We start from the raw sequence: 115343 nt of genomic DNA, 5'->3' as shown, positions 1-115343 counted from the left end.
ATGCTCTCCATATACAGTTGCATAAATGCTTCCCTTTGCATACGTTATAAATCCTAAATAAGGAAAATCCGTACCTGAATCTGGAACTGTAGCTACATATTCCAATTCACCATAACAATTTAAGCTATGAATTTCTCTCCCTTCATAATTTCCTACAAAAAGTTTACCTGATTTACTATATGCTAAACCAACTGGATACAACAAAGGCGCTCCCTTATGTAAAACTATTACTGTTCCATCTTGAGACAACTTATTAACACTGCTATCTGCCGAATTTGTAAAAATCATATTATCACTACGAAATTCTTTAATTAATCCAGATGGATACCCACCTACTTCATAGGTTTTTAATAGATTTCCATTACTATCATATTTATGAATTGCTCCTCCTAAAAATTCAACTACAAAAAGATTATCATTAGAATCGAATGCCAATCCATTAGGTGCTTTTAAGTCAGTTACAAAAGCACTAACCTCTCCAGTTGGAGTAACTTTATATACAGTATTACCTGCGTAATTACCAAAATTAGAACCATACAAGTTACCTTTAGAGTCTAGAGCCAAAGCATCATCAATATCTACGGTTGGTGAATCCAATATTGTTGTAACCTTGTGTTTATGTTGAGAATACCCAAATGTGGATATCATTGTAAATAATAGAATGTAAAAAAACCTCATCTTTAAGAATAGTTTAAAAATTAATACTTAGTTTGAACTTCAATATTGAATTATTCAAAGCTATTCAGATTGGTTTAGAATATAAAAAAGAGTTTCTTACAATTTATAAATTGTAAGATGTATTACACCTTAATTTTGTTCAATTCTCTTTTTTATATAATAGGAGGGTGTTAAGCCTGTATGTTTTTTAAAAGCTCTGTAAAATGCATTAACAGAGGTAAATCCGGCAATATCTGCCAAATGCTCAATAGTTAATTTTCTGTATTCCGAAGTTGACTCTAATTTTTTAAGGATAAATGAAATTCTAAGATCATTAATAAAATTAGTAAAGGTTTTTTTATAATTTTCATTAATAATTTTAGAAAGATAAGATGTATTTGTATTAATTAATTTAGAAACTTTAGTTAATGTAGCATCTTTTTTTAGATAAAATTCCTCAGTTATTAAATCTAAGATTTGATTTTTAATTTCGTTTTTTTTCTCTCCCTCAACAAATACTTCTTTCTTCTTTTTTTTATTATTAACATTTATAATTTTTACTAACTCTCTATTTTTAACATACAATAAATGCTTTTTCTTCTCTTCTCTCTTATAATAATAAATAACTATACTTATAAGTATTACAAATGATATTAATAGTATTCCAAAAATTAAAATTTTGGCTTCTTGTTTTTTTATCACAAGCTCTTTATTTTCATTGCTTGTATTCAATAATTCTATTTTTAATTCTTTTTTTTCAGATTCATATTTTTCTGTTATCTCAAAAACTTCTTGTTTTATTTTTAATCCATCTAATGAATCTTTTAATTTTAAATAAATAGCATTTTGATGAAGTGCCTTTTTATATTTTTTTGTTTCAGTATATAACTCTCTTAAATTTTGATGAACCTCTACACTTTCATCAAGAGTTGTATAATTTAATGCCACTTCAAAAAAATGTATTGCTTTACTATATTCTTTTTTTAACCAATACCCTTTTCCTAAATTATCATTCAACCAATTCAATCGACAATAAGTATTATTTTCTAATCCTTTTTTAGCAAAATAAACAGCACTATCACCCTTACCCATTTTAATGTAATATTTACTTAAATCTGAATAATAAGTAGGTAACATTAATTGCCATTTATTTATAGATGCAAATTGTGTTGCTTTAGTTATATACTTTAATGCTTGTGGTATATTTTCTTCTTTTTCATATAGGTTAGATATCATAAACAATAAAAGACTTTTACTGTTAGGGCTTAGTGCAAACTTGAATGCTTTTTTGTAGTACTTTTTTGCTTTTTTTAAGTTATTTAACTTTTTATGAATATACCCTATGTTATTGTATCCTTTATATAAACTAGTACTATCTTTTTTAGATTTAATAACCCCATTTTCATTTACTATATCCTCTATTTCAATATAACTAGTTATTGCTTTTTTATAATTTTTTTCATAAATATAAATCTCACCATATAGTAATTTAAGTTTTACCATAAGGGTATCATTTATTTTATTAGCAATAAGATTTTCTAATTCACTCTTTGCTTCTTCTGTTTTTGCTTCCCAGTATAATAGCCTAGACTTATATATATTCACGTAAGCTATCAGCTCCTTTTTTTTAGATCTGACAGCAAATAAATTAGCTTTTTTTAAATGTATTTTGGCACTATCAAAATCTTTATTAAATCCATATTCATAAACTTTATTAAGATGATTATATGTTTTCACTATATCATCTTCAATATTCGTTTGAATTAGAAGCATAAGCAAAACACATAGAGAAAGGTTTTTAATGAATAGCATATTTTTTAAGCTTTTAAGTATTTAATTTTATCTAATAAGTACCTTTGCTGAAAACAATTCGTTTTTAACAAATTTCCAATTTACAATATTTTAATATGAGTTTTACCGTAAATTTCACTACTAGATGGGCTGATTTTGATGCCAATATACACATGCGTCATACTGCTTATAATGATTATGCAGCAGAAGTTAGGCTTCGTTTTTTTAAAGAACATAACATTACCATACAAGATTTTACTAAAGAAAGAATAGGTCCTATTTTATTTGAAGAAAACACTAAGTTTTTAAAAGAGATACACATGGGAGAAGATATATCAGTAAATTTAAAAGTGACTGGATTGTCTAATAAAGGAGAACGATGGAAAATTCAGCATGAAGTTTTTAATGGTCATGGTAAATTATCAGCAATAATTACAGTTTATGGTGCTTGGTTAGATTTGGCAAAACGAAAATTATCAACTCCACCTATTAAATTCCAAGAAATTTTTAATGAAGTAGAAAAAACATCTGATTTTCAAGAAATTTTACTGAAACAATAATGAGTAATTCTCGAAAAATAAAGCTAATTGCTACCATAATTATACTTTCTATTGGTTTATGGATACAATCGTCAGAAAAAAAAGAAAATGATTCAAATGAGAATAGTGAAGTAGATTATAAAGCTTCAAAAGCTTTTAACTATTTACCAACCTCAACAACAGGGGCTATTATTAGACATAACGGGTACCAGTTATCTTATAATGAAAAACACGAGCAAGCTGAATGGGTAGCATATTCATTAAGTAAAAGTGACATTATCTACACCAAACACAAACGTCCTTTTTTTATAAGTGACCCAAAAGTAAAAACAAAATCTGCAGATTGGAGAAGTTACAAAAAATCTGGCTATGATAAAGGTCATTTATGCCCAGCCGGTGACAAACGTTTTTCTAAAAAAGCACATGATGAAACTTTTTACACCTCAAACATTTCTCCACAAAAGCATGATTTTAATGCTGGGATTTGGAATAAACTAGAACAAAAAACACGTTATTGGGCTAAAAAGTACAATCATTTATATGTGGTTACTGGTGGTGTTTTAAAACCTAACTTAAAAACCATAGGTAAAAATAAAGTTACCGTTCCTAATCAATTTTATAAAATATTATTAGACTATACAAAACCAGAAATTAAAGCTATTGCTTTCTTACTACCTCATCAAAAAAGCAATAAACCTTTATATAGTTTTGTTGTTTCAATTGATGAAATCGAAAAGATTACTGGTATAGATTTTTTTCCTAACCTACCGAATTCAATAGAAACAAAATTAGAAGCTTCTACTAATTACAAAAACTGGAGTTTTAGATAAAATAAAAAAACCGAGCAAATTGCTCGGTTTTAATTTTTTAAAAGTAAGTTATTACTATAATCCTGCTTTTTTCCAAGACCATCCAGAAACATCTACTTTAGTTCCTTTATTATATTTTTCTGAAGTTGAAGCATCTTTACCATCAATTTTAACGTTTGATAATGCTCCACCATCTTTCATATCTATTTCTTTAGTATAACCTTCTAAATAAAGATTAGTTATCGTTGCTCCTGATTGCTTTTTAAATTGTAAAGCTGTACCTCCTACAGATGAAATAGCTGTTACATTTTCAAAGTTAGGGTTGTTATTAAGTTTATCTCCTTCAAAAGCAGTTGAGAAACCTGATTTAGTATGAGACATGTATGTGTTTGTTACTTTTCCATTCCATCCTTCAGTCCAATCTACAGAATCATCTTCATTGTTTTCTAAGTAAATATTTTTAACAGAAACTGTTCCTCCAAAAAACTCAATTCCATCGTCAGCTCCATTAATTATTGATACATTCTCTATTTTAGTACCTGAACCTACAGCATATAAAGAAATACCGTTATACTGAGAATCTAAATTGATTTGAGCTCCAGTTCCTTTAATTACTAAATACTCGATAGATCCTGAATTATCATTATCTGTAGTACCTCCATATTTGAAACCTCCAACTTCAGCAGTTACATCAGTACCAGCAGTTGTAGTTGCTTTACCACAAATTGTTAATCCTCCCCAATCTCCAGGCTTTTCTGCTGCAGATGACATTACTACTGGCTTAGCAGCAGTACCATTAATATTTATTTTCCCTCCTTTTAAAACAGCTATATAAACATCTGTTCCTTTAGGATCAACAACTATTTTTGTTCCTGCTTCAATATTTAAAGTAGCTCCATCTTTTACAATGTAAGATCCTTTTAAATTATATGTTTTATCAGCAGTTAATGTTACAGTACCAGTAACTTCACCTTGTAAAGGAGTAACGCTAGTAGCAACACCATTAATAAAGCTCCATCCAGAAATATCAACTTTAGTTCCAGTATTATAGTTTGCTGATGTAGTTGCAGCAGATCCATCAATAATTACATTTGATAATGGTCCGTTATCTTTCATATCTATTTGCTTAGTGTAACCATCAAGATATAAGTTAGTAATAGTAGCTCCTGAAGTTTTCTTAAACTGTAATGCAGTACCTCCAACAATAGAAGTAGCTGTTAAGTTTATTAACTTAGGGTTTTTATTATCTTTATCTGCCTCAACAACAGTAGAAAAACCTTTTTTCGTATTTAAAATATACGAATTTTCAACAGTACCATTCCAACCTTCAGTCCAGTCAATGGCATCATCTTCTAAATTTTCTAAATAAATGTTTTTTGCAGAAACAGTTCCTCCAAAAAACTCTACTCCATCATCAGCTCCATTAAAAACTGCAATATTTTCTAAAACAGTACCAGAACCAACAGCATATAAAGAAACTCCATTATATTGAGAGTCTAAATTAATTTGAGCACCAGTTCCTTTAATTACTAAGTTTTTAATTACACCTGAATTATCGTTATCAGTTGTACCTCCGTATTTAAAACCTCCAACTTCAGCAGTTACATCAACCCCTGCAGTAGTAGTTGCTTTACCACAAATTGTTAATCCTCCCCAATCTCCAGGGTTTCCATCTGTAGAAGTCATAACAACTGGACTAGAATTTGTTCCGTTAATGTTAATTTTTCCTCCTTTTAAAACAGCTAAATAAACATCTGTTCCTTTTTTATCTGCTATAATACTTGTTCCAGCAGGAATTGTTAATGATGCCCCATCAGCTATGATAAACGATCCTGTTAAATTGTATGAATTACCAGTTAAAGTATAACTCTCCTTTAACGTACCACTCATTACACCAGCTTTTAACTTAGCAACAACATCAGATACCTGAGGTGGAATTACATCTGGATCATCACTTCCACAACTTGTGAAAGTTAAAGCAGCAATTGATAATGCTGATATACTTAAAATTTTAACTAAAGATTTTTTCATTTTGTTTGTATTTGTAGGTTTGTTTTTTCTCTTCACAAAGAAATCAACCTTATCTTTTATTTGATTTAACAGAATATTAATTATTCGTTATGAAAATCTGCTAACTTTAATTTTAAGTTAACTGACTAAAATTTATAGCTTAAACTAAATGATACGTTTCTACCTTTTTTATAAAGACTAACTGTTTCATTAGTTTCAATTCCTGTATTTAAGTTTCTAACTAATTGAGTTTGTTCAATTTTAGGATCTAGCAAGTTTCTACCAACTAATTTAATAGCTAAGTTCTTTGTTAACTTTTTACTTAACACTAAATCAAGTGTAAAAAATCCTTTCTCTATAATCTCATCATTATATATAGTAGCTCTTTCAGCAAAATCTTCAGGCACACCTAATGCGAAAATTTTATCTGATGAATAATTACCTGTTAACGTAGCTATAAATTCATTCTCTTTTCTATTATTATAACTTAAAGATCCATTAAGGATTAAATCAGAAGCTCCTTGAAGATCAGACTTTACTTTATCTTTATATTGGAAATTTGGTAAAAGATCTTGGTTAAACCACATTTTAGTAATATTACCAGTAGCACTTAATATACTTTTATCATCTTCATTGTTAATGATATTCATTTTACCTTCTAATTCAACACCATAAATATCTGCTTTTTCACCTGTATTAAAATAACTGAAGTATCCTGAAGAACCTCTTGTCATTACTAAGTTTATTGGGTTTTTAATTTGTTTATGGAAAGCTGTAGCTGAAATTAACTCTGACCTAGATGGAAATAATTCCCATTTTAAATCTAAATTATACACATCTGATTTTTCAAGATTCTCATTTCCTAAAATAACACGACCTGAAGGAGATACATATCCAAATGGAGCTAACTCTTTAAATTCTGGTAAAGTTTGTGTAATACTAGAAGCAAATCGAATAAAGTTTTTTTCGTCTAACTCATATTTTAAATTTACACTAGGAAATAAACTAGAGTATACTTTATTTGCACTACCATATCTATTAACACCCTCTGGACTAATATAGTTACCTACATTCCATACTACATCAATTTCATCTCTTTCAAATCTTAATCCGATATTACCTGATAATTTATTATCAAATTTAAAATCAAAATTTGTGTAACCTGCTAAAGCTAAAAACTCACCTTTATAAGCATCTGGTAATTGTTCTCTCAAAGTTAATCCTGCACTTTCTCCTAATTGAAGTATTGATGATAATTCATCTATAGAAGCAGCTCTTACACCTCTTGCTCTAAAACCTTTAAAAGAAGATCTAAAACTTCTTTCTTTTTTACGAAAATTTAAACCATAGTTTAACTTATACGGCTTTGCTTCGTCTTCTTTTGCAAAACCTAAAGCCCACTTGTTTTCAATAAAAGCATTATACTCTTTATCTTCAATTTTTTGACTTGTTTTTCTTTGTTGATAATCTCCAACACTAGCAAACTCTATTAAAGAACTGTTATCAACATCTAAAATATTTACTTCATTTCTAATTCTGTTTGGCTCTTCAGCTAATACAAAATTATAACCAGTTGCCCAGTTTAAAGTATTGTTTTCATTCCACTTATGCTCACCCATTAATTGGTTAACAAACATAGTAGTTTGTTTAAAGTTTTGATCTCTAACAAAAGCTCCATTTTCTTGTGGATCTTGATCAAAAACATATCCTTTTCCACTTCTACCTTGCTCATATAAGTTATCTACCCCTTTGTTTACAAAAAGAGTATTATACTTTAATTTATTATTATCGTTTAATTTTACAGCAACTCTAATATACCCAGTACTGTTTGTTCTTGCCATAAAGTTTTCTACATCACCTCCACTTTCAGAAAAAGATGTATTTAAAACATTTGCTCTAAAACTTCTAAACAAACCACTTCTATATTCATTTAATTTAGAATGAGAAGCTGAAGCTAAAACTCTCCATTTCTTTCCAAATAACTCAAACTTCTTAGCTCCTGACAAAGAAAAACTATAGTTAATAGGTGTACTAGCCTCTTTAGTATCCCATCCTTGTAAAGTTAATTGATTTAATAAAGCGTATTTCTTTTTGTGAAATCCAAAAGTAACATCATCACTAATAACAGTTCTTCTAAAATTATCAACATCTAAAGCATTTGTATTTGCTCCACCGCTTAAACTTAATGAAAATCCATTTTTAGAAAATTCTTTAGTAACAACATTTACATTACCTGAAGCTTGATCTGTATAACTTGATGTATTGTATGTTTTACTAATTTCAACATTACTAATTACATTAGTTGAAAATAATCCTAAATCAATATTCTTATTAGCAATATCATCAGATGGAACTGGTAAACCATTCATTGTAGTAGATAAATACCTATCTCCTAAACCACGAATATATATATTACCTGTTCCCTCACTTTTAGTTACCCCTGAAATTTTAGTAGTAGCTGTAGCTGCATCAGAAACTCCTCTTTTAGCTAATTCTAATGCTCCAATACTTTCTTTAATTACTGTAGCTTTCTTTTGTTTTAAAAGTAAAGCACTTTCTTTCTCTTTACTAACTGTTGCATTTATAATTACATTATCTAAAGCAACTCCTTCGTTTGGACCAAGTTCTTGATTAACTACAATAGTTTGATTAGCCTTAACAACAATTGCTTTTTCTACAGTTTCATATCCTACAAAACTAAAAACAAGAATTTTATTTCCTGCTGGTACGCTAATAGAATACTTCCCATCAATATCTGTTGTCCCCCCAATTGATGTACCTTTAATATATACACTAGCAAAAGGTAAAGGCTCACCGTTCATTTCTTTATCTGTAACGGTTCCTGATACAGTTCCTTTGCTTTGTGAAAAGGCTAAATTACATAAGCTTAAAAAAGCTACAAACAATAATTTTTTCATTCTAACTTTAAATTCTGTTTATTTATCCTGCAAAAGTGGAGCAATCTTGTAAAGCTAATGTTACCTGTAAATTATTGTTGTATTATTAGAATGTTTATTTAATGTTAACACCACAGTGTAATGTTACGAATGCATTAATTTTATATCACGAAAAAAGAAAGCTTTAAAAATGAGCTTTCTTTTTTTACAATTTTCTTATTTTATAAATGACTTTAAGCATTTTGAAATACTTATTTAGTGTAGAACTTGAGGTGTATTTAATTTTTTAAAAATTTCAACATTTTCTTGGTAGATAAATATTCAAAATGTCGTTTTGTAATTTTAAATGTTTTATTTAAAATTACTGTTGCTGGTAATGAAAAAGTTTTGTTTTTTCTAGATGCCAGTAATAACGGGATTTGATGTATTGGCTGCCTATTCTTTCCTACCTCTTCATTAATATACTCTGCTCTTTCAAACGTTATATTTTTTTTGGATTCAACATCCATTTTAACAGCATAATATTCTGAATTTAAAAGAGCAATTACTTCTGGGTTTTTAAAAGCAACTTTGTTCATTTTTTTACAGTAGGCACACCAATTTGTATAAAATGAAATGAATACTTTTTTGGGTTTAACTGCCAAAGAATCATCTAACTGTTCAAAAGAAATCCAATTAATATTCTGCTTTTGCTGCGCGATAGCTGTAAAAGCAAAACATCCAAAGAAAAAAAGAAATAATATGTTCTTATTAAAAAGTTTCATCTAATGAAATTTACCAAATTTTATACCAATAAAAAATGTTCTTGGCGCACTCGGACCGTAAATATAATCCGAATCTCTTGTTGCTCCAGTATCAAAATCATCCTGATAAGCATTAAACATGTTTTTTACACCCGCAGAAATGGTGGTCATAAAATTATCATTGAAATCAATATGAGATTCTAACTTTAAATTCAAATCAAAGAAATCTGTTACTTCGTTTAATTGTAAGAATCCCGTATCACTAATCACCCTTGGAACTGTCATCCCACCAGTATATGTTCCTGTAAGGTCGACATTAAATTTTTCGCTTGGAATCCATGCGGTGTTTAAGTATCCATAAAAATTTGGGTTTCTTACAAACTCATTAACGGTAATATCAGATTCTCCTGAAACTCCATTAGTTTCAAATAAAACCTGAGGGTCGTCATATTTAGATTCTTGTAAAGTTCCTCCTAGCTGAAATTGCCACTTAGGATTTGGAGAAATTCCAAATTCAAAATTGACTCCATAAACTTTAGCTCCTGAACCATTCCTTACTTCTTCTACTATAGAACCATTTGGTAATGTAGAACCAGTACTTACTAATGTAAAAGGATTTTTTAATGTTGTATAAAAACCTTCTAACAAGAAATCCAATTGTAATAGATTAATGTTTTTAGAAAAATTTAAAGAACCAGTATAAGCATTGGAAAACTCAGTTTTTAAATCATCAGAAAGAATTACAAATTGAGGCTCCCCACCTACACTAGAGATATGAACATCTTCATTAAATGCTTGTGGCGCTCTAAAACCTCTTGCGTAACCACCTCTAAATTTTAGCGCATCAGTAAATTGATATGAAATGGTTAATCTTGGTGAAAAAGTTGTTTGACTCACATCAATATTTCTTGCAATTGTACCAATGGTATAATTTCCATCTATATTTACATTATCCAAACGAGCACCAATCAGAGCTGTAAATTTTTCCGACGCTTTCCACTCATATTGCCCATAAACACCAAACGATTTTACAGATTGATCTACCAAGCGATTGTAACCTACTATTTCATCTTTGGTAGAGGTAAAATTGTATTCTGCCCCTACAGTTAAAACATCTTTACTTTTAAGTGATTTTGTAAATTGTAAACCATTAACCCAAGCTAAATCTTTGGTAGTTCCAAAAGCATTGTTTGCTAAAATACTGTCTTGTTTAGTTATTCCACCACCAAGACCACCATAATAACTGCCTCTATCGGTGTTAGACATAGAAGTGTAAATTTGAAATTTACCAGAATTATCTTTAGTATACACTTCATAATCTATACCACCAATAAAAGTATCATGATCTAATTCTTCAGTAATATCTGTAAATTGAGGAGCAAGATTTAACTTATTCCCACCACGTCTGTATTCTTTAATAGAATTCAAATTCATAGAAATCCTACTTTTTTCAGTTGGTTTTACAAAGGCTTTAGCACCTACAGTTGTATTTTTTAACTTTACTAATTCTGTAAAACCATCACCGTTTACATCAAGACTTTCACGGTTTCTGTTCATTCCAAATAATGAGATACCACTATTCAAATCGTCAGCAACTACAGAAGTATTAAATGTTAATGTTCTATCGAGTGCTTTACCATCAATGAAGGCAAAATTAGATCCAATTTCCCAGGTGTTTAAAACAGGGTCTTTAGTAATAACGTTTACCGTTCCCGCTATAGCACTAGAACCGTATAAAGCAGAACCTCCACTTCTAACAACTTCAATTCGTTCAATAATATTAGTTGGTATTTGCTCTAAACCATATACACCTATTAGTGATGTAAAAACAGGTCTACTATTCAATAAAACTTGTGTGTAGCCACCATCTAACCCATTTAAACGAACCTGTGTAAAACCACAGTTTTGACAGTTAGTTTCAACTCGAACACCAGGTGCATAATTTAAACCGTCTGCCATTGAAGCAGATTGAGTTGCAGTTAGTAAACGAGGTTTTATTGTTGAAACAACAACAGGAGTTTCTTTACGTTCTACTCTGTTTCTTGTAGCACTAATAACCACTTCGTCTAAACCTAAAACATCTTCAAATAATTCAAAGTTTAAATTTAATTTTTCATTGTTTTTAGTTATTATTTCTTTGGATACTTTTCTGAATCCTTGCGAACTCACTTGGATCGTGATTTTACCCGCTGGAAGATTTAACTTATAATACCCTTTTTCATTGGCAGTTACTCCATAAGTTCCTCCTTTTACATATACAAAAGCAAATGGAACAGGTTTATTTTCGAATGTTATTTTCCCCGATACCGTCTGACTAAAAATTGAGTACGTTATTTGTAAAAATAAAAATACTGAAAGAATTATTTTTTTTCTCATTATAAAGTAATGTTTTTGCAAATATATTACTATTGCAACTAAGTAGCAATAGTAATATACCTCTGCGACATTTTTTTTTGCAAAGTTAAAATAATTTTTAGATTAATCTAAAAATATGTTTACATAAAACAAAAACTGTATATTTGTACCTGAATACAATAGATTTATGTTTAGTCAAACCGAAGAAAATTATATCAAAGCAATTTATCACCTAGACAGCATCTCCTCAAAAGGGATCAGTACTAATGCTATTGCAAAAAAACTAGAAACAAAAGCTTCTTCAGTAACAGACATGATAAAAAAACTTTCTGAAAAAAAAGTTGTTATCTATAAAAAATACCAAGGAGTAACGTTAACTGACTTTGGCAAAAAAACTGCCGCTAACATTATACGTAAACACCGTTTGTGGGAAGTATTCTTGGTAGAGAAATTAAACTTCTCCTGGGATGAAGTACATGAAGTAGCTGAACAATTAGAACATATTAAATCTCCAAAACTAATAAACGAATTAGATGCTCTTCTTGATTACCCAAAAAGAGATCCTCATGGTGACCCAATACCTGATAAAGATGGTAATTTACAAACCATTGAAAAGAGTTTATTATCAACCTTACAAAAAGGAGAAATTGGTATTTGTGTTGGTGTAGATGATAGCTCTTCTAAGTTTTTAAAATTTTTAGACAAACAAGGAATTGCCCTAGGTAAAGAAATAGAAATTATAGAAAAAGAACCATTTGATGAATCTTTACAAATAAAAATAAATGGTCAAGCAATTACAATATCTAACAAGGTTGCTAATAATATATATATTCAAAAACATTAAAATGAAAAAAATTACAATCCTACTTATTATTGTAATAATGATAAGTTGTAATAAAAAAACAACAAAAGAAAACGGTAAATTAAATATTGTTACTACCACAACAATGATTACTGACCTGGTAAAAAACATAGGTGGTAATCAGGTAAATATTAATGGCCTTATGGGCTCTGGTGTTGATCCTCATTTATACAAAGCAAGTGAAGGAGATGTATCAAAATTATTCAATGCTGATATAATAATTTATAATGGACTACATTTAGAAGGAAAACTTGAAGAAGTTTTTGAAAAAATGAAACATCAAAACAAAAAAATTATAGTTGCTTCAGACACCATAAGTAAAAAAAACTTAATTGAATCTGAAAATTTTGCTTCAAATTACGACCCTCACATTTGGTTTGATATTAATAATTGGTCTAAAATCACTTCTTACATATCTAAAAAACTAATCAATTTAGACCCTAAAAATGAGCTTATTTATAAGAAAAACACACAACAGTATTTAATAAAACTAAAAAAATTAAACACTCAAATCAATTCAAAAATCAACGAATTACCTGAAAACAAAAGAGTACTAGTAACTGCTCATGATGCTTTTAATTATTTTGGAAAACAACATAAATTTAATGTCGTTGGCTTACAGGGTTTATCAACAGCTACTGAGGCTGGTGTTCAAGATGTTCAAAAACTAGCAAAATTCATCATTAACAATAAAATAAAAGCAATTTTTGTAGAAAGCTCTGTTCCTAAAAGAACTATTGAAGCCCTACAAGAAGCAGTAAATGCACAAGGTCATCAAGTTTTAATTGGTGGAACCCTATATTCTGATGCATTGGGTAACAAAGGAACTATTGAAGGAACTTATACAGGTATGTACAACCATAATGTTAACATCATTGTTGACGCACTAAAATAAAATGAAAACAAAATACGCAGTAACTATAGATGATTTAACTGTAGCCTACAACTACAAACCTGTTTTATGGGATATTGATTTAGCTATTCCAGAAGGAGTTTTAATGGCTATTGTAGGTCCCAACGGAGCTGGTAAATCAACATTAATAAAATCAATTTTAGGAATTATAAATCCTATTGCTGGTAGCGTTACAATTTATGGAAAACCTTATAATAAACAACGAAAACTAGTTGCCTACGTTCCTCAAAAAGGAAGTGTTGACTGGGATTTTCCTACAACTGCTCTAGATGTAGTTATGATGGGCACATATGGCACTCTAGGATGGATAAAACGCCCTGGTAAAAAACAAAAAAAAACAGCCCTAGAAGCTCTAGAAAAAGTAGGGATGTTAGCTTTTAAAAACAGACAGATTTCTCAACTTTCAGGAGGGCAACAACAACGTGTATTTTTGGCTCGTGCTTTAGCTCAAAATGCATCAATATATTTTATGGATGAGCCTTTTCAAGGTGTAGACGCTACCACTGAAATAGCTATAATTAACATTTTAAAAGAATTAAGAAAAGCTGGTAAAACTGTAATTGTAGTTCATCATGATCTTCAAACAGTTCCTGAATATTTTGACTGGGTTACTTTTTTAAATGTAAAAAAAATAGCTACTGGTCCAGTTAAAGAAATTTTTAACGATAATAACCTAACCAAAACATACGGTATAAACTACAAAGTAAGTGTACAACAATAATGGATTTACAAGAATATTTTAAACTTATCTTTTCAGACTACACGCTCCGTACTATTACAATTGGAACTGCAATTCTTGGTGCAATATGTGGGATGTTAGGAAGTTTTGCTGTATTAAGAAAACAAAGTTTATTAGGTGATGCCATATCTCATGCCTCTCTACCTGGTATCGCTATTGCTTTTTTAATTACTGGCACTAAAGATACTTACATATTATTATTAGGAGCATTAATTAGTGGACTTATTGGTGCTTTCTGGATTCGAGGCATAGTTAAAAACACTCACTTAAAAACCGATACTGCATTAGGCTTAATACTCTCCGTTTTTTTCGGTTTCGGTATGTTACTTTTAACATTTATCCAAAAACAACCAAATGCAAACCAATCAGGTTTAGATAAATTCCTATTCGGACAAGCCGCTACCTTACTAATTAACGATGTATGGTTTATGGCAATAGTAACTGGAGTTTGCTTAATTATATTATTTCTTTTTTGGAAAGAGTTTAAAATCTTATTATTTGATGCTGATTATGCCAAAACATTAGGTTTTAACATAAAAGCTATAGATATGCTAATCACAACCTTTATAGTATTAGCAATTGTTTTAGGTCTTCAAACCGTAGGAGTTGTTTTAATGAGCGCTATGTTATTAGCTCCAGCTGCTGCTGCTCGACAATGGACCAACAAACTAAGCATCATGGTTATTCTTGCTGCCATATTTGGTGCTTTTTCTGGTGTTATAGGAACAGGAATTAGCGCTAGTCAATCAAATTTATCAACCGGACCTGTTATAGTACTTGTCGCTGCTATTTTTGTTGTTTTTTCTTTTATCTTTTCACCTTCACGAGGGCTTCTTTTTCGTCAAATTCGACTTTTAAAGAACAGACGTGATCTAAAACTGCACAAAACATTATCTTTTATGTTTGACATTGTTAAAACTCACGAAGACAAATCACATCCACATGCAGTAAAAATTTTAAATAATTTTCAAGGGTACACTAGAAATACCTTAAAAAAACTAGAAGAAAGAGATTACATTAATGTAAACGGAAAAATGTGGTCCATGACAGAAAAAGGATTTCAATTTGCTGGTAACCTGTACAATCAAAACTTAAAAAATGAGTAGTGCTCAAATAGAAATACAATTAATAGCAAGTATAGTAGCTATAGCCTGTGCAATTCCAGGTACTTTTTTAGTATTACGAAAAATGGCATTAATTAGTGATGCCATCAGCCACTCTATACTTCCTGGTTTAGTTATAGGTTTTTTTATTACACACGATTTAAATTCTCCTCTACTAATTCTAATGGGTGCTTTATCTGGTATTTTAACAGTTGTTCTAGTAGAGTACATTCAAAGAACCAAATTAGTTAAAGAAGACACTGCAATCGGACTCGTTTTCCCTGCCTTATTTAGTATTGGAGTAATTCTAATTGCTAAAAATGCTAATGACGTGCATTTAGATGTTGATGCAGTTTTACTTGGAGAATTGGCATTTGCTCCTTTCGATCGACTTCTAATTAACGGTACAGATTTAGGTCCTAAATCAATATGGGTAATTGGAACCATCTTGCTAATAACAACCACACTTGTAATTACCTTTTTTAAAGAATTAAAAATTAGCACTTTTGACACTGGGCTAGCAACTGCCCTTGGTTTCTCCCCTGCTGTTATTCACTATGGATTAATGAGTATAGCCTCAATAACTACGGTAGGAGCATTTGATGCTGTTGGTGCTATTTTAGTAGTAGCTTTAATGATAGCTCCAGCAGCAACTGCATATTTACTTACAAACGATTTAAAAAAAATGCTAACTCTTTCTATAACATTTGGAGTTTTTTCAGCCATATCAGGGTACTGGGTAGCACACTTGTTAGACGCTTCTATTTCTGGCTCTATGACAACAATGTTAGGTTTAGTATTTTTAATTGTTTATTTATTCGCCCCAAATAAGGGACTAATCTCCGTATTGTACAGAAATAAACAACAACAAAAGGAAGTTCAACTTCTTACTTTTTTACTACATCTTAACAATCATTCAGATGAAAAAGAGAGACACATAAATCATTTAAATGAACACATTAACTGGCACAAACTTAAATCAAAATTAATTGTAGAGTTGGCGGAGAAAAACAACATGATTACTATTAATAAAAAAATTATTTCACTTACTCCAAAAGGAAAGCTATTTACAGAAAAAGCAATTAATTATATTATAACTAATGATGACACCGAAATAGAATCAATGAAAAATGATTTCTTTCTATTTAGAGGCTAATAATTTTTTGAACATTCTACCAACTTTTTTACTTGTCACTTGGCATAAAAAAAACTACTTTGCATTAAATTAGAAACCTCGTGCAAACACCTTCAAGCTTTGAGATATATAATGCTTCAGCTGGAAGTGGAAAAACTTTTACATTAGTTAAAGAATACCTTAAAGTACTTTTACAATCAGAAGACATTTTTCATTTCCAAAAAATACTAGCCATCACTTTTACCAATAAAGCAGCTGGAGAAATGAAAGAACGTGTATTAGAAAATTTACAAGTTTTTTCTGAAGGAGCAGAAAATGATTTATTAAAAGCCATATTAAAAGAAACCTCTGTCGATAAAAAAATCATTAAAAAGCGTAGTAAAAAAATAATAGATACTATTTTACAAAATTATGCAGCCTTCTCAATAACAACAATTGACAGCTTTACTCACAAAATAATTAAAAGTTTTGCTTTTGATTTAGGACTATCATTAAATTTCGAAGTAGAAATGGACGCCATTTCTTTATTAAGTGAAGCAGTAGATGTTCTTATTTCAAAAATTGGAACAGACAAAGATATTACCAAACTTCTTATTCAATTTTCTCTTGACAAAACGGATGATGATAAGTCTTGGGATATCTCTAGAGAGCTTAATGATATCTCAAAAATTCTACTAAACGAAGACGACGCAAAACACTTTAAAGAACTATCTACAAAAACACTTGAAGACTTCAACAACCTAAAAAACACATTATCAACAAGTAAAAAAGAATTATTAGTAAAAATAAAAAAAACTGGAGAAGATGCATTAAGTATTATTGACCGTGAAGGTTTAGAACCCAAAAACTTTACACGCGCTACTTTTCCTAAATTTTTAAAAGACTTAAGTGAGTTCAACTCTAAGTTTGATTATAAAAAACGAAGTGAAACAATAGAAAAAGCTATTGAACAAAACAACTTTTACACAAAAACAGCAACTAGTGAAATTGTTAATTCAATTGAGAGCATACTTCCAAAATTGGTTGATTTATACTACCAAAGTAAAACTATTTATGGAGAACTTATACTTTCTCAATTAGCATTAAAAAGCATCATTCCTTTAGCGGTTTTGAATAACATAAACACAGAGTTAAATCAAATAAAAGAAGACAATAACATTCGACTAAACGCTGAATTTAATCAACTAATATCAACCAATATAAAAGATCAACCTACTCCATTTATTTACGAACGAATTGGTCAACGGTTTATGCATTATTTCATTGACGAAATGCAAGACACATCTGTTTTACAATGGAAAAACTTAATCCCCTTAATAAATAATGCATTAGCCCAAGAAAAAAGCAATCTACTTTTAGTTGGAGATGGAAAACAAGCAATATATAGATGGAGAGGAGGAAAAGCTGAACAATTCATTAATCTTGGAACAGATAATGAAAATTCAAAAAATCCATTTCATATAAAAAAGATAATAAAGACCTTAGACACTAACTACAGGAGTTATTCCGAAATTATCAATTTTAACAATGATTTTTTTCAGCATATAGCTAATTTTTTACAAAATGAGAAATACAAACAATTATATATTGAAGGAAACAAACAATTAGAGAATTCAAAAAAAGGCGGACACATAAGTATTTCTTTTCTAGAAAAACTAGAAGACAAAGATAACAACGATATAAAATACCCTAAAAAAGTTTTAGAAACTATTAAACAACTACGAACTGAATTTTCTTTACATGAAATATGTGTACTTGTTCGTAAAAAAAGTGATGGAATTGCTGTTGCAAATTATCTATCTGAAAACAATGTCTCAATCGTTTCTTCTGAAACTTTATTACTCAAAAATAACAATAAAGTAAACTTTATTATTGATATACTTCAAGTAATACAACACCCATCAGACAAAGAGTCTTTTTTAGAAGTTTTATATTTTTTACATCATCACTTAATCATCAATGAAGACAAACATACTTTTATTGCTAAACACATAAAACTATCTACATTTTCTTTATTCGAAGAATTAAAAAATTACAATACGAACTTCAATAGTATGTATTTTAATCAACTACCTTTTTATGAAAAAATAGAAGAAATTATAAGAGGGTTTAACTTAACCAAAACTTCTGACGCCTATATCCATTTTTTTCTAGATGTTGTTCTAGAACAACAAAGAAAAGGCACAGACATTCAAAATTTTTTAGATTTCTGGAACCGCAAAAAAGACAATTTAAGCATTGTAGCACCAGATAGTTCTGATGCTGTTCAAATAATGACTATTCACAAATCCAAAGGGCTAGAATTTCCAATTGTAATATTTCCTTGTGATTTAGATATTTACAACCAAATAAATCCAAAGACTTGGTTAAACGAACTCCCTAATAATTTTAATGGATTTAAAGAACTATTAATTCCATTTAATAAAGATTTAAACTTTATTAGTAAAAAAGGAACACAAACATACCAACAACAAAGAGAAGAGCTGGAACTTGACAACTTAAACCTACTTTACGTCGCACTAACAAGATCAGTAGAACAACTACATATTATTACAGAAAAAAGAATTACCAAAACGGGAGAAAACACTAATTACTATTCTGGTCTTTTCATCAACTACCTAAAAAAAATAGGTGTTTGGAGTAATGAAGAACCTACTTTTACTTTTGGCGCCAAAGAGAGAGTTAGTAAAAAAGGAAACAAAGAAAAAACAACATCAAAAACTCAAGAAAGATTTATATCATCACCATGGCAAGACCATAATATATATATGTTGGCAAGTGCATCAAAACTTTGGAATACAAAACAACAAAAAGCTATTGAATACGGAAACCTTATTCATCAAATGATGTCTGAAATTTATCATGAAAGAGATATTCAATCTGTTATTGACTCATATAATAATCAAGGATTAATACACAAAGATGCTATTCCAAAAATAGAAAGTATCATAAAAAAAATTGTTCAGCATCCTCAACTATCAGAATTTTTTTCAGAGGATACTATTATATACAATGAAAGAGAAATAGTAACAATTGATAATCAAATCATAATTCCTGACAGATTAGTTTTCAAGAACAACCAAGTAACAATTATAGATTACAAAACAGGTATTCCCTCAAAAAAACACCATCAACAATTATTAAAATATTCACAAGTATTAACATCAATGAACTTTACTATTTTAAAAAAACTACTCATATATATTAATGAAGAAATTTCGGTTGAAGAAGTTTAATCGAAAAACTTAAACTTTGTAACTTTACAAACTTTAAATACAAACAACATGTACGGAAATATAAAAGAACATTTACAAAAAGAAATCCAAGATATTAAAGATGCTGGATTATATAAATCAGAACGTATTATTACATCATCACAAGACGCAGTAATTAAAGTTTCAACTGGAGAAGAAGTTATAAACTTCTGTGCTAACAATTATTTAGGTTTATCAAACAATCCTGAAGTTATACAAGCTGCAAAAGATGTTATGGACACTCATGGCTTTGGAATGTCTTCAGTACGATTTATTTGTGGTACTCAAGATATACACAAACAATTAGAACAAAAAATAGCAGAATTCTACCAAACTGAAGATACTATATTATATGCAGCCGCTTTTGATGCAAATGGTGGTGTTTTTGAACCTTTACTAACTAAAGAAGATGCAATTATTTCTGATAGTTTAAATCATGCTTCAATTATAGACGGTGTACGTTTATGTAAAGCTGCTCGTTATCGTTATAATAATAATGATATGGTTTCTTTAGAAGAACAACTTATAGAGGCTAACAAGCAAAACCACAGATTTAAAATCATAGTTACAGATGGTGTGTTTTCTATGGATGGAATTGTTGCAAAATTAGATGAAATATGTGATTTAGCTGACAAATACGATGCATTAGTTATGGTAGATGAATGTCATGCTGCTGGTTTTATTGGTAAAACAGGGCGTGGTACCTTAGAATTAAAAAATGTTTTAGGTAGAGTTGATATTGTAACTGGTACATTAGGTAAAGCTCTTGGTGGAGCAATGGGTGGATACACTACAGCGAAAAAAGAAGTAATAGAAATTTTACGTCAACGCTCCCGTCCATACCTATTTTCAAACTCTTTAGCCCCTGCAATTGTAGGAGCTTCTTTAAAAGTATTTGACTTATTATCTAAAGATACTTCCTTACGAGATAAATTAGAATGGAACACTAATTATTTCAGAAGCGAAATGGAAAAAGCTGGTTTTGATTTAGTAGGTGCAGACGCTGCTATTGTACCAGTAATGCTTTATGATGCAAAGCTTTCTCAAGTAATGTCTGAAAAACTATTAGATGAAGGTATATATGTTATCGGATTCTTTTATCCAGTAGTACCAAAAGAACAGGCACGCATAAGAGTTCAGCTTTCTGCAGCCCACGATAAAAAACATCTAGATAAAGCAATAAACGCATTTATCAAAATTGGTAAAGAACTAAAGGTAATATAGATAATACTCTAAAAAAACTTGCTTTTCTTGTAAGTTTTTGTAGATTTGTTTTTGTAAATAAGTTTTAACAACTTACATTTGCGTTGTATATAAACGAACTTTTAATTTAAATTTTTAATAATGAAACACTTAAAATTAGCTGTGATGGCTTTGTTTACGTTCGCAACAATTGGAACGGCAAGCGCACAGGATTCAGACAATCCATGGGTAGTTGGATTCGGAGTTAACGCTGTTGACTTTAGAATACCTTCAGAATTTAGCGATTATGCTAAAGATTACATCGGTACTAGCGACTGGAACATCTTACCTTCAGTTTCAAGAATTTCTGTTGACAGATACTTAAACGATGGATTTACATTACAATTAGCTGGTTCTTTAAACAAAATTGAAACTTTTAGAGCTGAAAACGACATGGATGAGCTTTATTGGGCTATCGATGCAAGCGTAAAATATGACTTAAACAATTTGTTTGGTGATACTTCATGGTTCGACCCTTATGTATACTTAGGTGGTGGTTATGCTAACTTAGGAGACTTAGGAGAAGGAACTTTAAATGCAGGTGTAGGTTTTAATACTTGGTTTAACGAAAACTTAGGTTTAAACTTCCAATCTGGTGGTAAAAAAGAATTTTCTGACAAAGTTCAGGATCACTTCCAACACTCTGTAGGATTAGTTTTCAAATTTGGAGGAAAAGACACTGACGGTGATGGTGTTTATGACAAAGATGATGCATGTCCAGAAGTTGCTGGTTTAAAAGAATTCAACGGATGTCCTGATGCTGATGGCGATGGAATCAAAGATTCTGACGATGCTTGTCCTGAAGTTGCTGGTTTAGCTGCTTTAAACGGTTGTCCTGATGCTGATGGTGATGGTATTGCTGATAAAGATGATGCATGTCCTACTAAAGCTGGAACTAAAGCTATGAACGGATGTCCTGATGCTGACGGTGACGGTGTTGCTGACAATACAGACAAATGTCCAAATCAAGCTGGTCCTGCTGCAAACGGTGGTTGTCCTTGGCCTGATACTGACGGAGACGGTGTATTAGACAAAGATGACAAATGTCCTAATGTAAAAGGTGTAGCATCTAACAATGGATGTCCTGAAGTAATCATTAAAGAAGAAGCTGTTAAGAAATTAAACGATTTCGCAAGAGCTATATACTTTAACTCAGGAAGAACTACATTTAGAGCTGGAGTAAGCGGAAAATTAGATTTAATTGGTGGTATCATGAAAGAATACCCTAAAGCTAACTTTAGCATCCAAGGTCATACTGATAGTCAAGGTAGAGCTGCTAATAACTTAAAGTTATCTGAAAGAAGAGCTAAGGCTGTTTTAGATTACTTAATCAACAAAGCTGGAATCCCTGCTAACAGATTAACTTCTGCTGGTTTTGGAGAAGATTACCCAATTGCTGATAACAAAACAAGAGCTGGTAGAGCTCAAAACAGACGTGTAGAAATTAAATTAGTAAAATAATTTAAACTCTTACATAATATAAAAAGGCCTCACTATAAGTGAGGCCTTTTTTTTATGTAGAAAAAATGCGTAAAAATATCTTCAAACATTTTTAAATTCGCTATTAAAAATTTACCTTTGCACCTTGAAAAAATGAGTTAATTCTCACTTAACAAAATAAATAACTTTAATTACATATAAGTAATGTCTACAATAACAGGTAAAGTTTCTCAAATAATTGGTCCAGTTATCGATGTTGAGTTTAATACAGAAAATGCTGAATTACCAAAAATTTATGATTCATTAGAAATTAAAAAAGCTGATGGTTCAACTTTGGTTTTAGAAGTTCAACAACATATTGGTGAAGATACAGTTCGTACTATTTCTATGGATGCAACTGATGGTTTAAGTAGAGGTGCAGAAGTTGTAGCTACTGGTAACCCTATTCAAATGCCAATAGGTAATGACATTTATGGTCGTTTATTTAATGTAACAGGTGATGCTATTGATGGTTTAGGTAACTTACCTAAAACAGGTGAAACTGGTTTACCAATACACCGTTTAGCTCCTAAATTTGATGAACTATCTACTTCTACTGAAGTATTATTTACAGGTATTAAAGTAATTGATTTAATTGAGCCTTACGCTAAAGGAGGGAAAATTGGATTATTTGGTGGTGCTGGAGTTGGTAAAACTGTATTAATTCAAGAGTTAATTAACAATATAGCAAAAGGACACGGAGGTTTATCTGTATTTGCTGGTGTTGGTGAAAGAACTCGTGAAGGAAATGATTTATTAAGAGAGATGTTAGAATCTGGAATTATCAAATATGGTGATGATTTTATGCACTCTATGGAAGAAGGTGGATGGGATTTGTCTAAAGTTGACAAACCTGGAATGAGAGATTCTAAAGCAACGTTTGTTTTTGGACAAATGAATGAGCCACCTGGTGCACGTGCACGTGTTGCATTATCAGGATTAACAATCGCTGAGTATTTCCGTGATGGAGCTGGTGAAGCTCAAGGTAAAGATGTATTATTTTTCGTAGATAACATATTCCGTTTTACTCAAGCAGGATCTGAAGTATCTGCCTTACTAGGACGTATGCCTTCTGCCGTAGGTTACCAACCAACCTTAGCTACAGAAATGGGAGCTATGCAAGAACGTATTACTTCTACTAAAAAAGGATCTATTACATCTGTACAAGCAGTTTATGTACCCGCAGATGATTTAACAGATCCAGCACCTGCTACAACATTTGCTCACTTAGATGCTACTACGGTATTATCTCGTAAAATTGCTGAATTAGGTATTTATCCTGCGGTTGACCCGTTAGATTCTACTTCAAGAATTTTAACAGCTGATATATTAGGAGATGAACATTATAATACTGCTCAAAGAGTAAAAGAAATTTTACAACGATATAAAGAATTACAAGATATTATTGCCATCTTAGGTATGGAAGAATTATCTGAAGAAGATAAATTAGTAGTTCACAGAGCACGTCGTGTACAACGTTTCTTATCTCAACCATTTCACGTAGCTGAGCAATTTACAGGTATACCTGGTTGTTTAGTTGATATTAAAGACACTATTAAAGGATTTAATATGATTATGGATGGTGAATTAGACAAGTATCCAGAAGCAGCTTTTAACTTAAGAGGTTCTATTCAAGAAGCAATTGATGCTGGAGAAAAAATGTTAGCAGAAGCGTAAACCAGTTTTAAGTTTTAAGTTTTGAGTTATGTGATAACTAAAGACTAAAACTAAAAGCTAAAAACTTTAAAATTATGTTTTTAGAAATCGTAACTCCAGAAGCTATTTTATTTTCATCGAAAGTAGATTCTGTTACAGTACCTGGTATAGATGGTGAATTTCAAATGCTAAATAACCATGCTCCTATAGTATCTATTTTAGATAAAGGGAGTGTTAAGATCCATGTTCATACGCAAAGTAATTTATCTTTTGATGATTTACATGGTAGCATTGAGAGATTACCTGCTGATAATAAAGTTTTAACTTTAAATATCAAGTCTGGTACGTTAGAAATGAAAGATAATAAAGTAATTATCCTTGCAGATTAATTATTTTTAAATAATAAAAAAAGCCAAACTCTATTTGAGTTTGGCTTTTTTTATTTATAGTAATTACCTCGATTTTATTTATCTTTGCAACCATGAATACAACTTTCTTATTTATTGGTGGTCCTGAAATATTTATTATACTTTTAATAGTTGTAATGCTTTTTGGAGCAGATAAAATTCCTGAAATAGCTAGAGGGTTAGGAAAAGGTATGCGTCAAATAAAAGATGCTACTAATGATATTAAAAAAGAAATTAATGATAGCGCTAAAAATCAAGGTATAGATACTGAATTTGTTCGTGATATAAACAAAGAAGTTAATGATGTTAAAGATAACATCGATGATTTCACTGGACCAATAAAACGTAAGCTATAACAACTTCTACTTAACTCGAGTTATTGTTAACCCATCTCTTATTGGTAAAAGAACCGTTTCTAAACGTGTATCTTCTTTTAATAACTTATTATACTCTAAAAGTATTTTTGTATCAATATCTTTCGGATTTAAAGGTTCTACAACCTTACCACTCCACAATACATTATCTGATAATATAACTCCACCTTTATTCATCTTATCAACTATCAATTCAAAATAATTTAAATAATTTGACTTATCTGCATCAATAAATACTAAATCAAATGTTGAATTTATAGATGGAATAATTTCTATAGCATTTCCTATATATTGCTTAATTTGGTTTTGAAAACCAGATTTTTGAAAATATTTAAACTGTAATTCTTCTAACTCCTCATTCTTATCAATAGTATGTAGAACTCCATCTTCACTTAACCCTTCAGCTAAACATAAAGCTGAATACCCAGTATAAGTTCCTATTTCTAAAATTGACTTTGGTTTGATTAATTTTGAAATCATTGACAAAACTCTACCTTGAAAAGCACCACTTAACATTCTAGGATTCAAAACCTTTTGCCATGTTTCTCTATTTAATTCTTTTAACAATTCAGGTTCATTTTGAGAATGCTTAACAGCATAATCGTCAATTAAATCAGGTAAAAAATTCATATTTATTGTGCTTAGAATGACAAAATTAAAAAAACGGAATTTATCTTTACAACAAATTCCGTTTCAATCTAACAAAAAATCAAAAATTGGTTTTTATAAAAAACCAAAAAAAATTAACTTATCTCTTTTATCTTTTGTTTTAAAGCAACCTTTGCTTCATCAGATAAAGAGAATTTTTTCGCTTTACATTCAGCAGCATTTCTCTTATATACTCTTGTCAAAATATTATTTTGTTTAGAGTAAAGCTTACAAATTTTACATATCAAAACATGTAGGTTAAGCTGAATCTTTTCAAATAAAGAAGCTTCACCGTATTGTGCCTTATCACAGATAGCAGTAGCCTCATCACAAGTTATTTTAAACTTTTTAAACATAAAATTAATTATTAAACCAGTTCTTTTCCATACAATTTCTTAGTTGGGTTCGTGCTCTATGAATAATAACCCATAGATTCGACGGCGTAATATCTAGTTCCTTACAAATTTCTTCAGTTTCAAATTCTTGAATTGTTTTCATTCTAAAAACCATCGCATATTTTTCAGGCAAACTATCAATACATTTATCTATTTGAGTTTTAAGCTCATTATTTTCAATTGTATGATCTGCTTCATTTCTCCATGACTGGGGAACACGTTCTTCAATCCAACTACCTTCATTTTCTCCTCCCTCATAAAAATTCATTCTTACCTCTGCCTTCCCTTTTTTTGAGTTGATTTTTCGATAATAATCAATGACTTTTCGTTTCAAAATAGAAACAAGCCAAGTTCTTTCTGTAGATTTACCTTCAAAATTCTTTGCTGATTTTAAACCAGCAAAAAAAGTTTCTTGAACTAAATCTTTTGCTATTGCTTCATTGTTGACACGAACTACTGCAAAATTATATAAATAATCTGCATACGCATCAACCCATTTATCAGGGGATAATGTATTGTTGTTTTCCTTCGGGTTCATTAGGTCAAATATACATTATTTTTTATTTAAAGAAGTACTATAAATTCTACTTAAACCATTTGGTAAACTATTAATATTATCTATAATTTCTTTCAAACTTTTTTTACTCTTCATTTTCTTAGGAACACTACTCCTACTTGATGTAAAGTATAAAATATTAGTATCAACATCTATGAATGGGCAATAATCTAAGTCTTTTGAATTTATTCTGCCTCCAAGATTTTTAGCAGGCAACCAATTACCTTTTCCATCTTTATAGCTTAAATACAAATCACCTCTACCCAAATCGTCTTTTCTTCCGTAAGAAGTAAAAACAATAAACTTTTCATCAGGAGAAACATAAGCATTAAACTCATATTTTTCAGTATTAATTGCTGAACTCAACGCTACAGGCTTAGTATATTTATTATTTATGAATCTACTTACATAAATATCTTCTTTTCCTTTTGAGTCTGAATATTCTGCTGTAAAAAACAAATCTCCGTTATTAGTTACAGATGGATAAAATTCATTTTTATTAGTATTAATTGTTAACCCTACATTAATTGGGTCAGACCATTCGTCATTTAATGTACTTCTTTTCACGTACCATATATCAATATCATTTTTAACATCAGTTGAAGTAACATTTCTATTAGAAGCAAAAAACAACTTGAGTCCGTCAGGAGATAGAAAAGGCTCTAGATCTTTAAACACACCAGAAAAACTAACTACTTTCGGCTTGCTCCATGTATTACCTAACCTTTTAATATAAGCAATAAAAGAATATTCCTTTCGATAACTTTCAATGCTAAAATAAATCTCGTTTTTATCTCTACTCATTGAAAAATCACGGACATTTGGCAAGCTTTTAAAAATTTCTGGAGAGAAAAGATTAACTTCTTGTGAAAAACAATTATGAGTTAACAGAAAAAATAAGATCAATTTTTTCATTCTTATTTTTTTAAAGCTTTACAATTACTTCTCCTTCTCATATCAACTAAATAAATAATTTCCCATTTTCCATTGTTATTAAAAAGCTGAAAAGAATTTGCTCCACAATGACTAAACTTACCGTTGTAATAAAACTCATAAGGTGTCCAAACAGATGCTAAGTTACCATCCACTTTAATAGTATATGATAATAATTTTTCAAAATAAATATCAGAAACTTTTTTACTGGCTATAGCTCTTAAGAGTTGATTTTTAGTTTCTGTTTTTAGTATTTTTTTTCCTTCTTTATTAATTGAAGTTGTTTGAATTTTTATGGAAGTATGTAATGTTGATTTTATAACTGTGCTATCACCGTTGTGTAAACCTTTAAAAAAGGTGTTAATAGTTTCTTTTATTTCTTTTTCTTCCAATGAAGTTTGACCATATACTACCGTAGTAACTACAAAAAAAACAAGAATAGTAATTATTTTATGCATATAAAACCTGTTTGAAAGTTTAAAACTATTAAAAATTAAGCATAGAAAAATATAATTAACAGAAGATTAACGAGATAGTAATCTATTGAAAAATGCCTATTTTTACCAGACTAAACATAAAAACAATGTCTACAGCAAAAAAACAATATAAAAGAGTTACCGTAAAATCGTTGATTGAAATGAAAGCAAACAACGAAAAAATATCCATGTTAACTGCTTACGACTATACAATGGCTAAAATTGTAGATGGTGCTGGAATTGATGTCATTTTAGTTGGTGATTCTGCATCCAATGTTATGGCTGGTCATGAAACTACTTTACCTATTACACTTGATCAAATGATTTATCATGCAAGTTCTGTAATACGAGCAATTGAAAGATGTTTAGTCATCGTAGATTTACCTTTTGGAACGTACCAAGGAAATTCAAAAAATGCTTTAGATTCTGCAATTAGAATTATGAAAGAATCAGGTGGGCATGCAGTGAAGCTTGAAGGAGGAAGTGAAATTTCTGAATCTATATCACGAATTTTAACTGCTGGAATACCAGTTATGGGGCACTTAGGTTTAACCCCTCAATCAATATATAAATTTGGTACTTACACTGTAAGAGCTAAAGAAGAAGAAGAAGCTAGAAAATTAAAAGAAGATGCTAAACTTCTAGAACAACTAGGTTGTTTTGCTTTAGTTTTAGAAAAAGTACCTGCTAAATTAGCAGAAGAAGTTGCAAAAAGCTTAACAATTCCTGTAATAGGAATAGGAGCTGGAGGTGGTGTAGACGGTCAAGTATTAGTTACACATGATATGATTGGAATGACTCACGAGTTTAGCCCAAGATTTCTACGTAGATACCTGGATTTATATGCTGAAATGACAGATGCATTTCAACAATATATTACTGATGTAAAATCACAAGATTTTCCTAGTGACAAAGAACAATATTAGTTTAAATAATTCATGAAAATATTACATTTAGACACTAATCACCCACTTTTAATAAATCAATTAAATAACTTTGGTTTTATTAATGATGAAGATTATGATTCTTCGAAGCATGAAATAGAGTCTAAAATCTCAACATATGATGGGATTATTATTCGAAGTAGATTTAGTATAGATAAACAATTTTTAGACAAGGCTTCTAACTTAAAATTTATTGGGCGAGTTGGTGCTGGATTAGAAAATATTGACTGTGAATATGCTTTAACTAAAGGAGTTCATTTAATATCAGCTCCTGAAGGTAATAGAAATGCTGTTGGTGAACATTCTTTAGGAATGCTTCTTTCCTTATTCAATAAACTAAATAAAGCTGATAAAGAAGTTAGAAAAGGAAAATGGCTTCGTGAAGATAATAGAGGAATTGAATTAGATGGCAAAACAGTAGGTCTTATTGGTTATGGAAACATGGGAAAAGCTTTTGCAAAAAAACTTCGCGGATTTGATGTAAAGGTTCTGTGTTATGACATTAAAGATAATGTTGGTGATGGAAACTGCAAACAAGTATCTTTACAAAAACTACAAGAAGAAGTTGATGTATTAAGTTTGCACACTCCACAAACTGACCTTACTATTAATATGATTAATACAGAATTTATTAACCAATTTAAAAAAAACTTTTGGTTGATAAATACTGCCAGAGGGAAATCTGTAGTTACCTCCGACTTGATTGATTCATTGAAATCTGGAAAAATTCTAGGTGCAGGTTTAGACGTTTTAGAATATGAAAAAAAATCATTTGAAAATTTATTTACCGATTCTCTTATGCCTGATGCTTTTCAGTATTTAATAAAATCAAATCAGGTTATTTTATCACCCCATGTGGCTGGATGGACTATTGAGAGTAAAGAGAAATTAGCACAAACCATCGTAAATAAAATCAAAGAAAAATTTTAGTAACTTGTAGCTTCAAATTCATAAAATATGAAATACGAAGCTACATCTCCTAACGACTATATATCTCAAACTCCTGAAGATAGGCAAGAAGCTTTAAAAAAACTACGAAATATAATCTCCAGAAATCTTCCAAAAGGATTTGAAGAAGGTATGCAATATGGTATGATAGGTTATTTTGTGCCACTATCAACATACCCTAATGGATACCACTGTTCTTCTAGTCAACCATTACCCTTTATGAGTTTTGCTTCTCAAAAGAACTCAATAAATCTTTATCATAGCGGTATATATGCTATTCCTGAACTACACAAATGGTTTATTAACGAGTATCCTAAACATTGTAAACGTAAACTAGACATGGGGAAAAGTTGTATTAGATTTAAAAAAATTGAAGAAATACCCTATGATTTAATTACCGAATTAGTTCAAAAAATTTCAGTTGACGAATGGATTGCTATTTACGAACAAAATATAAAAAACGTAAAAAATGAAAAAAGGTAAAGTAACAGGTATTGGAGGCGTTTTTTTTAAAACAGAAAACCCTAAAGAAACCAAAGATTGGTATAAAAAACATTTAAGTTTTAATACTGATGATTGGGGTTGTACTTTTTGGTGGAAAGATAAAGATGGAAATAAGGCTTCAACACAATGGAGTCCTTTTGATAAGAAAACTGATTATTTTTCTCCATCAAAAAAAGATTTTATGTTTAACTATCGTGTTGAAAATTTAGTAGAATTATTAGAAGAATTAAAACAAGATGGTGTTACAGTTATTGACAAAGTTGAGGAATATGACTATGGTAAGTTCGGTTGGATTATTGATTTAGATGGAAACAAAATTGAACTCTGGGAGCCAATAGACGAAGCTTTTTTATAAATTTAATAAAACATTAATTACAAGATGGAAATAGTTGATCAAAACGGAAACCCTATACCTCAACATCAAAAAGAAAACAAAAGAGTTTTAGCTGGTATACTTGCCATTATACTAGGTGGATTTGGAGTACATAAATTTATATTAGGTTATACTAAAGAAGGAATAACTACCTTATTTCTTACTATAGTTTTAACAATAATATCCTGTGGTATTTTTTCAGGTGTAATGTGGTTAATTACATTTATAGAAGGAATTATTTATTTAACCAAATCAGATGAAGAGTTCTTTGAAATATATCAGCAAAACCGAAAAGAGTGGTTTTAATGTTATTATTTAACCTATGCTAATAAAATAAATCAATACAAAATGTCAGAAGAAAACAAAAAGCCAAGTGAAAATTTAAATGAAAAAAATGACTCTTTTAAAGAAACTATAAATGATGCTTCCGAGAAAGCAAATGAATTTGTTAAAAAAGCAGAGGAAAAAGTTTCTGAATTCCTAGAAAGTGAAAGTGTTAAAAATGTAAAAGATAAAGCTAGTGAATTTGCAGAAGAAGCAAAAGAAACATTCGAAAATGTATCAGGAAAAGCTTCAGAAATTGCAGGTGAAGCAAGTGAAAAAATAGTTGATTTTGCTGAAGAGGCTAAAGAGAAAATCACTGAAATATTAGAAAGTGAACAAGCTCAAAAAGTAAAAGAAAAAGCTAGTGAATTTGCTGAAGATGCTAAACAAGCATTTGAAGATGTATCTGAAAAGGCTTCAGAAATAGTTGGTGAAGCAAGTGAACACATAGCGGATTTTGCTGAAGAGGCTGAAGAAGAAATTAAGGAAGCCACTAAAAAAACGAAAAGTTTTTTTCAACGTTTATTTGGAAAGTAAGCACTTACAAAACATAAAACCTTCATCTTAATATGAAGGTTTTATGTTTTTATTTAGTGTAAGTATTCACAACCTTTATAATATCTGAAATTAAAATTGTTTCAAAACAATTTAAATATTCTTTAGGATACTCTTTCCCATAAGCTGAAGTAGGTATTAAAGGATATTCTTTCAAATCAGGAAGTATTTGATTCTCTATAGATTGATTAAATGGTGTAAACCCTAAACAAGGATGGGTAACTCCCCAAATTGTAATTACAGGTACATTATACATAGCAGCAATATGCCCATTCCCAGAATCCATGGAAATCATTACATCTAAATTTGATATAATATTTAATTCTTCTTCAAAAGTTCCTTTTTTCACCATTGAAAAAACATTCGTATAATCTTTAGCAAGATCTTCTAAAAGTTTTTTTTCAACATCGCCTCCGCCAAATAACAAAACTTTACAATAATTTTTATCACTAAGTTCTTTAACTAACGATTTAATCTTTTTAATCGGAAATGCTTTTCCTTTATAAGCTGCAAAAGGAGCAATCCCTATAAGTTTTGAATCATTAAATTCTTTTTGAAAATGATAAGGAATTTCTTTTTTAACTAGATTGTAAATACTACTCAAATTCATTGAAAAACCTAACCTTTTAAAAACATCTGCATACCTTTCATGCATTGTTTTTAATGAGAACAAAATTTTGTTTTCATTTAACTCTGTTAGCTTTTTTTTATCTTTTCTCCCTTTTTTTAATTGCACACATTTTATACCTCTTAACCTAAAAAAAGAAACTAAAATATTTGATCTAATCACATTATGTAAATCGGCAACTACATCAATATTTAATTTTATTAACTCTTTAAAAAGCTTAAACAAGCCTATAATACCTTTATGCTTCCCTTTTAATTCAGGAGTATAAACGGTTACATTATCAAACTCTGTAAAAAAAGGAGTAAAAAAAGCACGAGTTAGAATCGTTATTTTTACTCCTTTATTCTGTTTAATCAAATTTCGTATAACTGGTACAGTCATAGCAACATCTCCCATAGCAGAGAGACGTATAATTAAAATATGCTTATTTTTTAAACTCAAATAAATTTTACTTTTGCGAACGTAAAACAGGGTTTAACTCATTATCATTATACATTTTCATTTGCTTGTATACTTTCATATACTTGTCTCCTTCTTTAATATCATTAAGTAAAGTATCGATAGCCAATGATAAATCAACTCGTTGTTCTAATAAAACATCTAACTTTTTCTGACAATTTTTTTGATGGTTCTCAGAAGCATTCTCTCTTGTAGCTTCCTCATTCATATGGTAAACTTTCAATGCTAAAATTGACAATCTATCAATACCCCAAGCAGGGCTTTCAGTATTTATTGTTGCATTTTTTTTAGATGTAACATTCTTAAATTCTTCTAAAAAATAAGCATCAATATACTCAACCATATCTGTTCTATCCTGGTTTGATGCATCAATTTTTCTTTTTAGCACCAAAGCGTCTACAGGATTAATATTTGGATCTCTAATAATGTCTTCATAATGCCACTGAACAGTATCAATCCAACATTTTCTATAAAGTAAATGAGCAATTAAATCTTCTTCTTTATCATATTTATTTACAAAATCTTGGTAAACATCATCTTTAATATGATAATCATTTATTACTTCTTGAAAAATTTTATTTGCTTTAGCTGTAAACATATTTATTGTAACTTTTTAAAAGATCAAAGGTACTATATAATTATAAATAGAAACTATATTAAAAGCCTTGTTTCTTTTAAGCAAAACGTCTTTCAATAATTTCTAATAACCTGGTTTCATATTCTTCTTTATCAGACCAATTATAGTCAGGCTTCACTAATTTATTTATAAACTTCTTAGCTTCTTTTTCTGTTTTACAAGTATTTAATTGAGAAATAACTCTATTAAAATCATTTTGATTCCCTTCAAAAAGATGTTTAACAAAAGCAATTCTATCATTCAATCCTATTTGAATCGTATTTTGTAAATGATCATTCAACGATTTTTTGGGATCTACTTTTTCAAATAAATTAGCCATTACATCTACAGGTAATGTATCTTGTAATTCTTCCTCTAAAGTTGGGGTTTTTCGTTCTCCAACATCTTTAACATCTTTTTTAGTAGTATCTATATCATTAAACAATAGGTTTTCTATCTCATCAAAAGGTTGTTCAATAATTTCTTCAACAACTTCTTTTTCTGTAGTTTCAGCTTTTACAATTGTTTCTTCTGTATTCTTTACAGCTTCTATTTTATTTTCTTCTGCCTCTTTAATATCAGGAACTAATTGATCTTCTTTAACTTCAACACTTACAATATTTTCCTTGTTTTGAGTTACATCCTCAATAATTTCTGGAGTTTTAACCTCATTATTAGCTGCAACTACCTTCTTTTCTTGATCTATTAAGTTTACAACTGCATCTTCTTTCTTATCATTTGAAGACTCCAGGTTATCTGCTAAAATTTCATTTTCAACTTCTAGTTTTTCTTCCTCTATAAAACTAGCTTTCTTATTACTACTTAATTCTTTTCTTTTATTCTCAACCCCTTCAATTTTTGCTAATAAATCATCTTTTGTTTCTTCTGCGTTTGGAGTTGTATTAATATATTCATCTACATATGCTAAAACTGAAAGTTTTTCATAAACTTCGTATGCTTTTTCCTTTAACAGTAACACATCTTCTTTATTTTTCATTTGTAAAATGCTGTGTGCTAAACTGGTTAAATCTGATGCTAATTTTTTGTGCATAAGTTGTTATGGGTTTTTAAGTTTTGCTCTTAAATTTTAATAAATTTGTTCCTTTGTTCGAAAGTAACACAAATATTAATAAACAGGGCTTAAAATTACAAAATGTTTCTTGAAAATACAGTAAATCATACAGAACAATTTGGGTGGATCGAGGTTATTTGCGGATCAATGTTTTCAGGAAAAACAGAAGAATTGATAAGACGTTTAAAACGAGCCCAATTTGCCAAACAACGTGTAGAGATATTTAAACCATCAGTAGATACACGTTATGATGATGAGGAAGTTGTTTCTCACAATGAAAATAGAATTAGATCTACACCAGTACCGGCATCATCTAACATACGACTTTTAGCAAATAATGTTGATGTAGTTGGTATAGATGAAGCTCAGTTTTTTGATGATGAAATAGTAGCCGTATGCAATGATTTAGCTAATAGAGGTGTTAGAGTTATTGTTGCAGGATTAGATATGGATTTTAAAGGAAATCCTTTTGGCCCGATGCCAGCACTTATGGCAACTGCAGAGTATGTTACAAAGGTGCATGCTGTTTGTACGCGTACTGGTAACTTAGCCCATTATAGCTATAGAAAAACTCAAAATGAAGATTTAGTTTTACTTGGTGAAACCCAAGAATATGAACCTTTAAGTAGAGCTGCATATTATAGAGCTATACAAAACTCTAATATAGAAAAAGAAATTACAGATGAATAATACTCATGTAACCATTTTAGAAATAGATGCAAATGCAGTTTTGCATAACCTAACTTATTTTAAACAAAAACTTAAGCCAGAAACAAAAGTCTTAGTAGTTGTTAAAGCATTTGGTTACGGAAGTGAATCTGTTGAAATTGCAAAAATTGTAGAAGATAAGGTAGATTATTTTGCTGTAGCATACACAAATGAAGGAATAACTTTAAGAGAAAGCGGAATTAAAAAACCTATTTTAGTATTACATCCTCAAATACAAAACTTAGAGTTAGTAGTTAAATATAACCTAGAACCAAGTCTTTATAATTTTAAAATTTTCGATGCTTTTCTAAGTTTAGCTGACAAGAAGCCTCTTATGAATTATCCGGTACACATTAAGTTTAATACTGGATTGAACAGATTAGGGTTTTGGCATACAGATGTACCTACTATAATTAGTGAGTTAAAAAAATCTAACAATATTAAAATTCAATCATTTTTTTCTCATTTAGCTGCAAGTGAAGACATAAATGAGCAAGAGTTTACTGTAGGACAAATAAATAATTTTGCATACATCGTAAAGCAACTTTATGATCATTTAGGGTATGAACCTATGATTCATATTTTAAATACCTCTGGGATTATCAATTACCCTAAAGCTCAATTCGACATGGTACGCTTAGGAATTGGTTTATATGGTTTTGGAAATAATCCAGAAGAAACAAAACAATTAAAAAACACACACACATTAAAATCCATTATATCTCAAATACACATAATTCAACCTGGGGAAACTGTAGGATATAATAGAGCGTTTGTGGCAAATCAACCTACAAGAAGCGCAACAATCCCTATAGGGCATGCTGATGGTATATCTAGAAAACTTGGTAATAAAAACGGGTTTGTAATTATTAATAATCAGCCCGCACCGATGATTGGGAATGTTTCTATGGATATGATTATGGTTGATGTTACTAAAATTGACTGTAAAGAAGGTGATGAAGTAATTCTATTTAACCATCAACAACACATAGATTACATGGCTCACAAATGTGAAACTATACCTTATGAAATATTAACTGCTATATCTCAAAGGGTTAAAAGATTAGTTAAAAAGTAATTTTTATTCTATTTTAGAGGTCAATTTAACTATTAAAATCAAAAAACAATGGGAATGATCAAAGAGTTCAAGGACTTTGCAATGAAAGGCAATTTAGTCGATATTGCAGTAGGTTTTGTTATGGGTGCTGCTTTTAAACAAGTAGTAACTTCTTTTACAGGAGGTATAGTATCTCCTTTAATCGGTTTAATTTTTAACGCAGATTTTAAAGACTTAAAATATGTTCTTAAAGAAGGAGTTGCCGATGCTACAGGTAAAGTTACAGGTGAAACTGCCATTATGTATGGTGAGTTTCTAACCCATGTAATTGACTTTATTATTGTGGCCTTTGTAATGTTTATGGTAGTAAAAGCTATCAATGCAATGAAGAAAAAAGAAGAGCCTGCACCAGAAGCTCCTAAAGGACCTACCCAAGAAGAATTATTAGTAGAGATTAGAGATTTACTAAAAAAATAATTAAAAAATCCCTTGAGAGTTTCTCAAGGGATTTTTTTACATAAAAGACATCAACATTCTTGATTCTATTTCAGCTTTTAGCTGTTCTATTTTTTCATACATCGTTGTCACAAAAACTCTCCTATCAACCTCTTCTGAATCACCTGAAATTTTCTTTGCAAACTGCATTTGCTTTTTTAAATGAATATCAATCTCATTACAAATACTTTCATTTTCAATTTTCATATGTGAAAGTGAACTATAGGGTACCAAGACACTCTTTCTGCCTTCTGTTTTAAAAAAAATAGTATGATTTAAATTCAAAAGTTTGCTATAATATAAATTAAACTTTTTTTCTTTATTGGAATTTAAAAAACCTTGTGCGGCGGCTTTCTCTATTCCTTTTATCATAAGAGTTATTTCATCACACAAAAGCAACGCCTCATCTTTTTCTATCAGTTTTATTTTAAAAAAATAAAATATTTGATACAAAGAACTATTAATTGTTGTGTCTTCCCATATATCTGTTATGTTCGCTTTTTCAAAATTGCTTCTAAACTTATTAACTTCTTCGATAATTAAAGAACTTGGCTTAAAATTTTTAAACTCTGTTTTATTATTAGCATCGCTATATAAAAAGTTCAAATGAACATAAATTCTAAATTTCCAATATAAATTATTAGTTTTAAAATGATATAAAGGAATATCTTTCGCAGAATAAATTATAGTAGTATCATGATTTTTAGTGAAAGACTGGGTGTAACAAGAATACTCTTTATAAAATTTAATTAAACTTTCAAAAGTATTATCATAACTCTTTTTATCTATAAACAAAGAATTATCAGATTGTAAATTATATAGTTCATTTAAAGATATCTTATAGTGTTTTGCAAGTACAACAGCCTCTTCAAGTGTTAACGATGTTTTTCCTTTAATTCTTCTATAAGAAGCATCATAACTCATATCTAAAACATCAGCAATTTCCTCAGTAAATAATACTTTTTGAGGTAATTTCTTTTTTATAATACTAAAAAGTTTGTTTTTTTCTATACTCATAATGTTCACCAAATAAGACACATTCAACTCAAAAAGTGCAAAAAACAAAATGACATTTTGTATTTTTCACAACTATACTTTCCTTAAAACTTACTTTCTTTGTTTTGGGACTATAAGTTAGATGAACCGTGGGGGGACATCTATTTTCTACATTAAAACAAAGTCTTCTCTATTTTTCATAGGGAAGACTTTTATTTATTACAATATATAAAAAAAATTATAAATGCTTGCCTTTATTCCAGCCATGCTTACCTAAATACTGTTCTCCACTTTCAATAGCTCCATCTTCAATACTTGTTCCCATAGAGTCATTCCATCTATTTAAATATCCAAATAAAGAGATTACTCCTAGCATTTCTACAATCTCTCCTTCATTCCAATATTTGTACAAATTCTCTTTTATTTTCTCATCAACCATGTTAGGAACTAAACTCGCAGCTAATGAAAAATCTAAAGCTGCTCTTTCTCCTTCGTTAAAAGCTGGGTGCGTTTTGTATTCCCAAATATTATCTAATTGCTCTTGTTCAGCTCCATAACGCTCAGCGGCTCTTATTGCATGTGCTTGACAATATCTACAACCAGTTGCATTACTTGAAACCCAAGCTATCATTCTTTTAAGTGCTGATGTAACTCTTCCCTCATTAGCCATTACTGCTTTATTTAAATTAATAAAAGCTTTTGAAATAGCTGGTCTATGTTGCATTGTTAAAACTGAATTAGGACAAAAACCTAAGGTTTCATTAAAAAATTCAGCTAGTTCTTTTGTGTCTGCATCATGATTTGCAGATAAAGGTGTTACTAATGGCATTGTTGATTGTTTTAATTTTTATTAATCTTTTTTTGGTGTAAGTTTGTTTTAGAAATCAAAAAATTGATCACAAACTTACTTAAGTAACAAAAATAGATAAATTATGGCACAACACACAGTAACCACCATTTGGAAAGAAAACATGCAGTTTGAAACCGACAATCCTAGTGGACATAAGGTTTTAATTGATACATCTGAAGATAACGGAGGTAACAATTCTGGTTTAGCTCCTAAAGCAATGATGCTATCTTCACTTGCTGGATGTTCAGGTTTAGATGTGGTTTCTTTATTAAAAAAGATGAGAATAATTGTTGATGATTTTAAAATGGATGCTACTGGAGAACTTACTGAGGAACACCCAAAATATTACCATACTGTTACATTAAACTATCATTTTACTGGTACTAACTTAGATGAAGATAAAATTACTAAAGCGGTTAATTTATCTGTTGAAAAATATTGCGGGGTAATGGAAATGTTTAGAAAATTTGCCGATATTAAAACATCTATTCATTTTCATAAAAAATAAAACACATGCGTTGGACTTTAAAATCAAAACCAAATATTGAAGTTATCCATAAACTATCCTTAGATCTAGGTATTGATAAAGTTTTATCTGAATTATTAGTTCAACGAGGTGTTACTACTTTTGATGAAGCTAAATGTTTTTTTAGGCCTTCGTTAGATAATTTACACAATCCATATCTAATGAAGGATATGGATTTAGCAGTTGCAAGGATAAAGAAAGCTATTGAAAATAACGAGAATATTTTGGTTTATGGAGATTATGATGTTGATGGTACAACAGCAGTTTCACTTATGTCATCATATTTAAAAGAAGAATATGAAAATGTAGCAACCTATATTCCGGATAGATACAAAGAAGGCTATGGTGTTTCATTTCAAGGAATTGATTTTGCACACGATAACGGGTTTTCTTTAATTATTGCATTAGATTGTGGTATCAAAGCCATAGATAAAGTAGCTTATGCTTCAACAAAAGAAATTGATTTTATTATCTGTGACCATCACAAACCGGGAAAAGAAATTCCTAAGGCAACTGCAATTCTTAACCCAAAAAGAGAAGACTGTAAATATCCTTATAAAGAACTATGCGGTTGCGGAGTTGGTTTCAAGTTAATACAAGCACTTGGAAAAGAAAATAATAAAACTATTGAGGATTTTACACCTTATTTAGATTTGGTAGCTACTGCCATAGCCGCCGACATAGTTCCTATTACTGGTGAGAATAGAATACTTACTTATTTTGGATTAGAAGTAATTAATACGAGTCCAAGAAATGGAATTAAAGCTATTATTCATCAAACAAATAAAAAGGAACTCACCATAACAGATGTTGTTTTTACAATAGCGCCAAGAATTAATGCCGCTGGCAGAATGAAACATGGTAATTTTGCTGTAGATTTATTAACCCAATTTGATTTTGATTCTGCAATTGAAGTAGCTTCTACTATTGAAAAATTTAATGCTGACAGAAAAGAATTAGATGCTAAAATAACTCAAGAAGCTCTTTTACAAATTGAAGAAAATAACGAACAAGATGAGTTCACATCAGTTGTTTATAACGAAACATGGCATAAAGGTGTTATAGGTATTGTTGCTTCAAGGCTAATTGAAACTTATTATAGACCAACTTTGGTTTTTACAAAAAGTGGAGATAAACTAGCCGCCTCTGCAAGATCTGTAAAAGGTTTTGACGTATACAATGCTTTGGAAGAATGTTCAGAATTTATTGAACAGTTTGGGGGACATAAGTATGCTGCCGGATTAACTTTACTTCCTGAACAATATGAGAATTTTAAAAATAAATTTGAAGAAGTAGTTTCTAGAACGATACAAAAAGAATTATTAACTCCTGAAATTAGTATTGATGCTGAATTGGAATTATCAGAAATTACAACGAAGTTTTATCGTATTTTAAAACAAATGGGGCCTTTCGGACCACAAAACATGAAACCTGTATTCTTATCACCTAGTGTTAGAGACAATGGTTATGGTAAACAAGTTGGAGCGGATAAAAGTCATTTAAAACTTAATATCATATACGGAGCAGACAAGAAAACGTATGGGGCTATTGGTTTTGGTCTTGGGAACAAGATAGAAAAAGTGAAAAATAACTTCGATATCGTCTATAATTTAGATGAAAATACCTGGAATGGTAATACTTCAATTCAATTAGTTTTAAAAGATTTAAAATAATTTATTTAGAATAGTTCTAAATTACATATATTTGCTTCATATAAATTTGATTATGGAAAGCATTTATAGAATATATGATAATAAAATAGGTATCTCTTTTAGATGGAAGAATGTAAAATCAAATCTTACTCAAATAATTTTCAGAGATACCGGTTTTCATTTAACTACGAAAGAAATTGAGTTTTTTTTAGATAAATTATGTGAAGCAAAAATGCAAGGTACTTGCGAAAATTGCGAAATGGCAGGTGGATGCAAATCTCTTTTACTACAAACACCATCAAACAAAGTAAGCATGGCTGTATCATTATTAGAACTTGCCGAAATTGAAGATTTATTAAGAGGGACTTTATTTCAAATACAAATGGATAATTATTTGAAAAATCTTTGTAAAAACTAAAACAACTTCAATAAAACAGGTTATTTGTTTTCTTTAATTAAATATAGATAAACAGGATAATGGTCACTATATCCTCCTGTATATTTTCCATAAGAAAAACTTCTAAAAGGATACCCTTTATACCTTCCTTTTTTCTCTGTTAAAAAACGTTTATTAAAGATTGCTGATTTAAACATTTTGTATGAAGAATAATCATTACTATCCTTATTTAATAAGGGAAATGTTATCATAATTTGGTCAAATAAATTAATATTATCTCTATAACCTAGCGTACTAAAGCCTCTTCGAAACATTTCTTCAAAAGGATTATAAATTTCCCCTTCAGAAACATTTGACTTTCTTGACTTCGTTTTTAAAACATTCTTAAAACTAGAATTTATAGGATCATCATTAAAATCTCCCATTATCAAAATTTTAGGGTTTTTCTCAGTTTCTTTAATTTTATTAATAATTTGTGATACTTTATACGCTGCTTTTTCCCTCTTAACACTACTTTTCGCTTCACCTCCTCTTCTTGAAGGCCAATGATTAACTATTAGATGAATTAATTCATCATCTAAATAACCAGAAACTAATAAAATATCTCTAGTATAAACCTTCCTATTATTTACATATATATTAGGGTTGAAAACCTCAAAATGAATTGGTTTAAAAAAACGTTGTTGGTATAACAATGCCACATCTATCCCTCTTTTATCTGGTGAATCAAAATGTATAATACTATATTTCCTCTTTTTAAGCGACTTCCCATTAACTAAATCTTCTAAAACTTTTCTGTTTTCAACCTCGGAAACACCTAGAATTACAGGACTTGTATTTGTTTTTTCTTTTCCTATTTGACTAATAACTTTTCCTAACTTATCTATTTTATCCCAATACACTTTTTCACGATTACCTCTAAGTTCCATAATAGGACTAGCCTCATCATTTTTTTCTACATCATTTATTGTATCGAACAGGTTTTCTAAATTATAAAATCCTATTGTTCGTATTTTAAACTCTCTATGTCTTTTCTGTGAAAAACCATGTACTAAAGTGAATATTAGCACAAAAGCTAAAGCATTTTTTTTCATCTCTTTTTCCAACAAATCTAGCAAAACAATTCAAAAACAACACCTTACAAACCCAAGTAATATTTTTTTTGTACTTTCACTTCACTTTTTATTGCTGAAAAGAATTAATTAAATTGTTAAAATTGTATGAAAAAGAATAAAGCCACCATATATATGGTGATGTTGCTTTGCATTAATATGGGTGCACAAAATATTTTAAATGGCACTATTATTAATGGAGACACAGAAAAACCACTTCAAAACGTTTTTATTAGTATAAAACAAATAGGTATAAATACACTTACTGATATAAACGGAAATTTTAAAATTCACAACATAGCCAATGGAAAACACTTCCTTACAATTTATTTAAAAGGATATGAATCTCAAAATTTCCCTATTCAACTATCAGGTAAAACAATAAACCTAGGCATAATTATGATGTATGAAGATATATCAGAAAGCTTAGACTTTGGTACTATTACAATTACTGATGATGAATTAAATGATGATACCAATTATGTTGATAATATTTCAGGATTATTACAATTTTCAAAAGATTCTTATTTACGAACTGCTGCTTTTGAATGGTCTTCTTCATTTTTTAAAATACGTGGTTTAGGGTCTGAAAATAACAAGGTTTTAATTAATGGTTTTGAAATGAATAACCTTTTTAATGGAAGGCCACAATGGAGTAATTGGGGAGGGTTAAATGATGTTTTACGCAACCAAGAATTTAGCATAGGGCTTACCCCTTCTAATTACATCTTTGGAGGAGTACTTGGCTCTACCAATATTAACACCAGAGCTTCAGAATATAAAAAAGGAACAAGTATTTCATACGCCTCTTCAAATAGAAGTTATTCACATAGAATAATGGCTACCTACTCCATTCCTTTATCTAAAAAAGGCTGGGCTATTACAGTTTCTGCTAATAAAAGATATTCAAACGAAGGATATATTAATGGAACATCCTACAATGCGTATTCAGTATTTACTTCAATTGAAAAATTAATTAACGAAAAACATAGCTTGAATTTATCAGCTATTTATGCACAAAATAGCAGAGGGAAATCAGCAGCAAACACAGAACAAGTATACAACATCAAAGGCTTAAAATACAATCCATACTGGGGGTATCAAAATGGGAAAATCAGAAATTCTAGAATAAAAAGAATTAATGAACCAATTATAATGTTAAATCACTATTGGACTCTAACTAATCGCTCAACCTTAAATACTGGAATTGCATATCAATTTGGTGAAATTGGTAATAGTCGAATTGATTTTAACGGAGGTAATGACCCAGACCCTACATATTATAGAAAATTACCAAATTGGTTTTTAAGCAATCCTATCTGGATAGATTACAAAAATGCATACAAAGCCCTCACTAACTTCCAAAATGACGGTCAACTAAACTGGACACACCTTTACGTAGCAAATGAAAAGAGTGGCGATAATGGTAGGTTTGCTTTATATGAAGACCGAAACGATAATAAACAGTTTACTTTTAATACAATTTTAAATACTGAATTAACAGAAAATATAATTTTAACTGGAAAGCTAGAATACAAGAAATTAAAATCTGAAAATTTTGCATACATTAAAGATTTATTTGGAGCTACAGGATATTTAGATATTAATAAGTTTGGAGATCCTTCAAAGGATGAATATCAAAACAATTTATTAACTCCAAATAGAATTGCAAAAGTAGGTGATCGATTTAAATATAATTATCTGCTAAACTCTGAGACCTTTGATGGTTTTGCTCAACTACAACTCAATTATAAAAAGAGTAATTACCATATTGCAGCTTCCTTTAACAATACAACTTATCAAAGAGAAGGATTATACAAAAACGGAATCTATCCTGGAAATTTACCTGACCCAAACATCCCTAATTCTTTAGGAAAATCTAAAAAACTATCGTTCTTTAACTACGGAATCAAAGGAGGCATAACTTATAAAATAACTGGACGCCATTTATTAAACTTAAACGCTGGATACATTACCAAGACACCTATCATTCAAAACTCTTTTGTCAATTTAAGATCTAACAACTTAACTGTATCTGACATTAGCACTTTAAATAATAAAAAGACAATGTCTTTGGATATAAATTATACAGCAAGAGTTCCTTTTATAACCTCAAAAATATCAGGATACTACACTGGCATAAAAGACGACAGTAATATTGCCTTTTATTATGCTGGAAGCACGAATCTTTTTATTCAAGAAATCACAACTGGAATCAATAAAAAACATCTAGGAGCAGAATTAGCTATTGACGTTGAATTATCCTCTTCTTTTAAATTAAAAACTGCAGCTAATATTGGACATTACACCTATAACAACAATCCAAATATTGTACTAACATCAGAAATAAGTTCTGATTCTAAACAGGCAGGATTTGACAAGAGAGGGTTTAAAAATTATGGAAAAACTACTCTCAAAAACTATAGAATTCCGTCAGGCCCACAAAGTGCATATTCCTTTGGGTTTGAATATAGAGATCCAGAGTATTGGTTTATTAGTGTAACTGGAAATTATTTGGATAATTCATTTATTAATATTTCAAACATAAAAAGAACCGAATCCTTTGCATTTGACAATGGAAAACTTTTTCCACAATTTGACCCCACTGAAGCAGAAAAATTACTTAAACAACAAAAATTAGATGCCTATTTCACACTGAACGCTATAGGAGGAAAAACATGGAGGATTAGTAAAAAAAAATACATTGGATTTTTTGCTAGTATCAGTAATATACTAAACCAAGTATATAAAACTGGTGGATACGAACAAGGTAGAACTTCTAGTTACCAATTAGTAAAAAATGATCAAGTTAATAGTACTCCTAACTTTGGTAATAAATATTGGTACGGTAGAGGAACTACTTATTTCTTAAATATAAATTATAGATTTTAAAAAAATGAAAAAGATATTAACCCAAACAATATTACTTTTTAGTAGTATTTTCTTTTCCTGTGAACAGAATGAAGATTTTTCAACCCCCATAACAGGAGTTGATAAAGAGTATTCAAACCTAAAATCTTTGAATGAAATTTCAAAATTATTTAAGGGAGTTGCTATAAAGTTTGACAACGATATTACAACATATGGCTATGTAATTTCGAATGATAGAGAAGGTAATTTCTTTAAAAAAATTATTATACAAGATGAACCCGAAAACCCAACGATTGGAGTTGAAATTAGAATTGATGATACCAACCTAAACACAAAATACAACTTAGGTAGAAAAGTTTACATTAAACTCAATGGATTAACTTTGGGAAAACACCTAACTACTTTTCAAATTGGTATTAAAGGTAGAAATAGCATAAATAGAATAGGTCTACATGAATACTCTAATTTTATTGATAGATCATCGGAAATAGCAGAACTAACACCTACAATAGTAACTATTGATAACCTAACTGATAATCATATAAACACTCTTATAAAAATTAACAAGTTACAACCAGAAATAAAAGACCAAACCTATGGCAACCCTACTAGTACTGATACCGAAAACAGATACTTTAATAACTGTGAAACCTTTGAAACTATTATTATGAAAACTAGTGGTTTTGCAAACTTTAAAACAGTATCAATTCCTAATAAAAATGGCTCAATTACAGCTGTTCTAAACAAACTTGAAAACGATTATACATTATCTATAAGAGATACAAAAGATGTTCATTTAACTGAAGAGTATGGTTGCAATAGTACTCTTATAAAAAAAAATCTAATTGATATTAGATCCTTATTTACAGGGAACGAAACAAGAATTTCTGAAAACTCAAAAATAAAAGTAGTTATTACTTCTGATTTTATTCATAAGAACATCACTAATAAAAAAGCTTTTGCTCAAGATTTAACAGCTGGTATAGCATTAAACTTCAATACTACTTATGATTTAAATTTAGGAGATGAAATTGAGATTGCAGTTGGAGGATTAAAGCTTAATAAGCATGAAGGTTTGTTGCAATTAAACCTAAAATCTTCAAATATAATTAGTATCAAAAAAGGAGTAATCCCTACACCAGAAAAAATCACTATTGAACAGGCATTAACTGGTAATTACGAAAGTAAACTTGTAGAAATTCATAAAATCCAGTTTAAAAACATCACAAAAACATATGTAGGATTAAACACTCTAACTTCTAATTGTATTAATAGTTTACCATCATACGTTAACACCGAAGCTACATTTGCCACTAATTATGTAAGTACTAAAAAGGGGAAAATCATTGGTATAATGTCAAATTTCAATGGCCCTCGGATTCACCTAAGAAAAGTTACTGATATAAATTTCACTGAAAACTATGATTGTGGAACGAGTAGTACTGATAACGATTTATTTTTTTCCGAATATGTAGAAGGATCAAGTAATAATAAATATATAGAAATATACAATGGTACTGGTAATACCATCAATTTGTCAAATTACCAAATTTGGGGTTCTTCTAATGGTGGAGGATGGAAAACTGCCAGGCAACTTCAATTGTCAGGAAATTTAATGACTGGTAAAGTTTATGTTATTTCAACAAATAAATCTACTTCTGAAATCACTGATAATTCAGATTTATCGCTACCCTATGAAAGTCCTGTTCATCATAATGGAAATGATGCTATTGCTTTAGCTAAAAGAAACGACAAGGGTATATTTAAAATTATCGACCTTATTGGTGATCCAGATAATAATCCTGGCATTGCTTGGAGTGTTGCAGGAGTTACTAAAGGTACAAAAGACCATACTTTAATTAGAAAAACAACAATAACAAAAGGAAATACTAATTGGGATTCAAGCGCTGGAACTAACACTTTAAATTCTGAATGGGAGGTAAAGGATAAGGATGACTTTACATCGATAGGAAAGAGATAACTATTCATTTTATATATTACACGACCTTAAGTTTTAAAACTTGAAGTTTTTTATAGATATTTATCATGTAAAAAATAGTTTATGTTTTCTAATACTAGAATAACTAAGGCATTTAAAAATGCCAAGAAATTAAAATTATCTGAGCAATCTAAATACATATTATTTTCTGATTGTCATAGAGGTGATAATAGTTTTGCAGATGATTTTTCTCATAACAGAAAAATTTATCATTACGCATTATCTCATTACTTAAAAGAAAACTTTACTTACATTGAGTTGGGTGATGGAGATGAGTTATGGGAAAATAAATTTGATGCTATTTTTAATGCTAATAAAGATGTTTACTTATTATTAAAGCGTTTTCATGAAGATAAAAGACTACATTTTATCTGGGGGAACCATGATATGGAATACAGAAATCCTAAAAATATAGTAAAGAATTTACATTATTACTATGATACAACTGATGATAAAGAAAAAGAACTCATGATTGGAGCTTCATTCTCTGAAGCAATTAGGCTTGAAACAGAAAATAACCGATCTATATTTCTTCTTCATGGGCATCAAGCTGATTGGTTTAACTATAGTTTTTGGAAATTAAGTCGTTTTTTAGTCCGTTTTTTATGGAGGCCTCTACAAGTCATTGGAGTAAAAGACCCTACTAGTCCAGCCCAAAATCACAGAGAACTTATAAAAGTAGAAAAGAGGTTAGAAAAATGGATTAAAAAAAATGACAATCAAATGATTGTTACTGGTCATACCCACCGTCCAAGATTCCCTTCTATTAATGAATTGCCTCACTTTAACGATGGTAGCTGTGTTCATCCTAGATGTATTACTGGTTTAGAAATTGAAAACAACTTAATTACTCTTATAAAATGGCATGTTCAAACTAATAACGATGGTATAATGCAAATAAATAAAACTGTTTTAGAAGGTCCAGAAATGTTAAGTAAACATTTGTAAAAACTTTTTAAAGAAAAATCATTTAACACAGATTTAACATTATATTTACATTAGTATTGATTACTTATAACGACCAATGTTGCTAAACAATATAAAAGTTAATGAACGTTAAATTATTATTTACCTTTTTTAGTGCTCTTACATTATTAAGTATAGAAGCTCAAGAAAAAAACTCCCCAAAATTCGGAAATGGTCTTTTTAACCTTGTTGGACAAGATAGTACTTGGAGTATGAAAGTTGGAGCTCGAATGCAATTCTTAACCATTGCTAAATGGAATTCTTCATCAAACGGATTATCTAAACCATCTTCTTCTTTTTTAGTAAGACGAGCTCGTTTAAAATTTAATGGCTTTGCTTTTTCTCCTAAATTAAAATATAAAATGGAACTAGGACTTACTAATAATGATATTGGTGGTGCCTCTGAACATACAAATAACGCTCCTAGATATATTCTTGACGCCGTCGTAAAATGGAATTTCTATAAAAATTTCGAATTATGGATTGGTCAAACAAAACTTCCAGGAAACATAGAGCGTGTAATTTCATCAGCAAATTTACAGTTAGTAGACAGGTCTTTATTGAATGTAAGGTTTAATATTGATAGGGATATGGGGTTTCAATTAAGACATCATTTTAAATTATCTGACAGCTTTATTATAAAAGAAGTTTTATCAATTTCTCAGGGAGAAGGTAGAAACATTACAACAGGTAATTTAGGCGGTTATCAATATACTAGTAGAATAGAACTACTCCCTTTTGGTTCATTTACTAGTTTAGAAGATGATAAAGGAAGAGATTTAATAAAAGAGAAAACTCCTAAATTAGTTTTAGGTGCTACCTATGATTTTAATAATGATGCTGTAAAAACTCAAAGTAATTTGGGTACTTATATGAAAAATGATATCGGGTTTTATAAAACAAATATTTCTACAATTTTTATAGATGCTATGTTTAAATATAAAGGAATTTCTTTTATGGGAGAATATGCTTTTAGAGATGCAAAAAATCCTCTCGCAAAAAATTCTGACGGAACATTAACAGGTGATAAAGTACAAATAGGTAGTGGACTGAATTTACATGGAAGTTATTTATTTTCTAAAAACTGGGAAATTTCTGGACGGTTTACAACCATAAATTTAGATGAAAAGATAACACAAATAACCCAAGAAAACCAGTATACACTTGGACTTTCTAAATATATTGCAGGTCATAAATTAAAAGTACAAACTGATATTAGCTATTTAGATATTATTGGAAAAACAAATGAATTAATGTATAGATTACAATTAGATATTCACTTTTAAAAAAATAACATAAACCTAACACAAACACCTCTTAGTGTTTGTAGATTTGCAAATCTTAAATAAAAATGAAAAAATGGGGGATCCATATATTTTAATGTTGGTCGCTTTAGCGGTTTTAGCTGTTGTAGATTTAATAGTTGGAGTTAGTAACGATGCTGTTAACTTCTTAAACTCTGCAATTGGTTCAAAGGCAATTAAAGTTAGAAATATAATGATAATTGCTAGTATAGGTGTCTTTTTTGGAGCCATAACTTCTAGTGGTATGATGGAAGTAGCACGTAAAGGGATATTCAATCCTAGTATGTTCATGTTTCAAGATATCATGATTATTTTTATGGCTGTGATGATTACGGATATACTTTTATTAGATATCTTTAATTCGCTTGGAATGCCAACCTCTACTACAGTTTCTATTGTATTTGAATTATTAGGAGCTGCAGTTTGTATTTCTTTAATTAAAATATCTGCAAATGACTCACAATCAATTTCAGACATTTGGAATTATATTAATCATAAAAAAGCGATTGAAATTATTAAAGGGATATTACTATCCGTCGTCGTAGCTTTTTCAGTCGGAGCAATTGTCCAGTTTTTCTCTAGACTAATTTATTCCTTCAACTTTGAAAAAAGAGCAAACTATATAAATGCTTTATTTGGAGGTTTTGCTATTACTGCTATTACTTATTTTATTATTATAAAAGGAATGAAAGGAACTCCTTTTTATAAAGACATTAAACATCTAATTGAAGGAAACACTTTTTTAATTATTACAGGAAGTTTTTTAGTTTGGAGTTTAATTTCTCAAGCTTTAATAAGCTTCTTTAAAATAAATGTTTTAAAATTAATTATTGGAGTAGGTACTTTTTCTTTAGCAATGGCTTTTTCAGGAAATGATTTAGTAAACTTTGTTGGAGTACCAATTGCCGCATGGAATTCTTATCAAGAATGGCAAATTTCAGGACTTGCTCCTGATGCCTTTTCAATGGGAGTTTTAGCTAAAAAAGTGCCTTCTAATGTCTGGTTATTATTATTAGCCGGAGGAATTATGGTAGTTACTTTATGGACTTCAAGTAAAGCTCAAAATGTAATTAAAACAGGAATTGACTTGTCAAGACAAGGTGAAGGTCATGAAAAATTCCAACCTAATCCAATGTCTAGAATAGTTGTAAGAATTGCTATGGGAATCAATGCTGGTATTAGCGCTGTTGTTCCTAAAAAAACGTTGACTTATGTAGATACTAAATTTCAAAAACCTGTAATAGAACTTCCAAAAGATAAAACGTATGAAATGCCTGCTTTTGATTTAGTAAGAGCATCAGTTAACTTAATAGTAGCTGGAATTTTAATATCAATTGCTACTTCTATGAAATTACCTTTATCAACAACATATGTAACTTTTATGGTAGCTATGGGTACTTCTTTAGCAGATAGAGCTTGGGGACGTGAAAGTGCTGTATATAGAGTTGCTGGTGTAATTAATGTTGTTGGAGGTTGGTTTTTAACTGCCATAACTGCATTTGTTGCCGCTGCATTAGTTGCTTATTTAATTAGTTGGGATTTAGTTATGATTCCTGTTTTATTATTAGTCGTAGCACTTTTAATAGGAAGAAATACTATGTCTCACAGAAAGAAAGCAAAAGAAGAGAAAAAACAAGTACATATGGAACGTGCTGAATTAATTACTATTAATGGAGTAATTGAAGAAAGTTCTGACCACATTGCTGGAGTTGCTAATAGAATTAATAAACTATATTCAAGTGTTGTTAACGACCTTGCTAATCATGATTTAATTAAATTACGTAAAACAGATAAACATGTTACGAAATTAAATGATGAAATTGATAGTTTAAAAGATGGAGTGTTTTATTTCATTAAATCATTAGATGACACCTCTGTACAAGCTAGTAAGTTTTATATTTTAATTTTAGGATATTTACAGGATGTTGCTCAATCTATTAGCTATATATCTAGAGCTACTTATAAACACGTAAATAACAATCATAAAAACCTTAAGAAAGGTCAATTAAAAGATTTAAAAACAATAGATAATACATTATCTGGATTATTGGAGGATATTAGTTCAACATTTCAGAATAGGAGCTTTGATAATTTAGAGCATATAATTAATGAAAAAAGAGAGTTATTAAAAGAAGTATCGGCTTCAATTGAAAAACAAGTAGATCGCATTAGAACAGATGAAACAAGTCCTAAGAATACAACTTTATACTTTAGTATTCTAATTGAGACGCAAGATTTAGTTTCTGGACTTATGAGCTTATTACAAACTTATGAAGAGTTTTATGTAAGTACAAAGAGCGTTAATTAAATATAAAATATTTACATTTACCAATATAAAAACCTTGAGGCTAAAATCTCAAGGTTTTTTTGTAAAAAAGAAAACATTATGAAAAAGAAAGTCTTAATTATTATTTCACTATTTAGTTTTTTAATTTGTTTTTCACAAAAAAAGAAATCATCAAAAATAGGAAACGCTTCTATTGAAGAACTTAAAATGGTACGTTATGAGAATGATTCAACAGCTAATGCAGTTGTTTTATATGAACATGCTAACCATTACCTAGATGAAAAAAGAGATTATAATAGAACTACTGATTATTATTTTAGAATTAAAATTTTAAAAAAAGCTGGTTTTAATAAAGCAACCATAAGAATTCCAAGTTATGGTAAAGAAAAAGTACATCATATTAAAGGAATAACTTACAATTTAAATCAAGGTGATAGAATTAAGAAAACACATTTAATTAGTAAAAATATTTTCACAAAAAAACTCAACGAAAAGTGGAAGGAAATAACCTTTACAATGCCTGCTTTAAAAGTAGGAAGTATTATTGAATATGTGTACTCCGTAACCACTCCATACTCACAAATGGATGATTGGTTATTTCAATCAGATATTCCTAAAGTAAAAAGTGATTTTACAGCTTCTATTTTAGGTAACTGGAAATATAATATTAGAGTAATAGGTTTTTTACCATTAACTACAAATCAATTTAATGTTGATAAAAACTGCGTATACATTCCTGGTATGGGTAAAGGAGCTTGTGCCTTATTAGCATATGGAATAGAAAATATTCCTGCCTTTAAAGAAGAAAAACATATGCTAAGTGCAAAAAATTTTAAATCTAGATTAGTTTTTGATTTAGAGTCATACAGGCATCCAAGTCAAGGAATAGAAAAATACACCAAAACATGGAGAGATGCAGACAAAAGATTAAAAAATAATTTTTTAGACAAACAAACTTCGAAGAAAAATTATTTTAAAAAACAATTACCATCTACTATTTTTAATAGTACTTCAGAGTTAAATAAGGCAAAAGCTATTTTTAGTTTTATTAAAAATCATTATACATGGAATGGTGATTATTGGCCTTCAGCTAAAGTGAGAATCAAAAAAGCTTTTACGAATAAATTTGGTAATATTTTTGACATTAACTTGTCTTTATATAATTCTTTAAAAGCCGCTGAAATAGAAACTTATTTAATTCTAACTTCTACAAGGGATAGAGCAATGCCAACGAAATTGCATCCTGTTATAAATGAGTTTAATTATTTATTGGTGAAAATTGTAATTGATAACAAGGAGTATTATTTAGATGCTTCAAAAAAACAATTGCCTTTTGGTTTAGTTCAGTTTCAGGCTTTAAACGGTGACGGAAGGCTTTTAAACTTCAAAAAAGGGAGTGTTTGGGAACCAATAAAGCTTAATAACAAAGCTTTTAAAACAATTAAAGTAAAACTAAACCTTAGTGAAGAAGAGACTACTGCAAGCATAAAAATAAGTACTAAAAGTTATTATGCTGTAAATAAGAGAGCGCGTATACAATCAAAAAGTGAAGATGAATATATTGAATCATTTGAGTCAAACTATCCATTTTTAGAAGTAGATACGTTTAAAGTTGAAAATTTAAATCAAGTTGCTAAAAACTTAAATGAAACGTACACTGTTACTTTAGAAGACGTATATAGAGATGGTGTTTTTTACATTAATCCTTTTTTAATAACTCAACATACTAGAAATCCATTTAAATTAAAAAAACGTGATTATCCAGTAGATTTTGGTTACCCAAGTGAAAATACTTATATTTTTTCAATGCAAATTCCAGAAGGATATAAGTTGAAAAAAGAATTAAATAATAAAACAGTAATACTCCCCAATAATGGTGGTAAATACTTAATTACAACTAAGGTTTATAACACAACTATGACTTTATTTTGTAAAATTAGCATAAATAAAAGTGTATATACTAGCCAAGAATACCATGCTTTGAAAGAGTTCTTCAATCATATTATAAAATCGCAAGACGTGATTTTAGAAATGGTTAAAGAATAGCATTTTTTAGAATAAAATATCGCCTAAAAATTATTTTTAGGCGACTTTTTAATCATTCCTGTTTATAATATGGAGTTTTTGCTACACTTTTTGAAATCGAAAACTTTGTACTCTTTCTTCAAAGTTAAATTGATCAACAGGTAAAACAACATTTTCAAAAAGCGCTAATAAATCATCTGAATGTTTTTCAGATGAAAGTTTTAACAAATTAAAGTACACAAACGAACTCCATAGTATTGCTTTTAACTCAGTTTTGGTTTCATTCCACATTCTTATCTCAACCAATAAATTTTTATTCCCATATTTAATTAATTGTGAATCAATTGTAACAGTTTCCATTAAAGTAGCCGGTTTTAAATAAGCTATTTGATGAGATCCAACAACCCAACTTTTACCAGTTTCTTTTCCATGTTTATAAATATCTAAATTATAGTTAGCTATTAATTGATCTTCTCTAGCATTAATAAGATAATTAAAATAAGCACCATTATTTAAATGATTGAATGGATCACAATCTTGAAATCTAATTTTCGTTTTACTTTCTAATACTTTAGTTAAATTCATAATGTTTATTTTTAAATATACCAATCGGTATATTTTTGGTTAAAAAAATAGTTATAGCTTTAAATCTTGATTTATAATTAATTTCATAGTTTCTGACACATCAATAAGGTAACTCTCATCTTTCATTATATGCGACATATATACTGCACCTTCAATCATATAAAAAAAACGTTTTGCTAATACTAAACTATTAATAGATTTTTTTATCTCATTTGCGTGCTTTGCTGTATCTATTAAAAGAGAAAATTGATTTAAAATTTTATGATTATAAAAACGCACTAAATCAGCAATACCAGTATTTTGGTTATTAGAGTCTACTCCTATATTTAAAATTGGACATCCACCAAATTCTTTATTATATTGATAATATGTTTCGTAAAAAGATGCAATCCGTAATAGTTTATCTATAGGTCTTTTACCTAAAGAAACCTCTTTGTTTAAATCTTTCAAAACTCTCCTTACAGAATAACGAAAGGCATCAATTGCCAGCTCTTCTTTATTTTGAAAATGCCCATAAATAGCTCCCTTAGTTAATCCTGTAGCTTCAGTTATTTTAGATAAACTCATTGCTGAATATCCATTTTTATTGAAAATAGGAGCTACAGTTTCTATAATAAATGCTTTGGTTTTTTCTGATTTAGACACTCAATTGAAAATTTATGAGGTAAAGATACTGAAAATAAACCAATCGGTATATTTTTTGTGTTTCCAGTATATTTATTGACAATTTTTACAAACGCCTATTAAAAGAATTTTAGTTTCTTCTATTATAAAATCATTAGAAGTCGGTGCTCTCATTTCTATTTCAACGCATGACAATTCTCCACATTTTTTGCATTGCCTGTGTACATGATTATCATTATGACTTTCTTTAGAACAAGTAGAGTGACATGTTGCATAATATGTATTCGCATCTTTACCTATAACAGAATGTACTTCACCTTGTTCTTCTAGCCTAGCTAATACTCTATAAATTGTAGTTTTATTAAACCTATTTTTAAAATACTCTACCAATTCCACAGCACTTACTGCTCCATTTTTATCAATAACATAGGATTTAATTGCTTGCAAGGAAACGGTATTTCTCATTTGAATAAGTTAATTTGTTAAAACTACCAATAATAATCAAACAAAAATAACAAATCTATCGCTCTTTTAAAAAACTCAATTGTAGAATGAATTCAAAAATTGTTTAATAAAAAAAAGGTGTCAAAAATTGACACCTACTTTCTAAACAATAAAAAATTTGATTAACCCCAAACCCGAGGCTAGTTAATCTATAGGTAATCAGCCTATTTTTAATAATTCTTTATTTAAATCAATTGCATAAACAACAAATAAATGCAACATAGTTGCAAATATAAGACAGAAGAATGGTTTTAATGTTAAAAAAATGTTAAAGCATAAAAAAAACTGCCTGATAAGGCAGTTTTTAAAAATCATATAAAATCTATATGTCTATGCCTCAAAAGGCTCTATAGAAACATAAGATCTATTATCTCTTTTCTTTTGAAATTTCACAACTCCATCTACTCTAGCATGTAATGTATGGTCTTTTCCCATATATACATTTTCACCTGGATTGTGTTGAGTTCCTCTTTGGCGAACAATAATGTTACCTGCTATAGCAGCTTGTCCTCCAAAAATCTTTACTCCTAATCGTTTCGATTCTGATTCACGACCATTCTTCGAACTACCGACACCTTTTTTATGAGCCATCTTTGTAAGTTTTTAAAGTTATTATTTACTTAATGCTTCAATTAATTCAGCTTTCTTTAAAGAAGTATATCCTGTGATACCTTTATCTTTAGCTAAAGCTTTTAATTCTGCTACAGTTTTAGAACTTAAATCATTTGATTCTTCCTTAACTTCTACCTTAGGAGCTTCTTTTTTAGAAGCTGCCTTCTTAACACCAGAAGCAGAAATTCCTTCAATTTGAATTTCAGTTAAATACTGTCTGTGTCCATTTTTCTTCTTGTAACCTTTTCTTCTTTTTTTCTTGAAAACGATTACTTTATCACCTTTTAAGTGACCTAGAATTTTTGCAGTTACTCCTGCACCTTCTATAGCTGGGGCGCCAATAGTTACATTTCCTTTGTCTTCAACAAGCATTACTTTATCAAAAGTTACTTTTGATCCTTCTGCTTCTTGTAAACGGTGAACGTAAACTTTTTGGTCTTTTGCTACTTTAAATTGTTGCCCTGCTATCTCTACGATTGCGTACATACTTTTTGTTTTGCGTTTATACATTATAGCACTTTCTTAACGAAAATGCGGGTGCAAATATACAGTTTTTATAACAACAAACAATCTACAACTCAGAAAATTAATTCTAATTTAATTAAAAATGTATTATTTTTCAACTTTTAATGTAACAAAACAAATACTTTCACGTCACATAGGGCAAATCAATTAAAAATTAAACAATTTATCAATGAGGAAAAATATTATAACTCTTGTAACTGTTTTGTTTGTTGGCTTATCAGCTAATGCACAAAAGGTTGAATTTGAAGAGTACGATTTAAGCAACGGATTACATGTTATTTTACATCAAGATAGATCTGCTCCTGTAATAACAACTGCTGTAATGTATCATGTAGGGGCGAAAGATGAACAACCAGATAGAACAGGTATGGCCCACTTTTTTGAGCATTTATTATTTGAAGGAACAAAAAATATTAAAAAAGGTGAGTGGTTTAAAATCGTTTCTTCTAATGGAGGAAAAAACAATGCTAATACTACTGATGATAGAACGTATTACTACGAAGTATTTCCTTCTAACAACTTAGAATTAGGTTTATGGATGGAATCTGAACGTTTACTTCATCCTGTTATTAACCAAGGAGGTGTTGATACACAAAATGAAGTTGTTAAAGAAGAAAAAAGATTACGTGTAGATAACCAACCTTATGGAAGCTTTTTAGAAAATGTTAAGAAGAATATTTTTAAGAAGCATCCATATAAAGGAACTACTATTGGAAAAATGAAACATCTAGATGATGCAACTCTAGCAGAGTTCTTAGCTTTCAATAAAAAATTCTATGTTCCCAATAACGCTACTTTAGTTGTTGCGGGAGATATTGATATATCCACCACAAAAAAAATGGTAGAAGATTATTTTGGGTCAATTCCTAGGGGTGCTGACATTAAAAGAAAATTAATAAAAGAAGAACCAATTACTAAGCAAATAAATGCAAAAGCATATGATGCTAACATTCAAATTCCTGCAGTAATTAACGCATATAGAACTCCTTCTATGAAAACAAGAGAAGCTAGGGTTTTAGATATGATTTCAACTTATTTGAGTGATGGAAAAAGCTCAGTTTTATACAAAAAACTAGTAGATCAAAAGAAAATGGCTCTTCAAGCTGGCGCTATTAACTTAAGTCAAGAAGATTACGGAACATATATTGTTTATGGTCTTCCTTTAGGAAAAACATCTTTAGCTGATTTAACAAAAGAAATTGATGAAGAAATAGTAAAACTTCAAACTAATTTAATTTCAGAAAAGGCATATCAAAAATTACAAAATAAATTCGAAAACAATTTTGTAAATTCAAATTCTAGTGTCGAAGGAATTGCAAATTCTTTGGCTCGCTATAATGTATTATATGGAGATACCAACTTAATAAATACTGAAATTGATATTTACCGATCTATTACTCGTGAAGAAATTAAAACTGCTGCTAAAAAATTCTTGAACCCCAATCAACGATTAGTTTTGGAATATTTACCAAAAAAGAAATAAGTTAAAAAGACATATAATATATTATGAAAACAAAAATAGTATCACTTATCGCAATTTTAGCAATTTCTTTTGCTACAACAGCGCAAATAGATAGAAGCATACAACCTAAACCTGGACCAGCTCCAAAAGTACAGTTAGGAAAAGTGGATAAATTTACTTTACCAAACGGCCTGCAGGTAATTATGGTTGAAAATCATAAATTACCAAGAGTTTCTGCAAGTTTAACTATTGAAAACATGCCTATTAATGAAGGTAATAAAACTGGTCTTTCTAATATGATGGGAAGCCTATTAGGAAGAGGAACCACTAATATATCCAAAGACGACTTTAACGAAAAAGTAGATTATCTTGGTGCTAATGTTAATTTTTATAGCTCTGGAGCATCAGCTAGATCATTAAAAAAATACTTTCCAGAAGTATTAAGTTTAATGGCTGATGGAGTTAAAAATTCTCAATTCACTCAAGAAGAATTTGACAAAGAAGTAAAAGTTACATTAGATGGTTTAAAATCAAGTGAGAAAAGTGTAACTGCTATTGCTAGAAGGGTAGAAAGTGCTTTAATTTATGGTAAGGATCATCCTTTTGGAGAGTTTACAACTAAAACAACTGTTGGTAATATTACTTTAACGGATATACAAAACAATTTTAATACGTATTACAAACCAAATAATGCTTATTTAGTAATTGTTGGAGATATAACCCCTTCAGTAACTAAAAAAATGGTAACTAAGTTATTTGGAGATTGGAAAAAAGGAAACGTCCCTTCAATTGCTTTTACAAAACCTAAAAATGTAAACACAACTGAAATTAACTTTATTGATATGCCTAACGCAGTTCAATCAGAAATTGTAATAGCAAACAATATTGATTTAAAGTTAGGTGATAAGGATTATTATGCAGTAACACTAGCTAACAACATTTTAGGTGGTGGAGGTACAGCACGTTTATTTATGAATCTACGTGAAGACAAAGGATATACATATGGGTCGTACTCTAGTGTTAGACAAAATAAACATGCAGCTACTTTTAGAGCAACTGCTAGTGTTCGTAATATGGTAACTGATAGTTCTGTTGTTGAAATACAAAAAGAAATCAATAAAATTCGTTATAAAAAGGCATCATCCGAAGAATTAAAAAATGCTAAAGCTAAATATGTTGGAAGCTTTGTAATGGAGGTTCAAAAACCTGCAACAGCTGCACGTTACGCTTTAAATATTGCTCGTTATAATTTACCTGCAAATTTTTATGAAAACTATTTAAAAAACATTAATGCAGTAACACTAGACGATGTTCAAAAAGCAGCAATTAAATATTTTAAAGCAAATAAAGCTAGAATTATAATTACAGGTAAAGGGATAGATGTTTTAAAGAATCTTGAAAAAGGAGATTATAAAATAAACTATTTTGATAAAAATGGAGACCCAACAACTAAACCTGCAATGAGCTTACCTATACCTAGTGGAGTTAGTACTTCTACAGTAATAGATAATTATTATAAAGCAATTGGAGGTAAAGATAAAATAGCAACGGTAAAAACTTTAAAATTAAGTTCAGATGCTACAGTTCAAGGGATGAAATTAAATTTAGTTCAAAAAACAGCAGCACCTAATAAATCATTAACATTAGTTTCAATGATGGGTAATACTATGCAAAAAATTGTTTTTGATGGTACGAAAGGATACCAGGAAGCTCGTGGACAAAGAAAAGAGTTATCAGGTGAAAGCTTAGACGAAGTTAAAAACACCTCTGCTCCTTTTTCAGATGAAGCATACAGAAACGGGAAATTAGATAGAATTGAACCTATTGACGGGAAAAATGCTTACGTTATTAAATCTGGTAAGAGTGAAATATTTTATGATATGAAAACTGGTTTTAAACTTAAAGAGGTTAAAACTGTAAAAGGACCTCAAGGGGAAATGAAAGTCCCTGTACTTTACTCAGATTATAAAGAGGTAAATGGAATAAAATTCCCTCATAAAATGATTCAAACCATGGGACCTATGAAAATGGAATTCATTACCAAAGAAGTAAAAATAAATGAAGGTGTTTCTGACGCTGATTTTAAATAAAATTACTTAAATAAAAATAACATAAAGAGTCAAAGTAATACAATACTTTGGCTCTTTTATTTTTTCTTATTCACTAAATACACTCCAAATAAAATAACAATACCAGCTAAAAGCTGAATTAAACTTAACTCTTCATTATCAATAATACCCCAAACAACTGCAACTATTGGTATTAAGTACGTTACAGATGTTGAAAATATAGGAGATGAGATTTGAATAAGTCTATTAAATATTATTTTAGCTACACCTGTTCCAACTATTGCTAAAATAAAAATATACATTAAAGCGGGTTTCGTTTCAGTATTTAGTTCAAACGATGTAAAAAAACCAGAAAAAACGAGCACTAAAAATGCTGGAATAATTATTAAAATAAAATTCCCAGTAGTTATTGCCAAAGCATCTAAATCTTGTAAATACTTTTTTATAATATTTACATTAAAGGCATATCCAAATGAAGATAAAACTGGTAATAAAGCATACCAATAGTTTTGATCCGGATTTAAAGTTGCTCCTTTTACAATTAAAGTAACCGTACCTATAAGACCAATTAGGATACCTAATAATTGATTTTTCCTAAACGAAAAACTAAAAAAAACTGCTCCAACCCATAATGCATTAAATGGTGTTATTGAATTTAAAATCGATGCTATAGAACTGTCAATCCCAAAAATTGCATATGCATACAAAAACGAAGGAAAAAAAGTACCCAATAAAGCACTTAGCAAAACCCATTTCCACTGGTTCTTTTCAATAGTTTTTAATGTATTAAACCCTATTAAAATCAAAAAAAACGCAGTGATTACTATACGTAAAGCACCCAATTGAATGGGTGTTAGCCCTATTAATGCTTTTTTCATTAAAATAAATGAACTTCCCCATATAAGAGAAAGTAACAATAAATACAACCATTTTTGTTTTTGGCTCCCCATTTTGAATCAATTTATACACAAAAATCGACTTTTATACGCATAAAAATGAATTTATTAATAAATTTGCAGTATAATCCTATAATTAAAAACAATGAAAATTCAAAAAATAATATTTGTATTTGCTTTAATTAGTTTTTTAGCTGTTAGCTGTAAAAATGAAGCAAAAAAAGACAATTCTAATAAAAAAGAAGAAATAGCAAAAAAAGTTGAGGAAGCTAGTTTTAATATTTCTGGTATGACATGTGAAATTGGTTGCGCTAAAACAATCGCCTCTAAGTTATCAAAAAAAGAAGGTGTTATTAACGCTGAAGTTATTTTTAATGATAGTACCGCTGTTGTAAAGTATGATGCTGCTAAAACAAATAAAAAAGACTTAATTGCTTTTATTGATGGTATTGCTGATGGTAATACTTATAAAACATCTGAAGCAGGAGTTAAAGAAGCTTGCAAGAAAGATTGTAAAAAAGACTGTACTGAGAAAAACGAGACAGCAAAAAAAGCTTGTATGACTGATTGTAAAAAAGAATGTTGCGATAAAGCATAATTAACCTTTTTCAATTTAAAATAAAACCTCGAAAAATTAATTTTTCGAGGTTTTATTTTATCTAATATTATAAGAGTTGAATCTATAACTAAACTATTTTATTAGCGTTTTCAGTGGCTCTTCTTTCTAACTCAGCTTGAAATTCTTCCATTACTGGCTTTACAGTACTATCTGGAATATCAGCAACTTTAATATACATTAACCCATCTATTGCGTTGTTAAACTTAGGATCAACATTAAACGCTACCAAACGAGCATTTTGCTTCACATATTTCTTTATCAAAACAGGAATTCTAAGTGCACCTGGTTCAATTTCATCTATAATTTTATCAAATTTTTGCATATCTGCTTCAGTTGCATCAAATACAAAATCTTTATCAGCATCTTTTAACTTAACCTTAAATTCTTTTTTGGGGTGAATATATTGAGCCACATAAGGATCGTAGTAATGCGACTTCATAAATTCAATCATTAAAGATTTAGAGAATTCAGAAAATTGATTACTAATACTAACTCCACCCATTAAGTATTTATACTTAGGATAACGTAAAGTTACATGCACAATTCCTTTCCATAATAAAAACAAAGGCATTGGTTTTTGTTGGTATTTTTTTGAAATAAATGCTCTACCTAATTCAATAGTACTTTGCATCATAGAATGAAGCTCTGGTTCAATTCTAAACAATGTTTGAATATAAAAACCATTAATCCCATATTTTTTAAAAATATCTTTACCTAACCCCATTCTGTAGGCACCTACAAGTTCATTTTTTTCACTATCCCATAAGAAAAGGTGATAATAATACCTATCAAACTTATCTAAATCAATCGGTTTGTTCGTTCCTTCTCCTACATCTCTAAAAGTAATTTCTCTTAATCTTCCAACCTCATGTAAAATATTAGGTATTTCTTTAGCATTTGCAAAAAATACTTCATAATTTTTACTCGAAAGTAATCGTTTACCTTCATCTCTTAACTTATCAACTTCTTTTACAAATAAATCAGAAGATCTTTGAGATGTTATTTTTTTTGCTTTTTTAGGTATTTTTAAATTTTGTGTTGACAGTATTTTTTGCGGAGCCTTTTCAAAAGGGTTAGCAAGCATATAGGTTTTTTTCCTTATAAACTCATAAAAGGAAGGTGTATCCTTATATTGTTCTTGGTCTTTTACAGAAATAGGCTTTCCTATACGTACTTTTATAACTCTATTTTTTTGTGAAATCACCTCTGAAGGAAGCTTTGCACTTCGTAAAGTTCCACTAATTTTAGATAGAATGTAAAAGAATCTACTATTTTTGGCATGAAAATAAATAGGAATCACAGGAACTTTTGCCTTTTTTATTAAACGTACAGCTCCATCTTCCCATGGTTTATCAACCATTAATTTACCATCTTTATATGTAGAAACCTCTCCTGCAGGAAAAATCCCTAAAGGTTTCCCTTCTTTTAAATGAAGTAACGCACTTTTTATACCAGCTACACTTGACTTAGCATCCTTATGATTTTCAAAAGGATTTACTGGCATTACATACGGTTTTAATGGCTCAATTCTGTGTAATAAAAAATTAGCTATTATTTTGTAATCAGCTCTCTTTTCAATTAATAGTTTTAATAATAAAACACCATCTATACCTCCTAATGGATGATTAGATATTGTAATAAAAGAACCATCTTTAGGTATCCTTTTTAAATCTTCTTCTGGTATCTCAAACTCTATTTTACAATCGTCTAATACCCCATTTAAAAAGCTTAAATCGGATTTATCCTTATTATTATTATATATTTTGTTGATTGCTGAAATTCGTAAGATCCTGATTAATAACCAACCTATAAAAGTTCCTACAACACCAAGCTTCTCAACTCCTACAATTTTAGCAATTTCTTTAGATGTAACTAATCCCATTAATTTCTATTTGGCATAAATGCAAAGGTACGAAAAAATAGAACACAATTTTCAGCTATCTTATAACCAACTGAGCAGTTTCTGTATTTATTTGACGAATTATTGCTTCTCCTTTTTCTCTAATAGAATTGATTGCTTCATCATTAAAATGCCTAATCGTATATAATGTTACATTCTTATATGGTTTTATTAAATACATTTCTTGAAGCTCGTTGTAGAACTTCTCAAAGTTATTATATTTATCATCTACACATACAGAAAAGCTTAGAGCTGAATTCTGAATTAAGTTTACTTTCAGTTTATGTTCATGTAATTTTTTAAAAATATAGCTAATATTTTCTTCTACCATAAAAGAGAAATCTTTAGCAGAAACTGAAATCAGAATTTGATCCTTTTTAACTATAAAGCAAGAAGTTAAAGGGTTTAGTAAAACTCCTTTACTTACTTTGGTTCCTTTTTTATTTAAATCGTCAAAAGACCGTACATAAAGAGGAATATTTTTTTTCTCTAAAGGTTGAATCGTTTTAGGATGAATAACTGATGCCCCATAAAAAGCCATTTCTATAGCTTCGGTATAAGATATCTCTTCCAACAACCTTGTTTCATTAAATACTCTTGGATCAGCATTCAAAACCCCATCTACATCCTTCCATATAGTTACACTTTTAGCGTTTAAGCAATACGCAAAAATACCCGCAGTATAATCTGATCCTTCTCTTCCTAAAGTTGTAGTTTCATTATTACAACCTCCTAAAAAACCTTGAGTAATATTTAATGTATTAGTGTCTATATTTTTTTGAATTATGTCTTCTGTATTTTCCCAATTAACTTTAGCATCTCTATAATTAGAATCTGTTTTAATAAGGCTTCTAACATCAATCCATTTATTAAAAACCCCTATGCTTTTTAAATATTCGCTTACAATGGTTGTTGATAATAATTCACCATAGCCAACCATTTGATCGTAAACATAATTATAGTTTGCTGAGTTATTTTGTGCCATGAAACCGCTCAATTCACCAAACAAATTGATTACTTTACTATAAACATTTGCTTGTTTATTAGTAAACAATCCTTGCAACATATTATAATGAAAGTCTCTTACAAAAGTAAAAGCTTCATTTAAATCATCTTGTTTATAATAGTAAGCATTAATTAGGGCTTCAAAAGCATTAGTCATTTTGCCCATTGCTGATATTACTACCAATGTATTTTTTGTACCTTCATGTTGTAAAACTCTTGCTACATTTTTTACAGCATCTGCATCTTTAACCGATGCTCCTCCAAATTTAAATACTCTCATTACTATTATATATAAACTCTCTTAATTTGTTTTCTTTCATCTGTACAACTTGCCAACCATCTAATATTTTGGCCCCAGTGCTTTCGTAAAAGTTAATTGCATTCTTATTCCAGTCTAACACTTCCCATGCAACTCTTTTATATCCAAAATCATGTGCAAATCTTAAAACTTCAGTATACAAAGCTTTTCCTGCACCAACTCCTCTTTTTCTTTGAGTTACCATTAAATCTTCTAAATGTATTGTTTTCCCTTTCCATGTTGAATAGCGTTCATAAAAAAGTGCCATTCCTATAATACTACCATCTTTTTCTTCAGCCACAAATGTTTTAAACTTAGGATTACTTGAAAAACCATCATTTAATAACTCTTCTTCAGTTACCTCAACTTCATTTGGTAATTTCTCAAAAACAGCTAATTCAATAATCAACTCAAGAATTGCCTTAACATCTTTTGCTTCTCCTTTTCTAATAATAAAACTCATAATTAGTATTTTTTGTAAAGATACTTTGAAAAGTTATGCTTTAAAATAAACCTAAAAATTAAAACATATCAATTTTTTTTGTTGAAAATTTTAAAATACGAAATCGTTGTAAAAACGTAAAAAAGTGGCATCTTTGTAAAACACAATTACAACATTTAACATGAATAACAATCACATGACTCTCGGTGAGTTTATTATCAGTAACCAAAATCACTTTAAATATTCATCAGGAGAATTGTCTCGTTTAATTAATTCTATTCGCTTAGCTGCCAAAGTAGTTAATCATGAAATTAGAAAAGCTGGTTTAGTTGATATAACTGGTGCATCTGGCGATATAAATGTTCAAGGTGAAACTCAACAAAAATTAGATGTTTTAGCGAATGATTTATTTAAACAAACATTAATAAATCGTGAGATAGTTTGTGGAATAGCAAGTGAAGAAGAAGATGATTTTGTTGTTGTTGAAGGAAATAATAAAGAAAACAACAATAAGTATGTGTTATTAATGGATCCTTTAGATGGTTCATCAAACATTGATGTAAATGTTTCAGTTGGAACCATTTTTTCTATTTACAGAAGAGTTTCTCCAGATGGAACTCCTGTTACTAAAGAAGATTTTTTACAAAAAGGAAGCGAACAAGTTGCTGCTGGTTATGTAGCTTATGGTACTTCTACAATGTTAGTTTTCACAACAGGTAATGGCGTTAATGGATTTACATTAAACCCAGCAATCGGTACATTTTATTTATCTCATCCAAATATGCAATATTCTGAAATGGGAAGAATTTACTCAGTTAGCGAAGGGTATTTCACTCATTTTCAAGAAGGGATGAAACGTTTTTTAATTTACTGTAAAGAATTAAACAAAGAAGATAACAGACCTTATACAGCTCGCTACATTGGATCATTAGTTTCTGACTTTCATAGAAACATGATTAAAGGTGGTATTTATATTTATCCAGCTACTGCTATTGACCCAAATGGAAAACTACGTTTATTGTACGAGTGTAATCCTATGGCTTTTATTTGTGAACAAGCAGGCGGTAAAGCTTCAGATGGGTTTACAAGAATTTTAGACATTAATCCTTCAGAATTACACCAACGTGTTCCTTTTTACTGTGGTAGCAAAAAAATGGTAGAAAAAGCGGAAGAATTCATGACTGAGTTTTCTAAAAATGACAAACCAACTTATTAAATAATAGTTATTATTTATACTAAAATAAATTTTGAATAGGGCAAACCATTGTTTGCCTTATTTTTTTGCGTTAAATTTACCGTCGGAAAAATATATAATTAACCTTTTAAAAATAAATAACTATGGCTTTTGAATTACCAGAATTAGGATATGCTTACGATGCTTTAGAACCAAATATAGATGCTAGAACTATGGAAATACACCATAGCAAACATCATAATGGATATACTACTAAATTAAATGCAGCTATTGCAGGAACTGATTTAGAAGGAAAATCTATTGAAGATATTTTAGTAAATTTAGACATGAATAACATGGGAGTTCGTAATAACGGAGGTGGATTTTACAACCACTCATTATTCTGGACAGTAATGAACCCTGAAGATCGTGGGTATTTATCAGGAGAATTAAAAGATGCTATTGAAGCTGAATTTGGTTCAAAAGAAGCTTTTATTGATGCTTTTTCTAAAGCTGCTGCTACTCAATTTGGATCTGGATGGGCATGGTTATGTGTACATAAAGGTGGTAAAATTGAAGTATGCTCTACTCCAAACCAAGACAACCCATTAATGCCAGGTGTTACTTGTGGAGGAACTCCTATTTTAGGATTAGATGTATGGGAACACGCATACTACTTAAACTACCAAAACCGTCGTCCTGATTATATCGATGCTTTCTTTAAAGTAATCAACTGGAATGAAGTTGAAAGAAGATATGCTGAAGCTAAATAGTTTTACTTCTTTAATAAAATAAAAAAGCACCTGAATATTCAGGTGCTTTTTTATTTTATTAAAACAACGAATTAATTAACGTACGTTGTTGGTTTTTACAATTGCTCTTTCGTTTTTCCAATCAATCCATTTTTGACCACGTAACCTCCTCATTATATTATCTACTGTACGCATTATAAATACATTATACACAGCTTTTCCTAAATTTTTAGGATTACGAGCTATCGCTCTTAAACTCATGGAGAATCCAGGTGTTATATATCGCATATAATGCCAATAGCCTTCAGGCATATATAAAACATTACCGTGCTCAAGTTCAGCCACATGCCCTTTAGCTTTCTTTAAAGCAGGCCATTTTTCAAAATCTGGATCATTAAAATCTATATCTTCTCTTGTAATTAAAGAGTTCGGTATTTTATATAAATACTTATTTTGCTTTTGATCAAACAAAATACATTTCTTTTTACCTTCAAAATGAAAATGAAAAATATTAGCTAAATCAATATCATAATGCATAAAAGTATAAGAATCTCTTCCTCCAAAAAAAAGCATTGGCAATCCCTTCATTAACTTAAGACCAAAATCAGGAAATCTAAAATCTTTTTGTAATTGAGGTACTTCTTTTAAAACATTCCATAGAAATATCCTAAACTTAGTAGGCTCTTTTTTTAACAAATCAACATACTCCCTCATCTTCATTGTAGCATGAGGCTCGTTAAACCCATCTTTATAATTTACAGGCCTATCATCATATAAAGGTACTGTTTTATCACCAGCTATTTCTTTCATATACTCTAACGACCACTTAGAATATGCTGGCCAATCTTCAATAAAACGTTCAATTACCACAGGTTTTTGTGGTTTAAAATAATTTTTAATAAAGTCTTCTTTTGTTATAGTCTCAACTCTATCTATTTGCTGCAACTGTAATCCCATGCATCCACTTTTTTTGCAAAGCAAAGTTAATAAATAGTTATTAACTTTTTTCTAAATGATTTTGTTAAAAAAAAGCACTCATCTATAAGACAAGTGCTTGTATATTTTTGAGTTAATTATTTGTTACTGCTTACGTAACTCTAAAGCCTCTTTCTTTTTTGACTCGTTTCTCTCAATTTTATGCTCTGGTCTTGTCCATTTTGGCTTCTCTCCTAATCCTTTATATTCAGAATTATCAGCTTCTACCGTTTGAGGCTGTACTTTTTTAGTAAATGGTTTTTGAGGATTTAAACCTAACATTTCAAACATTTTCATGTCTTCACTTACATCAGGGTTAGGTGTCGTTAACAACTTATCTCCTGCAAAAATTGAATTTGCACCTGCAAAAAAGCACATTGCCTGACCTTCTCTACTCATTTGAGTTCTACCAGCACTTAAACGCACTTGTGTTTCTGGTAATACAATACGAGTTGCTGCAACCATACGAATCATCTCCCATATTTCAACTGGTTTTTCATCTTCTAATGGTGTACCTTCTACAGCTACCAAAGCATTAATTGGTGTTGATTCTGGCTGAGGATCTAATGTAGATAGTGCTACTAACATACCAGCTCTATCTTCAACAGATTCTCCCATACCAATAATTCCTCCTGAACAAACTGTTACATTTGTTTTACGAACGTTATCTATCGTTTCTAAACGATCTTCATAACCACGTGTTGAAATTACCTCTTTATAATATTCTTCTGAAGAATCTAAATTATGATTATAAGCATATAATCCCGCTTCAGCCAATCTTTTCGCCTGATTTTCAGTTACCATACCTAAAGTACAGCAAACTTCCATATCTAACTTATTAATTGTACGAACCATCTCTAATACTTGATCAAACTCAGGGCCATCTTTTACATTTCTCCATGCAGCTCCCATACAAACTCTTGAACTACCTCCAGATTTTGCTCTAAGTGCTTGCGCTTTTACTTGATTTACTGTCATTAAATCATTTCCATCAACATTTGTATGGTACCTAGCAGCTTGAGGGCAATACCCACAATCTTCTGAACACCCTCCTGTTTTTATTGATAGCAATGTAGATACTTGTACTACATTTGGATCATGATGTACTCTATGAATAGTTGCTGCTTCATACAACAGCTCCATTAATGGTTTATTATATATAGCTAAGATTTCTTCTTTCGTCCAATTATGTCTTACTTCGCTCATAAACTTAGGTTTATTGATAGTTGTTTGAATGACCAAAAATAACTTATTTTATTTTTATAAACTCATTGAAAAGCTTATAAAATTTTTGTGATTCTTCAAGATACGGGTTACGCCCACTTTTTTCAAACACTACAAATGTTACTTCTAGCTTAAAAAGATTTATAGTTTTCTACATATTCAAGTGTAGAAACATTTATTTTGTTATTAATATAGAAACGGCATTTCCTCCAAATCCTACAGAATTAACTAGTATTTTATTAATTTTTGCAGGACACTTTTGTTTCTCAATAAAAGGAACAGAAATACCTTCTTGATGTTGCAGCATTAAAATACCTAATTCTAAGCTTAACAATCCAGAAGTTGCAAACGTATGTCCTAATTTCCATTTGTTAGAAGTTAAAAAAGGCTCATGTTCTCCAAATATTTTTTCAATTGCTTTTAGCTCTGATAAATCTCCTTTTATAGTACCTGGTGCATGCATTACTATTGCATCAATTTCTTTTGGTGAAACATTTCCTAATGCCATTTTCATAGATTTCTGAAAACATTGAGCATCTGAAGATATTGAAATATTATGTTTTAATATTTCAGTTGCATATCCAACACCCTCAACATATGCAATTGCATTCTCTTTAATTCCTTCCTCCAAGCATATTACTGAAGCACCTTCACCAATAACCATGGTGTTGTTATTTTTTTCTAAATCTAATGTTTTACATGGATACTCATCCTCATTTTTAGCATACACTTTAAGTGCTTGCATTTGAGCAATAGTAAAATCAGTTAACGAAGCCTCACTTGCCCCAATTAAAAATTTACTTGCCATTCCAGATTGTATCCAAGCCACCCCATTTAATAATGAATGTAAGCCTGTTGAACAAGTTATTGAATGTGAAATTTCTGGTCCGCTTGTTTGTAAATCATGGGCTATCCAAGATGATATATTACCTAGTGTTGTTGTTGGCGAACTCAAAGTAGAAGACTTACCCGTTTGTAGAAATTCTTTATGGTACTTTTCAAATAAAATAGTCGCTCCTCTAGAAGAGCCAATATTTATTCCAAAATCATCATTAGCACTCCATCCTGCTTCTTTTATAGCTTTTCTAGAAACATATAAAGCATACAAAACAGATTCGTCTAAATCTTTGTATTTAGCATCTGATTTTCTTAACTTTTCTATTTGCAGCTTATCTTTCTCTTGAAGTTTAGCTACCCATGCATTAAAGTTATCAAACTCTTTAATACTTAAATGATGCTTATCATTTTTATAATTAGTCCAAATATCCTCTAACAAACTTCCTAATGCCGATACCGATGCTATAGAGGTAATTGATATACTATTTCTCAAACCTTAAAAATTTCAACAAAAATAAAACTTCTTATAGCTTTAAGCCCTATATACTATTAGAGTTTTTAGTTTTTGTAACAAATTAAACATATTTTAGTCTTATTATTAAAAATTAAGCATGGCACATCAAGAACAGAAAAGTTGGTTTAGTAGAAACTGGTTATGGTTTATACCTGTGAGCGGTTGTTTAGGCATCATTTTATTATTCATAGTTGGTATTGGCGCTGCTTTTTTTGGGGTATCTAATCTACTTAATAACGTTGCTCCTATAGAATATGGAATTGAAAAAGCTACAGAAAATAAAAAAGTGATTAACTTATTAGGTGAACCCATTGAAAAAACAGGGATTCCTAACGGAAATATTTCTTTAACTAATGATGATGGTACCGTTGACTTTTCTGTTCCAATAAAAGGATCAAAAGAGGAAGGCTTTTTAATTATAAAAGGTATTAAAACAAATGGTGAATGGACTTATGAAGAATTATACGTTCGTATAAAAAGCACACAAGAAAAGATTAACTTATTAGAAAAAGCTTTAGAGGATATCTAAAACTTTTTCTATTGTATTATATACCTTTTCAAGTAATACCATATCAATAACATAAGGAACTTGAATATAAATTGTATTTCCAAGTGGTCTTAAAAATACTCCTTCTTTCATAAACGATTTTAATAAAATATCTCTTAAAGCTCCATAACGCTCCATATTTGTATCAATATCTATAGCTAAAATAACGCCTATTTGTCGTGTTGAATTTACTTTAGAATGTTTTTTTATTCTTTCACTAAATAATTCGTGTGCATCACTAATTTTTTTAATGTTTTGCTGAATTTCCTTCGACTCTAACAATTCAATACTAGCAATGGAAGCTGCACATGCTATTGGATTAGCGGCATAAGTATGACAATGAAAAAAACCTTTAGAAATATCACTACTTAAAAAAGCTTCATAAATGTCTTGTGTGCATGAAGTAATCCCCATTGGAACCATTCCTCCTGTCAACGCCTTACTTAAGCATATAATATCTGGTTTTGTAACCATATAGTCTGAAGCAAAATTTCTTCCTGTTTTTCCAAACCCTGTCATTACCTCATCTGCAATAGTGATAATTGATTTTGATTTACAAAAACTTAAAATTTCATTCAACCCTTCAATACTATGGATTTTCATTCCTGCTGCTCCTTGAACTAAAGGCTCATATATAAATGCTGCTACTTTATTTTCTGCAGTAATTTTTTCTAATTGCTGTAAAATGTCAGTATGATTAACTCCATTTGGAGTAGGAATACGTTTTACATCCATTAAAAACTCTTCAAAAGGTCCATTGTAAACCGAAAGTCCTGATGTTGACATAGCTCCGAAAGTATCTCCATGAAAACCGTTTTCAAAAGCAACAAATACAGTTCGTTTATCTCCCCTATTAAAATAGTATTGTAAAACCATTTTTATTGCAGCTTCAACACTGGTTGACCCATTATCATTAAAAAAAATCTTTGCTTGATTTTCAGGTAAAATGTTTATCAACTTCTCTGATAACTCAACAGCAGGGGGGTGTGTAAAATCACTAAACATTATTTGATCTAACTGCTGCATTTGATGATGCACTTTGTTTATAATATAATCATTACAATGACCAAACATACAGGTATACCATGATGAAATAGCATCAATATATTCATTTCCATTTTCATCAGTTAATATACATCCTTTGGCTTTTACAATACCTAAACTATCTGGATGAGTTTGATGCTGTTTTAAGGGATGCCAAATATATTTTTTATCTCTTTCTGTTAAGCTCATAATTTATTTTTAAATTTTGCAGCGTATTCTTTAATTACATTTTCATCAAAATATGGCTCTTCATCAACTCTTCCTATTATAGGTATTCCCGTCATTTTTTTAATAATACTCTCCGTAGTTTTATGCTCAGAACCTGAAAAAACAATTGACACATCAAACCCTTTATCTTTTAACAAACCAACCGTTAATAAGGTATGATTAATACTTCCTAAATAGTGTCGAGAAACAACAACTACTTTATAAGTTGGTTTTATAATATCTAAAATTGTTTCTGAATCATTTAAAGGGACTAAAACACCGCCTGCACCTTCTATTACTAAATTATTTTTTGTTATTGGTTCTTTAATTTCATTAACATCAATAGCAACACCATCAATTTCAGCTGCTGCATGCGGGCTCATAGGCGTATGTAAAGCGTATGAATTTGGATGAAACTTAGAAATTTTATTAGATATCAATCTTTCTACCTTTAAAGTATCAGAATTATCTAATTCTCCTGCTTGAACAGGTTTCCAGTAATCGGCTTCGAGCGCTTCTGTAATAATTGCAGAAATAACCGTTTTACCTACTTCTGTTGAAATACCTGTGACAAAATATTTATGTTGCATTAAAAAATTGTTTTACATTCATTACATATTAATTTTCTCTTTTCAAAAAAAGGAAACAACATATAAAATATACTTTTTCTTTGAGCTGGTGCTACTAAAATTCTAGAAGAATTACATTTAGTACAATGAATTTCTTTTCCATCTTTATCTTTTTCATAATCTCTAATTTCATTATAAATACTCAACCCTCTTTCTAAATCTTCATTGTGTACTAATAATTTTACACCTCCTATTGCCTGACTTATTAAAGGATCAGAATCAACAGTTTTTTCATCCATTAACATAGTTCTAATACCTTCTGAATCTAATTTAGATTTTATAAGTTGTGCTTCTGTTGAATATTCAAATACAGTTAAAATTGTATAATCATCTCTCATGCTATTTATTTTACATTACAAAGGTACTAAGGTTCTCTAAAACTTGTGTTATTTCTTTTTTAGTGTTGTAACTATGTAAACAAAAACGAAGTCTTTCTTGCCCTTCAGCTACAGTAGGAGATAAAATAGGTTTAACATCAAAGCCATTATCCTGCATTCTTTTAGCTATCCGCTTTGTTTGCTCGTTTCCAGAAACAACACAACAGTGTATTGCTGACTTACTTTTTATAAAATTAAGCTGTAATCTTTCTATTTCTGTTTGAAAGTGATGTATATTTTCATGAAGTTGTTGTATGCTTTTAACCCCATTAATACTTTCAAGTAATTGATATACTTGTTTTATAGTTGCAATAGCATGAGGTGGTAATCCTGTGGTGTAAATAAAACTTCTTGAAAAATTCACTAAGTATTCTTTCAGTTTTTGACTTCCTAAAACTACAGCTCCATGGCTCCCAAGCGCTTTTCCAAAAGTTATTATTCTTGCAAAAATTTTATTTTCTAAACCTAATTCTTGTATCAAGCCACGCCCATTCATTCCAAAAACTCCAACAGAATGTGCTTCGTCAACAATAAAAAACACCTGATGACTCTCACATATTTCAACCATTTTTTTTAAATCAGGAATATCACCATCCATTGAAAAAACAGATTCTGTTACAACATATATAGCTGAATCATTATTTTTAAATTCTTTTTTTATTGATATAATTCGATCTTCTAAATGCTTTATATCATTATGGTTAAACTTATATTGTTTAGCATTAGATAATTGAATTCCATCTCTAATTGAGGCATGAATTAACTCATCATATAAGATATAGTCACCACGCTGAGGAACTGAAGAGAAAACACCAAGATTTGCATTATAGCCTGAATTAAACAACAATGCTCCTTCTATATTATGAAAAACAGACAGTTCTTTTTCAACTAAAGAGTACAAATCATAATTACCTGATAACAAACGGGAACCTGTTGCTCCATTTTGAATACTTTTATTAGTTACCAAAAACTGATGTGCTTTTTTAAATATCTCTTCAGACTTTGAAAACCCTAAATAATCATTAGATGAAAAATCAATTAAATTTCTATTTTCACCAAGAGACCTCAAAGAATTATTATGTATTCTTTTCTGAAGTTTTTTCTGAAGTTTTTCTGGAAAATTCATTCAACAAAAATACATGAGTTTTTTTACCTTCTTGATAATTTTTTTCTCATTATTGGTAAATACCTATTAGGTATTGAGCTTTCTTTTTTTGCGATAATTTCAAAACCCTGTTTTTTATAAAAAGAAACAGCATTCGGGTCTGCCAATAACGTCATTTCATCAACGTCAAATTTTCTTGCTTCATTAAAAGAATGTAATAACAACTGTTTCCCTATCGATTTCCCTATATAATTTGGTAACACAAACAACATTTCTAACTCAATAGATTGTTCAACTGGAGGATTTAGAGCATAAAAACCAACTACATTTGTTTCTTGAATAAATGTATAAATCATCATTTCTTCAATCATTTTAACACTAATAGTTAAATCTTTTCTCCAGCTTTCAACTTGTTCCTTAGAATACCCCCAATAAGCTTTAGAAACCAAAGCTATTTCGGTTAACAATGCTGATTCTTCTATTTTTGCTTCCTGTATCATAAAAAAGAAGCCCCACTAAAAGTGAGGCTATTAATTATTTTTTTACTATTTGTCTTATTTTTATTCTAAAAGCAGCGAATAATAATGTCATAAACGGACTCAACCAGTTAAACATTGCATAAAATGCGTAATCTACAACTGGCACACCTAAAACACCTGAATGATAAGCTCCACAAGTATTCCAAGGAATTAACACTGAGGTAACAGTACCTGAGTCTTCTAAAGTTCTACTTAAATTTTCTGGAGCCAGCCCTTTATCTGCATACGCTTTAGAATACATTTTACCTGGAACAACTATAGCCAAATACTGATCAGATGCAGTAAAGTTTAACCCTATACATGTTGCTACAGTACTTGCAAATAAACCAAACACAGAATCAAATAAACCTAACATGAAACTACTAATTCTAGCTAAAGCCCCAATAGCATCCATAATACCACCAAAAACCATAGCTAATAAAATTAACCAAACTGTCCCAAGCATTTTCTTCATTCCTCCTGCTGTAAACAAATCTTTCAAAACTTCATTATCTGTTGCCACAGAAGTTTCAACTGTAATAGCTTGCATCACTCCTTTATACGCTGAATTAAAATCCAAACTCTTAACGCCTGCTACTTGAGCAACTACCTGAGGCTGAAAAATCAAGGCAAAAACTCCACCTAAAATTGTTCCTGCTAATAAAGCTATTAAAGGAGGTGTCTTTTTTACTATTAAAATTATTACTAATACCGGTACTAAAAACAACCAAGGGCTAATATTAAATGCCTTATCAATATCCACTAACATACTTTGTGTATCAGCTTCTCCTGTCGCTGTTTGAGTAAACCCTAAAATTATAAAAAATACAATCGTCACAACAAAAGTAGGAACAGTTGTATAAGCCATATATTTTATATGTGTGAACAAATCAGTTCCAGCCATTGCTGGCGCTAAATTAGTTGTATCTGACATTGGTGACATTTTATCCCCAAAATAAGCTCCAGACAAAACTGCTCCAGCTGTCATACCTAAAGAAATCCCTAGAGCTTCACCTATACCTATTAATGCGATACCAACTGTGGCTGCTGTAGTCCAAGAACTCCCAGTAGCTATAGAAATAACTGCACAAATAACTAAACAGGCTACCAAAAATATTGTAGGATTTAGTAATTGTAAACCATAATATATCATCGAAGGAATAACACCACTTATTAACCAAGTTCCCGCCAATGCTCCAACCATTAACAATATTAAAATTGCACCAGCAGTTGATTTTATATTTTCAGCTACTTCTTCCATCATTCTCTCATAAGAAACTTTATTCCTGAACCCTACAATAGCAGCGACTGCCCCTCCTAGTAATAAAATAAATTGATTACTTCCACTTAAAGCATCATCTCCATATACAAAAACATTATATGCCAACATACCTATTAAAGCAAGCACAGGCACCAATGCTTCCCATATACTTAATTCTTTATTTTCTATAATCTTTTGATCTTCAATTTCTATTTCAGATAAGTTTTTATCATCTTGCATTACGTAGTATTTTTTGGATGTGTAATGTTACGATTTTGTAAAGAATTATACAAGTAGAATCAGTTTAGTACTTTTGCCTCTTATGGATTCATTAACACAAATTGTTTTAGGTGCCGCTTGTGGCGAAATTGCCTTAGGTAAAAAGATTGGAAATAAGGCTATGCTGTTCGGAGCTATTGGTGGAACTATTCCTGATTTAGACGTTTTTATTGGTAGATGGTTATATGGAAATGAAATAGATGCTATGGCTTTTCACCGTGGCTTTATGCATTCAATAGTATTTGCACTTATCGGTTCTTTTGTCTTTGGATGGATTACATACAAATTATACAACAAAGAAAAACGACTCGGAACTACAACTTTAAAAAACTGGATTTGGCTCTATTTCTTATCTATTTTTACTCATCCTATTTTAGATAGCTTTACACCCTATGGAACTCAACTATTTTTACCTTTTTCTGACTATAGAGTTGCTTTTAATAATATTTCAGTTGTAGACCCTTTATACACCCTACCTTTTCTCCTCTGTTTAGTAACAGCTATGTTTTATAACAGAAAAAGAACACGAAGAAATTGGTGGGTAAAAGCTGGAATTTATATTAGTTCTGCCTACATGCTTTTCACAATTGTAAACAAATTATACGTTAATACTGTTTTTAAAAACTCATTTGACAACTCAAGCATTAACTATAGCAGGTATTCTGTTCAACCAACTATTTTTAATAATATTTTATGGTATGGTATTGCTGAAACGGAAACTAGCTATAAAGTTGGTTTTTACTCTTTATTTGATTCTACATCTAAAGTTGACACCATTTTAACCATTCCTAAAAACAGGCATTTACTTAACATCTCTCATCCAGATATTAAAACGTTAACTTGGTTTAGTAATGAGTACTACAATTTAGTTCCTATGGATTCTTCTGCTAATGTTCAATACTTAGACTTACGGTACCCTTTATTAAACCCTAAAAATGCTCAAACATCAATGTTTAGGTTTGAATTAAAAAAAGATCGAGATCGTTGGAATATGGTTCCTTTTTCAGGAAAACCTCCATCAAGAGAAGATTTAAAAGAGTTTTTAAATCGCTTTTACGGAAAATAAAATCTATTACAAGTTTCTTATCCTATTAATTTATAAACTATTTTTGCAGCAAAATCATTTTTGATAAATGAAAACAATAATTAAAATTTTATTTATTATTTTTTTAGTGTGGATGGCCACAGGGGTGTACCTACTAAACACCAATCATGAAAAAGCACACATTGTAATGGGCTTAGGTATTTTTTATATGTCTTTTATTTTAATGCCAATATTTATATACCATCGATACAAAGATGGTAAGTATAAGAAATATGTTATAAACAATAACACTTCAATAAAACAAAAAGACTGAGATTAACCTCAGTCTTTTGTTTTTACATGTATATAATTTTAAGCTTACTTAACTATCTCGAAAGAAGATGCTATAAATTTATCATTCTCAAGTATCCCTGTTGCTTTTACTTTTCTAACTACATTACAAAAACCTATTTTTTCGTCATGAGCATCACCAAAATCATCAATATTTGCTCCTTCAACAAAATAAGCCTTATCATCTATTTTTATAGCTAAATCACAACCATTTTGACTTTTCAATTCAAATTTACATTGCCCACAAGAAGCTTCAGCAATTATTTCTTTTTTTTGTTTTGTTGAACAAGAAAGAAAAAAAAACATACTACTTAAAATAAATAAATATCTCATAATTTTATTGTTTAGGTTAATATCCTATTTTTTCACGAACTCTCTCTAAAACACTTTTAGCAACTGCTTTTGCCTTATCAGCACCCACAGCTAAAGCCTCATCAATTTCATGACGATTTTCCATATAGTGATTATACTTAGCACGTACATCAGCAAACTTTTCAACAATTAACTCATACAACGCTTGTTTTGCATGTCCATAACCATAATTACCACCTTCATAATTAGCTCGCATTTCATTAATTTGCTCTTCAGATCCTAATAATTTATAAATAGCAAAAACATTATCAGTATCCGGATCTTTAGGCTCCTCTAAAGGAGTACTATCCGTTTGAATACCCATTATTTGTTTACGTAACTTTTTATCTGGTAAAAAAATATTGATAATATTATTCCTAGATTTACTCATTTTTTCTCCATCAGTACCAGGAATCAACTGTGTGTTTTCACTAATTTCTGCCCTTGGCGGTACTAATGTATCTCCAACAATGTTATTAAATCTATTAGCCACATCACGTGTCATTTCTAAATGCTGTAACTGATCTTTACCTACAGGAATAATTTCTGCATCATATAATAAAATATCAGCAGCCATTAGCATAGGATACGTAAACAAACCACTATTTACATCGGCTAACCTATCAGCTTTATCTTTAAAACTATGAGCTAATGTTAAACGCTGATATGGAAAATAACAGCTTAAGTACCAAGACAATTCAGTTACTTCAGGAATATCACTTTGACGGTAAAATACAGTTTTGTTAATATCAATTCCACAAGCAAGCCAAGTTGCAGCAGTACTATAAGTATTTTCACGTAATTGCTCTCCTTCTTTAATTTGAGTTAAAGAGTGCATATCGGCAATAAACAAAAATGATTCATTTTCAGGATTATTTGCCATCTCTATTGCTGGCATAATAGCTCCTAATAAATTACCTAAATGTGGAGTTCCTGTACTTTGTACTCCTGTTAAAATTCTTGACATCTGTAGTTTTGTAAATAATTATGATTGTTTGATAAGCCATCAAAGCTTAACTAATATGAGCAAAAATAAGGTTAAAATTTATCAAACAAAAGAAATTACTACATTAGCAACCATGAAGTATTTTAAATTACCTTTCTTACTAGTTTGGAGAATTTGGTTTTACATTTTAATGTTTAGTACAATAATTATAATGCTGCCATTTTTATTAGTGTTAACTTCTGATGAAAAATACTACCCTACTTTTTGGAAAATGGTCAGAGCTTGGTCTTTTCTTTTAATTTATGGTATGGGCTTTCGCCTAAAAATAAAGAAAGAACAAAAGATAGAAAAAAACAAAAGCTATATGTTTATAGCTAATCATGCATCATTATTAGACCCATGGGTTATGATCGCTTTAAGCAAAAATCCAATTGTTTTTGTAGGAAAAAAAGAACTTGTTAAAATACCTGTTTTTGGTTTCTTTTATAGAAAAGTAGTTATCATGGTTGATAGAGGCTCAGAAAAAAGTAGAAAAAGAGTTTATGAAATGGCTAAAAAAAGACTTAAAAACGGAACTAGTGTTGGTATTTTTCCCGAAGGTTTAGTACCCGAAGAAGATATAATATTAGCACCTTTTAAAAACGGTGCTTTTAGCTTAGCAATTGAACATCAAATACCTATAGTTCCTCAAGTTTACTATGACTGTAAACGTTTTTTCTCTTGGAATATTTTTAAAGGAAGACCCGGTACTTTTAGAGTTAAACAATGTAACTTCATTGAAACAAAAGGATTAAAAATTGAAGAAAGAAAAAAGCTAAAACAAAAAGTATTTACTCTGACTTATAATGAATTAAAAAATGATAAGTTATATATGAAAGACACTAACAAATTAAATAATGAGTGAAAAATTAAATTACCGTTATAGTAAAAAAGAAGAGTGGTTAAATATAGCTACTCATGGTTTAGGATTATTATTAAGCATAATAGCATTTCCTATTTTAATTACTAAATCATTAAATTATACTAATTTTTGGGAATTAATAAGTTTCATCATTTATGGAGTTAGTTTAATCGTTTTATATAGCGCTTCTACCTTTTACCATGCTGCCAAAGATCCTAAAAAGAGAAGAAGGTTAAATATTTTTGATCATGCTGCCATATATATACTAATAGCAGGAAGTTATTCTCCTTTTTGCTTAATTACTCTTCCAAAAGAATTAGGTTGGTATATGTTTGGTTTTGTTTGGCTATTTGCTCTTACTGGAGTTATTTTAAAACTTTTTTTCACTGGTAAATATGATAAATTATCTACTGCACTATATTTATTAATGGGCTGGCAAGTAATTTTTTTCATAAAACCTCTGGCTGCAAGCTTACCAGAAAATGGATTACTCTTTTTAATTTTAGGTGGTGCTTTTTATACAATAGGTGCCATACTGTATTCTATAAAAAAAATAAAATACAATCACGCAATATTTCATGTTTTCGTTCTTTTTGGTAGCATCAGTCATTTTGTAACAATATTTTATTATATTTAAGAACTTTCTTTTCATAAACACCTTATTAGACAAGTTGATTTGTTTAGTTTTTAACGACTAAACAAATAATTAATTAACTATACATCAATTTCTTCCCCCATTCAGAAATTGATATAAGAAGGGCATTATGATGAAAATTATTTTAATTGATGATGAAAAAGATGCATTAGAAGCATTGGAGTGGAAAATTAAAAAATGTATAGTAAATGACGATTTAAATATTGTAAAATGTAGTTCTCCTATTATTGGCGTAAACCTAGTTAAAGAATTAAACCCTGATTTAGTTTTTTTAGATATTCATATGCCAGAAATGGATGGTTTTACTTTCCTTGAAAAATTTCCTGAAAGAAACTTTAGAGTTGTATTTACAACTGCTCATGATGAATATGGCATTAAGGCAGTAAAGGCAAATGCAATTGACTATCTTCTAAAACCTATAGACATTGATGAATTACAACTTACTTTTGTTAAAGTTAGTAAACAATTGCATGAAAAAGCGATTGGGAACAACCTCATCAATAGGATTAATGTTTCTGCTGACAGAAAAGTGTATTTAATAGCTAAAGAAAATGTTATCTATTTAAAATCCGATAAAAGCTACACAACAATTTTTCTAAATACAGGAAAAAAAATTATAGTAACAAAAACATTAAAAGAAGTACAAAAAAAGTTCGACTACCCTGACTTTTACAGAGTTCATAATTCTTATGTAATAAATCTTAATTATGTAACAGAGTACAACAAAGGGGGAAATGAAATAACTTTAAGTAATGGAGTAGTTGTTAGTGTTAGCAGAAGAAAAAAAAATCTTTTAATCGATAAGTTGAGGCTAGACAAATAATGCTGTTAGATATTTCTTCTACATTTTATCAATGGATACGAGGTGGCTTAATTGTTCTTTTTGTATATCATATAATATTCTATGCACAAAACAAGGATAAAATCCATAAGTTTTATAGTGGATATCTCTTTTGCTTAACAGTTTATCTTTTAAGAGATATTTTTGAACATCAATCTGTTCAATACTGCTACCAATACATAAGTTTTTCAATTCAATACATAGGCTATGTCTTTTTTATTTATTTCTGTAGAGAGTTAACAAAAAGCAAAAAAAGATTTCCTAAACTAGATTATGGGGTTTTATTACTATCCAGAACACTTATACTGTTTTCTATCGTACTAATTATAATTGAATTTTTCTACGGATACGAAGCTCAAAAAATGGCAGTTGCTTATTCGTTACCCATAGCCACGCTATTTGCATTTTATGTGTTTTATTTACTATCAAAAATTAAAACAGCTCAAGTTTTATACTTACTCTTAGGTTCTATTTTGTTTTTAGTCTTTGCTAATATTAGTTCTTTAAAGATGATAAAAGGTGATCAGTACTTAATAAATCTCCCTGTTCATAGAATGTTCTATTATTTTGTTGGAGCAATTATTCAAAGCACATTTTTTGCTATTTTAATAGGAACACATTTTAGAAAAATCTTAGAAAAGAAAAGAGAAGTTGAAATAAATCTTCTTAAACAAAGTAATCAAATATCTCAATTAAAAATAATTGCATTAAAAAACCAAATGAACCCTCATTTTTTATTCAACTCTTTAAACTCAATAAACAACTTTGTTATTCAAAATAAAATAGATGAAGCCTCAAATTTTATAACCAAGTTTTCTTTTTTAATAAGAAAAGTTCTTGATGTTACAAACGAAAACGCTATAAGCCTAACTAAAGAACTTGAGATTCTATCAATATATGTGAAACTAGAACAAATGAGATTAAAAAAAGGATTTGAATTTAATGTTTTAATTAATAAAAATATAGATAGCTCAAAACTAAAAGTAGTTCCTTTATTCTTACAACCTTTTATTGAAAACGCCATTTGGCATGGCTTACAATTAGAAGAGAAAGAAAAAAAAATATCACTTGAAATAACAGCTGTAAAAAACCACATAAAAGTATTAATTACTGATAATGGCATAGGAATTAAGAAAAGTAAGAGCATAAAAAACAAACAGATGCACATTAAAGAATCTTACGGAATAAACATTGTGAAAGAAAGAATGGAATTAATGTATGGAAACAAAATTCAAATTCAAATTAAAGATCTTTTAGATGAAGGAAAGAACGGAACTAAAGTTAGCTTAACTTTTCCTAAAACTGACTTATAAAACCAATCAATTTACCAGTTATTGTTAAATACACATGTTTTATTTACGTTTTTCTTCCAGTTGTTTAATAACGAAAAATAACACTATATACTTTTGTAAATTAGAAGTATGAAAAGAAAGGGATTGTGAATTTTTAAGGGGGGCTCACAATTTATTCATGAAAAGACCAAGTTATCTTGGTCTTTTTTTGTTAAAAAAATAAATTAAATATAATATTAAAGTTAATTTATTATTAATTGATAATTTATTACCTATTTTGGTTAGTATTGTATTAATTTAAAATATTTCATAAGTGTAATTTTGAGTAATCAATTAAACAACAACACATTATGAAACAAAAAACTATTTTTTTACCCTTCTTATGCTTATTATTTTTTTACACAACAAAGCTATCTGCACAAGATTGTAAGGTAACCCGAGAAAATCAAAAAGTATTCTTAAAATACCCAAAATCTAAAATAGAATACGACAACTTTAACGTTTTAACTCAAAAAATGGTTAAAGAAAAAAAACACCACAAACACAACAGAGCTGGCGAAACATATACCATACCAGTAGTTGTTCATGTATATGGAGCTGTACAAAATGGAAAAACAGTGACCTATGATAAGGTTAAAGTAGCATTAGATAAACTAAATGACGACTTTAATGGATTAAACGATGACTTTAATTCAATTGACCCAGTTTTTAACGGAAGAAAATCAACTTTAAGTATTCGTTTTGCATTAGCTAAAATAGACCCTAATGGAGGTAGTACTAACGGAGTTGTTTTTCATACAGAAAAATCTGGATACGGAAACGGAGGAGGATATGATGAACAAATAGCCGCTGACGCATGGGACAACTATAAATATATGAATGTATATATAATGGGCGACCTTTACGCTGATGGTAAAACAACTAACTCTGGAGTTGCATGGTATCCTAATACAACAATGTCAGACAACAACACAGCTAGAGTTGTTTACAATGGCCAATATATTCATGGAAATACTAATAAAGAGTTTGCTTCGGTTTTTACTCATGAATTTGGGCATTGGTTAAACTTAATTCACACATTTGAAGGTGGATGTAATGACCCTAATGGAGATTATGTAAGTGATACTCCTAAAGAAGATGAACAATCAGGTGATGATGGCTGTGTAGTTGGTGCAAGTGATTGTGGAAATTTAATAAACTACGAAAACTATATGGGATATGACGCTGCTGCTGGATGCGGAAAAATGTATACTCAAGGACAAGTAAATAGAATGCTTGCAGCATTAGAACACCCAGCTAGAAAACCTTTATGGCAGCCTGCAAATTTAACAGCAACTGGAGTAAATTTAAACGGAAACACTTTAGTTGTAGATACAGCAACTGTTGAAGAAGCTTTAGCAAATAATGGTTCAATAGCGAATGAATCAAGAACTATTACACTACAAGGAGGTACTTTTACTCAAAGTTCTGGAAACTTAAACTTAGGAACTCATTTTGACACAAACTTACCTCAAGGAATCTCAGCGCAAATAACAGTTACCAATAACAATACTCTAAGTGTTAGTTTTACTGGGCAAGCTTCATCACATTCAGTAGCCAACAATACTAACGGAGCAATTACATTTAAAAATGCTGCTATTTCAGGTGGAACCTCATCTTTAAATTCCGACAAAGTAACATTTAATTTTTCTTTCTACGACCCATATAAAGTTGTGTACACAGACAATCAAGACTACACTGCAAACTCAGGTAAAACATGGACATTTTTTAGAATTGAAGGAGCTTCTAATAATAGATTTGGGACCTTTTTTGAAAACAATTCACTTAAACTAGAAACCTATCAAAAAGCTTTAGTTTGCCAATCTGGAACTAGAAATGTAACTCCTATTCAGTCAAACGCAGTAATTGACCAACAAAGCTCATGGGTAGATGGAGGTGCTTATCCTGACTTGCATGTTATTAGAGACGCAAACCATACTACCTGGGACAATCAAACTGCTTATATAGGTTTTCAATTAGAACTTTATCCTGGAAAAACTAATTATGGCTGGTTCAGAGTTAGAGTTAACAACAACGGAACCTCTTATAGTTTGTTAGATTATGCATATAGTACAGAACCTTTTGGCGCTATTAAAGCTGGAAGCAAGGTGTGGGATGGAACCACTGGAGCAACTTGTTCAGACGGTATTCAAAATGGAGACGAAACCGGCATAGATTGTGGTGGTTCATGTGAACCTTGTGCAGTTGTAATAAACTATTGTAACTCTAATGGTAAAAGTGTAAATGATGAATTTATCAGCAAAGTTGAATTAAATACAATTAATAATAGTTCATCAGGATCAAATAACGGGTATGAAGATTATACTGGAAGTATATCAACCTCTCTATCCAAAGAAGGTAATTATTCAATTACCATAACTCCAAGCTGGAGAAGTACAGTATACTCAGAGGGGTATAGTGTTTGGATAGATTACAATCAAAATGGTGATTTTACTGATAGTGGCGAACAAGTTTGGAGTAAAGCTGCTTCAAAAGACACTTCTGTTACAGGTCAATTCACAATACCTACATCTGCTAAATTAGGAAACACAAGAATGAGAGTTTCTATGAAATACAATGGTACTCCAACATCATGTGAATCTTTTAGTTATGGTGAAGTTGAAGATTATAAAATAATTATTAATGGTGATGTAGCTCCAAGTTGTAGTGATGGAATCCAAAATGGTGATGAAACTGGTATTGATTGTGGAGGTAGTTGTGCACCTTGTAGCACAAATAACGATATTGTATATGTTGATATTCCAGATTTAACTGTGAATTCAAGTAATACATGGAAATTTTTCAGAATAGAGACTGGAGATGATACTGGATATGGAGCATGGTACAGTAGTAATTCAGTTAGACTTGTTACTTACAATAAAGACATTGTTTGCGAAGGGAATACCAAAAACGTATCTCTTTTAGCAGAAGGTGTAACCGTTGGCTCTTCTAGTAATTTTGTAGCAGAATCTAATAGTTACGTGGTAAGCTCTAATGATTATTCGACTTCTAATGGAAAAACTGGATTTATAGGTTTTACATTTAAAATAAATGGAAACACTCATTATGGATGGTTTCATATAAATGTAGCTAATGATGGAAAATCATATTCAATAACAGATTATGCATATAACAAAACTGCTAATGGAAATATCACTACAGAAACAAGAGGTAGTGTTGGGCCAAACTACAATGAAAACAGTTTTGATTCTAGCATAACATCTGTCGTACCAAACCCATTTAAAACAGAAGCTAAAATTAACATATCAAACTTCAAAAATCAAGGTGAAATAAAATTAGAGGTTTATGATTTACTAGGAAGATATATTTACGGGAAAGCAATTCCATCATCTTCTAATTCAATTATTATTGATGATACTGTAATTAAAGATAAAGGAATGTATTTATTAAAGATTTTTTCTAATAAACATTCAAAAACGATAAGTGTAATAAAAGAATAACGGGGATAGTTTCTTTTTATTTCAAAACCTGCTTGGCATTCAAGCAGGTTTTTTACCACTTATTAAAAGGTAATTTACTTATATTAGAATTATAGTACTTAACTATTCCTGTTACTTCTTTACCCAGCCAATTAGGCTTTTTAAAGTTTTCATCTTCACTTTTTAACTCAATTTCAGCAACAATAAGTCCTAAATTATCACCTAAAAACTCATCTATCTCATAAGTATGCGCATCTATATCAACTAAAAATCGATACTTTTCAATAATTCCTTCTTCACACAAACTCAATAAGTTTTCAGCTTCACTTTTAGTTATTTCTTTCTCCCATTCAAAACGAGTAGTGCCACTTTTATTTGAAGGTCCTTTTATTGTTAAAAACCCAAGATCATCTTTTATCCTAACTCTAACCACCCGGTGTTTATCAGAATTTAAAAATCCTTGTTTTATATAATTCTTCTTACGTGCTATAAATTTATAATCATCAGAAGCAACCAAAAACTTACGCTCTATTTCTAAAACCATAAAAATTGAAATCAAATTTGTACGAATGTACCTTTTTTTATCGTTAATAATAAATATCTTTGAGTTCTATTATGAAGAAAATAACACTGTTTTTTCTATTATTTATAAGCGTTAAGCTAATTTCTCAAACTGATTACAGTAATCAATGGGAGGATTTATTTTCATACACTAATGTAAAAGATTTTATAAAATCTGGAATATTAATTTATGCAGTAACTGACAATGCTGTATTTGTATATAATACTCAAACGAAAGAAATTAATAAAATATCTTCAGTTCAAGGATTATCAGGAGGAACTACCTCTACAATATATTATAATGAAACCTTTAAAAGATTAGTAGTAGGTTATGAAGATGGTTTACTACAAATAATTGACGAAAAAGGGAAAATCACAACATCTCCAGAAATAACAAATTTTAATCAAACAGGAGAAAAACGAATAAATCACATATACGAATACAACAACAAACTATACCTCTCTACTTCATTTGCTATTGTTGTATACGATATTGAAAACTTAGAATTTGGAGACACTTACTTTATTGGAGCTGGGTCATCTGATGAAAAAATAAATCAAATAGCCGTTTTTGACAATAGAATTTACGCTGCCACTTCAAGTGGAATTTACATTGCTAATGCCAATAACCCTAATTTAATTGACTTTAACAATTGGACATTAAGATTTCCTGGCAATTATACCAATATTACTGTATTTAACAACCAGCTATTGGCATCTAGAAATAATGAATTGATATTAGTACAAGGACCAACTATTTCTACCCTGAGAACTTTTAGTGAAGAAATTCAAGGTTTAAAAAGCTCAACAAGTAGTTTATCAGTAGCTCTAAAAACAAGTGCAGTAATTTTAGACAAAAGATTAACTCAAATTACACAAGTAAACCAAACTAGTAGTTTCAGTTTTAATTTACATGAAGCGTTAGAAGAAAATAATGATATTTATTTGGCAACTAATAAATATGGAATTTTAAAAACAACTACTACCTCGACAACTACCCTAGAAGAAATACATCCTAATGGACCATTATTAAATGATATTTTTTCAATTGAAGCCCACAACAATAATTTATGGGTTGTATACGGAGGATATGATGCTGCCTATACTCCATTACAAAAAAGAAATGGTTTTTCTCATTTTAATGGTAAAGACTGGCTAAATACGCCTTTCAACCCTAGTTTTCCTTTAGGTGATTTAACATCTATAAGCATTGACAAAACAAAAGATAACTCAGTATTTATTAGCTCTTATGGTGATATATCAGGAACTCAAATAAACACTCCTTTAACTGGAGGTTTGCTACATGTTGAGGATGACAATATAAAAACTTTCTTCAATCAACTAAATAGCCCTTTAGAAGACATAGAAAAAAGTTTACCAAATAGAGTTACCATAAGAATTGGTGGAACAGCATTTGACAATCAAGGAAATTTATGGGTTACTAACCTAGGAGCTTCAAAAAGATTAAAAAAACTATCCCAAACTGGGCAATGGACTAATTTTGATATTCAATCTATAGTTACCCTAAATAATAAGTTAGGAATGAATGAAGTTGTTATTGATAAAACCAATACCGTTTGGATAGGTACGCGTAGAAATGGTGTTTATGCTTTTAATGAAACTGGAGATAGAAAAAAAGCGCTAACTACTGAAGCTACTAAAGGAAGTTTACCAAATTTAAATGTACGTACAGTTGCTGTAGATAGAAATAACAGAATTTGGCTAGGAACTTTAACAGGCTTAGTTGTATTCACAAATGCTTCTGGAATTTTTGATAGCACTATAAATGATGCAGCTCCAATCATTATTTTAGATGAAGGTATTCCTAAAAAATTACTAGGTGATCAAACCATTAATTCTATTAAAGTTGATGGAGCAGATAATAAATGGTTTGGAACTGAAGCTGGAGGTGTTTTATACACAAACCCTAGTGGACAAAAAACTTTAGCCAAATTTAATAAAGACAACTCTCCTTTACCTTCAAATAAAATTATAAAAATTAGTGTAGATAACACTACAGGGAAAGTATATTTTGCTACAAACAAAGGTATGGTTGCTTATAACAGTAAGGTATCTCCTTTTGGTGAAGAATTAGGAGAAGTATATGCCTATCCTAATCCTGTATTAAAAAACCATGACATCGTAACCATTGATGGCCGTAACGGATCTCATTTACCTAAAGGTACTAATGTAAAAATCTTAGATGTTGCTGGAAATTTAGTATATGAAACAAATGTGATAGAAGGACAACAATTAAAAGGAGGTAAAGTAACCTGGAATAAACGAAATTTAGCTGGAGTTAGAGTAGCCTCTGGAGTATATATTGTATTACTATCTACAGATGATAATTCAGAAACGTCTTCTACAAAAATTGCAATTATAAACTAATGTCAGTTATATCCACAAGAGCAATAGTTTTCAATACTATTAAATATGGAGATACCAGTTTAATTGTTAAATGTTTTACCCTTGAAGAAGGAGTCAAATCTTATATGATTAAAGGGGTTCTAAAATCTAAAAAAGGAAAATTAAAAACTGCCTATTTCCAGCCATTAACCCAATTACAAATAGTAGCCAATCACAATAATAAAAACACCCTCAACTCAATTAAAGAAGCACAAGTTGTGTTTCCATATAATACTATACATACTTCTATCATAAAACAATCTATCATTTTATTCTTATCAGAAGTATTATCAAATATCGTACAAGAAGAAGAAAAAAACGACGCTTTATATACCTATATAGAAACTGCTATAATTTGGCTTGATACACATACTGATGTAGCTAATTTCCATTTACTTTTTTTACTTAACTTATCTAAATTTTTAGGATTTTACCCAGAAACATCTCAATCTAATAAAGAGGCCTTTAGCTTAACTGAAGGTAGTTTTACAGATAGTACTTATGAAAAATTAACACTTACTGGCAAAGAATTAACACTCTTTAAAAAACTATTAGGCATAAATTTTGATGCAATTAATAGTATATCTTTCAATAAAAACGAAAGACAAGCTATCCTTCGAATTATAATTCAATATTTTGAACTACATTTGGAAGGATTTAGAAAACCAAAATCGTTAGATATTTTAGAAACTGTGTTTAGTTGATCATGAAGCAAGTAATAGTAGTACTTTTCTTAATAATAATCACCCCTATATTTTCACAAACATTAACCGTTATTGATGCCGAAACTGGTAAACCAATCGACGCTGTTGCTGTTTTTAATAAAGAAAAAACTAAATCGTCAATTAGTAATGAAGACGGTGTTCTAAATATTTCAAATTTTTCCACAAATGAAATACTTGTTTTTTCACACGTAGCCTATGCTGAATATCAAGTAAAAAAAGCTACTTTAAAATTAAATAACTATCAAGTATATCTATCTAAAGAATCTGAACAGTTAGATGAAGTTGTTTTATCCGTTTTTAAAAACAGTGAAAAAACAAATAGAATTGCTGAGCAAATAGCAGTTATAACCTCTAAAGATATAGCTAAAGTTTCTCCTCAAACATCAGCTGATTTATTAGCCAATGTTCCTGGTATAAAAGTGCAAAAATCTCAATTCGGTGGTGGTAGCCCAGTATTAAGAGGAATGGAGAGTAATCGTGTATTATTAGTTGTAGATGGAGTACGAATGAATAATGCAATTTATAGAAAAGGACATTTACAAAACGCTATTACTGTTTCTCCTAATTTATTAGACAGAACCGAAGTTGTTTTTGGACCTTCATCAGTAATTTATGGTTCAGATGCCTTAGGTGGAGTTATTCATTACTATACCAAAACACCTAAACTATCAGACAAAAACCAAGTTAAAAACTCTTTATTTTCACGTTACAGCACAGTAAATCACGAAACAACGAATACTATATCTACTGAATTACAATTCAAAAATTGGGCATCTTTTACTAGTGTTTCACATAGTAATTTTGATGATTTGACCATGGGGAAAAATCGTTCTCACGGATTTGAAGACTGGGGGAAAGTTCCATTTTATTCTGATAACTTAAATGGAAATTACAATGAGAATCCAATTGCAAACACTAATCAAAACTTACAAAAAAATACAGGATATAATCAAACAGATATCCTTCAAAAATTTTATGTTCCGTTATCAAAAAAAACTGATTTAAAATTAAACTTACAATATTCTACCTCATCTGATGTACCTCGCTTTGATAAGTTAATGGAATTAAAATCTGGAAACTTAAAATTTGCTGAATGGTATTATGGACCTCAACAACGTTTATTAATTTCTCCTCAACTAGAGATTAACCCAAATAAAAAATGGCTTAACAAAGGAGTTTTTACTCTTGCTTATCAAAATATAAAAGAAAGTAGAATCCTACGAAAATTTGGAAGTCTTGACAGATCTTATAGAGAAGAAACTGTAAATGTTTATAGTTTTAATGGAGACTTTACTGTTCCTTTGGCAAAACAACGCAATTTAGGATATGGGTTTGAGGTTGCCTATAACGATGTTGGATCTAACTCTTATGGTAAAACTTTAAATATAGTAAATGGAGAAATTAATGGCTTCAACGGTTATTTTGGTGTACAATCTCGCTACGCTGATGGAGGAAGTAGCTATTTAAGTTCAGCTTTATATATTGATTATCGACAAGATGTTACAAGTAAATCTACCTTAAACACAGGAATTCGTTTAACAAACACTAATTTAACTGCCAAATGGGTAGACGAACAATTTATCAAATTACCTGATAATGATATTAGTGTAAATAATACAGCTTTAACTGCTACCATAGGTTATGTATATAAACCTAGCAAAACATGGCAATTAAACACTGTAATATCTTCTGGTTTTCGTTCACCAAACATTGATGATGTAGGAAAAGTAAGAGAAAAAAGCGGAAAAATAACTGTTCCTAATATTAATTTGAAACCTGAACACGCTTATAATGCAGAAATTGGTGTTCAAAAGTATTTTAACAATCGTAAATTTAGAATAGGTGCAAATGTGTATTATACCTTATTACGTAACTATATATACAGAGAAGCTTTTCAACTAAATGGAAAATCAACAATTCAGTTTGATGGAGAAGACGGTGATATTGTAGCCAATGTAAATAAAGGCAATGCTTATATAACTGGATTTACTGTAAGCTATCAAGGAAAACTTCACAACAACTGGAAAACTTCTGGATTTATAACGTATACAAAAGGAGAAAGCTACGACTTTAACGAGCCTATGTCTTCAATACCTCCTCTTTTTGGTAATTTCGAAATAAACTACACCAATAAGAAGTTTGAAGGTGGTGCTAACTTACGATTCAATGCTAAAAAAGACATTAAAGATTATAACATTAATGAAGGTATTGATAACCATAATCAAACACCTATAATAAATGCAAGCGCTCAAGAAGATATTGATAAATATTATGGTACACCAAGCTGGATGACTATTGGCTTATATGGTAAATACACATTAAATTCAATTGCATCTATACAAGCAAGCATTAGCAACTTGTTTGATGAACATTATAAAGAATTCGCATCTGGTGTTTCTTCTCCTGGAAGAAACCTTTCAATAGCATTACAATTAAACTTATAAATTAAAAATGATAAACATATTTAAAATAGTTAGTTTTTTAGAAGGAATATCTTACATATTATTACTAGGGCTAGGAATGTATTATAAATATTTTTTAGACGACCCAACGTATGTTAAAATGTTTGGTATGCCACATGGAGTATTGTTTATAGCATATATAATTTTAGCTATTCTATTGAAATACAAATTAAAATGGAGCGGAGTAACTTTTGGTATTGTTTGCTTACTTTCTTTACTTCCTTTTGGAACTTTTTTTGTTGGTAAATATTTGAAAAACTAATTACCCTCCACTTACTGGAGGAATAATAGCTACCACATCATTCTCTTTTAAAACAAGAGAGTCATTTGCGTATTCTTCATTAACAGCTATTGCATAAGAACTTACACTAGCGATTTTTGGAAACTGCTTTAATATTATTTTTTTAAAGCTTTCAATAGAGGTTTCGTTAGGAATTTCTATCTCTATAGAAGAACTGCCCAATAAATCTCTAGCTATACCAAAACTAAGTAATTGAATTTTCATAAAACAAAAATACAAAATATCAATAGCGGAGTATTTTTATAACTAGTATTTTTTCAAAATGCTTAACTCATTTTTAAAAAAGCAACCATTTTATCAGGAAAATCGGTAAAAGCACCATCAATATTTGCTTCATAAAACAATAATTGCATCATTTCTTCAAAAGAAGAGAATTCACTTAATTGATCGGCTCTAAAAGTATAAGGATGTACTTTTAACCCAAACTCATGTGCATCATTAACCAATGATGTAAATTTCCATTTTTCATTTTCTTTTACATCTAAGATCTGTTTATACCAAGGCCCAATTCCATCTGCATACTTTGCATAAGAATATAGTTTTTCTACCTCCTCATCATTTTCTATAAGTTGTACTAAAAACAAATTAGACTGCAAGTCTATTCTAATACGCTCAAGTTCTCTAGCGTCAAAACATTGAAGAATGCACTTATCTTCCTTAGTTTTATACCCATACTCAAAAAGAATATCTACTACTATTCTAGCAATATCTTTTTGATTTTCATAGTGAAATTCAGGGTTTTTAATTTCAGGATAAATCCCAATACTATTTCCTGTACTGTAATTCAACCCTTGAATTAATTCAATTTCTTGCTGAAAAGAATGAAGTTTAAAATTACTTTTCCCTTTTGGAAAACGTTTCGGGTAAAACTGCTTTCCACTTTTTGGATTAAAACGTTCTGTTACTTTTAAACATTGAAGCTCATCAAAAGTAAAATCAACAACATAATATCTGCCATCTTTCCGTTTTCTATTTGAATAAACAGAGGCTACATTAGTAACATCGTCTAAATAAATATCATGAATTACAATTGGAACATCATCTTTACTAAGTACTAAATCTTGCTCAATAAAATCAGGTTTCATAGCATAGGCCATAGCCTTAGCTTCCATGGTATGTTCTGGTAAATACCCTGAGGCTCCTCTATGCGCAATAACAAGTTTTGAATTCACTATTATAATTTATTAAAATTGCTGTGAAAAGATAAAAAGGAATACTGAAAAGTAAAACCTTTTTCATAATAAAATCCAAAAAAGTTAGCTTACTTTTTTTAGGTCTACTATTCATAAAAATCAGTAAATTTGTAGGTACAAAAACTAACAAAACAAGCTGTAATTTTACTATAGCTTTATTAAATTCATACATCATGATGAAAACTATTCATTCTTATTGGGCATATATTGTATTAGCAGTATTAATTTATACAGTAGTAAACGCTATTATAGGAATAATCCAGAAAAAAGAATTTACACACAAAGAATTCCGTTTAGGTTTATTCACATTAATAACAACTCATATCCAATTAATTATAGGATTAGGCTGGTATTTTATGTCACCTTGGTTTAAAGCATTAAAATCTAACGGAGGAGAAGTTATGAAAGATTCTGGAGCAAGATTATTAGCAATTGAACATCCACTTACTATGATTATCGCTATTGTTTTAATTACAATGGGATGGTCAAAACATAAGAAACGCGTTAAAAGTGAAGCTAAATTTAAAAGTTTTGCTATCTTTTATGGTATCGCACTTTTACTTATATTATCAAGAATTCCATGGAGTAATTGGTTTTAAAACAAATAAATAGTCCCGCTTTCGCGGGATTTTTTATTTTTGCACTTTATAAAAATAAAACAATGAAATTTTTAAGCTACATACTATCATCTATTTTTGGGCTAGTATTCTTTTCTTTATTATTAATATTTCATCCTTTACAATGGTTAGGACTTAAACTTTTTGGTCAAAACGGTCACCAAAAAGTAGTTGATATTATGAATTGGTTTTTAATAAAATCACTTTTATTACTAGGAATCAGAACTAAAGTTGAAAACAAACATGAACTACCTGAAAACACAAGTTTAATTTTTGTAGCGAATCATCAAAGTACTTTTGACATACCACCAATTATATGGCATTTTAGAAAACACTGGCCTAAATTTGTTGCAAAAAAAGAACTTGGAAAAGGAATACCAAGTATCTCTTTTAACTTAAAGCATGGAGGTGCGGCATTGATTGACAGAAAAGACGGAAAACAGGCTATTGTTGAATTAGCTAAATTTGCAAAACAAATAAATAAAAATAAATGGTCGGCAGTAATATTTCCAGAAGGTACAAGAAGTAAAACCGGGAAACCAAAAAGCTTTGCGCCTAACGGGCTAAAAATGCTTACTAAATACAACAAAGAGTCGTACGTTGTACCTTTAACAATTAACAACTCGTGGAAGGTTTTTAAATATGGGAAATTCCCTTTAGGAATTGGAAGTCCTATTAAAATAACCACTCACAAACCAATAAAAGTAAGTAGCCTTCCGTTTGATGAATTATTAGAAAGTGTAGAAACGACTATTAAAGCATCAATTCAATAAGAACAAACAACAATAAAATAAATATAATGTCAATACAAAACATACGAAAAGAAGTAATGCAAACGCTGGAAAAAAACATTGACAGTTTTGTAGACAAATTTTTAGTACCTATAGAAAAGATTTGGCAGCCAACCGATTTTTTACCTAATTCACAAAAAGATACTTTTATTGATGAGGTTAAAGAAATTCAAGAGATTTCAAAAGAATTAGATGATGATTTTTGGGTTGTATTAGTAGGAGATACTATTACAGAAGAAGCTTTACCTACTTATGAATCTTGGTTACTTGATTTAGATGGTATAACGCAACAACCTGACAATGGATGGGCTAAATGGATACGTGCATGGACAGCTGAAGAAAATCGCCATGGAGATGTACTTAATAAATACCTATATTTATCAGGACGTGTAAATATGCGTGAAGTTGAAATCACGACACAGCACCTAATTTCTGACGGATTTGATATTGGTACAGCTACTGATCCTTATAAAAACTTTGTGTATACAAGTTTTCAAGAATTAGCTACCTACATTTCTCATTTAAACGTAGCTAAAATAGCTAAGAAAAAAGGGCATAAAGCTTTAGCTAAAATGTCAAAAATTATTGCTGGTGATGAAATGCGTCATCACTTAGCCTATTCTGAATTTGTAAAAGAAATTTTTAAAATAGATCCTAGTGAAATGATGTTAGCATTTCAACAAATGATGAAACATAAAATAGTAATGCCTGCTATGCACTTACGTGAATCATTTGGCTCAAAAGGTAGTTTATTTGATGATTTCTCAACAGTAGCTCAACGTGTAGGAGTATACACAGGTTTTGACTATGTTGATATTTTAAAGAAGTTAAACACTACGTGGGAAATTGATAAAATAACCAACCTAACTCCTGAAGCAGAAAAAGCAAGAGATTATTTAATGAAGTTACCAGACAGAATGTATAGAATCACGGAACGTATTGTAGTTCCGGATACTAAATTCAATTTTAAATGGATGATTCCATCATAAAAACAAAAAGGTCAGAAGAAATTCTGACCTTTTTTATGTTTTGTTTTTAAGTACTAATTATCTTTAAAATATAACGAACAAAACTATACTCAAGTTTTTAATCATGATGCAAACGTAAGGATTTGATAGAACTATAAACCGCAAACAATGCAACTAAAAATATAAAAAGACCTCCTCCAAATTCACTAGATTCATACTCTTCTAAAAATATTATTTTATTTCTATCTTCACTTATTAGCATTTCAACGTTTTCTCTACCAGAAACCAATGAGCAAAACTTTTTACCTGCTCTTACCACATAATATTTATCTTTATACTCAAGCCTACAATAACCATCCCAATTTGAATTAATAATAGAACAATTTTCTGGCGCTTGTTTAACTTTAACAATTACAATCTCACCTTTTGCTTTAATTTTCATTTTTTCATATGTACCATAAAGAACTATGATTGAAACAACTAAGAAGACTATACTTAAAAACAATAATAATTTGTCTCCTGGTATTTTCTTTTTTATCATTTATTTCTGATTTAATTAAGTTTTTTTCTACAACAAGAGAAAATTAAATTAAAAAAGCCATAACTCCTAACCGTTATGACTTTTTATTTTATTATCCTTATCATATACTCGTAACGAATTATAAAACAGAATAAACGAATATAAAACGTATACTTCTTATTATAAAACAAGTTTTTTCTTATACAGAAACCATATTGTTTTCTTCCAATACTCCAACCTCCAACATACATGCTTTCATTATTTTATAAGTACGCTCAATATCGTTATCTAACCCAATAGAAAAACGAATTAAGCCATCAGTTAACCCCATTTCTTCCTGTTCATCTTCAGGTATCTCTGATGAAGTTGATGTTCCTGGAGCAGAAAATAATGTTTTATAAAAACCTAAACTCACTGCTAAATACCCTAAATTACGCTCTTGCATTAATTCCATTAAAGCATTTGCTTTTTCTAACGATCCTGCATCAATAGTTAACATTCCACCAAAACCATATTCTTCATTCATCATTGACTTAAAAATCTCATGAGAAGGATGAGATTTTAATCCTGGATAAACAGTTTTTACTCCATCAGCTTCAAATTTGTCAGCTAAAAAACTAGCATTTTTACTATGCTGTTTCATACGAATATGTAACGTTCTCATATTTTTTAAAATAGAAGCAGAGCGCAAAGAATCCATTGAAGCCCCTAATAACATACTTGCTCCATCTATTACACTTTTTTGCGAGTTTACAAAATCAGAAGTACCGCAAACGACACCACCCATAGTATCTGAAGAACCGTTAATGAATTTTGTTAAACTATGAATTACAACATCAGCTCCCAGTTGAACAGGTGAAATAGACAATGGTGAAAAAGTATTATCCACGACTAATTTTAAATTATATTTTTTAGCTAATTCTGACAACGCTTTAAGATCTGCCACCTCCAATAATGGGTTACTTACTGTTTCACAATAAATCACCTTGGTTTTATCATTTATAGATGCCTCAACAACATCTAACTTAGTGATATCAACAAAAGATGTTGAAATATTCATTCGAGGGGTGAAATTCTTTAAAAAAGCATACGTACCTCCATAAATAGTTCTACTAGATACTACATGATCACCAGCGCCACAAATCTGTAATATTGTCGCCGTAATTGCTCCCATTCCTGAACCTGCTACATTTGCAGTTTCTGTTCCTTCCATAGCTGCTAAAGCCTCGCCTAAATATAAATTTGAAGGTGAAGTATGTCGTGAATATAAATAACATCCATCGGTATTACCTTCAAAAGTATCAAACATTGTTTTTGCTTCTAAAAAAGTATACGTAGAAGAATCAGAAATAGAAGGGTTCACCCCTCCGAATTCTCCAAAATACTGTAGGTCTTGTATATTATTTGCTGGTTTAAAATTCATGTATAATTGTATTTAGTTGTTTTATTACCAAGCTAAATACCAGTTTTTTTGATAAAAAATCAATACTTTAGTAGTTATATAGATTTTTTTTCTGTTTTAATGTTTATTTTTAAATACCAGATTAAAAAAACACCTCTTTTAATATTAAAATTTAGATTTTTTTTCAGATGAAATTAGATATTATTGACAAAAAACTTTTAGCCCTACTACAAAAAGACAGCAAACAAACTAACAAAAGCTTATCATTACAACTTGGGCTATCAGTTACTGCTGTTTATGAACGAATAAAAAAACTTGAACGAGAAGACGTTATTACACAGTATGTAGCTATTGTTGACAAAAATAAAATAGACAAATCTTTATTAGTATTTTGTCATATAAAACTTGAAAAACACACTAAAGAATATATTGCCGAATTCGAAAAAGAAATCAATAAATTACAAGAAGTAACAGAATGCTTTCATTTAAGTGGAGAGTATGACTACCTTTTAAAAATTTACATTAAAAACATGGACTCTTACAGAGAATTTATGGTAAACAAAGTAACTGGCTTAAAACACATAGGGAGTACTCATAGTGTTTTTACAATAGGAGAAGTTAAAAACACCATTGCTATTGCTTTATAGTTTTTAAAAAGGAAGCTTTATTACCTTTTTCTTTTTTGGCTTTTTTAAATATAAATATTTTTTATCATAATCTATAAAAGCCTTTCCACTTTCTAAAATATCAGCTCCTATAATACCATGCACCTCTTCAGCATCATGCTGAGTTAAAGCTGCGTTTACATGTGACAAATCAAAAAGTACTAGATCACACTTTTTAGTTTTCCAATCACCAATTTTAAGTAAATTATTTTCTGATTTTTGAGTTTCCATATCAGTAGCACCCGCACCGGCTGCTTTAATTTCACTTTCTTCAGAAATCAATTTAAAAAAGCTAATTAAATCAAGTCCAACACATGAATTTGACGCACCAGTATCTAAAATAAAACGACCTTTAACTCCATTTATCGAAGCTTTTAACTCCAAATGGTTTGTAACCATCTTCTTAAGCTTTATTTTAATATATTTCTTTTTCTTTAATACTTTTTTCAAACTTGCCATTTCTTGTACTTTTGCCTACGAATACAAAAATACGTCATTACAAGTAAATGTAATAATCTCATTTAAAATATTGATTTTTTCATGCTACTTGAGTACAACTAAAGAAAATAACAATAATGATTACTGATACTCACACCCATTTATATTCTGATCAATTTGATGAAGATAGAGACGAAATGATATTACGAGCAAAAGAAGCAGGAGTTTCTCGTTTTTTCATCCCAGCAATTGATAGCACTTACACTGAAAGAATGCTTGATTTAGAAAAAAAATATTCTGAAGATGTTTTTTTAATGATGGGATTACATCCTACATCTGTTAAAGAAAACTACAAAGACGAATTAGCACATGTAAAAGAATGGATTGACACTCGAGATTTTTGTGCAATTGGTGAAATAGGTATTGATTTATATTGGGACAAAACATTTTTAAAAGAGCAACAAGAGTCTTTTAAAACACAAATACAATGGGCTAAAGAAAAAAAACTTCCTATTGTAATACACTGTAGAGAAGCTTTCGATGAAATTTTCGAAGTATTAGAAAGCGAGAAAGGAGAGGAATTATTTGGAATTTTTCATTGCTTTACAGGAAATCTAGAGCAAGCAAAAAAAGCTATTTCTTACAATATGAAATTAGGTATTGGAGGAGTTGCTACGTTTAAAAATGGAAAAATTGATAAGTTTTTAAATCAAATAGACATAAAACATATAGTATTAGAAACTGATTCTCCATACTTAGCCCCAACTCCATATAGAGGTAAAAGAAATGAAAGTTCATTCATAACACAGGTAATTGATAAATTAGTTGATATTTACGGACTAACTTTCAACGAAATTTCCGAAATTACAACTCAGAATTCTAAAGATATTTTTAGCATTTAATTTATTCTTGTATGAAGAAAACATTCCTTTTTTATTTCTTTTCACTAACCACTCTATTAAGTTTTGGGCAACAAAAACAATTTAGTTTACAAGATTTTTATACTTATAATATTGCTTTAAACAATAAGGTAGATACTATATTTAAATCTCTGACCGATTCTGAAAGAGTCGTTCAAATGATTATTACATCAGCAGGAGAACTTGGCAACTCTAACAAGGTTGTTAAAAGGCTAGTAAAACAAAATAAAGTTGGTGGAGTTATTTACCTAAAAGGAACGAAAAAGAATCATAAAAAATTAATCTCTGAACTAAATCAAATAGCTATTAAAAACAAGCAACTCCCTCTTTTACATAGTATGGATGCTGAACCTGGCTTATTGAAAGGGAGAATTAAAGGATCACAAAAACTTCCAAATGCTATCAAAATTAAAAACCCAAAACAATGTGATAGTGTTGTAAAAATTATTAACAAAGAATTACTTAATATTGGAGTTCGTCAAAATTTTGCTCCTGTTGTAGATATTAGCCCTAACAACGAAGCAATAAAAAGTAGAAGTTTTGGAAACGATAAAAATAAAGTTATTCAATTGAGTAAAACTTTTATTGAAACCTCACAAAAAGAACAAATAATTGCCACTGCTAAACATTTTCCTGGGCATGGATTAGTGAAAGGAGACACTCACAAACAGTCAGTTTATATTGATGGAGAATTAAAAGAATTAGACATATACAAACCACTTATAAACGCTGGTGTTTTATCAATTATGGTAGCTCACATTACAGTAAAAAACAATACCAAACACACAACGAATGGTTTACCCGCTAGTTGCTCTAGGAATATTGTTACTGATTTACTGAAAAAGGAATTAAACTTTAAAGGCTTGATTGTTACCGATGCCATGAATATAATGAAAGCGGTAACCATTATAAAAGATGCTCCTTTACAAGCTGCTAAAGCTGGATGTGATATGATTTTAATGCCCATTAATGAAACTTCAACTAGAAATCAGATATTAAAAGAAATGCAAATTAATAAAGATTTCAAGCAACAAGTATATCAATCTATAAAGAAAATTATTCGATTAAAAGTTTGTCTTGGCTTACTTTAAACAAGTGACTATTTTGAATTTAGAAACAATACATTATAAAACTCCTATAGGAATTGCAGAAATTATTGGAAATAAAGATGGCATACAGTCAGTTTCTGTAATAAACAACGACTTATTAACTTCACTAATTGCTGTTAGCTCTAACACATCGAAAACTCTACAAAATTGTGCTATTCAATTAGATGAATTTTTTAAAGGAGAACGCACTAAATTTGACTTAAAACTAAACCCACAAGGAACAATATTTCAACAAAAAGTTTGGAAAGAGTTATTAGAAATTCCTTTTGGAAAAACTAGATCTTACCTACAACAAACAAAACAAATTGGAGATGTAAAAGCTATTAGAGCGGTAGCTTCAGCAAATGGGAAAAACCCCATTTGGATTATTATTCCCTGCCATAGAGTTATAGGTTCTGACGGTTCTTTAACAGGATATGCTGGTGGTGTATGGCGAAAAAAATGGTTATTAGAACACGAAAGTGGTTGCAAGCAACAAACTCTTTTTTAAAACTACCTAACAAAAAAATTAATTTAAATTACGCTTTTCTATAAAAAATTTCTTTAATAAAAAACTACATTCTTCCTCTAATACTCCTGATATTACTTTTGTTTTTGGATGTATTTTAGTACCTAAAACACTAAACCCAAGTTTAGGTTCATTAGCTCCATAAACTATTTTCCCTATTTGCGTCCAATAACTAGCTCCTGCGCACATTTGACAAGGTTCTAACGTAACATACAATACACAATCTTTTAAATACTTACCACCTAAAAAATCTGCAGCAGCAGTAAAAGCTTGCATTTCTGCATGAGCAGTAACATCGTTTAATGTTTCTGTTAAATTATGACCTCTAGCTATTATTTGCTCTTTAAATACCACAACCGCACCAACTGGCACTTCTCCTTTATCAAAAGCAAATTCTGCCTCCTGCAAGGCTTTTCTCATAAAATAAACATCATCAAACGAATTCATTACAGCAGTTTTAAAACAGTATTAAACAAAAGTAACCAAAAATTAAATGAGCTAGCTCTATTCAAATTACTTATTTTTGTGAAAATTCTTAAGTTTGATATCTATTCATATTCCTGAAAATAAAAAAGTTTACTTTGCTTCTGATCAACATTTAGGAGCCCCAACACAAGAGGCAAGTTTTCCTCGTGAACAGAAATTTGTTAACTGGTTAAATCAAATTAAAGATGATGCTGAAGCTATTTTCTTATTAGGTGATTTATTTGACTTTTGGTTTGAATACAAAACTGTAGTACCTAAAGGGTTTGTTCGTGTTTTAGGTAAACTTGCAGAAATACGAGATAGCGGAATTCCTATTTATTTTTTTGTAGGAAACCATGACTTATGGATGCATGATTATTTTGAAAAAGAATTAAATATTCCTGTATATCACTCTCCTCAAAAGTTTATATTAAATAATAAAACTCTTTTAATTGGTCATGGAGATGGTTTAGGCCCGCATGACAAGGGATATAAAAGAATGAAGAAAGTATTTACTTTTCCTTTGTTTAAATGGATGTTTAAATGGTTACACCCTGATTTAGGGGTTCGATTAGGCCAATATATGTCTGTAAAAAACAAACTTATTTCTGGTGATGAAGATGCTAAATTTTTAGGAGAAGAAAATGAATGGTTAGTTCAATATTGTAAAAGAAAATTAGAAACTGCTCACTACGATTATTTTGTTTTTGGACATCGTCATCTTCCACTTCACATACAACTACAAGAAGACAGTAAATATATTAATCTTGGTGATTGGATACAATATTACACCTATGGTTCTTTTGAAAAAGACAAGCTCACTCTTAAAAAGTATTAAACAAAAAAAACTGCCATTTCTGACAGCCTTTTCATAGTTTAATTCAAAAAAAATATTAAAACTTAAATGTTAGTCCCGCTTTAAAAGAGGTACCGTTAAAACCAAACTGGTTAACTTCCCATGGATATCTAAATCTTCCTCCTAAATCGGTAACTGGATCCCCTTTCGGATCAATTTCATCTGGAAAAACATCAAATAAATTATTTACTTGTGCTCTGAAAGAAATCTTATCAGTAAAGTCATATGCTACTGATAAATCAGTAACTACCTTACCACCAAACGTCTGATCTTTAAAAGAATCAGAAGCATGCCTCCAAGTAACTTCTCCAAAATATGTATTATTTAAATTTGCTGTAAAATCTCCAATTTTATAATCTGCTCCAAATAAAAATTTCATATTTGGTCTAGCACTTGTAATTCTAGACTGCTCTTTTCTATTGAAAATTTTATTTTTATAGTTATTCAGTTTAGTTGGTGTTTTTACTTCTCCCTCTAAATTAGTTTTATTTACATTTAAACCTGCATTTAATCCTAATTTACCAGAAGCAAAATTTATATTTTTATGGCGCAATGTAAAGTCGTACCCTTGAGTTATTGTACTAGCTGCATTAATAAAGAACTTAATACTTGTTACATTATTCGCAGTTAATATTTGCTGAACATCAGCATTTGGATTTCCATTATCGTCTGTACCGTTAATTTCACCAGTAAATAATACTCTATCATCAACTCTAACATTATAATAATCAAATGATATGGTAAAATCTCTTGATGCTTTAACTGTTAAACCTGCAGATATATTTTTTGAAGTTTCTGCAAATAATGAAGCAACTCCTAAATCTTTAATTACTGGACTCACATTGTTAAATGTACCTTGATTAGAAATAGTACCTCCAGAAACTAAAGTTTGAACATTACTCAAATACACTTGGTGTAAAGACGGTGCCCTAAAACCTGTACTATAAGACGCTCTTAAAACTCCAGCCTCACCTATTTTGTATCTTGAGTTTATTTTCCAAGAAGTATTTCCTCCAAAATCAGAATAGTTTTCATAACGTGCTGCTCCACCAATTAAAAAATTATCGTTAACATCCCAATCAAGCGTAGCATAAGCACCTACATTTACTCTTGTTTCATTCAAAGCATTCCCTGGCTGTAACCCTGGAAAAGACTGTGCTCCTCCATTTACATATGATTCTTGTTGTCCAGCAGTAACTTCAAAGCGTTCTTGACGACCTTCAACCCCTAAACCAATACTTACTTCTCCAAAAGATCTATTTACATCAAAATTACCAATTATATTACTAAATGCATAAGCACCAGCATCAAAGCTAGTAGGACTATTTCCTCCTAAACTAGGGTTTATTGTGTTCCCTATTGTATAATCAACAGAATTACCTCCATAGGTAGCACTCAAATCTGCATTAAAACCACCAAGTTTAAATCTACTACCTGCAGTAAATAAGATATCTTTTATATTAGTTTCAAAAGTAGGCTGAAAACCATTATAAGTTTGACCTGAAGGTGTTAACAACCCAAAATCATCAGTAATCCAATAAGGTGGTCTGTACAAAGCAAAACTTTTTCCTTTTCTTAAATTACCACCACCAAAAGCATATATAACTGTATCATCATTTAACGGATACTCTGCATTTATATACAAATCTCCTTTTTTCATCTCTGGTTGTCCAACAATCATTCCTAAACCAGGATTATCTTTAGTCCATTGATTATTTACACCAAATAAATCATCTTTCCCGGGTTGTCCTGCTCTATTAGTATAATCTTGATAACCAAAACCAAGAGTTGCATTTAAAAACCCTCCATTACCAAATGTAAGTGTATGATTTACATCTGCATCCATATTAAATCCATCTCCTCTTGAAGTAACTCCTGAATTAATATTTACTTGTGTAAAATCTACATTTTTCTTTAATATTATATTTACAACACCCGCAACCGCATCAGATCCATACTGAGCAGAAGCTCCATCACGTAAAATTTCAACTCTTTCAATAGCTGCAGTTGGAATACTTTTCATATCTGTTCCAACCTCACCTTTTCCTGGTGTATCATTTACATATACTAAGGCACTTTGATTTTTTCGCTTACCATTAACCAAAACTAACGTTCTACTTGGCCCTAACCCTCTTAAATCTGCAGGGTCAAAATGCGCAGTTGCATCTGAAATTGTTTGGTTAGTTGAGTTGTATGATGGTACAGTATAGGTTAACATTTGATCGATATTTGTTTGACCAGTAGCTTGTAATTCCCCTACAGAAATATTATCAATTGGCACAGCAGAATCTAGAATTGTTCTAGGCTTTGCTCTATTACCAGTTAAAACCACCTCGTCTAACACACCACTATCTTCTTTCATTACTATAGAAAGATTAGCAGCTCCATTTACATTTTTCTCAATAGTAGCATATCCCAATGAAGAAAACACAAGTACTGAAGGCACTTTATTTAATTGAATTGTGAATTCACCATTATCATTAGTACTAACTCCATTTGTAGTACCTTTTTCTATAACATCTATAAAAGGAATACCTTGTCCAGTTTCATCTGTTACCTTACCTTTTACAGTTTGTGCAATCATAGAAGAAAAGCACAATAATGTAAAAATAGTAATCAGTTTAGTTATTTGTCTCATAATCAACAGTTATTAAGTAATAATATTTTTAAGATAATTTTTTAACAAAATTAACCACTCATTAACAAAAGACTTAAATTTTAATTATATACTCTCTAAAAATCATAAAATTTTATTTTTTTACAATTTTTATCACTTTTTTAGGTTTAACCATACTTTAACAATTGTTAAATTCATAATATTGTAGTTTTGTTTCACAGAAAAGCTAATATAATTCAAACACATATGGATGTAGATGTACGAGTAATTAATGAAAAAATAGAGCAAGAGAGTGCTTTTGTAGATTTATTAACTACAGAAATGAATAAAGTAATTGTTGGTCAAAAAGACATGATTGAACGATTACTTATTGGTCTTTTAGGTAATGGACACATTTTATTAGAAGGTGTTCCTGGTTTAGCTAAAACACTTGCTATTAACACTCTTTCTAAAGCTGTTCAAGGTAGTTTTAGTCGTGTTCAGTTTACTCCTGACTTGCTTCCTGCTGATGTTGTAGGAACTATGATATACAATGTAAAAGAAAATGATTTCTCTATAAAGAAAGGACCAATTTTCGCCAACTTTGTATTAGCAGATGAAATTAACCGTGCTCCTGCAAAGGTGCAGTCTGCATTACTTGAAGCAATGCAAGAACGTCAAATTACAATTGGTGATGAGACTTTTAAACTTGACGAACCTTTTTTAGTAATGGCTACACAAAATCCAGTTGAGCAAGAAGGAACGTACCCTTTACCTGAAGCTCAAGTTGACCGTTTTATGCTTAAAACTGTAATTGATTATCCGAAATTACAAGACGAGCAATTAATTTTACGTCAAAACTTAAGCGGTAATTACGAAAAAGTAAATCCAGTTGTATCAATTGATCAAATAATTAAAGCTCGTAAAGTAGTAAACGAGGTTTATATGGATGAAAAGATTGAAAAATATATTTTAGATATAGTTTTTGCAACTAGATACCCAGAAAAATACAATTTAGAAAAAATACAACCATTAATTAGTTTTGGTTCTTCCCCTAGAGGTAGTATTGCACTAGCAAAAGCTGCCAAATGTTATGCTTTTATAAAAAGAAGAGGTTATGTTATACCTGAAGACGTTAGAGCTATTGCTTATGATGTGTTAAGACATAGAATAGGAATAACATACGAAGCTGAAGCTGAAAACGTTTCATCTATAGATATTATTAACACAATTATTAACGAAATTCAAGTTCCATAATTTCCCAATTATATTTTAGCTAACCATACTCTAGTAAGAAAAAATATTAACCCCCTTAAATTATAGCTAGAAATGACTTACAAATTAACAACGTACAAAACATTAACAGGAACAAAAGAAATTTTAGAATTAAAAAAGAGAAAAAGAACTGAAGCCATTGTTTACAAAGACAACAAACCTGCTTTTCATATAGACTGTTTTGATTTACAAACTGAATCAAATGTTATAATGAACAGTTTGGTACTTTGTCAGAAAAGAACCATTGGTGAGGTAGTTAAAGAAATTGCCAAAAAGAACAATGTAGATTTATCAATAAAAGAGGCTCCATTATTTTCAATTGAAAAATCATTTGAATTTAAAGAAGTAGAATTGCCTCCTTTACCTGAAAATTGGTTAAACTAATTAATGGATACAAAAGAGTTACTTAAAAAAGTTCGTAAAATAGAAATTAAGACACGTAGATTGTCTAATCATATTTTTGGAGGAGAATACCACTCAACCTTTAAGGGGCGTGGTATGACCTTCTCTGAAGTTAGACAATACCAATATGGTGATGATATTCGTGCTATTGATTGGAATGTTACTGCAAGGTACAACGAACCTTATATTAAAGTATTTGAAGAAGAACGAGAATTAACCATGATGTTAATGGTTGATATTTCTGGTTCTGAATTTTTTGGTACTAACCAACAATTTAAAAAAGATACAATTACTGAGATAGCAGCTACTCTTGCTTTCTCAGCTATTCAAAATAATGATAAAGTAGGCTTAATTTTATTTTCTGATCAAGTAGAATTATTTATTCCTCCTAAAAAAGGAAAAACTCATGTATTACGAATCATTAGAGAACTAATAGAGTTTGAACCCAAAAGCAAAGAAACTAGTATTGACGAGGCATTAAAGTTCTTATCGAACATTATGAAGAAAAAAGCTATTGTTTTTATGCTTTCTGACTTTTTAGATGAAGGGTACGAACGTACTCTTAAAATAGCTAGTAATAAACACGATGTTACTGGTATTAAAGTATATGACAAACATGATCAAGAAATTCCAAATCTTGGAATGGTACCAATGATGGATGCTGAAACTGGCAACATACAACTTGTTAATACAAGTTCTTCATCAGTTAGGTCTCAATACAAAGCTAATGCATTACGATTAGCTGATTATTTTAAAACTACATTTAGAAAAAGTGGCGCAGGTATTATAAATATTAGAGCTGATGAAAGCTATGTTAAAAAACTATTAGCCTATTTTAAACAAAAGGGATAATTGTCAAAAAATGACACTGAACAATGAAGCATAAATTATTTTACATATTTTTCTTACTTACGCTACCTATTAGTTATGCTCAATCTTCAATGGTTAAAATTGAAGCAGATACTACTAACATACGAATTGGAGAACAATTTGAATATAAAATAACTATTAGTGAAACAGAAAATGTTATTATTCCTAAGCTAGGAAATTTAAAAGGCCTAGAGGTAATTGACTCCTTAAAGATAGATACGATTAATAGTAAACTTATTAAAAAATATAAGTTAACTGGTTTTGATAGTGGTGCATTTTACATTCCAAGACAACAAATATTTATCAAAAATCAAGCTTATTTAACAGATAGTTTATTAATAAATATTACTACAGTAGCTATTGATACTACAAAAATTAAAAAGTTTCCTATAAAAGGTATTAAAGGAGAACCTTATCAATTTGATGATTTTAAAATTTATGTTTATTGGGCTTTAGCTATATTATTAATAGCTATTTCAACTTTATATTTTGCTTTAAAAAGATCAGACAATAGTACATCAAAAACATTCATTCCTAAACTAGCACCTTATCAGGAAGCCCTAAGAAACTTAAAACTACTTGATGAAAAGTTACTATGGCAAAACAACAAAACAAAAGCTTATTATAGTGAGTTAACTGATATTGTTAGAAACTATATTGAGAGAGAATTAAATGTACCTGCATTAGAACAAACAACAAATGAACTGGTAGATAGTTTAATAGATTTCAGTAACTCAAAATCTATTGTAACAGATAAAGAAACTATAAAAAAGTTAAAGAATCTTTTACAACAATCAGACCTTGTAAAATTTGCAAAGTCGAAACCAATGGCTCATGAAATTGAAGCCGACAGAAACACAACTACACATATTATTAACAATCTGAAACCTTCTACTACAGAAGAAAACACAGAAACTAGTTATAGCAAACCTGTAGTTATTGTTCAAAAACCCGAAATCAAGAATCCTAACACAATTACCAAACTATTATTAATTACAATAACACTTCTTATTGTTACATTAATTTCATTTGGAATTTATAAAGCAATCTCATTGTCTAACTCTATAAAACAACCAGTAGAAAATGTTCAATAATTTTGAATTTCATAGTCCAGAATTTTTATGGCTACTGTTGTTAATTCCATTATTAGCTCTATGGAATTTTTTTACAAGAAAAAAAGACAGTGCTAAATTAAAAATAGCAAGTATAAAAGGGTTTAATGTAAAAAGTTCTTTTTTACCTAAATTAAAACCAATAGTATATGCATTAAGACTTTTTGCATTAGCATCTATTATTATAGCTTTAGCTAGACCCAGAAATGTTTCCATAAGTAAGAAAACAAAATCAAATAGAGGTATTGATATTGTTATGGCGATTGATGTTTCTGCTAGTATGCTAGCCAAGGATTTAAAGCCAAACCGTTTGGAAGCTTTAAAAAGAGTTGCTACTGATTTTGTAAACAGAAGACCAAATGATCGAATAGGAATTGTTGTTTATGCAGGTGAAAGTTTCACTCAAACTCCAATAACAAGTGATAAATCGATAGTTAAAAGAACTATTTCAGAAATTAAATGGGGACAACTAGAAGGAGGAACTGCTATTGGAATGGGACTTGGATCAGCCGTGAATAGGTTAAAAGAAAGTAAAGCTAAAAGTAAAGTTATTATTTTACTTACCGACGGAGTAAATAATGCTGGCTTTGTAGATCCAAAAACTGCTACAGAACTAGCGAAAGGAAATAATATTAAAGTATACACCATAGGTATTGGAACTAATGGAATGGCTGCTTTTCCTTGGGCTAAAGACCCAAGAACTGGTCAAATAACTTTTAAAAATCAGCAAGTAGAAATTGACGAAACACTACTAAAGCACATAGCCAAAGAAACAGAAGGGAAATACTTTAGAGCAACTAACAACACAAAATTAAAAGCAATCTATGATGAAATAGATAAACTTGAAAAGACAAAAATAGAAGAATTTAAATACTATAATTACACTGAGAAATATCGCTTTTGGGTATTCTTAGGAGGATTATTACTAGTATTCGAATTTCTATTAAAAAACACAATTTTTAAAAGCTTTATATAATTATGTATAAAATAGAAGAACCTATATATTTTTACTTTTTTGCAATTATTCCAATAATAATTGTCTTTTTTCTACTGGTTTTATGGTGGAAAAAAAGAACGCAAAAAAAATTTTCTTCTCCTGAATTACTTGCAAAGCTTGCTCCAAACTCTTCACGTTTTAAATCTATATTAAAACTAATATTTTTTTTAATAGGTATTTCTTTATTAATTATCTCTTTAACAAACCCAAAAATGGGTACTAAACTTAAAACAGTTAAGAGAGAAGGAGTTGATGTGGTATTTGCATTAGATGTTTCTAAAAGTATGCTTGCTGAAGATATAGCTCCTAATCGACTAGAAAAATCAAAACAAATAATATCAAAAATAATAGATAAGTTAGGAAGTGATAGAGTGGGTATAATAATTTATGCGGGAAATTCTTACCCTCTTTTACCCATCACTACTGATCATGCTGCTGGTAAAATGTTTTTACAAAACGCAAACCCAGATATGGTTTCAAGCCAAGGAACAGCAATTAATGAAGCCTTGAACCTAGCCAAAACATACTATAATAACGACGAGCAAACTAATCGTTTTTTAATTATTATTTCTGATGGTGAAGATCATCAGGAAGAAACTAAGCAAATAGCTCAGAATATAGCCAATGAAGGTGTAAAAGTTTACACCGTTGGTGTTGGTACTGAAAAAGGTGGACCAATTCCAATAAAATTAAATGGCTCTCTTATTGGTTATAAGAAGGATAGAAAAGGGGAAACCGTTATTACACAAAGAAAAGCAACGATTTTACAAGAAATTGCTGATATAGCTAATGGAAGTTATATTGATGGTAACAAAACCGATAAACCTGTAAATTCTATTGCAGACATTATTGCAAATGCACAAAAAAGTGAATTTGAAACTAAACAGTTTTCTGATTACAAAGATCAATTTCAATGGTTTTTAGGTATTGGTTTATTATTTTTAATTCTTGACATCTTTTTATTTGATAGAAAGACAAAATGGTTAAAGAAAATAGATTTATTTAATGAAGAAGTTAAAAAATAAAAAGGTGAACAATTTAATAAAAATACTATTCAGCTTGTTTTTTATAACTATTTCAACAATAGTTAATGCACAACAAGACACTTTACAACTTCAAAGAGAAGCTCGTTCTTTAGTTCGTCAAGGAAACAAACTTTATAACAAACAAAAATTTGACGAGGCTTCGATTGCCTATAGAAAATCTTTAAGCAAAAACAGTAAGTACGATAAAGCTAGTTATAACTTTGGCAATACTTTATATCAAAATAAAAAATATAAAGAGGCAGTTTCACAATTTGAATTAACAGCAAAAACTACAAAAAATAAAATTTCAAAAGCAGAGGCTTACCATAACATTGGTAACTCTATGATGGAACAAAAGCAATATCAACAAGCAGTAGATGCTTACAAAAATTCTTTAAGAAATAACCCTAACGATGATGAAACACGTTATAATTTAGCTGTTGCTCAAAAAAAATTAAAAAAAGAGCAACAAAATAAAAAGAACGATAAGGATAAGAATAAAAAAAATAAAAAGGACAAGAAGGACAAGAAGGACAAAGACAAGAAGGATAAAAACAAAGACAAGAAAGAAGGAGACGATAAGGATAAAAAAGATGACAAAAAAGATCCTAAAAAGGATCAAAATAAAGATCAGCAAAACAAAAAAAATAAAGATAAAAAAGATAAGCAAAAGCAAAAACCCCAACAAGGTAAAATGACTCCTCAGCAAATGAAACAATTGCTAGAAAGTTTAAACAATGAGGAGAAGAAGACACAGAAAAAAATGAATGTAAAAAAATCAAAAGGAAGAAAGGTTAAGCAAGAAAAGGACTGGTAATCAAATGATAAGATTTTTTGTATTAAATAGTTAAAATATTATTTTTACGCACATTAAAAATGAACAGGGATTTGAAATTTTACATATTAATACTTATAAGTGTTTTTTCACTTACTATTAACGCTCAAGATAGTGTTTTAAAGGTAAGTGTCAGTAAAAATAAACTAGGCGTAAATCAACGATTTAGAGTCCAGTATATAATAAATAAGCAAGGAGCTGATAACTTTAAAGCTCCAAACTTCCGAAATTTTAAAATAGTTGGCGGCCCTAGTCAATCTGTTAGCCAATCATACATAAATGGTAAGAGATCCTTTTCTCAATCTTATACCTATATCTTACAACCAAAAAGAAAAGGAGAATTTGACTTACCTCCAGCTTCAATAGAAATCGACGATAAAACTATTAAATCCGAGACTGCAAAAATTATAGTTTTAGCTGCTGTTGACATTCCTAAAAACCCAAATGACCCTGATTATATAGCTTCTCAAAACATTCATTTAGTCGCTGAAATATCAAAATCAAAACCCTATGTAGGTGAAGGTATTTATGTAGAATATCGTTTATATTTTAGTGAAAATGTTGGTATTTATGACAATGCAATAACACAATCTCCTCAATATAATGGCTTTTGGAACCAAGAAATCAAAAGAAATGGAACTCCTGTAAAAGAAGGTACATATAATGGTGAAAAATATAGGTATGCCGTTTTACATAAAGCTTTATTAATTCCAACTAAAGCTGGAAAGCTAACTATTGACCCCATGAAAATGGATATTATAGTTGCTGTTCCTACAGGGCGTGCTGACTTTTTTGGTAATGTAATTACACGTCAGGTGCGAAAAGAATTTTCTTCTGCTAAAAAAACAATTCAAACAAAAGCATTACCTACTTTAAATAAACCAGAAAACTTTACTGGTGCTGTTGGGGAATTTTCTTTTGATGTATCATTAAGCAAAGAAATTTTAAAAGCCAATGAATCATCACAAATAAAAATATCAGTTAAAGGAAAAGGAAACTTAAAACTCTTTGAACTTCCAAAAATCGAAACTCCAAAAGAATTAGAAGTATACCAACCTGAAAGAAAAGAAAAAGTAAGTGTTGCTTCAAGTGGATTAAGAGGAAATGTTTCAGACAGCTATACTGTTGTACCACAATATAAAGGTAAGTATAAAATTCCTTCAACTAGCTTCTCTTATTTCAACCCTAAAGAAAAAGTTTACCAAACAATTACCTCTGAAGATTTATATGTAGATGTTTTAGAAGGAAAAGAGTTAGTAACAAATTCAGACAATAGAAATAATGTTGAAAAACAAGATGTGAAAATGACTGATACCAGCTTTAGATATATTCAAACTTCATCAAGTTTTCATTCAAAACAACAATCAGATTTTTTCAAGTCCATTTTGTTTTATATTCTGTTATTATGTCCAGCTATAGCAATTCCTTTAATTATTTTAATTTACAAAAAGAAAGAAGAAAGAGATGGTGATGTATTAGGCAACAAACAACGAAAAGCTGATAGATTAGCAAAAAAATATTTATCAGAGGCATCTAAGCAATTAGGAAATAAAGAAGCGTTTTATGAAGCCTTAGAAAGAGCTTTACATAATTATTTGAAAGCAAAATTAAAAGTAGAAACTTCAGATATAAGTAGAGAAAAAATAACACAATTGCTAGAAGGTAAAAATGTTAACTCAACTTCAATAAAAGAATTCATTGAAGTATTGAATGATTGTGATTTTGCACGCTATACACCAATAGATAATACGCAAATGAATCAAGAGTATGAAAAAGCAAAACAAGTAATTACTCAATTAGATAAACAGTTATAATGAAGAATATTATTATACTATTAGTATTCATTACAAACATTGTATCTGCACAAAATGCTGATGCTTTATTTTCTGATGCTAATACTTTATACAAAACAGGGAAATACCAAAAAGCAATTGAGGTTTATAAAAAAATTGAAGCCTCAGAAGAAACCTCTTCAGAACTATACTTCAATATAGGGAACTGTTATTATAAATTAAATCAAGTTGCGCCAAGTATCTATAATTATGAAAAAGCATTATTAATAAACCCTTCCAATGAAGATGCAAAAAATAATTTAATCATAGCAAAAAGATTAACGCTAGATAGAATTGAAGAATTACCTAAATCTTTATTTCAAAAACTAAATATAAACTATCTTCAAAAACTACATTATAACTCATGGGCATTAGTTGTAATAGTATTTTCAATAATCGCTAGTGTTCTTTTTTTATTATTTTACTTCTCAACAAATTCAGTAAAAAAACGTTTTTATTTTGTAACAAGTATTCTTTCTTTTTTATTATTGTTAAGTTCTTTAATAATAACATACCAACAATATGATACAGCTAAAAAGACTATAGAAGCAATTGTTTTTACTAAAGAAGTTTCTATAAAAAATTCTCCTACACAAGATTCAGAAGAAATTTTCACTTTACATGAAGGAACCAAAATTAAAGTTTTAGACACTGTTGATGATTGGAAAAAAATTAAGTTAATTGATGGAAAAATTGGCTGGTTATTATCAAAAGATATTAAAATAATAACTATTTTTTAATTTTATTAACAAAAACACATAGTTATAAATACTATCTTTGTTAGTTGTTAAAATTATGAGCAAACAATTATTAATTTATTTTCTAACAATTAGTTTAATTACTTCTGTGGTAGTTCCCACATATATAACGTTGTCTGAAAAAAAATGTGAGAGCTCTTTAGTTAATGACACCTCTGATAATGATGAAAACATTGAAGAGTTTAAAATAAAACTATATTATAGCAATGACATACTTGCTTCTTATCAAGTTACAGAAATAGTTAGAAAGGTATTATATCTTTCTAAAA

At 29.8% G+C, this 115343-nt stretch carries 110 protein-coding genes (1 of these 110 running past the window's edge); 65 read left to right on the top strand and 45 right to left on the bottom strand.

All coding sequences use genetic code 11. From position 1 onward, the window contains the following. Nucleotides 1-648, bottom strand: the 5' portion of a protein-coding gene (locus ACKTTQ_RS06930; RefSeq protein WP_408048753.1) for a T9SS type A sorting domain-containing protein. Its footprint begins 468 nt before the window's first position; 648 of the gene's 1116 nt are visible here — the first part of the coding sequence; the start codon lies at nt 646-648; its stop codon lies off the left edge, out of view. A gap of 159 nt (nt 649-807) precedes the next feature. After that, a complete protein-coding gene (locus ACKTTQ_RS06925; protein ID WP_408048752.1) occupies nt 808-2469 on the bottom strand; it encodes a helix-turn-helix domain-containing protein in 1662 nt (553 codons plus the stop codon). 95 nt (nt 2470-2564) lie between these two features. Between ACKTTQ_RS06925 and ACKTTQ_RS06920 the strand changes: the two genes are divergently transcribed. Both ACKTTQ_RS06920 and ACKTTQ_RS06915 read left to right on the top strand, forming a co-directional pair. Then, nucleotides 2565-3008: an acyl-CoA thioesterase gene (locus ACKTTQ_RS06920; RefSeq protein WP_408048751.1), complete on the top strand. Its 444-nt coding sequence runs from the start codon at nt 2565-2567 to the stop codon at nt 3006-3008. Then, entirely contained in the window at nt 3008-3817 is an 810-nt protein-coding gene (locus ACKTTQ_RS06915; RefSeq protein ID WP_299132041.1) for a DNA/RNA non-specific endonuclease, read from the top strand. The genes ACKTTQ_RS06920 and ACKTTQ_RS06915 overlap by 1 nt, the downstream gene beginning before the upstream one ends. Before the next feature lie 54 nt (nt 3818-3871). Here ACKTTQ_RS06915 and ACKTTQ_RS06910 read toward each other — a convergent pair whose 3' ends face one another. The 4 genes from ACKTTQ_RS06910 to ACKTTQ_RS06895 all read right to left on the bottom strand — a co-directional run bounded on the left by ACKTTQ_RS06910 (nt 3872) and on the right by ACKTTQ_RS06895 (nt 11822). Further along, on the bottom strand, nt 3872-5827 hold the full coding sequence (locus ACKTTQ_RS06910) for an autotransporter outer membrane beta-barrel domain-containing protein (protein ID WP_113786500.1): 1956 nt from the start codon (nt 5825-5827) through the stop codon (nt 3872-3874). A gap of 125 nt (nt 5828-5952) precedes the next feature. After that, nucleotides 5953-8724 (bottom strand): TonB-dependent receptor, encoded by a 2772-nt coding sequence (locus ACKTTQ_RS06905; RefSeq protein ID WP_408048750.1) that lies wholly within the window; start codon nt 8722-8724, stop codon nt 5953-5955. A gap of 257 nt (nt 8725-8981) precedes the next feature. Then, nucleotides 8982-9467 (bottom strand): thioredoxin family protein, encoded by a 486-nt coding sequence (locus ACKTTQ_RS06900; protein ID WP_408048749.1) that lies wholly within the window; start codon nt 9465-9467, stop codon nt 8982-8984. After that, nucleotides 9468-11822: a TonB-dependent receptor gene (locus ACKTTQ_RS06895; RefSeq protein ID WP_408048748.1), complete on the bottom strand. Its 2355-nt coding sequence runs from the start codon at nt 11820-11822 to the stop codon at nt 9468-9470. Between the two features lie 166 nt (nt 11823-11988). Between ACKTTQ_RS06895 and ACKTTQ_RS06890 the strand changes: the two genes are divergently transcribed. The 11 genes from ACKTTQ_RS06890 (at nt 11989) to ACKTTQ_RS06840 (ending at nt 24947) form a co-directional block, all read left to right on the top strand. Beyond that, nucleotides 11989-12645, top strand: coding sequence for a metal-dependent transcriptional regulator (locus ACKTTQ_RS06890; protein WP_093868610.1), 657 nt, complete (start codon nt 11989-11991; stop codon nt 12643-12645). 1 nt (nt 12646) lies between these two features. Next, the gene (locus ACKTTQ_RS06885) at nt 12647-13558 is read left to right on the top strand and encodes a metal ABC transporter solute-binding protein, Zn/Mn family (protein WP_093868611.1); all 912 of its coding nucleotides are present in this window, start codon (nt 12647-12649) and stop codon (nt 13556-13558) included. 1 nt (nt 13559) lies between these two features. Then, nucleotides 13560-14297 (top strand): metal ABC transporter ATP-binding protein, encoded by a 738-nt coding sequence (locus ACKTTQ_RS06880; protein ID WP_093868612.1) that lies wholly within the window; start codon nt 13560-13562, stop codon nt 14295-14297. Then, entirely contained in the window at nt 14297-15421 is a 1125-nt protein-coding gene (locus ACKTTQ_RS06875; RefSeq protein ID WP_093868613.1) for a metal ABC transporter permease, read from the top strand. Before ACKTTQ_RS06880 ends, ACKTTQ_RS06875 begins: the two co-directional genes overlap by 1 nt. Beyond that, on the top strand, nt 15414-16574 hold the full coding sequence (locus ACKTTQ_RS06870; protein WP_299132058.1) for a metal ABC transporter permease: 1161 nt from the start codon (nt 15414-15416) through the stop codon (nt 16572-16574). Before ACKTTQ_RS06875 ends, ACKTTQ_RS06870 begins: the two co-directional genes overlap by 8 nt. Before the next feature lie 80 nt (nt 16575-16654). Beyond that, nucleotides 16655-19789, top strand: coding sequence for a UvrD-helicase domain-containing protein (locus tag ACKTTQ_RS06865; protein ID WP_408048747.1), 3135 nt, complete (start codon nt 16655-16657; stop codon nt 19787-19789). 48 nt (nt 19790-19837) lie between these two features. Beyond that, entirely contained in the window at nt 19838-21031 is a 1194-nt protein-coding gene (gene kbl, locus ACKTTQ_RS06860) for a glycine C-acetyltransferase (protein ID WP_093868616.1), read from the top strand. 120 nt (nt 21032-21151) lie between these two features. Further along, on the top strand, nt 21152-22510 hold the full coding sequence (locus ACKTTQ_RS06855; RefSeq protein ID WP_408048746.1) for an OmpA family protein: 1359 nt from the start codon (nt 21152-21154) through the stop codon (nt 22508-22510). A gap of 183 nt (nt 22511-22693) precedes the next feature. Further along, nucleotides 22694-24205, top strand: a complete 1512-nt coding sequence (atpD, locus tag ACKTTQ_RS06850) for a F0F1 ATP synthase subunit beta (RefSeq protein ID WP_093869233.1) — start codon at nt 22694-22696, stop codon at nt 24203-24205. A gap of 74 nt (nt 24206-24279) precedes the next feature. Next, complete coding sequence (locus ACKTTQ_RS06845; RefSeq protein ID WP_093869234.1) at nt 24280-24573, top strand: F0F1 ATP synthase subunit epsilon; 294 nt, start codon at nt 24280-24282, stop codon at nt 24571-24573. A gap of 92 nt (nt 24574-24665) precedes the next feature. Further along, nucleotides 24666-24947 (top strand): Sec-independent protein translocase subunit TatA/TatB, encoded by a 282-nt coding sequence (locus tag ACKTTQ_RS06840; protein ID WP_408048745.1) that lies wholly within the window; start codon nt 24666-24668, stop codon nt 24945-24947. Nucleotides 24948-24953: 6 nt separating this feature from the next. On the opposite strand, the gene ACKTTQ_RS06835 is transcribed toward ACKTTQ_RS06840, so the two are convergent. From ACKTTQ_RS06835 to ACKTTQ_RS06815, 5 genes are all read right to left on the bottom strand, one after another. After that, complete coding sequence (locus ACKTTQ_RS06835; protein WP_093869236.1) at nt 24954-25595, bottom strand: O-methyltransferase; 642 nt, start codon at nt 25593-25595, stop codon at nt 24954-24956. Between the two features lie 113 nt (nt 25596-25708). After that, the gene (locus ACKTTQ_RS06830; protein WP_093869237.1) at nt 25709-25969 is read right to left on the bottom strand and encodes a hypothetical protein; all 261 of its coding nucleotides are present in this window, start codon (nt 25967-25969) and stop codon (nt 25709-25711) included. 4 nt (nt 25970-25973) lie between these two features. Next, nucleotides 25974-26546 (bottom strand): sigma-70 family RNA polymerase sigma factor, encoded by a 573-nt coding sequence (locus ACKTTQ_RS06825; protein ID WP_093869238.1) that lies wholly within the window; start codon nt 26544-26546, stop codon nt 25974-25976. A 15-nt stretch (nt 26547-26561) separates the two neighbouring features. After that, nucleotides 26562-27479, bottom strand: coding sequence for a TolB family protein (locus ACKTTQ_RS06820; protein WP_093869239.1), 918 nt, complete (start codon nt 27477-27479; stop codon nt 26562-26564). A 2-nt stretch (nt 27480-27481) separates the two neighbouring features. Continuing rightward, a complete protein-coding gene (locus tag ACKTTQ_RS06815) occupies nt 27482-27955 on the bottom strand; it encodes a nuclear transport factor 2 family protein (RefSeq protein ID WP_408048744.1) in 474 nt (157 codons plus the stop codon). Nucleotides 27956-28080: 125 nt separating this feature from the next. Here ACKTTQ_RS06815 and panB point away from each other — a divergent pair, with 125 nt between their 5' ends. The 6 genes from panB to ACKTTQ_RS06785 are packed head-to-tail and all read left to right on the top strand — an operon-like array spanning nt 28081 to nt 31603. After that, a complete protein-coding gene (gene panB / locus ACKTTQ_RS06810) occupies nt 28081-28899 on the top strand; it encodes a 3-methyl-2-oxobutanoate hydroxymethyltransferase (RefSeq protein ID WP_093869241.1) in 819 nt (272 codons plus the stop codon). A 12-nt stretch (nt 28900-28911) separates the two neighbouring features. After that, a complete protein-coding gene (locus ACKTTQ_RS06805; protein WP_408048743.1) occupies nt 28912-29847 on the top strand; it encodes a 2-hydroxyacid dehydrogenase in 936 nt (311 codons plus the stop codon). A gap of 27 nt (nt 29848-29874) precedes the next feature. Next, complete coding sequence (locus ACKTTQ_RS06800) at nt 29875-30348, top strand: DUF1801 domain-containing protein (protein ID WP_408048742.1); 474 nt, start codon at nt 29875-29877, stop codon at nt 30346-30348. Further along, nucleotides 30335-30724 (top strand): VOC family protein, encoded by a 390-nt coding sequence (locus ACKTTQ_RS06795; RefSeq protein ID WP_093869244.1) that lies wholly within the window; start codon nt 30335-30337, stop codon nt 30722-30724. Before ACKTTQ_RS06800 ends, ACKTTQ_RS06795 begins: the two co-directional genes overlap by 14 nt. A gap of 24 nt (nt 30725-30748) precedes the next feature. Next, a complete protein-coding gene (locus ACKTTQ_RS06790; RefSeq protein WP_093869245.1) occupies nt 30749-31048 on the top strand; it encodes a TM2 domain-containing protein in 300 nt (99 codons plus the stop codon). A gap of 42 nt (nt 31049-31090) precedes the next feature. Continuing rightward, nucleotides 31091-31603 (top strand): YtxH domain-containing protein, encoded by a 513-nt coding sequence (locus tag ACKTTQ_RS06785; RefSeq protein WP_093869246.1) that lies wholly within the window; start codon nt 31091-31093, stop codon nt 31601-31603. 49 nt (nt 31604-31652) lie between these two features. Here ACKTTQ_RS06785 and ACKTTQ_RS06780 read toward each other — a convergent pair whose 3' ends face one another. From ACKTTQ_RS06780 to ACKTTQ_RS06770, 3 genes are all read right to left on the bottom strand, one after another. After that, on the bottom strand, nt 31653-32690 hold the full coding sequence (locus ACKTTQ_RS06780) for a glycosyltransferase family 9 protein (protein ID WP_408048741.1): 1038 nt from the start codon (nt 32688-32690) through the stop codon (nt 31653-31655). A 7-nt stretch (nt 32691-32697) separates the two neighbouring features. Beyond that, nucleotides 32698-33306: a DUF4254 domain-containing protein gene (locus tag ACKTTQ_RS06775; RefSeq protein WP_408048740.1), complete on the bottom strand. Its 609-nt coding sequence runs from the start codon at nt 33304-33306 to the stop codon at nt 32698-32700. 76 nt (nt 33307-33382) lie between these two features. Then, complete coding sequence (locus tag ACKTTQ_RS06770) at nt 33383-34375, bottom strand: hypothetical protein (RefSeq protein WP_408048739.1); 993 nt, start codon at nt 34373-34375, stop codon at nt 33383-33385. A 102-nt stretch (nt 34376-34477) separates the two neighbouring features. Between ACKTTQ_RS06770 and ACKTTQ_RS06765 the strand changes: the two genes are divergently transcribed. From ACKTTQ_RS06765 to mscL, 3 genes are read left to right on the top strand one after another with little or no spacing between them, the layout of a single operon-like run. Further along, nucleotides 34478-35086 (top strand): thymidine kinase, encoded by a 609-nt coding sequence (locus ACKTTQ_RS06765; protein WP_408048738.1) that lies wholly within the window; start codon nt 34478-34480, stop codon nt 35084-35086. Next, on the top strand, nt 35079-36182 hold the full coding sequence (gene alr, locus ACKTTQ_RS06760; RefSeq protein WP_093869251.1) for an alanine racemase: 1104 nt from the start codon (nt 35079-35081) through the stop codon (nt 36180-36182). The genes ACKTTQ_RS06765 and alr overlap by 8 nt, the downstream gene beginning before the upstream one ends. Nucleotides 36183-36236: 54 nt before the next feature. Continuing rightward, on the top strand, nt 36237-36638 hold the full coding sequence (gene mscL, locus ACKTTQ_RS06755) for a large-conductance mechanosensitive channel protein MscL (protein WP_199488197.1): 402 nt from the start codon (nt 36237-36239) through the stop codon (nt 36636-36638). A gap of 36 nt (nt 36639-36674) precedes the next feature. Here mscL and ACKTTQ_RS06750 read toward each other — a convergent pair whose 3' ends face one another. Continuing rightward, nucleotides 36675-37673: a hypothetical protein gene (locus ACKTTQ_RS06750; protein ID WP_408048737.1), complete on the bottom strand. Its 999-nt coding sequence runs from the start codon at nt 37671-37673 to the stop codon at nt 36675-36677. A 217-nt stretch (nt 37674-37890) separates the two neighbouring features. Beyond that, entirely contained in the window at nt 37891-38481 is a 591-nt protein-coding gene (locus ACKTTQ_RS06745; protein WP_408048736.1) for a carboxymuconolactone decarboxylase family protein, read from the bottom strand. Between the two features lie 103 nt (nt 38482-38584). On the opposite strand from ACKTTQ_RS06745, the gene ACKTTQ_RS06740 reads away from it, so the two are divergent. The 3 genes from ACKTTQ_RS06740 to ACKTTQ_RS06730 are packed head-to-tail and all read left to right on the top strand — an operon-like array spanning nt 38585 to nt 41098. Beyond that, nucleotides 38585-39010, top strand: coding sequence for an OsmC family protein (locus ACKTTQ_RS06740; RefSeq protein WP_408048735.1), 426 nt, complete (start codon nt 38585-38587; stop codon nt 39008-39010). Between the two features lie 5 nt (nt 39011-39015). Further along, nucleotides 39016-40701 (top strand): single-stranded-DNA-specific exonuclease RecJ, encoded by a 1686-nt coding sequence (recJ, locus tag ACKTTQ_RS06735; protein ID WP_408048734.1) that lies wholly within the window; start codon nt 39016-39018, stop codon nt 40699-40701. A 52-nt stretch (nt 40702-40753) separates the two neighbouring features. Beyond that, complete coding sequence (locus ACKTTQ_RS06730) at nt 40754-41098, top strand: hypothetical protein (RefSeq protein ID WP_093869258.1); 345 nt, start codon at nt 40754-40756, stop codon at nt 41096-41098. Nucleotides 41099-41118: 20 nt separating this feature from the next. Here the strand turns inward: ACKTTQ_RS06730 and ACKTTQ_RS06725 are convergent, their stop codons facing one another. Then, a complete protein-coding gene (locus ACKTTQ_RS06725) occupies nt 41119-42171 on the bottom strand; it encodes an endonuclease/exonuclease/phosphatase family protein (RefSeq protein WP_408048733.1) in 1053 nt (350 codons plus the stop codon). A 126-nt stretch (nt 42172-42297) separates the two neighbouring features. Between ACKTTQ_RS06725 and ACKTTQ_RS06720 the strand changes: the two genes are divergently transcribed. From ACKTTQ_RS06720 to ACKTTQ_RS06695, 6 genes are all read left to right on the top strand, one after another. Continuing rightward, nucleotides 42298-45081 (top strand): carboxypeptidase-like regulatory domain-containing protein, encoded by a 2784-nt coding sequence (locus ACKTTQ_RS06720; RefSeq protein WP_408048732.1) that lies wholly within the window; start codon nt 42298-42300, stop codon nt 45079-45081. 4 nt (nt 45082-45085) lie between these two features. Further along, nucleotides 45086-47041 (top strand): DUF5689 domain-containing protein, encoded by a 1956-nt coding sequence (locus tag ACKTTQ_RS06715; protein WP_093869261.1) that lies wholly within the window; start codon nt 45086-45088, stop codon nt 47039-47041. A gap of 81 nt (nt 47042-47122) precedes the next feature. After that, nucleotides 47123-48007: a metallophosphoesterase gene (locus tag ACKTTQ_RS06710; protein ID WP_093869262.1), complete on the top strand. Its 885-nt coding sequence runs from the start codon at nt 47123-47125 to the stop codon at nt 48005-48007. A gap of 101 nt (nt 48008-48108) precedes the next feature. Further along, on the top strand, nt 48109-49311 hold the full coding sequence (locus ACKTTQ_RS06705; RefSeq protein ID WP_408048731.1) for a porin: 1203 nt from the start codon (nt 48109-48111) through the stop codon (nt 49309-49311). Between the two features lie 73 nt (nt 49312-49384). After that, a complete protein-coding gene (locus ACKTTQ_RS06700; protein WP_093869264.1) occupies nt 49385-51637 on the top strand; it encodes an inorganic phosphate transporter in 2253 nt (750 codons plus the stop codon). A gap of 78 nt (nt 51638-51715) precedes the next feature. Next, nucleotides 51716-53662, top strand: a complete 1947-nt coding sequence (locus ACKTTQ_RS06695; protein WP_408048730.1) for a hypothetical protein — start codon at nt 51716-51718, stop codon at nt 53660-53662. An 81-nt stretch (nt 53663-53743) separates the two neighbouring features. Here ACKTTQ_RS06695 and ACKTTQ_RS06690 read toward each other — a convergent pair whose 3' ends face one another. From ACKTTQ_RS06690 to rplU, 5 genes are all read right to left on the bottom strand, one after another. Next, nucleotides 53744-54226 (bottom strand): acyl-CoA thioesterase, encoded by a 483-nt coding sequence (locus tag ACKTTQ_RS06690; protein ID WP_093869266.1) that lies wholly within the window; start codon nt 54224-54226, stop codon nt 53744-53746. Nucleotides 54227-54277: 51 nt separating this feature from the next. Then, nucleotides 54278-54871, bottom strand: a complete 594-nt coding sequence (locus ACKTTQ_RS06685; RefSeq protein WP_233487133.1) for a TetR/AcrR family transcriptional regulator — start codon at nt 54869-54871, stop codon at nt 54278-54280. A 72-nt stretch (nt 54872-54943) separates the two neighbouring features. Beyond that, nucleotides 54944-55315 carry a Fur family transcriptional regulator gene (locus tag ACKTTQ_RS06680; RefSeq protein WP_093869267.1) on the bottom strand — a complete coding sequence of 124 codons (372 nt, stop codon included), beginning with the start codon at nt 55313-55315 and terminating at the stop codon, nt 54944-54946. 369 nt (nt 55316-55684) lie between these two features. Continuing rightward, the gene (gene rpmA / locus ACKTTQ_RS06675; protein WP_093869268.1) at nt 55685-55945 is read right to left on the bottom strand and encodes a 50S ribosomal protein L27; all 261 of its coding nucleotides are present in this window, start codon (nt 55943-55945) and stop codon (nt 55685-55687) included. Nucleotides 55946-55966: 21 nt separating this feature from the next. Next, on the bottom strand, nt 55967-56452 hold the full coding sequence (gene rplU, locus ACKTTQ_RS06670; protein WP_299132177.1) for a 50S ribosomal protein L21: 486 nt from the start codon (nt 56450-56452) through the stop codon (nt 55967-55969). A 208-nt stretch (nt 56453-56660) separates the two neighbouring features. Here rplU and ACKTTQ_RS06665 point away from each other — a divergent pair, with 208 nt between their 5' ends. Both ACKTTQ_RS06665 and ACKTTQ_RS06660 read left to right on the top strand, forming a co-directional pair. Further along, a complete protein-coding gene (locus ACKTTQ_RS06665) occupies nt 56661-57974 on the top strand; it encodes a M16 family metallopeptidase (protein ID WP_408048729.1) in 1314 nt (437 codons plus the stop codon). A gap of 23 nt (nt 57975-57997) precedes the next feature. Continuing rightward, entirely contained in the window at nt 57998-60043 is a 2046-nt protein-coding gene (locus ACKTTQ_RS06660) for an insulinase family protein (RefSeq protein ID WP_408048728.1), read from the top strand. A 56-nt stretch (nt 60044-60099) separates the two neighbouring features. Here ACKTTQ_RS06660 and ACKTTQ_RS06655 read toward each other — a convergent pair whose 3' ends face one another. Then, nucleotides 60100-60972: a DMT family transporter gene (locus ACKTTQ_RS06655; RefSeq protein ID WP_113786473.1), complete on the bottom strand. Its 873-nt coding sequence runs from the start codon at nt 60970-60972 to the stop codon at nt 60100-60102. A 91-nt stretch (nt 60973-61063) separates the two neighbouring features. Here ACKTTQ_RS06655 and ACKTTQ_RS06650 point away from each other — a divergent pair, with 91 nt between their 5' ends. Further along, entirely contained in the window at nt 61064-61516 is a 453-nt protein-coding gene (locus ACKTTQ_RS06650; RefSeq protein WP_093869271.1) for a cation transporter, read from the top strand. A gap of 88 nt (nt 61517-61604) precedes the next feature. Here the strand turns inward: ACKTTQ_RS06650 and ACKTTQ_RS06645 are convergent, their stop codons facing one another. The 3 genes from ACKTTQ_RS06645 to ACKTTQ_RS06635 are packed head-to-tail and all read right to left on the bottom strand — an operon-like array spanning nt 61605 to nt 65203. Beyond that, entirely contained in the window at nt 61605-63419 is a 1815-nt protein-coding gene (locus ACKTTQ_RS06645; protein WP_113786472.1) for a GNAT family N-acyltransferase, read from the bottom strand. 55 nt (nt 63420-63474) lie between these two features. Beyond that, entirely contained in the window at nt 63475-64722 is a 1248-nt protein-coding gene (locus tag ACKTTQ_RS06640; protein ID WP_408048727.1) for an aspartate kinase, read from the bottom strand. After that, entirely contained in the window at nt 64709-65203 is a 495-nt protein-coding gene (locus ACKTTQ_RS06635; RefSeq protein WP_093869274.1) for a GNAT family N-acetyltransferase, read from the bottom strand. The genes ACKTTQ_RS06640 and ACKTTQ_RS06635 overlap by 14 nt, the downstream gene beginning before the upstream one ends. Before the next feature lie 160 nt (nt 65204-65363). Here ACKTTQ_RS06635 and fbp point away from each other — a divergent pair, with 160 nt between their 5' ends. Both fbp and ACKTTQ_RS06625 read left to right on the top strand, forming a co-directional pair. Beyond that, complete coding sequence (fbp, locus tag ACKTTQ_RS06630; protein WP_093869275.1) at nt 65364-66398, top strand: class 1 fructose-bisphosphatase; 1035 nt, start codon at nt 65364-65366, stop codon at nt 66396-66398. A 122-nt stretch (nt 66399-66520) separates the two neighbouring features. Beyond that, the gene (locus ACKTTQ_RS06625) at nt 66521-67129 is read left to right on the top strand and encodes a superoxide dismutase (protein ID WP_408048726.1); all 609 of its coding nucleotides are present in this window, start codon (nt 66521-66523) and stop codon (nt 67127-67129) included. A gap of 75 nt (nt 67130-67204) precedes the next feature. Here the strand turns inward: ACKTTQ_RS06625 and ACKTTQ_RS06620 are convergent, their stop codons facing one another. From ACKTTQ_RS06620 to ACKTTQ_RS06610, 3 genes are all read right to left on the bottom strand, one after another. Continuing rightward, nucleotides 67205-68065 (bottom strand): cupin-like domain-containing protein, encoded by an 861-nt coding sequence (locus tag ACKTTQ_RS06620; protein WP_093869277.1) that lies wholly within the window; start codon nt 68063-68065, stop codon nt 67205-67207. 123 nt (nt 68066-68188) lie between these two features. Beyond that, nucleotides 68189-69289 (bottom strand): biotin synthase BioB, encoded by a 1101-nt coding sequence (gene bioB / locus ACKTTQ_RS06615; protein WP_093869278.1) that lies wholly within the window; start codon nt 69287-69289, stop codon nt 68189-68191. A gap of 193 nt (nt 69290-69482) precedes the next feature. Continuing rightward, on the bottom strand, nt 69483-70637 hold the full coding sequence (locus ACKTTQ_RS06610) for a beta-ketoacyl synthase N-terminal-like domain-containing protein (RefSeq protein ID WP_408048725.1): 1155 nt from the start codon (nt 70635-70637) through the stop codon (nt 69483-69485). Nucleotides 70638-70755: 118 nt separating this feature from the next. Here ACKTTQ_RS06610 and ACKTTQ_RS06605 point away from each other — a divergent pair, with 118 nt between their 5' ends. Then, the gene (locus ACKTTQ_RS06605) at nt 70756-71187 is read left to right on the top strand and encodes a cytochrome c oxidase assembly factor Coa1 family protein (RefSeq protein WP_408048724.1); all 432 of its coding nucleotides are present in this window, start codon (nt 70756-70758) and stop codon (nt 71185-71187) included. On the opposite strand, the gene bioA is transcribed toward ACKTTQ_RS06605, so the two are convergent. Genes bioA through nhaC form a run of 6 tightly spaced genes read right to left on the bottom strand, consistent with a single transcriptional unit; the run spans nt 71173 to nt 76586 of the window. Next, the gene (gene bioA, locus ACKTTQ_RS06600) at nt 71173-72438 is read right to left on the bottom strand and encodes an adenosylmethionine--8-amino-7-oxononanoate transaminase (RefSeq protein WP_408048723.1); all 1266 of its coding nucleotides are present in this window, start codon (nt 72436-72438) and stop codon (nt 71173-71175) included. The genes ACKTTQ_RS06605 and bioA overlap by 15 nt on opposite strands. Next, nucleotides 72435-73046 (bottom strand): dethiobiotin synthase, encoded by a 612-nt coding sequence (bioD, locus tag ACKTTQ_RS06595; protein WP_408048722.1) that lies wholly within the window; start codon nt 73044-73046, stop codon nt 72435-72437. The genes bioA and bioD overlap by 4 nt, the downstream gene beginning before the upstream one ends. Further along, nucleotides 73046-73423 carry a putative signal transducing protein gene (locus ACKTTQ_RS06590; protein WP_093869283.1) on the bottom strand — a complete coding sequence of 126 codons (378 nt, stop codon included), beginning with the start codon at nt 73421-73423 and terminating at the stop codon, nt 73046-73048. Before ACKTTQ_RS06590 ends, bioD begins: the two co-directional genes overlap by 1 nt. A gap of 10 nt (nt 73424-73433) precedes the next feature. Continuing rightward, nucleotides 73434-74588: an aminotransferase class I/II-fold pyridoxal phosphate-dependent enzyme gene (locus ACKTTQ_RS06585; protein WP_299132216.1), complete on the bottom strand. Its 1155-nt coding sequence runs from the start codon at nt 74586-74588 to the stop codon at nt 73434-73436. A gap of 23 nt (nt 74589-74611) precedes the next feature. Next, nucleotides 74612-75067: a GNAT family N-acetyltransferase gene (locus ACKTTQ_RS06580; RefSeq protein ID WP_093869285.1), complete on the bottom strand. Its 456-nt coding sequence runs from the start codon at nt 75065-75067 to the stop codon at nt 74612-74614. A gap of 34 nt (nt 75068-75101) precedes the next feature. Next, entirely contained in the window at nt 75102-76586 is a 1485-nt protein-coding gene (gene nhaC, locus ACKTTQ_RS06575; RefSeq protein ID WP_113786463.1) for a Na+/H+ antiporter NhaC, read from the bottom strand. A gap of 82 nt (nt 76587-76668) precedes the next feature. On the opposite strand from nhaC, the gene ACKTTQ_RS06570 reads away from it, so the two are divergent. Both ACKTTQ_RS06570 and ACKTTQ_RS06565 read left to right on the top strand, forming a co-directional pair. Further along, a complete protein-coding gene (locus ACKTTQ_RS06570; protein ID WP_408048721.1) occupies nt 76669-77691 on the top strand; it encodes a metal-dependent hydrolase in 1023 nt (340 codons plus the stop codon). A gap of 67 nt (nt 77692-77758) precedes the next feature. Then, nucleotides 77759-77983 (top strand): hypothetical protein, encoded by a 225-nt coding sequence (locus tag ACKTTQ_RS06565; protein ID WP_093869288.1) that lies wholly within the window; start codon nt 77759-77761, stop codon nt 77981-77983. Between the two features lie 44 nt (nt 77984-78027). Here the strand turns inward: ACKTTQ_RS06565 and ACKTTQ_RS06560 are convergent, their stop codons facing one another. Further along, nucleotides 78028-78333 carry a DUF6370 family protein gene (locus tag ACKTTQ_RS06560; protein ID WP_093869289.1) on the bottom strand — a complete coding sequence of 102 codons (306 nt, stop codon included), beginning with the start codon at nt 78331-78333 and terminating at the stop codon, nt 78028-78030. A 16-nt stretch (nt 78334-78349) separates the two neighbouring features. Next, entirely contained in the window at nt 78350-79318 is a 969-nt protein-coding gene (gene trpS, locus ACKTTQ_RS06555; RefSeq protein WP_113786460.1) for a tryptophan--tRNA ligase, read from the bottom strand. Nucleotides 79319-79373: 55 nt separating this feature from the next. Between trpS and ACKTTQ_RS06550 the strand changes: the two genes are divergently transcribed. From ACKTTQ_RS06550 to ACKTTQ_RS06530, 5 genes are all read left to right on the top strand, one after another. Continuing rightward, nucleotides 79374-80201, top strand: a complete 828-nt coding sequence (locus tag ACKTTQ_RS06550; protein ID WP_233487132.1) for a lysophospholipid acyltransferase family protein — start codon at nt 79374-79376, stop codon at nt 80199-80201. Next, entirely contained in the window at nt 80194-80835 is a 642-nt protein-coding gene (trhA, locus tag ACKTTQ_RS06545) for a PAQR family membrane homeostasis protein TrhA (protein ID WP_113786459.1), read from the top strand. Before ACKTTQ_RS06550 ends, trhA begins: the two co-directional genes overlap by 8 nt. 127 nt (nt 80836-80962) lie before the next feature. Continuing rightward, nucleotides 80963-81676 (top strand): LytR/AlgR family response regulator transcription factor, encoded by a 714-nt coding sequence (locus ACKTTQ_RS06540; RefSeq protein WP_093869292.1) that lies wholly within the window; start codon nt 80963-80965, stop codon nt 81674-81676. Next, entirely contained in the window at nt 81676-83007 is a 1332-nt protein-coding gene (locus ACKTTQ_RS06535) for a sensor histidine kinase (protein WP_093869293.1), read from the top strand. The genes ACKTTQ_RS06540 and ACKTTQ_RS06535 overlap by 1 nt, the downstream gene beginning before the upstream one ends. 329 nt (nt 83008-83336) lie before the next feature. Next, nucleotides 83337-86486, top strand: a complete 3150-nt coding sequence (locus ACKTTQ_RS06530) for a M43 family zinc metalloprotease (RefSeq protein WP_408048720.1) — start codon at nt 83337-83339, stop codon at nt 86484-86486. A gap of 52 nt (nt 86487-86538) precedes the next feature. Here the strand turns inward: ACKTTQ_RS06530 and ACKTTQ_RS06525 are convergent, their stop codons facing one another. Then, nucleotides 86539-87009, bottom strand: a complete 471-nt coding sequence (locus ACKTTQ_RS06525; protein WP_093869295.1) for a CYTH domain-containing protein — start codon at nt 87007-87009, stop codon at nt 86539-86541. A 71-nt stretch (nt 87010-87080) separates the two neighbouring features. Here ACKTTQ_RS06525 and porZ point away from each other — a divergent pair, with 71 nt between their 5' ends. Genes porZ through ACKTTQ_RS06505 form a run of 4 tightly spaced genes read left to right on the top strand, consistent with a single transcriptional unit; the run spans nt 87081 to nt 92881 of the window. Then, nucleotides 87081-89414: a type IX secretion system anionic LPS delivery protein PorZ gene (gene porZ / locus ACKTTQ_RS06520; protein WP_408048719.1), complete on the top strand. Its 2334-nt coding sequence runs from the start codon at nt 87081-87083 to the stop codon at nt 89412-89414. Then, a complete protein-coding gene (gene recO / locus ACKTTQ_RS06515) occupies nt 89414-90136 on the top strand; it encodes a DNA repair protein RecO (RefSeq protein WP_113786454.1) in 723 nt (240 codons plus the stop codon). The genes porZ and recO overlap by 1 nt, the downstream gene beginning before the upstream one ends. A gap of 2 nt (nt 90137-90138) precedes the next feature. Further along, a complete protein-coding gene (locus tag ACKTTQ_RS06510) occupies nt 90139-92601 on the top strand; it encodes a TonB-dependent receptor (protein WP_408048718.1) in 2463 nt (820 codons plus the stop codon). A gap of 7 nt (nt 92602-92608) precedes the next feature. Continuing rightward, a complete protein-coding gene (locus tag ACKTTQ_RS06505) occupies nt 92609-92881 on the top strand; it encodes a DUF3817 domain-containing protein (RefSeq protein WP_093869299.1) in 273 nt (90 codons plus the stop codon). Here the strand turns inward: ACKTTQ_RS06505 and ACKTTQ_RS06500 are convergent, their stop codons facing one another. Continuing rightward, on the bottom strand, nt 92882-93124 hold the full coding sequence (locus ACKTTQ_RS06500) for a MoaD/ThiS family protein (protein ID WP_093869300.1): 243 nt from the start codon (nt 93122-93124) through the stop codon (nt 92882-92884). It lies immediately after the preceding gene. A gap of 62 nt (nt 93125-93186) precedes the next feature. Next, nucleotides 93187-94092 (bottom strand): glycerophosphodiester phosphodiesterase, encoded by a 906-nt coding sequence (glpQ, locus tag ACKTTQ_RS06495; RefSeq protein WP_299132247.1) that lies wholly within the window; start codon nt 94090-94092, stop codon nt 93187-93189. 197 nt (nt 94093-94289) lie between these two features. Here glpQ and ACKTTQ_RS06490 point away from each other — a divergent pair, with 197 nt between their 5' ends. From ACKTTQ_RS06490 to ACKTTQ_RS06480, 3 genes are all read left to right on the top strand, one after another. Beyond that, nucleotides 94290-94712: a hypothetical protein gene (locus ACKTTQ_RS06490; protein WP_093871952.1), complete on the top strand. Its 423-nt coding sequence runs from the start codon at nt 94290-94292 to the stop codon at nt 94710-94712. 62 nt (nt 94713-94774) lie between these two features. Next, nucleotides 94775-95503, top strand: a complete 729-nt coding sequence (locus ACKTTQ_RS06485; protein WP_093871953.1) for a lysophospholipid acyltransferase family protein — start codon at nt 94775-94777, stop codon at nt 95501-95503. Nucleotides 95504-95529: 26 nt separating this feature from the next. Beyond that, nucleotides 95530-96510 carry an acyl-ACP desaturase gene (locus ACKTTQ_RS06480; protein ID WP_408048717.1) on the top strand — a complete coding sequence of 327 codons (981 nt, stop codon included), beginning with the start codon at nt 95530-95532 and terminating at the stop codon, nt 96508-96510. 97 nt (nt 96511-96607) lie between these two features. On the opposite strand, the gene ACKTTQ_RS06475 is transcribed toward ACKTTQ_RS06480, so the two are convergent. Together ACKTTQ_RS06475 and ACKTTQ_RS06470 are read right to left on the bottom strand one after the other, a co-directional pair. Further along, on the bottom strand, nt 96608-97030 hold the full coding sequence (locus ACKTTQ_RS06475) for a hypothetical protein (protein ID WP_408048716.1): 423 nt from the start codon (nt 97028-97030) through the stop codon (nt 96608-96610). 178 nt (nt 97031-97208) lie between these two features. After that, nucleotides 97209-98432 (bottom strand): aminotransferase class I/II-fold pyridoxal phosphate-dependent enzyme, encoded by a 1224-nt coding sequence (locus ACKTTQ_RS06470; RefSeq protein ID WP_408048715.1) that lies wholly within the window; start codon nt 98430-98432, stop codon nt 97209-97211. A gap of 167 nt (nt 98433-98599) precedes the next feature. Between ACKTTQ_RS06470 and ACKTTQ_RS06465 the strand changes: the two genes are divergently transcribed. Continuing rightward, the gene (locus ACKTTQ_RS06465; RefSeq protein ID WP_093869309.1) at nt 98600-99058 is read left to right on the top strand and encodes an Lrp/AsnC family transcriptional regulator; all 459 of its coding nucleotides are present in this window, start codon (nt 98600-98602) and stop codon (nt 99056-99058) included. Between the two features lie 3 nt (nt 99059-99061). On the opposite strand, the gene ACKTTQ_RS06460 is transcribed toward ACKTTQ_RS06465, so the two are convergent. Beyond that, a complete protein-coding gene (locus ACKTTQ_RS06460; protein WP_093869310.1) occupies nt 99062-99535 on the bottom strand; it encodes a retropepsin-like aspartic protease in 474 nt (157 codons plus the stop codon). Between the two features lie 116 nt (nt 99536-99651). Here ACKTTQ_RS06460 and ACKTTQ_RS06455 point away from each other — a divergent pair, with 116 nt between their 5' ends. From ACKTTQ_RS06455 to ACKTTQ_RS06445, 3 genes are read left to right on the top strand one after another with little or no spacing between them, the layout of a single operon-like run. After that, nucleotides 99652-100416, top strand: a complete 765-nt coding sequence (locus ACKTTQ_RS06455; RefSeq protein WP_408048714.1) for a TatD family hydrolase — start codon at nt 99652-99654, stop codon at nt 100414-100416. Between the two features lie 11 nt (nt 100417-100427). Further along, complete coding sequence (locus ACKTTQ_RS06450) at nt 100428-101525, top strand: glycoside hydrolase family 3 N-terminal domain-containing protein (RefSeq protein WP_408048713.1); 1098 nt, start codon at nt 100428-100430, stop codon at nt 101523-101525. A 13-nt stretch (nt 101526-101538) separates the two neighbouring features. After that, nucleotides 101539-102033: a methylated-DNA--[protein]-cysteine S-methyltransferase gene (locus tag ACKTTQ_RS06445; protein WP_093871954.1), complete on the top strand. Its 495-nt coding sequence runs from the start codon at nt 101539-101541 to the stop codon at nt 102031-102033. A gap of 18 nt (nt 102034-102051) precedes the next feature. Here ACKTTQ_RS06445 and ACKTTQ_RS06440 read toward each other — a convergent pair whose 3' ends face one another. After that, nucleotides 102052-102498, bottom strand: coding sequence for a nucleoside deaminase (locus tag ACKTTQ_RS06440; protein WP_408048712.1), 447 nt, complete (start codon nt 102496-102498; stop codon nt 102052-102054). A gap of 103 nt (nt 102499-102601) precedes the next feature. Here ACKTTQ_RS06440 and ACKTTQ_RS06435 point away from each other — a divergent pair, with 103 nt between their 5' ends. Beyond that, the gene (locus ACKTTQ_RS06435; protein ID WP_408048766.1) at nt 102602-103354 is read left to right on the top strand and encodes a UDP-2,3-diacylglucosamine diphosphatase; all 753 of its coding nucleotides are present in this window, start codon (nt 102602-102604) and stop codon (nt 103352-103354) included. A gap of 55 nt (nt 103355-103409) precedes the next feature. Here the strand turns inward: ACKTTQ_RS06435 and ACKTTQ_RS06430 are convergent, their stop codons facing one another. Continuing rightward, complete coding sequence (locus ACKTTQ_RS06430; protein ID WP_093869314.1) at nt 103410-106010, bottom strand: TonB-dependent receptor; 2601 nt, start codon at nt 106008-106010, stop codon at nt 103410-103412. 225 nt (nt 106011-106235) lie between these two features. On the opposite strand from ACKTTQ_RS06430, the gene ACKTTQ_RS06425 reads away from it, so the two are divergent. The 9 genes from ACKTTQ_RS06425 (at nt 106236) to ACKTTQ_RS06385 (ending at nt 115056) form a co-directional block, all read left to right on the top strand. Then, entirely contained in the window at nt 106236-107225 is a 990-nt protein-coding gene (locus ACKTTQ_RS06425) for an AAA family ATPase (protein ID WP_093869315.1), read from the top strand. Between the two features lie 72 nt (nt 107226-107297). Continuing rightward, nucleotides 107298-107627 (top strand): hypothetical protein, encoded by a 330-nt coding sequence (locus ACKTTQ_RS06420; protein ID WP_093869316.1) that lies wholly within the window; start codon nt 107298-107300, stop codon nt 107625-107627. A 3-nt stretch (nt 107628-107630) separates the two neighbouring features. Next, nucleotides 107631-108497, top strand: a complete 867-nt coding sequence (locus ACKTTQ_RS06415; protein ID WP_408048711.1) for a DUF58 domain-containing protein — start codon at nt 107631-107633, stop codon at nt 108495-108497. 23 nt (nt 108498-108520) lie between these two features. After that, complete coding sequence (locus ACKTTQ_RS06410; RefSeq protein WP_408048710.1) at nt 108521-109609, top strand: hypothetical protein; 1089 nt, start codon at nt 108521-108523, stop codon at nt 109607-109609. Next, nucleotides 109599-110603, top strand: coding sequence for a vWA domain-containing protein (locus ACKTTQ_RS06405; protein ID WP_093869318.1), 1005 nt, complete (start codon nt 109599-109601; stop codon nt 110601-110603). The genes ACKTTQ_RS06410 and ACKTTQ_RS06405 overlap by 11 nt, the downstream gene beginning before the upstream one ends. Before the next feature lie 2 nt (nt 110604-110605). Beyond that, a complete protein-coding gene (locus ACKTTQ_RS06400; protein ID WP_113786445.1) occupies nt 110606-111649 on the top strand; it encodes a VWA domain-containing protein in 1044 nt (347 codons plus the stop codon). A gap of 34 nt (nt 111650-111683) precedes the next feature. Then, nucleotides 111684-112466, top strand: a complete 783-nt coding sequence (locus tag ACKTTQ_RS06395; protein WP_408048709.1) for a tetratricopeptide repeat protein — start codon at nt 111684-111686, stop codon at nt 112464-112466. 71 nt (nt 112467-112537) lie between these two features. Further along, the gene (locus tag ACKTTQ_RS06390; protein ID WP_408048708.1) at nt 112538-114298 is read left to right on the top strand and encodes a BatD family protein; all 1761 of its coding nucleotides are present in this window, start codon (nt 112538-112540) and stop codon (nt 114296-114298) included. After that, the gene (locus ACKTTQ_RS06385) at nt 114298-115056 is read left to right on the top strand and encodes a tetratricopeptide repeat protein (protein WP_299132268.1); all 759 of its coding nucleotides are present in this window, start codon (nt 114298-114300) and stop codon (nt 115054-115056) included. Before ACKTTQ_RS06390 ends, ACKTTQ_RS06385 begins: the two co-directional genes overlap by 1 nt. Nucleotides 115057-115343 lie beyond the last annotated feature (287 nt).

Origin of the sequence: Tenacibaculum halocynthiae (genome assembly GCF_964512825.1) — a bacterium.
Taxonomy (GTDB): domain Bacteria; phylum Bacteroidota; class Bacteroidia; order Flavobacteriales; family Flavobacteriaceae; genus Polaribacter; species Polaribacter halocynthiae.
This window is presented reverse-complemented; position numbering and strand designations above follow the sequence as displayed.

What these genes read in the sequence shown, in the direction of transcription:
- ACKTTQ_RS06925 (WP_408048752.1), bottom strand. Translation starts at nt 2,469, where the DNA reads ATGCTATTCATTAAAAACCTTTCTCTATGTGTTTTGCTTATGCTTCTA.
- ACKTTQ_RS06920 (WP_408048751.1), top strand. Translation starts at nt 2,565, where the DNA reads ATGAGTTTTACCGTAAATTTCACTACTAGATGGGCTGATTTTGATGCC.
- ACKTTQ_RS06915 (WP_299132041.1), top strand. Translation starts at nt 3,008, where the DNA reads ATGAGTAATTCTCGAAAAATAAAGCTAATTGCTACCATAATTATACTT.
- ACKTTQ_RS06910 (WP_113786500.1), bottom strand. Translation starts at nt 5,827, where the DNA reads ATGAAAAAATCTTTAGTTAAAATTTTAAGTATATCAGCATTATCAATT.
- ACKTTQ_RS06905 (WP_408048750.1), bottom strand. Translation starts at nt 8,724, where the DNA reads ATGAAAAAATTATTGTTTGTAGCTTTTTTAAGCTTATGTAATTTAGCC.
- ACKTTQ_RS06900 (WP_408048749.1), bottom strand. Translation starts at nt 9,467, where the DNA reads ATGAAACTTTTTAATAAGAACATATTATTTCTTTTTTTCTTTGGATGT.
- ACKTTQ_RS06895 (WP_408048748.1), bottom strand. Translation starts at nt 11,822, where the DNA reads ATGAGAAAAAAAATAATTCTTTCAGTATTTTTATTTTTACAAATAACG.
- ACKTTQ_RS06890 (WP_093868610.1), top strand. Translation starts at nt 11,989, where the DNA reads ATGTTTAGTCAAACCGAAGAAAATTATATCAAAGCAATTTATCACCTA.
- ACKTTQ_RS06885 (WP_093868611.1), top strand. Translation starts at nt 12,647, where the DNA reads ATGAAAAAAATTACAATCCTACTTATTATTGTAATAATGATAAGTTGT.
- ACKTTQ_RS06880 (WP_093868612.1), top strand. Translation starts at nt 13,560, where the DNA reads ATGAAAACAAAATACGCAGTAACTATAGATGATTTAACTGTAGCCTAC.
- ACKTTQ_RS06875 (WP_093868613.1), top strand. Translation starts at nt 14,297, where the DNA reads ATGGATTTACAAGAATATTTTAAACTTATCTTTTCAGACTACACGCTC.
- ACKTTQ_RS06870 (WP_299132058.1), top strand. Translation starts at nt 15,414, where the DNA reads ATGAGTAGTGCTCAAATAGAAATACAATTAATAGCAAGTATAGTAGCT.
- kbl (WP_093868616.1), top strand. Translation starts at nt 19,838, where the DNA reads ATGTACGGAAATATAAAAGAACATTTACAAAAAGAAATCCAAGATATT.
- ACKTTQ_RS06855 (WP_408048746.1), top strand. Translation starts at nt 21,152, where the DNA reads ATGAAACACTTAAAATTAGCTGTGATGGCTTTGTTTACGTTCGCAACA.
- atpD (WP_093869233.1), top strand. Translation starts at nt 22,694, where the DNA reads ATGTCTACAATAACAGGTAAAGTTTCTCAAATAATTGGTCCAGTTATC.
- ACKTTQ_RS06845 (WP_093869234.1), top strand. Translation starts at nt 24,280, where the DNA reads ATGTTTTTAGAAATCGTAACTCCAGAAGCTATTTTATTTTCATCGAAA.
- ACKTTQ_RS06840 (WP_408048745.1), top strand. Translation starts at nt 24,666, where the DNA reads ATGAATACAACTTTCTTATTTATTGGTGGTCCTGAAATATTTATTATA.
- ACKTTQ_RS06835 (WP_093869236.1), bottom strand. Translation starts at nt 25,595, where the DNA reads ATGAATTTTTTACCTGATTTAATTGACGATTATGCTGTTAAGCATTCT.
- ACKTTQ_RS06830 (WP_093869237.1), bottom strand. Translation starts at nt 25,969, where the DNA reads ATGTTTAAAAAGTTTAAAATAACTTGTGATGAGGCTACTGCTATCTGT.
- ACKTTQ_RS06825 (WP_093869238.1), bottom strand. Translation starts at nt 26,546, where the DNA reads ATGAACCCGAAGGAAAACAACAATACATTATCCCCTGATAAATGGGTT.
- ACKTTQ_RS06820 (WP_093869239.1), bottom strand. Translation starts at nt 27,479, where the DNA reads ATGAAAAAATTGATCTTATTTTTTCTGTTAACTCATAATTGTTTTTCA.
- ACKTTQ_RS06815 (WP_408048744.1), bottom strand. Translation starts at nt 27,955, where the DNA reads ATGCATAAAATAATTACTATTCTTGTTTTTTTTGTAGTTACTACGGTA.
- panB (WP_093869241.1), top strand. Translation starts at nt 28,081, where the DNA reads ATGTCTACAGCAAAAAAACAATATAAAAGAGTTACCGTAAAATCGTTG.
- ACKTTQ_RS06805 (WP_408048743.1), top strand. Translation starts at nt 28,912, where the DNA reads ATGAAAATATTACATTTAGACACTAATCACCCACTTTTAATAAATCAA.
- ACKTTQ_RS06800 (WP_408048742.1), top strand. Translation starts at nt 29,875, where the DNA reads ATGAAATACGAAGCTACATCTCCTAACGACTATATATCTCAAACTCCT.
- ACKTTQ_RS06795 (WP_093869244.1), top strand. Translation starts at nt 30,335, where the DNA reads ATGAAAAAAGGTAAAGTAACAGGTATTGGAGGCGTTTTTTTTAAAACA.
- ACKTTQ_RS06790 (WP_093869245.1), top strand. Translation starts at nt 30,749, where the DNA reads ATGGAAATAGTTGATCAAAACGGAAACCCTATACCTCAACATCAAAAA.
- ACKTTQ_RS06785 (WP_093869246.1), top strand. Translation starts at nt 31,091, where the DNA reads ATGTCAGAAGAAAACAAAAAGCCAAGTGAAAATTTAAATGAAAAAAAT.
- ACKTTQ_RS06775 (WP_408048740.1), bottom strand. Translation starts at nt 33,306, where the DNA reads ATGTTTACAGCTAAAGCAAATAAAATTTTTCAAGAAGTAATAAATGAT.
- ACKTTQ_RS06770 (WP_408048739.1), bottom strand. Translation starts at nt 34,375, where the DNA reads ATGCACAAAAAATTAGCATCAGATTTAACCAGTTTAGCACACAGCATT.
- ACKTTQ_RS06765 (WP_408048738.1), top strand. Translation starts at nt 34,478, where the DNA reads ATGTTTCTTGAAAATACAGTAAATCATACAGAACAATTTGGGTGGATC.
- alr (WP_093869251.1), top strand. Translation starts at nt 35,079, where the DNA reads ATGAATAATACTCATGTAACCATTTTAGAAATAGATGCAAATGCAGTT.
- mscL (WP_199488197.1), top strand. Translation starts at nt 36,237, where the DNA reads ATGATCAAAGAGTTCAAGGACTTTGCAATGAAAGGCAATTTAGTCGAT.
- ACKTTQ_RS06750 (WP_408048737.1), bottom strand. Translation starts at nt 37,673, where the DNA reads ATGAGTATAGAAAAAAACAAACTTTTTAGTATTATAAAAAAGAAATTA.
- ACKTTQ_RS06745 (WP_408048736.1), bottom strand. Translation starts at nt 38,481, where the DNA reads ATGCCATTAGTAACACCTTTATCTGCAAATCATGATGCAGACACAAAA.
- ACKTTQ_RS06740 (WP_408048735.1), top strand. Translation starts at nt 38,585, where the DNA reads ATGGCACAACACACAGTAACCACCATTTGGAAAGAAAACATGCAGTTT.
- recJ (WP_408048734.1), top strand. Translation starts at nt 39,016, where the DNA reads ATGCGTTGGACTTTAAAATCAAAACCAAATATTGAAGTTATCCATAAA.
- ACKTTQ_RS06730 (WP_093869258.1), top strand. Translation starts at nt 40,754, where the DNA reads ATGGAAAGCATTTATAGAATATATGATAATAAAATAGGTATCTCTTTT.
- ACKTTQ_RS06725 (WP_408048733.1), bottom strand. Translation starts at nt 42,171, where the DNA reads ATGAAAAAAAATGCTTTAGCTTTTGTGCTAATATTCACTTTAGTACAT.
- ACKTTQ_RS06720 (WP_408048732.1), top strand. Translation starts at nt 42,298, where the DNA reads ATGAAAAAGAATAAAGCCACCATATATATGGTGATGTTGCTTTGCATT.
- ACKTTQ_RS06715 (WP_093869261.1), top strand. Translation starts at nt 45,086, where the DNA reads ATGAAAAAGATATTAACCCAAACAATATTACTTTTTAGTAGTATTTTC.
- ACKTTQ_RS06710 (WP_093869262.1), top strand. Translation starts at nt 47,123, where the DNA reads ATGTTTTCTAATACTAGAATAACTAAGGCATTTAAAAATGCCAAGAAA.
- ACKTTQ_RS06705 (WP_408048731.1), top strand. Translation starts at nt 48,109, where the DNA reads ATGAACGTTAAATTATTATTTACCTTTTTTAGTGCTCTTACATTATTA.
- ACKTTQ_RS06700 (WP_093869264.1), top strand. Translation starts at nt 49,385, where the DNA reads ATGGGGGATCCATATATTTTAATGTTGGTCGCTTTAGCGGTTTTAGCT.
- ACKTTQ_RS06695 (WP_408048730.1), top strand. Translation starts at nt 51,716, where the DNA reads ATGAAAAAGAAAGTCTTAATTATTATTTCACTATTTAGTTTTTTAATT.
- ACKTTQ_RS06690 (WP_093869266.1), bottom strand. Translation starts at nt 54,226, where the DNA reads ATGAATTTAACTAAAGTATTAGAAAGTAAAACGAAAATTAGATTTCAA.
- ACKTTQ_RS06680 (WP_093869267.1), bottom strand. Translation starts at nt 55,315, where the DNA reads ATGAGAAATACCGTTTCCTTGCAAGCAATTAAATCCTATGTTATTGAT.
- rpmA (WP_093869268.1), bottom strand. Translation starts at nt 55,945, where the DNA reads ATGGCTCATAAAAAAGGTGTCGGTAGTTCGAAGAATGGTCGTGAATCA.
- rplU (WP_299132177.1), bottom strand. Translation starts at nt 56,452, where the DNA reads ATGTACGCAATCGTAGAGATAGCAGGGCAACAATTTAAAGTAGCAAAA.
- ACKTTQ_RS06665 (WP_408048729.1), top strand. Translation starts at nt 56,661, where the DNA reads ATGAGGAAAAATATTATAACTCTTGTAACTGTTTTGTTTGTTGGCTTA.
- ACKTTQ_RS06660 (WP_408048728.1), top strand. Translation starts at nt 57,998, where the DNA reads ATGAAAACAAAAATAGTATCACTTATCGCAATTTTAGCAATTTCTTTT.
- ACKTTQ_RS06655 (WP_113786473.1), bottom strand. Translation starts at nt 60,972, where the DNA reads ATGGGGAGCCAAAAACAAAAATGGTTGTATTTATTGTTACTTTCTCTT.
- ACKTTQ_RS06650 (WP_093869271.1), top strand. Translation starts at nt 61,064, where the DNA reads ATGAAAATTCAAAAAATAATATTTGTATTTGCTTTAATTAGTTTTTTA.
- ACKTTQ_RS06645 (WP_113786472.1), bottom strand. Translation starts at nt 63,419, where the DNA reads ATGGGATTAGTTACATCTAAAGAAATTGCTAAAATTGTAGGAGTTGAG.
- ACKTTQ_RS06640 (WP_408048727.1), bottom strand. Translation starts at nt 64,722, where the DNA reads ATGAGAGTATTTAAATTTGGAGGAGCATCGGTTAAAGATGCAGATGCT.
- ACKTTQ_RS06635 (WP_093869274.1), bottom strand. Translation starts at nt 65,203, where the DNA reads ATGAGTTTTATTATTAGAAAAGGAGAAGCAAAAGATGTTAAGGCAATT.
- fbp (WP_093869275.1), top strand. Translation starts at nt 65,364, where the DNA reads ATGAATAACAATCACATGACTCTCGGTGAGTTTATTATCAGTAACCAA.
- ACKTTQ_RS06625 (WP_408048726.1), top strand. Translation starts at nt 66,521, where the DNA reads ATGGCTTTTGAATTACCAGAATTAGGATATGCTTACGATGCTTTAGAA.
- ACKTTQ_RS06620 (WP_093869277.1), bottom strand. Translation starts at nt 68,065, where the DNA reads ATGGGATTACAGTTGCAGCAAATAGATAGAGTTGAGACTATAACAAAA.
- bioB (WP_093869278.1), bottom strand. Translation starts at nt 69,289, where the DNA reads ATGAGCGAAGTAAGACATAATTGGACGAAAGAAGAAATCTTAGCTATA.
- ACKTTQ_RS06605 (WP_408048724.1), top strand. Translation starts at nt 70,756, where the DNA reads ATGGCACATCAAGAACAGAAAAGTTGGTTTAGTAGAAACTGGTTATGG.
- bioA (WP_408048723.1), bottom strand. Translation starts at nt 72,438, where the DNA reads ATGAGCTTAACAGAAAGAGATAAAAAATATATTTGGCATCCCTTAAAA.
- bioD (WP_408048722.1), bottom strand. Translation starts at nt 73,046, where the DNA reads ATGCAACATAAATATTTTGTCACAGGTATTTCAACAGAAGTAGGTAAA.
- ACKTTQ_RS06590 (WP_093869283.1), bottom strand. Translation starts at nt 73,423, where the DNA reads ATGAGAGATGATTATACAATTTTAACTGTATTTGAATATTCAACAGAA.
- ACKTTQ_RS06585 (WP_299132216.1), bottom strand. Translation starts at nt 74,588, where the DNA reads ATGAATTTTCCAGAAAAACTTCAGAAAAAACTTCAGAAAAGAATACAT.
- ACKTTQ_RS06580 (WP_093869285.1), bottom strand. Translation starts at nt 75,067, where the DNA reads ATGATACAGGAAGCAAAAATAGAAGAATCAGCATTGTTAACCGAAATA.
- nhaC (WP_113786463.1), bottom strand. Translation starts at nt 76,586, where the DNA reads ATGCAAGATGATAAAAACTTATCTGAAATAGAAATTGAAGATCAAAAG.
- ACKTTQ_RS06570 (WP_408048721.1), top strand. Translation starts at nt 76,669, where the DNA reads ATGGATTCATTAACACAAATTGTTTTAGGTGCCGCTTGTGGCGAAATT.
- ACKTTQ_RS06565 (WP_093869288.1), top strand. Translation starts at nt 77,759, where the DNA reads ATGAAAACAATAATTAAAATTTTATTTATTATTTTTTTAGTGTGGATG.
- ACKTTQ_RS06560 (WP_093869289.1), bottom strand. Translation starts at nt 78,333, where the DNA reads ATGAGATATTTATTTATTTTAAGTAGTATGTTTTTTTTTCTTTCTTGT.
- trpS (WP_113786460.1), bottom strand. Translation starts at nt 79,318, where the DNA reads ATGTCAAGAATTTTAACAGGAGTACAAAGTACAGGAACTCCACATTTA.
- ACKTTQ_RS06550 (WP_233487132.1), top strand. Translation starts at nt 79,374, where the DNA reads ATGAGCAAAAATAAGGTTAAAATTTATCAAACAAAAGAAATTACTACA.
- trhA (WP_113786459.1), top strand. Translation starts at nt 80,194, where the DNA reads ATGAGTGAAAAATTAAATTACCGTTATAGTAAAAAAGAAGAGTGGTTA.
- ACKTTQ_RS06540 (WP_093869292.1), top strand. Translation starts at nt 80,963, where the DNA reads ATGATGAAAATTATTTTAATTGATGATGAAAAAGATGCATTAGAAGCA.
- ACKTTQ_RS06535 (WP_093869293.1), top strand. Translation starts at nt 81,676, where the DNA reads ATGCTGTTAGATATTTCTTCTACATTTTATCAATGGATACGAGGTGGC.
- ACKTTQ_RS06530 (WP_408048720.1), top strand. Translation starts at nt 83,337, where the DNA reads ATGAAACAAAAAACTATTTTTTTACCCTTCTTATGCTTATTATTTTTT.
- ACKTTQ_RS06525 (WP_093869295.1), bottom strand. Translation starts at nt 87,009, where the DNA reads ATGGTTTTAGAAATAGAGCGTAAGTTTTTGGTTGCTTCTGATGATTAT.
- porZ (WP_408048719.1), top strand. Translation starts at nt 87,081, where the DNA reads ATGAAGAAAATAACACTGTTTTTTCTATTATTTATAAGCGTTAAGCTA.
- recO (WP_113786454.1), top strand. Translation starts at nt 89,414, where the DNA reads ATGTCAGTTATATCCACAAGAGCAATAGTTTTCAATACTATTAAATAT.
- ACKTTQ_RS06510 (WP_408048718.1), top strand. Translation starts at nt 90,139, where the DNA reads ATGAAGCAAGTAATAGTAGTACTTTTCTTAATAATAATCACCCCTATA.
- ACKTTQ_RS06505 (WP_093869299.1), top strand. Translation starts at nt 92,609, where the DNA reads ATGATAAACATATTTAAAATAGTTAGTTTTTTAGAAGGAATATCTTAC.
- ACKTTQ_RS06500 (WP_093869300.1), bottom strand. Translation starts at nt 93,124, where the DNA reads ATGAAAATTCAATTACTTAGTTTTGGTATAGCTAGAGATTTATTGGGC.
- ACKTTQ_RS06490 (WP_093871952.1), top strand. Translation starts at nt 94,290, where the DNA reads ATGAAAACTATTCATTCTTATTGGGCATATATTGTATTAGCAGTATTA.
- ACKTTQ_RS06485 (WP_093871953.1), top strand. Translation starts at nt 94,775, where the DNA reads ATGAAATTTTTAAGCTACATACTATCATCTATTTTTGGGCTAGTATTC.
- ACKTTQ_RS06480 (WP_408048717.1), top strand. Translation starts at nt 95,530, where the DNA reads ATGTCAATACAAAACATACGAAAAGAAGTAATGCAAACGCTGGAAAAA.
- ACKTTQ_RS06475 (WP_408048716.1), bottom strand. Translation starts at nt 97,030, where the DNA reads ATGATAAAAAAGAAAATACCAGGAGACAAATTATTATTGTTTTTAAGT.
- ACKTTQ_RS06470 (WP_408048715.1), bottom strand. Translation starts at nt 98,432, where the DNA reads ATGAATTTTAAACCAGCAAATAATATACAAGACCTACAGTATTTTGGA.
- ACKTTQ_RS06465 (WP_093869309.1), top strand. Translation starts at nt 98,600, where the DNA reads ATGAAATTAGATATTATTGACAAAAAACTTTTAGCCCTACTACAAAAA.
- ACKTTQ_RS06460 (WP_093869310.1), bottom strand. Translation starts at nt 99,535, where the DNA reads ATGGCAAGTTTGAAAAAAGTATTAAAGAAAAAGAAATATATTAAAATA.
- ACKTTQ_RS06455 (WP_408048714.1), top strand. Translation starts at nt 99,652, where the DNA reads ATGATTACTGATACTCACACCCATTTATATTCTGATCAATTTGATGAA.
- ACKTTQ_RS06450 (WP_408048713.1), top strand. Translation starts at nt 100,428, where the DNA reads ATGAAGAAAACATTCCTTTTTTATTTCTTTTCACTAACCACTCTATTA.
- ACKTTQ_RS06440 (WP_408048712.1), bottom strand. Translation starts at nt 102,498, where the DNA reads ATGAATTCGTTTGATGATGTTTATTTTATGAGAAAAGCCTTGCAGGAG.
- ACKTTQ_RS06430 (WP_093869314.1), bottom strand. Translation starts at nt 106,010, where the DNA reads ATGAGACAAATAACTAAACTGATTACTATTTTTACATTATTGTGCTTT.
- ACKTTQ_RS06425 (WP_093869315.1), top strand. Translation starts at nt 106,236, where the DNA reads ATGGATGTAGATGTACGAGTAATTAATGAAAAAATAGAGCAAGAGAGT.
- ACKTTQ_RS06420 (WP_093869316.1), top strand. Translation starts at nt 107,298, where the DNA reads ATGACTTACAAATTAACAACGTACAAAACATTAACAGGAACAAAAGAA.
- ACKTTQ_RS06415 (WP_408048711.1), top strand. Translation starts at nt 107,631, where the DNA reads ATGGATACAAAAGAGTTACTTAAAAAAGTTCGTAAAATAGAAATTAAG.
- ACKTTQ_RS06410 (WP_408048710.1), top strand. Translation starts at nt 108,521, where the DNA reads ATGAAGCATAAATTATTTTACATATTTTTCTTACTTACGCTACCTATT.
- ACKTTQ_RS06405 (WP_093869318.1), top strand. Translation starts at nt 109,599, where the DNA reads ATGTTCAATAATTTTGAATTTCATAGTCCAGAATTTTTATGGCTACTG.
- ACKTTQ_RS06400 (WP_113786445.1), top strand. Translation starts at nt 110,606, where the DNA reads ATGTATAAAATAGAAGAACCTATATATTTTTACTTTTTTGCAATTATT.
- ACKTTQ_RS06385 (WP_299132268.1), top strand. Translation starts at nt 114,298, where the DNA reads ATGAAGAATATTATTATACTATTAGTATTCATTACAAACATTGTATCT.